This is a genomic window from Clostridium neuense (assembly GCF_045310695.1).
GTDB lineage: Bacteria > Bacillota > Clostridia > Clostridiales > Clostridiaceae > Clostridium_S > Clostridium_S neuense.
Genome location: NZ_JBJIAA010000012.1, coordinates 1 through 115,343 on the forward strand (window position 1 = coordinate 1; position 115,343 = coordinate 115,343).

The 115,343-nt window shown below is 30.1% G+C and carries 104 protein-coding genes, 5 tRNA genes, 1 riboswitch and 3 other annotated features (1 of these 113 running past the window's edge); of the genes, 103 read left to right on the forward strand and 6 right to left on the reverse strand.

The features are described from left to right. Positions 1-138 precede the first annotated feature (138 nt). From ACJDT4_RS14705 to ACJDT4_RS14765, 13 genes are all read left to right on the forward strand, one after another. The gene (locus ACJDT4_RS14705; RefSeq protein ID WP_406788333.1) at positions 139-405 is read left to right on the forward strand and encodes an alpha/beta-type small acid-soluble spore protein; all 267 of its coding nucleotides are present in this window, start codon (positions 139-141) and stop codon (positions 403-405) included. A gap of 75 nt (positions 406-480) precedes the next feature. After that, complete coding sequence (locus ACJDT4_RS14710; protein ID WP_406788481.1) at positions 481-1,227, forward strand: class I SAM-dependent DNA methyltransferase; 747 nt, start codon at positions 481-483, stop codon at positions 1,225-1,227. A gap of 25 nt (positions 1,228-1,252) precedes the next feature. Next, a complete protein-coding gene (gene hslO / locus ACJDT4_RS14715; RefSeq protein ID WP_406788334.1) occupies positions 1,253-2,146 on the forward strand; it encodes an Hsp33 family molecular chaperone HslO in 894 nt (297 codons plus the stop codon). 77 nt (positions 2,147-2,223) lie between these two features. Continuing rightward, positions 2,224-2,299 (forward strand) — tRNA-Val (locus ACJDT4_RS14720). A gap of 9 nt (positions 2,300-2,308) precedes the next feature. Beyond that, positions 2,309-2,385 (forward strand) — tRNA-Asp (locus tag ACJDT4_RS14725). A gap of 12 nt (positions 2,386-2,397) precedes the next feature. Further along, a tRNA-Phe gene (locus ACJDT4_RS14730) sits at positions 2,398-2,473 on the forward strand. Between the two features lie 4 nt (positions 2,474-2,477). Continuing rightward, positions 2,478-2,552, forward strand: a tRNA-Gly gene (locus ACJDT4_RS14735). Positions 2,553-2,557: 5 nt separating this feature from the next. Continuing rightward, positions 2,558-2,631 (forward strand) — tRNA-Cys (locus ACJDT4_RS14740). A gap of 79 nt (positions 2,632-2,710) precedes the next feature. Further along, positions 2,711-3,133, forward strand: a complete 423-nt coding sequence (locus ACJDT4_RS14745) for a MarR family winged helix-turn-helix transcriptional regulator (RefSeq protein ID WP_406788335.1) — start codon at positions 2,711-2,713, stop codon at positions 3,131-3,133. A gap of 80 nt (positions 3,134-3,213) precedes the next feature. Then, positions 3,214-3,882, forward strand: coding sequence for an alpha/beta hydrolase (locus ACJDT4_RS14750; RefSeq protein WP_406788336.1), 669 nt, complete (start codon positions 3,214-3,216; stop codon positions 3,880-3,882). Between the two features lie 18 nt (positions 3,883-3,900). After that, on the forward strand, positions 3,901-4,065 hold the full coding sequence (locus tag ACJDT4_RS14755) for a hypothetical protein (protein ID WP_406788337.1): 165 nt from the start codon (positions 3,901-3,903) through the stop codon (positions 4,063-4,065). Positions 4,066-4,271: 206 nt separating this feature from the next. Beyond that, a riboswitch (M-box (ykoK) riboswitch) is annotated at positions 4,272-4,461 on the forward strand. Between the two features lie 308 nt (positions 4,462-4,769). Continuing rightward, a complete protein-coding gene (gene mgtA / locus ACJDT4_RS14760; RefSeq protein WP_406788482.1) occupies positions 4,770-7,295 on the forward strand; it encodes a magnesium-translocating P-type ATPase in 2,526 nt (841 codons plus the stop codon). A 207-nt stretch (positions 7,296-7,502) separates the two neighbouring features. Next, on the forward strand, positions 7,503-7,697 hold the full coding sequence (locus ACJDT4_RS14765; protein ID WP_406788338.1) for an alpha/beta-type small acid-soluble spore protein: 195 nt from the start codon (positions 7,503-7,505) through the stop codon (positions 7,695-7,697). 74 nt (positions 7,698-7,771) lie between these two features. Here the strand turns inward: ACJDT4_RS14765 and ACJDT4_RS14770 are convergent, their stop codons facing one another. Then, positions 7,772-8,470: a DUF6873 family GME fold protein gene (locus tag ACJDT4_RS14770; protein WP_406788339.1), complete on the reverse strand. Its 699-nt coding sequence runs from the start codon at positions 8,468-8,470 to the stop codon at positions 7,772-7,774. 126 nt (positions 8,471-8,596) lie between these two features. On the opposite strand from ACJDT4_RS14770, the gene ytxC reads away from it, so the two are divergent. The 36 genes from ytxC (at position 8,597) to ACJDT4_RS14950 (ending at position 51,310) form a co-directional block, all read left to right on the forward strand. Beyond that, a complete protein-coding gene (ytxC, locus tag ACJDT4_RS14775; protein WP_406788340.1) occupies positions 8,597-9,493 on the forward strand; it encodes a putative sporulation protein YtxC in 897 nt (298 codons plus the stop codon). A 72-nt stretch (positions 9,494-9,565) separates the two neighbouring features. After that, positions 9,566-9,800: a binding site (T-box leader), on the forward strand. 59 nt (positions 9,801-9,859) lie between these two features. Further along, positions 9,860-11,773, forward strand: coding sequence for a threonine--tRNA ligase (gene thrS, locus ACJDT4_RS14780; protein ID WP_406788341.1), 1,914 nt, complete (start codon positions 9,860-9,862; stop codon positions 11,771-11,773). A gap of 38 nt (positions 11,774-11,811) precedes the next feature. Next, positions 11,812-11,927, forward strand: a sequence feature (ribosomal protein L20 leader region). A 35-nt stretch (positions 11,928-11,962) separates the two neighbouring features. Continuing rightward, positions 11,963-12,490, forward strand: coding sequence for a translation initiation factor IF-3 (gene infC, locus ACJDT4_RS14785; RefSeq protein WP_406788342.1), 528 nt, complete (start codon positions 11,963-11,965; stop codon positions 12,488-12,490). A 19-nt stretch (positions 12,491-12,509) separates the two neighbouring features. Then, positions 12,510-12,707 carry a 50S ribosomal protein L35 gene (gene rpmI, locus ACJDT4_RS14790; RefSeq protein ID WP_406788343.1) on the forward strand — a complete coding sequence of 66 codons (198 nt, stop codon included), beginning with the start codon at positions 12,510-12,512 and terminating at the stop codon, positions 12,705-12,707. A gap of 28 nt (positions 12,708-12,735) precedes the next feature. Next, the gene (rplT, locus tag ACJDT4_RS14795) at positions 12,736-13,095 is read left to right on the forward strand and encodes a 50S ribosomal protein L20 (RefSeq protein ID WP_406788344.1); all 360 of its coding nucleotides are present in this window, start codon (positions 12,736-12,738) and stop codon (positions 13,093-13,095) included. A gap of 74 nt (positions 13,096-13,169) precedes the next feature. Beyond that, positions 13,170-13,958, forward strand: coding sequence for a TrmH family RNA methyltransferase (locus ACJDT4_RS14800; protein WP_406788345.1), 789 nt, complete (start codon positions 13,170-13,172; stop codon positions 13,956-13,958). Positions 13,959-14,011: 53 nt separating this feature from the next. After that, positions 14,012-14,225 (forward strand) — a binding site (T-box leader). 57 nt (positions 14,226-14,282) lie between these two features. Continuing rightward, positions 14,283-15,302, forward strand: a complete 1,020-nt coding sequence (pheS, locus tag ACJDT4_RS14805) for a phenylalanine--tRNA ligase subunit alpha (RefSeq protein ID WP_406788346.1) — start codon at positions 14,283-14,285, stop codon at positions 15,300-15,302. Between the two features lie 14 nt (positions 15,303-15,316). Further along, positions 15,317-17,695, forward strand: a complete 2,379-nt coding sequence (gene pheT / locus ACJDT4_RS14810; protein WP_406788347.1) for a phenylalanine--tRNA ligase subunit beta — start codon at positions 15,317-15,319, stop codon at positions 17,693-17,695. A 170-nt stretch (positions 17,696-17,865) separates the two neighbouring features. Next, positions 17,866-18,513, forward strand: a complete 648-nt coding sequence (locus tag ACJDT4_RS14815) for a cell division protein ZapA (protein WP_406788348.1) — start codon at positions 17,866-17,868, stop codon at positions 18,511-18,513. 96 nt (positions 18,514-18,609) lie between these two features. After that, entirely contained in the window at positions 18,610-19,761 is a 1,152-nt protein-coding gene (locus ACJDT4_RS14820) for an aminotransferase class V-fold PLP-dependent enzyme (protein WP_406788349.1), read from the forward strand. Then, a complete protein-coding gene (locus tag ACJDT4_RS14825) occupies positions 19,754-20,851 on the forward strand; it encodes a hypothetical protein (protein WP_406788350.1) in 1,098 nt (365 codons plus the stop codon). The genes ACJDT4_RS14820 and ACJDT4_RS14825 overlap by 8 nt, the downstream gene beginning before the upstream one ends. A gap of 17 nt (positions 20,852-20,868) precedes the next feature. Further along, positions 20,869-21,147, forward strand: a complete 279-nt coding sequence (locus tag ACJDT4_RS14830) for a putative Se/S carrier protein (RefSeq protein ID WP_406788351.1) — start codon at positions 20,869-20,871, stop codon at positions 21,145-21,147. Positions 21,148-21,258: 111 nt separating this feature from the next. Continuing rightward, positions 21,259-22,014, forward strand: a complete 756-nt coding sequence (locus ACJDT4_RS14835; RefSeq protein ID WP_406788352.1) for a glycosyltransferase family 2 protein — start codon at positions 21,259-21,261, stop codon at positions 22,012-22,014. Positions 22,015-22,027: 13 nt separating this feature from the next. After that, positions 22,028-22,765 carry a glycosyltransferase family 2 protein gene (locus ACJDT4_RS14840; RefSeq protein WP_406788353.1) on the forward strand — a complete coding sequence of 246 codons (738 nt, stop codon included), beginning with the start codon at positions 22,028-22,030 and terminating at the stop codon, positions 22,763-22,765. A gap of 76 nt (positions 22,766-22,841) precedes the next feature. Then, a complete protein-coding gene (locus ACJDT4_RS14845) occupies positions 22,842-23,915 on the forward strand; it encodes a DegT/DnrJ/EryC1/StrS family aminotransferase (protein ID WP_406788354.1) in 1,074 nt (357 codons plus the stop codon). Between the two features lie 51 nt (positions 23,916-23,966). Continuing rightward, positions 23,967-24,764 (forward strand): hypothetical protein, encoded by a 798-nt coding sequence (locus ACJDT4_RS14850; protein WP_406788355.1) that lies wholly within the window; start codon positions 23,967-23,969, stop codon positions 24,762-24,764. Beyond that, the gene (locus ACJDT4_RS14855; RefSeq protein WP_406788356.1) at positions 24,757-25,575 is read left to right on the forward strand and encodes a glycosyltransferase; all 819 of its coding nucleotides are present in this window, start codon (positions 24,757-24,759) and stop codon (positions 25,573-25,575) included. The genes ACJDT4_RS14850 and ACJDT4_RS14855 overlap by 8 nt, the downstream gene beginning before the upstream one ends. 135 nt (positions 25,576-25,710) lie before the next feature. Further along, positions 25,711-26,598: a glycosyltransferase family 2 protein gene (locus tag ACJDT4_RS14860; protein ID WP_406788357.1), complete on the forward strand. Its 888-nt coding sequence runs from the start codon at positions 25,711-25,713 to the stop codon at positions 26,596-26,598. 20 nt (positions 26,599-26,618) lie between these two features. Then, positions 26,619-27,422, forward strand: a complete 804-nt coding sequence (locus ACJDT4_RS14865) for a glycosyltransferase (RefSeq protein ID WP_406788358.1) — start codon at positions 26,619-26,621, stop codon at positions 27,420-27,422. A gap of 250 nt (positions 27,423-27,672) precedes the next feature. Further along, positions 27,673-28,203: an acyltransferase gene (locus tag ACJDT4_RS14870; protein WP_406788359.1), complete on the forward strand. Its 531-nt coding sequence runs from the start codon at positions 27,673-27,675 to the stop codon at positions 28,201-28,203. A 10-nt stretch (positions 28,204-28,213) separates the two neighbouring features. Continuing rightward, positions 28,214-29,323: a glycosyltransferase family 4 protein gene (locus tag ACJDT4_RS14875; RefSeq protein WP_406788360.1), complete on the forward strand. Its 1,110-nt coding sequence runs from the start codon at positions 28,214-28,216 to the stop codon at positions 29,321-29,323. Between the two features lie 38 nt (positions 29,324-29,361). Continuing rightward, positions 29,362-29,889: an acyltransferase gene (locus tag ACJDT4_RS14880; RefSeq protein WP_406788361.1), complete on the forward strand. Its 528-nt coding sequence runs from the start codon at positions 29,362-29,364 to the stop codon at positions 29,887-29,889. A gap of 137 nt (positions 29,890-30,026) precedes the next feature. Next, the gene (locus ACJDT4_RS14885) at positions 30,027-30,809 is read left to right on the forward strand and encodes a hypothetical protein (protein WP_406788362.1); all 783 of its coding nucleotides are present in this window, start codon (positions 30,027-30,029) and stop codon (positions 30,807-30,809) included. Between the two features lie 138 nt (positions 30,810-30,947). Next, the gene (locus ACJDT4_RS14890; protein ID WP_406788363.1) at positions 30,948-33,299 is read left to right on the forward strand and encodes a U32 family peptidase; all 2,352 of its coding nucleotides are present in this window, start codon (positions 30,948-30,950) and stop codon (positions 33,297-33,299) included. A 1-nt stretch (position 33,300) separates the two neighbouring features. Beyond that, positions 33,301-35,664 carry an endonuclease MutS2 gene (locus ACJDT4_RS14895; RefSeq protein ID WP_406788364.1) on the forward strand — a complete coding sequence of 788 codons (2,364 nt, stop codon included), beginning with the start codon at positions 33,301-33,303 and terminating at the stop codon, positions 35,662-35,664. Between the two features lie 26 nt (positions 35,665-35,690). Further along, positions 35,691-36,137: a 2-thiouracil desulfurase family protein gene (locus ACJDT4_RS14900; RefSeq protein ID WP_406788483.1), complete on the forward strand. Its 447-nt coding sequence runs from the start codon at positions 35,691-35,693 to the stop codon at positions 36,135-36,137. 147 nt (positions 36,138-36,284) lie between these two features. Then, positions 36,285-36,878: a 50S ribosomal protein L25 gene (locus ACJDT4_RS14905; RefSeq protein ID WP_406788365.1), complete on the forward strand. Its 594-nt coding sequence runs from the start codon at positions 36,285-36,287 to the stop codon at positions 36,876-36,878. Positions 36,879-37,135: 257 nt separating this feature from the next. Continuing rightward, positions 37,136-38,866, forward strand: coding sequence for a phospho-sugar mutase (locus tag ACJDT4_RS14910; RefSeq protein WP_406788366.1), 1,731 nt, complete (start codon positions 37,136-37,138; stop codon positions 38,864-38,866). A gap of 94 nt (positions 38,867-38,960) precedes the next feature. Continuing rightward, positions 38,961-40,031 carry a tetratricopeptide repeat protein gene (locus ACJDT4_RS14915; protein ID WP_406788367.1) on the forward strand — a complete coding sequence of 357 codons (1,071 nt, stop codon included), beginning with the start codon at positions 38,961-38,963 and terminating at the stop codon, positions 40,029-40,031. Positions 40,032-40,152: 121 nt separating this feature from the next. Then, positions 40,153-41,055: a UTP--glucose-1-phosphate uridylyltransferase GalU gene (gene galU, locus ACJDT4_RS14920; protein ID WP_406788368.1), complete on the forward strand. Its 903-nt coding sequence runs from the start codon at positions 40,153-40,155 to the stop codon at positions 41,053-41,055. A gap of 213 nt (positions 41,056-41,268) precedes the next feature. Then, positions 41,269-43,425 (forward strand): N-acetylglucosaminidase, encoded by a 2,157-nt coding sequence (locus tag ACJDT4_RS14925; RefSeq protein ID WP_406788369.1) that lies wholly within the window; start codon positions 41,269-41,271, stop codon positions 43,423-43,425. A gap of 130 nt (positions 43,426-43,555) precedes the next feature. Continuing rightward, complete coding sequence (locus ACJDT4_RS14930; RefSeq protein WP_406788370.1) at positions 43,556-45,409, forward strand: polysaccharide biosynthesis protein; 1,854 nt, start codon at positions 43,556-43,558, stop codon at positions 45,407-45,409. Between the two features lie 179 nt (positions 45,410-45,588). After that, positions 45,589-46,698 (forward strand): glycosyltransferase family 4 protein, encoded by a 1,110-nt coding sequence (locus tag ACJDT4_RS14935; RefSeq protein WP_406788371.1) that lies wholly within the window; start codon positions 45,589-45,591, stop codon positions 46,696-46,698. 137 nt (positions 46,699-46,835) lie between these two features. Further along, the gene (locus tag ACJDT4_RS14940) at positions 46,836-48,152 is read left to right on the forward strand and encodes a nucleotide sugar dehydrogenase (protein WP_406788372.1); all 1,317 of its coding nucleotides are present in this window, start codon (positions 46,836-46,838) and stop codon (positions 48,150-48,152) included. A 151-nt stretch (positions 48,153-48,303) separates the two neighbouring features. Continuing rightward, on the forward strand, positions 48,304-49,842 hold the full coding sequence (murJ, locus tag ACJDT4_RS14945) for a murein biosynthesis integral membrane protein MurJ (protein ID WP_406788373.1): 1,539 nt from the start codon (positions 48,304-48,306) through the stop codon (positions 49,840-49,842). 118 nt (positions 49,843-49,960) lie between these two features. Continuing rightward, complete coding sequence (locus ACJDT4_RS14950) at positions 49,961-51,310, forward strand: nucleotide sugar dehydrogenase (RefSeq protein ID WP_406788374.1); 1,350 nt, start codon at positions 49,961-49,963, stop codon at positions 51,308-51,310. 159 nt (positions 51,311-51,469) lie between these two features. Here the strand turns inward: ACJDT4_RS14950 and ACJDT4_RS14955 are convergent, their stop codons facing one another. Further along, positions 51,470-52,519 carry a glycosyltransferase family 4 protein gene (locus ACJDT4_RS14955; RefSeq protein WP_406788375.1) on the reverse strand — a complete coding sequence of 350 codons (1,050 nt, stop codon included), beginning with the start codon at positions 52,517-52,519 and terminating at the stop codon, positions 51,470-51,472. A 40-nt stretch (positions 52,520-52,559) separates the two neighbouring features. Continuing rightward, on the reverse strand, positions 52,560-54,011 hold the full coding sequence (locus ACJDT4_RS14960) for a right-handed parallel beta-helix repeat-containing protein (RefSeq protein WP_406788376.1): 1,452 nt from the start codon (positions 54,009-54,011) through the stop codon (positions 52,560-52,562). Between the two features lie 191 nt (positions 54,012-54,202). Here ACJDT4_RS14960 and ACJDT4_RS14965 point away from each other — a divergent pair, with 191 nt between their 5' ends. The 24 genes from ACJDT4_RS14965 to ACJDT4_RS15080 all read left to right on the forward strand — a co-directional run bounded on the left by ACJDT4_RS14965 (position 54,203) and on the right by ACJDT4_RS15080 (position 77,756). Next, positions 54,203-55,288: a Gfo/Idh/MocA family protein gene (locus ACJDT4_RS14965; RefSeq protein ID WP_406788377.1), complete on the forward strand. Its 1,086-nt coding sequence runs from the start codon at positions 54,203-54,205 to the stop codon at positions 55,286-55,288. Positions 55,289-55,472: 184 nt separating this feature from the next. Beyond that, positions 55,473-56,213: an N-acetyltransferase gene (locus tag ACJDT4_RS14970; RefSeq protein WP_406788378.1), complete on the forward strand. Its 741-nt coding sequence runs from the start codon at positions 55,473-55,475 to the stop codon at positions 56,211-56,213. Between the two features lie 33 nt (positions 56,214-56,246). Further along, positions 56,247-57,833 (forward strand): O-antigen ligase family protein, encoded by a 1,587-nt coding sequence (locus ACJDT4_RS14975; RefSeq protein ID WP_406788379.1) that lies wholly within the window; start codon positions 56,247-56,249, stop codon positions 57,831-57,833. A 20-nt stretch (positions 57,834-57,853) separates the two neighbouring features. Next, entirely contained in the window at positions 57,854-59,422 is a 1,569-nt protein-coding gene (gene murJ / locus ACJDT4_RS14980) for a murein biosynthesis integral membrane protein MurJ (RefSeq protein WP_406788380.1), read from the forward strand. After that, a complete protein-coding gene (locus ACJDT4_RS14985; protein ID WP_406788381.1) occupies positions 59,423-60,625 on the forward strand; it encodes a glycosyltransferase family 4 protein in 1,203 nt (400 codons plus the stop codon). It begins immediately after the preceding gene. Positions 60,626-60,639: 14 nt separating this feature from the next. After that, positions 60,640-61,692 carry a non-hydrolyzing UDP-N-acetylglucosamine 2-epimerase gene (gene wecB, locus ACJDT4_RS14990; RefSeq protein WP_406788382.1) on the forward strand — a complete coding sequence of 351 codons (1,053 nt, stop codon included), beginning with the start codon at positions 60,640-60,642 and terminating at the stop codon, positions 61,690-61,692. A gap of 16 nt (positions 61,693-61,708) precedes the next feature. After that, positions 61,709-62,932 carry a glycosyltransferase family 4 protein gene (locus ACJDT4_RS14995; protein ID WP_406788383.1) on the forward strand — a complete coding sequence of 408 codons (1,224 nt, stop codon included), beginning with the start codon at positions 61,709-61,711 and terminating at the stop codon, positions 62,930-62,932. Positions 62,933-63,046: 114 nt separating this feature from the next. Beyond that, the gene (locus ACJDT4_RS15000) at positions 63,047-64,273 is read left to right on the forward strand and encodes an O-antigen ligase family protein (RefSeq protein ID WP_406788384.1); all 1,227 of its coding nucleotides are present in this window, start codon (positions 63,047-63,049) and stop codon (positions 64,271-64,273) included. Between the two features lie 21 nt (positions 64,274-64,294). Beyond that, a complete protein-coding gene (locus ACJDT4_RS15005; protein ID WP_406788385.1) occupies positions 64,295-64,945 on the forward strand; it encodes a sugar transferase in 651 nt (216 codons plus the stop codon). Between the two features lie 21 nt (positions 64,946-64,966). Next, a complete protein-coding gene (locus ACJDT4_RS15010; protein WP_406788386.1) occupies positions 64,967-65,533 on the forward strand; it encodes an acyltransferase in 567 nt (188 codons plus the stop codon). Positions 65,534-65,573: 40 nt separating this feature from the next. After that, the gene (locus tag ACJDT4_RS15015) at positions 65,574-66,281 is read left to right on the forward strand and encodes a WecB/TagA/CpsF family glycosyltransferase (RefSeq protein ID WP_406788387.1); all 708 of its coding nucleotides are present in this window, start codon (positions 65,574-65,576) and stop codon (positions 66,279-66,281) included. 58 nt (positions 66,282-66,339) lie between these two features. Further along, positions 66,340-67,770, forward strand: coding sequence for a flippase (locus tag ACJDT4_RS15020; RefSeq protein ID WP_406788388.1), 1,431 nt, complete (start codon positions 66,340-66,342; stop codon positions 67,768-67,770). Continuing rightward, positions 67,770-68,903: a glycosyltransferase family 4 protein gene (locus ACJDT4_RS15025; protein ID WP_406788389.1), complete on the forward strand. Its 1,134-nt coding sequence runs from the start codon at positions 67,770-67,772 to the stop codon at positions 68,901-68,903. Before ACJDT4_RS15020 ends, ACJDT4_RS15025 begins: the two co-directional genes overlap by 1 nt. After that, positions 68,896-69,804: a glycosyltransferase family 2 protein gene (locus ACJDT4_RS15030; RefSeq protein WP_406788390.1), complete on the forward strand. Its 909-nt coding sequence runs from the start codon at positions 68,896-68,898 to the stop codon at positions 69,802-69,804. The genes ACJDT4_RS15025 and ACJDT4_RS15030 overlap by 8 nt, the downstream gene beginning before the upstream one ends. A 49-nt stretch (positions 69,805-69,853) precedes the next feature. Next, positions 69,854-70,420, forward strand: a complete 567-nt coding sequence (locus tag ACJDT4_RS15035; RefSeq protein ID WP_406788391.1) for a nitroreductase family protein — start codon at positions 69,854-69,856, stop codon at positions 70,418-70,420. Between the two features lie 541 nt (positions 70,421-70,961). After that, the gene (locus ACJDT4_RS15040; RefSeq protein WP_406788392.1) at positions 70,962-71,597 is read left to right on the forward strand and encodes a cyclodeaminase/cyclohydrolase family protein; all 636 of its coding nucleotides are present in this window, start codon (positions 70,962-70,964) and stop codon (positions 71,595-71,597) included. Between the two features lie 26 nt (positions 71,598-71,623). Then, entirely contained in the window at positions 71,624-73,387 is a 1,764-nt protein-coding gene (locus ACJDT4_RS15045; protein ID WP_406788393.1) for an Eco57I restriction-modification methylase domain-containing protein, read from the forward strand. 204 nt (positions 73,388-73,591) lie between these two features. After that, positions 73,592-73,927, forward strand: a complete 336-nt coding sequence (gene spoIIAA, locus ACJDT4_RS15050) for an anti-sigma F factor antagonist (protein ID WP_406788394.1) — start codon at positions 73,592-73,594, stop codon at positions 73,925-73,927. A gap of 13 nt (positions 73,928-73,940) precedes the next feature. After that, positions 73,941-74,375 (forward strand): anti-sigma F factor, encoded by a 435-nt coding sequence (gene spoIIAB, locus ACJDT4_RS15055; protein ID WP_406788395.1) that lies wholly within the window; start codon positions 73,941-73,943, stop codon positions 74,373-74,375. 62 nt (positions 74,376-74,437) lie between these two features. Then, positions 74,438-75,196, forward strand: a complete 759-nt coding sequence (sigF, locus tag ACJDT4_RS15060; RefSeq protein ID WP_406788396.1) for an RNA polymerase sporulation sigma factor SigF — start codon at positions 74,438-74,440, stop codon at positions 75,194-75,196. A 152-nt stretch (positions 75,197-75,348) separates the two neighbouring features. Continuing rightward, the gene (spoVAC, locus tag ACJDT4_RS15065) at positions 75,349-75,801 is read left to right on the forward strand and encodes a stage V sporulation protein AC (protein ID WP_406788397.1); all 453 of its coding nucleotides are present in this window, start codon (positions 75,349-75,351) and stop codon (positions 75,799-75,801) included. Positions 75,802-75,814: 13 nt separating this feature from the next. Beyond that, complete coding sequence (gene spoVAD / locus ACJDT4_RS15070; RefSeq protein ID WP_406788398.1) at positions 75,815-76,843, forward strand: stage V sporulation protein AD; 1,029 nt, start codon at positions 75,815-75,817, stop codon at positions 76,841-76,843. After that, the gene (gene spoVAE, locus ACJDT4_RS15075) at positions 76,836-77,195 is read left to right on the forward strand and encodes a stage V sporulation protein AE (RefSeq protein WP_406788399.1); all 360 of its coding nucleotides are present in this window, start codon (positions 76,836-76,838) and stop codon (positions 77,193-77,195) included. The genes spoVAD and spoVAE overlap by 8 nt, the downstream gene beginning before the upstream one ends. A gap of 6 nt (positions 77,196-77,201) precedes the next feature. Further along, positions 77,202-77,756 carry a stage V sporulation protein AE gene (locus tag ACJDT4_RS15080; RefSeq protein ID WP_406788400.1) on the forward strand — a complete coding sequence of 185 codons (555 nt, stop codon included), beginning with the start codon at positions 77,202-77,204 and terminating at the stop codon, positions 77,754-77,756. Between the two features lie 124 nt (positions 77,757-77,880). Here the strand turns inward: ACJDT4_RS15080 and ACJDT4_RS15085 are convergent, their stop codons facing one another. Continuing rightward, the gene (locus ACJDT4_RS15085; RefSeq protein ID WP_406788401.1) at positions 77,881-80,250 is read right to left on the reverse strand and encodes a transglycosylase domain-containing protein; all 2,370 of its coding nucleotides are present in this window, start codon (positions 80,248-80,250) and stop codon (positions 77,881-77,883) included. Positions 80,251-80,434: 184 nt separating this feature from the next. Here ACJDT4_RS15085 and yunB point away from each other — a divergent pair, with 184 nt between their 5' ends. The 28 genes from yunB (at position 80,435) to ACJDT4_RS15225 (ending at position 109,493) form a co-directional block, all read left to right on the forward strand. Then, the gene (yunB, locus tag ACJDT4_RS15090) at positions 80,435-81,109 is read left to right on the forward strand and encodes a sporulation protein YunB (protein ID WP_406788402.1); all 675 of its coding nucleotides are present in this window, start codon (positions 80,435-80,437) and stop codon (positions 81,107-81,109) included. Between the two features lie 81 nt (positions 81,110-81,190). Next, positions 81,191-82,993 carry a GTPase HflX gene (gene hflX, locus ACJDT4_RS15095; protein WP_406788403.1) on the forward strand — a complete coding sequence of 601 codons (1,803 nt, stop codon included), beginning with the start codon at positions 81,191-81,193 and terminating at the stop codon, positions 82,991-82,993. A gap of 8 nt (positions 82,994-83,001) precedes the next feature. Then, positions 83,002-83,898, forward strand: coding sequence for a nucleotidyltransferase domain-containing protein (locus ACJDT4_RS15100; protein ID WP_406788404.1), 897 nt, complete (start codon positions 83,002-83,004; stop codon positions 83,896-83,898). 8 nt (positions 83,899-83,906) lie between these two features. Next, entirely contained in the window at positions 83,907-85,307 is a 1,401-nt protein-coding gene (gene pdxR / locus ACJDT4_RS15105) for a MocR-like pyridoxine biosynthesis transcription factor PdxR (RefSeq protein WP_406788405.1), read from the forward strand. Between the two features lie 16 nt (positions 85,308-85,323). Next, complete coding sequence (locus ACJDT4_RS15110) at positions 85,324-85,968, forward strand: YigZ family protein (RefSeq protein ID WP_406788406.1); 645 nt, start codon at positions 85,324-85,326, stop codon at positions 85,966-85,968. 97 nt (positions 85,969-86,065) lie between these two features. After that, the gene (locus tag ACJDT4_RS15115; protein WP_406788407.1) at positions 86,066-86,806 is read left to right on the forward strand and encodes a YebC/PmpR family DNA-binding transcriptional regulator; all 741 of its coding nucleotides are present in this window, start codon (positions 86,066-86,068) and stop codon (positions 86,804-86,806) included. Between the two features lie 98 nt (positions 86,807-86,904). After that, positions 86,905-87,816, forward strand: coding sequence for a DMT family transporter (locus tag ACJDT4_RS15120; protein ID WP_406788408.1), 912 nt, complete (start codon positions 86,905-86,907; stop codon positions 87,814-87,816). A 128-nt stretch (positions 87,817-87,944) separates the two neighbouring features. Then, positions 87,945-89,105, forward strand: a complete 1,161-nt coding sequence (locus tag ACJDT4_RS15125; protein ID WP_406788409.1) for a LuxE/PaaK family acyltransferase — start codon at positions 87,945-87,947, stop codon at positions 89,103-89,105. Beyond that, entirely contained in the window at positions 89,095-90,447 is a 1,353-nt protein-coding gene (locus tag ACJDT4_RS15130; protein WP_406788410.1) for an aldehyde dehydrogenase family protein, read from the forward strand. The genes ACJDT4_RS15125 and ACJDT4_RS15130 overlap by 11 nt, the downstream gene beginning before the upstream one ends. Before the next feature lie 506 nt (positions 90,448-90,953). Continuing rightward, entirely contained in the window at positions 90,954-91,604 is a 651-nt protein-coding gene (locus tag ACJDT4_RS15135) for a hypothetical protein (protein ID WP_406788411.1), read from the forward strand. A gap of 81 nt (positions 91,605-91,685) precedes the next feature. Then, positions 91,686-92,294: a Holliday junction branch migration protein RuvA gene (gene ruvA / locus ACJDT4_RS15140; protein WP_406788412.1), complete on the forward strand. Its 609-nt coding sequence runs from the start codon at positions 91,686-91,688 to the stop codon at positions 92,292-92,294. A gap of 12 nt (positions 92,295-92,306) precedes the next feature. Beyond that, the gene (gene ruvB, locus ACJDT4_RS15145) at positions 92,307-93,350 is read left to right on the forward strand and encodes a Holliday junction branch migration DNA helicase RuvB (RefSeq protein WP_406788413.1); all 1,044 of its coding nucleotides are present in this window, start codon (positions 92,307-92,309) and stop codon (positions 93,348-93,350) included. 31 nt (positions 93,351-93,381) lie between these two features. Next, positions 93,382-94,407 (forward strand): tRNA preQ1(34) S-adenosylmethionine ribosyltransferase-isomerase QueA, encoded by a 1,026-nt coding sequence (gene queA, locus ACJDT4_RS15150; RefSeq protein WP_406788414.1) that lies wholly within the window; start codon positions 93,382-93,384, stop codon positions 94,405-94,407. A 19-nt stretch (positions 94,408-94,426) separates the two neighbouring features. After that, positions 94,427-95,557, forward strand: a complete 1,131-nt coding sequence (gene tgt / locus ACJDT4_RS15155) for a tRNA guanosine(34) transglycosylase Tgt (RefSeq protein ID WP_406788415.1) — start codon at positions 94,427-94,429, stop codon at positions 95,555-95,557. A gap of 122 nt (positions 95,558-95,679) precedes the next feature. Continuing rightward, positions 95,680-95,964 carry a preprotein translocase subunit YajC gene (gene yajC / locus ACJDT4_RS15160; protein WP_406788416.1) on the forward strand — a complete coding sequence of 95 codons (285 nt, stop codon included), beginning with the start codon at positions 95,680-95,682 and terminating at the stop codon, positions 95,962-95,964. 113 nt (positions 95,965-96,077) lie between these two features. Next, complete coding sequence (locus ACJDT4_RS15165) at positions 96,078-96,446, forward strand: TIGR04086 family membrane protein (RefSeq protein WP_406788417.1); 369 nt, start codon at positions 96,078-96,080, stop codon at positions 96,444-96,446. A 95-nt stretch (positions 96,447-96,541) separates the two neighbouring features. Further along, positions 96,542-96,682 carry a six-cysteine ranthipeptide SCIFF gene (gene scfA / locus ACJDT4_RS15170; protein WP_053241034.1) on the forward strand — a complete coding sequence of 47 codons (141 nt, stop codon included), beginning with the start codon at positions 96,542-96,544 and terminating at the stop codon, positions 96,680-96,682. Between the two features lie 224 nt (positions 96,683-96,906). Beyond that, positions 96,907-98,271: a thioether cross-link-forming SCIFF peptide maturase gene (gene scfB, locus ACJDT4_RS15175; protein ID WP_406788418.1), complete on the forward strand. Its 1,365-nt coding sequence runs from the start codon at positions 96,907-96,909 to the stop codon at positions 98,269-98,271. Between the two features lie 136 nt (positions 98,272-98,407). Beyond that, positions 98,408-99,658, forward strand: a complete 1,251-nt coding sequence (gene secD / locus ACJDT4_RS15180; protein WP_406788419.1) for a protein translocase subunit SecD — start codon at positions 98,408-98,410, stop codon at positions 99,656-99,658. Then, on the forward strand, positions 99,651-100,556 hold the full coding sequence (secF, locus tag ACJDT4_RS15185; protein ID WP_406788420.1) for a protein translocase subunit SecF: 906 nt from the start codon (positions 99,651-99,653) through the stop codon (positions 100,554-100,556). The genes secD and secF overlap by 8 nt, the downstream gene beginning before the upstream one ends. A 170-nt stretch (positions 100,557-100,726) precedes the next feature. Further along, entirely contained in the window at positions 100,727-101,605 is an 879-nt protein-coding gene (locus ACJDT4_RS15190) for a DHH family phosphoesterase (protein ID WP_406788421.1), read from the forward strand. A gap of 88 nt (positions 101,606-101,693) precedes the next feature. Further along, a complete protein-coding gene (locus ACJDT4_RS15195; RefSeq protein ID WP_406788422.1) occupies positions 101,694-102,212 on the forward strand; it encodes an adenine phosphoribosyltransferase in 519 nt (172 codons plus the stop codon). Between the two features lie 118 nt (positions 102,213-102,330). Then, a complete protein-coding gene (locus ACJDT4_RS15200; RefSeq protein WP_406788423.1) occupies positions 102,331-104,556 on the forward strand; it encodes a RelA/SpoT family protein in 2,226 nt (741 codons plus the stop codon). Between the two features lie 17 nt (positions 104,557-104,573). Continuing rightward, complete coding sequence (gene dtd / locus ACJDT4_RS15205) at positions 104,574-105,023, forward strand: D-aminoacyl-tRNA deacylase (protein WP_406788424.1); 450 nt, start codon at positions 104,574-104,576, stop codon at positions 105,021-105,023. A gap of 13 nt (positions 105,024-105,036) precedes the next feature. Beyond that, complete coding sequence (locus ACJDT4_RS15210; protein WP_406788425.1) at positions 105,037-105,636, forward strand: MBL fold metallo-hydrolase; 600 nt, start codon at positions 105,037-105,039, stop codon at positions 105,634-105,636. A 9-nt stretch (positions 105,637-105,645) separates the two neighbouring features. Continuing rightward, on the forward strand, positions 105,646-107,097 hold the full coding sequence (locus ACJDT4_RS15215; protein WP_406788484.1) for a coproporphyrinogen III oxidase: 1,452 nt from the start codon (positions 105,646-105,648) through the stop codon (positions 107,095-107,097). 77 nt (positions 107,098-107,174) lie between these two features. Then, positions 107,175-108,971: an aspartate--tRNA ligase gene (gene aspS, locus ACJDT4_RS15220; protein WP_406788426.1), complete on the forward strand. Its 1,797-nt coding sequence runs from the start codon at positions 107,175-107,177 to the stop codon at positions 108,969-108,971. Between the two features lie 234 nt (positions 108,972-109,205). Beyond that, positions 109,206-109,493, forward strand: coding sequence for a metal-sensitive transcriptional regulator (locus ACJDT4_RS15225; protein WP_406788427.1), 288 nt, complete (start codon positions 109,206-109,208; stop codon positions 109,491-109,493). Between the two features lie 4 nt (positions 109,494-109,497). Here the strand turns inward: ACJDT4_RS15225 and ACJDT4_RS15230 are convergent, their stop codons facing one another. Together ACJDT4_RS15230 and ACJDT4_RS15235 are read right to left on the reverse strand one after the other, a co-directional pair. After that, entirely contained in the window at positions 109,498-109,935 is a 438-nt protein-coding gene (locus ACJDT4_RS15230; RefSeq protein ID WP_406788428.1) for a threonine/serine exporter family protein, read from the reverse strand. Next, positions 109,932-110,705, reverse strand: a complete 774-nt coding sequence (locus ACJDT4_RS15235) for a threonine/serine exporter family protein (protein ID WP_406788429.1) — start codon at positions 110,703-110,705, stop codon at positions 109,932-109,934. Before ACJDT4_RS15235 ends, ACJDT4_RS15230 begins: the two co-directional genes overlap by 4 nt. Positions 110,706-110,849: 144 nt before the next feature. On the opposite strand from ACJDT4_RS15235, the gene glyA reads away from it, so the two are divergent. Beyond that, positions 110,850-112,085, forward strand: a complete 1,236-nt coding sequence (gene glyA, locus ACJDT4_RS15240) for a serine hydroxymethyltransferase (RefSeq protein ID WP_406788430.1) — start codon at positions 110,850-110,852, stop codon at positions 112,083-112,085. 154 nt (positions 112,086-112,239) lie between these two features. Beyond that, positions 112,240-115,343, forward strand: the 5' portion of a protein-coding gene (addB, locus tag ACJDT4_RS15245; RefSeq protein WP_406788431.1) for a helicase-exonuclease AddAB subunit AddB. The gene runs 334 nt beyond the window's last position; the window shows 3,104 of its 3,438 coding nt (coding positions 1-3,104); the start codon lies at positions 112,240-112,242; the stop codon falls past the right edge of the window.

The window sequence follows — 115,343 nt, forward strand, 5'->3', positions numbered from 1 at the left end:
TTAAGGCATAATGCTGGTAATGTGCCCTTATAGGGCTTAAGGAAAAACCACCAGCTAAGCTGGTGGATATTTATTTTGAATAAAATATTAAATCATGAAAAATAATATATATTATATATTATTTTGGAGGTAAACAACATGGGGAAAACACCACTAAAGAAAGTTATTAAATCAAAATTAAAATCAAATAGAAAATTGACAACACTTGAAGAGCAAAGAGAAAAGATGAAATATGAGATTGCAGCCGAATTAGGGCTTAAGGATAAAGTTGATAAGCTTGGATGGAGTGCTCTTACATCAGAGGAGACGGGAAGAATTGGTGGTATAATGACAAAAATGAAAAAGAAGCTTAATATTCCTAAAAACGATGAGATATTAAATAGCGAGTACTATGATAAAAATTAATTAAATATTATATTTGATTATTGTGTGTAAAACCTATATTATATAGAGTGGAATGTTTTTATGAAAGGTGATTTTATGGAATATAATAAAGATTTTGCACACATTTATGATGAACTTATAAATCCAGATATAGATTATGAAAAATGGGCTCAATACATATACAGCACATGTGCAAATTATGGAGTAAAATTTGATAAATATCTTGACCTTGCTTGTGGTACAGGTAATTTGACAGAAAATATGTGCACAAAATTTAAAGATGTATGGGCAGTTGATATTTCAGAGGATATGCTTTGTGAAGCAGAAGAAAAATTTAGAAATAAGGGATTTAGAGCAAGATTTATTTGTCAAGATATATCTAAGCTAAATTTAAATATGAAATTTAATTTGATTACTTGTTGTTTAGATTCAACAAATTACATAACAAGTGAAAGAGATTTAAAGAGTTACTTTAGTCAGGTTGAAGAGTTGCTTGAAGACGAGGGATTATTTGTATTTGATGTAAATTCATATTATAAATTAACTAAAATCTTAGGAAATAATACTTTTGATTTTGATAATGACGATGTAGTTTATGTATGGGAAAATAGCTTAGAAGATAATATTGTAAGCATGTACTTAATGTTTTTTATTAAGAAAGAAGGTAATGCTTATGAGCGATTTGATGAAGAACATCAAGAAAGAGCTTATACTGAAGAACAATTAGAAAGATACTTAGATGAAGCAGGACTTTCTGTTATAAAGAAAGTAGATTGTTATGAAGAAAGAAATATAAGTAATATCACAGAAAGAATAACTTATATAGTAAAAAAGAGTAATTAATATTAACTAAATTGGAGGTTTTTTTATGGCAGATAAATTAATAAGAGCTGTTGCTAAAAATGGTGAAGTAAGAATAGCAGCGGCTATTACAACAGAACTTGTAAATAAAGGAGTTGCTATACATAAATGTGCACCTACTGCGGCTGCGGCACTTGGAAGGATGCTTACAGCTGGTTCTCTTATGGGCTCAATGCTTAAAGGAGAAAAGGATGTTTTGACATTAAAGATAAATGGTGGGGGAATAGCTAAAGGCGTAACTGTAACAGCTTATAGCGATGCTCACGTTAAAGGCTTTATAGGAAATCCTAATGCTGATTTACCAGCTAATAAGCTTGGTAAACTTGATGTATCAGGCATAATTGGGAAGCAAGGCAACCTCAGTATAGTCAGGGATATGGGACTTAGGGAGCCATATGTTGGTCAGGTTCCGATTTATACAGGAGAAATTGGTGATGATATTGCTTATTATTACGCATCTTCTGAGCAAGTACCTTCGGCAGTTGGATTGGGAGTTTTAGTAGATAAAGATTTATCTATAAAAGCCGCAGGTGGATTTATAATACAAATGATGCCAGGAGCAGATGAATTAGCAGCGGATTTAATAACTTATAGATTGCAAGAAATACCATCTATAACCGAGCTTATAGGCTCTGGAAAATCCATTGAGGAAATTTTAGAATTTATATTTGAGGGGATGGATTTAAAAATATTAGATGAAAGTTTAGTGCCAGAATATAGATGTGATTGCTCAAAGGAAAGGGTAGAAAGAGCACTTATGAGTATAAGCATGAAGGATTTAGAGGAAATATACAATGAGGGTAAACAAGAGGAGGTTTTATGTAACTTTTGTGACCAAAGGTATATTTTCACACATGAGGATATAGGTGAACTTATTGAAAAAAAGAGAAAAATCAAGTAAAGTAGTATTGACATGCCAGGAAAAGTAATATATAATATTACTTGTCTTGGCAATGAATAATTGTTGAGTATAGTTGTGGGCGCTTAGCTCAGCTGGGAGAGCATCTGCCTTACAAGCAGAGGGTCACAGGTTCGAGCCCTGTAGTGCCCACCACAATTTTACGGCTTGGTAGCTCAGCTGGTTAGAGTGCTGGCCTGTCACGCCAGAGGTCGAGGGTTCGATCCCCTTCCAAGTCGCCAATTAAATTGAATGGCCAGATAGCTCAGTCGGTAGAGCAGAGGACTGAAAATCCTCGTGTCCCTGGTTCGATTCCTGGTCTGGCCACCATTTTGCGGGAGTGGCTCAGTGGTAGAGCGTCACCTTGCCAAGGTGAACGTCGCGAGTTCGAATCTCGTCTTCCGCTCCAATAATGGCGCTATAGCCAAGTGGTAAGGCAGAGGTCTGCAAAACCTTTACCCCCAGTTCAAATCTGGGTGGCGCCTCCAAATATCTAAAATTGTCTGCATCTAGTATGCAGGCAATTTTAATTTGACAATACTTTGATATCAAAGTATAATATGGATTATGAATACAGATAATACAATAAATCTAATTGGAAGAATTAGAGATAAGGCTAATAAATTTCTATTAAAAAAGTTACAAGAATTAGGATTAAAAAATGTTGCACCTTCTCATGGAGATATTTTAGCTGTTTTATTTAAATATGAGGAAGCAACTATGACTGAAATAGCAGAGCTTATTCATAGAGATAGGTCTACTGTAACTGCTTTAGTCAATAAATTAATTGTGCTTGGATATATTTCAAGTAGAAAGGATCCTAATGATAACAGATCTAGTATTATATGTTTAACAGAAAAAGGAAAGGAGTTAAAACTAGGTTTTAAAGAAATTTCTGAGGAACTTTATATGATTGAATATAAAGGAATTTCAGAAGAAGAAAAGATAGTATTTCGCAGAATATTACAAAAGGTTTATAATAACTTTTAAAAGCTTATTTTTTTAACAATATACTTTGATATCAAAGTATATGATGAAAATTAATTTTTATATAAATAGAGGAGCATAGTATGGATATTAGACGAGAAACAATTGAAGGTAATGGATTCAAAGTGCCGTGTATAACTTTAACACCGGCAACTATAAAAGGAGCAGCAGTTGTAATTCATGGTTACGGTGGCTGCAAGGAAGAACAACTAGGTTTAGCTTATAGAATATCAGAAGTTGGGTTAAAAACCTGCGTTATTGATTTTAGAGGTCATGGTGAACATAATTTAAGTTTAGACGAAAACTGTATATTAGATGTAGAGGCTGCAATTGAATTTTGCAGAAATTTTGGAAGAGTAGTTGCTATTGGGCATTCTTTAGGAGGAAGACTTGCGTTAATAAGTAGTGCAGATTATTCTATAGGAATATCACCTGCAATCAGTCCGATTTTTGGTGATGAAACTCAAAACAAATTAAAAATTATGAGAGGTTATAGAGTTAAGGAGGCATACTTTGGAAAAATAAATGGAGCCATTGAAAAACTGCCTGCATTTAACTTTAAGGATGATCCACAAAAATCTATAATTTATGCTGAAAGGGATGTACCAGAAATAGAACATATATGTTCTAACTTTAAAGCAAAGAATTCTTCTGTTATAAAAATAAAAGAAGCGATGCATAACGATATCTTTACGCTTGAAGCTACATTCGAAAGTGTAATTAGTCAGGTGAAAATGTATTTTAAAGATTAAGCAGAATGATAACAAGAATTGAGATGGTTCAGTGAAGAAAATTACATATGTTTAGGAGTAAGATTTGGTGCAGGTCCAAGAGATGGATTGATGATAGTTGTTACGAAAAAAACAGGTAAGTCAGTTCGTACTATTAGGACATTTATTGAAGTGGTTGCACTTATAATTGGCTTAATTTTATGAGGTTCTGCTGGAACAGGAACTATTATAATGGCAGTTTTAGTTGGATTTTTTATACAATTTGTTTTTGAAATATTTAATTTTGATGTGAAAAAATTTCAGCATAGATTGATTTGTTGATGAGAGTATCGAGTTATTTAATAGTAGTAAATTAAAAAAAGTATTTACAAGTTGGGTAAAAAGGAATAATATATTAAATGAAATAAAATTAAATATCTCGTTAGGTGAGGTTACTACATGGATATACGCTACTGCCCAGAAATGTCGAGAGACGCCTATGGGTCAGCAGGTACTACCGAATTAAGGTTTTACTTAATGTAGCTGACTACATTCATATTAGTTATGAATGCTTATGCTCAAAGCTGTGTAGTGCTAAAACTCAACGAATGGAGAAAGTAAACATAAAATATGTTTTTTTTGTTGTGATTTTTAATCTCTTCATTCGTTGTGATGGGGAGATTTTTATTTTTGTATAAATATGATAAGGAGGTGGTTACTCATGGAAGATGGTCCTGATGAAGATAAGTTTAAAATTGAAAAAGAAATTTTTATCGTTATTCTAGTGAGTAACTGCCGCAAGAATAACGATGCCTGGAGATAAATCATTTGAAACTCCAAACTTATTTGTGCCAAAATGCCGTTTCCTGGACATTATGGTACGAATAAGTTTGTGTAGTTGAAACGATTTATCTAAAGAGAAGGAGGTTATCGTTATGGAATTAAGAAAGATAATAAGTAAATTTGATATAGCTTTACAAGGTTTATCAGAACAAGAGGCTGAGAGCAGATTACAGAAGTATGGGTTTAATGAAATAGGAACTGAGAAAAAGAAATCGTCATTTCAAAGACTCTTTGAAAATTTAAAAAATCCTCTTGTAATATTATTAGGTGTACTTGCATTAATATCATATATTACTGGAGATTTAAGGGCAGCTTTAGTTATGTGTGCAATGGTACTTTTAGGTGTGGTTTTAAAGTTTGTACAAGAGATGAAGGCAGATAATTCTGCTGAAAAACTTAAAGCAATGGTAAATATAACTGCTACAGTTATTAGAGATGGAGAAGAAAAAGAAGTGCCTTTAAAAATGTTAGTCCCAGGTGATATTGTTCATTTGTCATCAGGGGATATGATACCAGCAGATGTTGAAATTTTAACTTCTAAAGATTTGTTTATTAATCAATCTGCACTTACAGGTGAATCGCTTCCGGTGGAAAAGTTTTTAACAGAGGACGAATATAAAAATCCCCTTGAAAATCCAAAGTTGTGTTTTATGGGGTCTAATGTTGAAAGTGGAACAGCAATGGCAATTGTTACCACGACTGGGAGTGAAACTTATTTTGGACAGTTAAGTAGTAAAATTACTGAAGAAAGAGAAGCGACAAGCTTTGACAAAGGTGTTAACAAATTTACATGGCTCATGATTAAATTAATTTTTGTTTTAGCTCCAATTGTATTTTTAATCAATGGAGTAGTTAAAGGAAACTGGTGGGAGGCTTTCTTGTTTGCAATTTCAGTTGCAGTGGGATTAACTCCAGAAATGCTTCCTATGATAGTTACTGTAAACTTATCAAAAGGTGCCATATCAATCTCTAAAAAAAAGGTTATAGTAAAAAAGTTAAATGCAATACAAAACTTTGGAGCTATGGATATATTATGTACAGATAAAACGGGAACAATAACTTGTGGCAGGGTTGTTTTACAAAAGCATATAAATATATATGGCGAAGAAAGTGAAAGAGTACTTAAATATGGATATATGAATAGTTTCTATCAGACAGGCTTAAAAAATCTTATGGATATAGCTATACTTGAACACAGAGATGATGGAGAAGATTTTAACATTGAAAATAAGTATGAAAAAATCGATGAAATTCCATTTGATTTTATGAGAAAAAGAATGTCTGTAGTTGTTAGAAATAAGAGGATGGAAGATGTTTTAATTTGTAAAGGTGCAGTTGAAGAAATTTTAAGCTTATGCAATAAATATGAAACAAAAGAGGGTACAGAGCCTTTTATAGGAAAGATGACAGAAGAAATTACGAGGATAGTTACAGATTTAAATAAAGAAGGATATAGAGTTATAGCTGTAGCATATAAAAACTCAAAGAATTACAAAAAGGAATACTCAACTCATGATGAAAGTAATCTTACTCTTCTTGGGTTTATGGCATTTTTAGATCCACCAAAGGAAACATCAAGAGAAGCAATTGAAAGGTTCCATAAGAATAGTGTTGCTGTAAAAGTACTTACAGGGGATAATGATATAGTAACAAAGAATATTTGCGAAGAAGTGAATTTACCTGTTGATTCAATTTTACTTGGGAGTGATATTGATGAAATGTCAGATGAAGAATTAGCTGATGCAGCAGAAAAAACTACTGTATTTGCCAAACTTTCTCCAATGCATAAAGAAAGAATCATAAAAGCGCTTAAGATCAAAAATCATGTTGTTGGTTTTATGGGAGATGGAATAAATGATGCACCAGCACTTAAGGCAGCTGATGTTGGTATTTCAGTAGATACAGCTGTGGATATTGCAAAGGAATCTTCGGATATAATACTTCTTGAAAATAGCCTTTTAGTACTTGAAGAAGGAGTTATTGAGGGAAGAAGAGTATTTGGAAATATTGTAAAGTATATAAAAATGACTGCAAGTTCAAATTTCGGAAATATGTTTAGTGTTATTGGAGCAAGTATATTCGTACCGTTTTTGCCTATGATGCCAATACAAGTGCTTACAAATAATTTACTTTATGATATATCTCAAACTGCTATACCAACAGATAAAGTTGATGACGAATGGATTGAGAAACCAAGAAAGTGGTCTGTTGATGAAATTAAAAGATATATTTTTCATATAGGTCCTATTAGTTCAATATTCGATTATACTACTTATTTTATTATGTTGTTTGTATTTAAGGCATGGAATAATCCAGCTTTATTTCAAACGGGCTGGTTTTTAGAATCACTATTTACTCAAACACTTATAATTCATATAATTAGAACAAATAAAGTGCCATTTATTCAAAGTATGGCAAGCAAGCCTTTGATAATAACTTCTGTTTTAATTATGGCTTTTGGTATGCTTTTAGTTAATTCTCCGCTAGGAAGTGCTTTTGGGTTTATAAAATTGCCTATATTATATTATCCTTTATTAGCACTAACATTATTAAGTTATGTAGTATTAACTCAAAGAATAAAGACATGGTATATAAATAAATATGCTGATTAAAAACAGCATTTGATTTAATAAAATAGCCTTTCAGATAAAGTTTAAAAGGCTATTTTTATAGTATATTTAAATTTTGCTTGAAAAATATTGGTATATAGGCATAGCTTGGTTATACTTCATTTAATTTAATAGCGTATTTTTCTTAAAATGGAGCAAACTTATATCGTAATGAAAATTACAAATATTTATTAAGAGGAGGAATTAACTATGTCATCAAGAAACAGTAACTTAGTACCTGAAGCAAGAGAAGGATTAGATAAATTTAAAATGGAAGCAGCAAGAGAAGTTGGAGTAAATCTTAAAGAAGGATATAATGGAGATCTTACTTCAAGAGAAAATGGTTCAGTTGGAGGCCAAATGGTTAAGAAAATGGTTGAAAACTACGAAAATGGCTTAAAGTAATTAAAAACCATAAAAAATTTAAGATGATTTTGTCAATAAAAGCCGGTATGACTTCATGTCATATCGGTTTTGTTTTAGAAATATAGTATACTTCCTCTATCCACTAATTTACTATCGCTAAGATAAAGTGGAGTTAGGTTATATTTTTTTATAAAAGAAAGCACCTCATCCCCATATTTGTAATTTTTTAAGTTTCCATAAAATGCTATAGTATTATGATCTAAAAGACCGCAGGTACCTCCAATAAATCCATAATCAAAGTCAGTAAGATCAATATCACCTTTAGGCAAAAAAAGTACATCTAACCCATTTTTACTTGCAGCTTGTGATATTCCAGAGTCATTGGTAATTATAGCAGTATCACTTATTACTGCTGTAGAACATTTTGTATAACCTTGTTTTACATTAATTAAGCATTTATAAGAAATTTTTTTATAAAGGTTGTCATCAGTATATTTAAGATTATGTATAAAAAAGTTCTTTAAATTTACAGCATTAAGAATTATATCGTACGGATATTTATCTTTAATATCGTTTTTTGATTTTATAATATTTAAATTTAAGCCTTCAAGAGTGCTAATAAATTCATAAGGCATATCTTTGTGCACAATAGCAGTGCTGTTATCAAGCATGCATAATTGAATATCAGGATGCCCTGAAATGGAATTATATACGGTTTTGCATGGAGGAGTGGTTAATACATTATAGCCCATTTTTAACAGTGATATTTTTTCTTCTTCCTTTATTCTATAGTCTACAATTACGTTTTTCAAATTAAACACCTCTAGAAAAATTATAATATAAATAGTATTTAGACACAAACTAAATAAATTTTTTTAATAATGGCGTATATACTTGCATTTTAAACACATACTAACATTACGAAAGGAGTGCTGAAAATGCTTCTTGAAACTGTAGTATACGATGATAAATTGGATAATATAATAAAAAACATAAATGAAATTAAGTATACTTTTGAAAGCAGTAATGTAGCTATTGGAATATCGGAAAGTGTAGAAAATGATTTGCATTATGTTAAAATAATATGTAGTGATAAGGATTATAGTGAAAAAATAAAAAGTAAGTTTTATATATATTTTGCTGAAGAACTGTATAAGTATATTGCCGGTGATTTTTGCAAGAATAAGTTGAGAGAGTTAGTTAAAGAGTCTTACTTTTTTTTAAATCCTGATGAAATTGATGATGTATGTAAGAAATGCAGTAGAATTATATTAAATTATGAAACTATTAATGATAGCAATATTTCATATATTAATATGGTAAATAGCATAGTAAATAAGATTATCGAGTGCATAAAGGAAAATGATGAAATAAATATAAATGGATTTACAACTTTTAGAATGAAGAATATAGAAAAAGACTTTTGCAACATTATAGATAAAATAATAGAAAATTATATGGTTGAAAAAGAATATGATGAGTTTATAAAGCTTCTAAAGTATTTTGTTGATATACAGGATAGCAAAATTGATGAGTTGAATATATACGTTGATAGAGAAGGAAAATATATGCTTAGGGATATGGATGGAAATAACATTGAAAATAAAATGATAGATGAGCTATGTGATGTAAATGTTAGTGGAGTAAACTTGGATGATGTGCTTATAAGCGGCTTAATAACTCTTTCACCTGAAAAAATTATTATACATTGTAGAGAAAGCTTCACCAACAAAGAAATTATTCAAACTATAATGAATGTGTTTGAAAATAAAGTTTTTTTCTGCGATGATTGTAAAATGTGTAAGGAATTAAAAAGAAACTTAATTAGACAATGATTGGAAAAAGACGTTGACTTATAATAATTTTTATATTATAATACTCTTAACATCTAGATGTTATTTATATAGTTAAAGATTATGATAAGGAAGAGTAGACAAATTACAGTTAAAAGAGATAGAAATCCATGGCTGAAAGATTTCTTTAATATGAATTGTTGAAAACCACCTTAGAATTATATGCTGAATTTAGTAAGCATTTTCGCATATCTGCGTTATAGATTTGAGTGAAAGGTTATACATAAAATACTAATGTATTAGTATATACCTTTAAGTTGGGTGGAAACACGGTAAGCTCGTCCCATATAGGGATGTGCTTTATTTTTTTTGTAAAAATAAATATATTGAGATATAGGAGGAAAAAGGATGATAAAAATAACGCTTAAAGATGGAAAAGTAATGGAATTTGAGAATCCTGTTACTGCTGCTGAAGTTGCAAAAGCAATAAGTCCTAGTTTATACAAAAAAGCAATTTCAGTAAAAATTAATGGTAAAAGGGATGAATTAATGACAACCATTAATAAAGACAGTGAACTTGAAATATTAACTTTTGATGATGAAGATGGAAAGTGGACTTTAAGACATACTGCTTCACATATACTTGCTCAGGCAATAAAAAGATTGTATCCTGATGTTAAATTAGCTATAGGACCTGCAATAGCAGATGGATTTTATTATGATTTTGATGCTGATTTTTCGTTTACAGATGAAATGTTTCCTAAAATAGAAAAAGAAATGGAAAGAATAATAAAACAAAATATAAAACTTGAAAGATTTGAACTTCCAAGAGAAGAAGCAATAAAATTTATGGAAGAAAAGGGAGAACCTTATAAGGTTGAGTTAATAAAGGATTTGCCAGAAGGAGAAACGATTTCCTTTTATAAGCAGGATGATTTCACAGATCTTTGTGCTGGTCCTCATGTTGAATCTACTGGAAAGGTAAAAGTTATTAAGATTCTTTCAGTTGCAGGTGCTTACTGGAGAGGAAATGAAAAGAATAAAATGCTCCAGAGAATTTATGCAACAGCATTTACTAAAAAAGAGGATTTGGATGCTTATCTTAATATGCTTGAAGAAGCTAAAAAGAGAGATCACAGAAAAATAGGAAAAGAACTTGATCTATTTAGTATACATGAAGAGGGACCTGGATTTCCATTCTTTCATCCAAAGGGAATGGTTGTGAGGAATATTCTTGAAAACTATTGGAGAGAAGTTCATACTAAAGCAGGATACGATGAAATAAGAACTCCTATTATTTTAAATGAAGAATTATGGCATCAATCAGGACACTGGGATCATTATAAAGAAAATATGTATTTTACTAAAATTGATGAAGAGGATTATGCTATAAAGCCAATGAACTGTCCAGGGTCGATTCTTGTTTATAAAAATGCAATTCATTCCTATAGAGAACTTCCAATAAAACTTGGAGAACTTGGACTTGTTCATAGACATGAAAAGTCAGGAGCACTTCATGGACTTATGAGAGTAAGATGCTTTACTCAGGATGATGCACATATATTTATGACAAGGGAGCAAATTACAGAGGAAATATTAGGCGTAGTTAAGCTTATAGATTCTTTCTATAAAGTGTTTGGATTTGAATATTATGTAGAGCTTTCAACTAGACCAGAAGATTCTATGGGAAGCGATGAAGATTGGGAAATAGCTACAAATGGTCTTATTAATGCCCTTAAGGCTGCAAACCTTGATTACAAAGTGAATGAGGGAGATGGAGCTTTCTATGGTCCTAAGATTGATTTTCACTTGAAAGATTGTATAGGAAGAACTTGGCAGTGCGGTACTATACAACTTGATTTACAGATGCCTGAAAGATTTGATCTTAACTATGTTGGCGCTGATGGTGAAAAGCATAGACCAGTTATGGTTCACAGAGTTGTATTTGGAAGTATAGAAAGATTTATAGGAATACTTATAGAACACTATGCAGGGGCATTCCCAACATGGCTTGCACCAGTACAAGTTAGAGTTCTTAATATAACAGATACACAGATTGATTATGTTGATCGTGTAGTAGCTCAACTTAAGGATGCAGGAATAAGAGTTGAGAAGGATATAAGAAATGAAAAGATAGGATATAAGATAAGAGAAGCTCAACTTCAAAAGATACCTTATATGATTGTAATTGGAGATAAGGAAATGAAAGAAGGCTCTGTAGCTATCAGAAGTAGAAAAGATGGCGATTTAGGAGCTATGAACTTAGATGATTTTATATTCAAGATTAATGCGGAAGTTAAACAAAAAATAAATTCACTATAATGTTTGACAAAATATAATACTAATGATATAATAAGTTTTGTGTTAAGTAGGAACTGGCCGTTTCTCACCTTGCAGCGCAGCTAGTAAGGTTATATATGTTAATTATTATTTAGTATATTACAGAGCGGCTTTTTAACCGCTCTGTTTTTATTTTAATGTTGATATTTTAATATTACATAGTTTTCGGAGGTGAAAGTTATAAGTAAGAATAAAAATTTTCTTGTAAATGGAGAAATAAGGGAAAAGCAAGTTAGAGTTATAGGTGATGATGGTTCACAATTAGGTGTTATAAATACACGTGATGCTTTGAAGATAGCAGAAGAAAAAGAACTTGATTTAGTAGTTATATCGCCTACTGCAGTTCCTCCAGTTTGTAGAATAATGGACTTTGGTAAGTTTGTATATGAACAAACTAAAAAGGAAAAAGAAAACAAGAAGAACCAAAAAGTAGTCAACATTAAGGAAATAAGATTAAGTGCAACTATTGAAGAACATGATATTGAAATTAAAGCAAATAATGCTTCTAAGTTCCTAAAGGCTGGAGATAAAGTAAAGGTTACAGTACGTTTTAAAGGAAGGCAAAATGACTATGCCTTCAAAGGAAATGATATTTTAAACAACTTCTTTGCTAAAGTTGGAGGAGATGCTGTAATTGAAAAGCCAGCAAAATTAGAAGGTAGAAATATGACAATGGTATTAGCACCTAAAAAAGCATAGAAATAGGAGGAGTTACATTATGCCAAAAATGAAGACTAACAGAGCAGCTGCCAAGAGATTTAAGCTTACTGGTACTGGAAAGTTAAAAAGAGCTAAGGCTTTTAAAAAGCATATATTAACAAAAAAATCTGCAAAAACTAAGAGAAATTTAAGAAGTACAGCTTATGTATCAGAAACACAAGAAAAAACAATGAAAAAATTGTTACCATACCTATAGTAGGAAAGGTTTTAAGGAGGTTTACTAAATGGCTAGAGTTAAAAGAGCGGTTAATGCTCGTAAATATCATAAAAAAATATTAAAACTTGCTAAAGGATACTATGGTGGCAAGAGCAAGTTATTTAAAACAGCAAATGAAACAGTTATAAGAGCACTTAGAAATGCTTATGTTGGAAGAAGATTAAAGAAGAGAGATTTTAGAAAACTTTGGATAGCAAGAATTAATGCTGCTACAAGAATAAATGGTCTTTCTTATTCAAAATTTATGAATGGAATTAAACTTGCTGGAATAGGCATGAATAGAAAAATGCTTTCAGAAATAGCTATAAATGATCCAAAAGCTTTTTCTGAGTTAGTTGAAATAGCAAAAAAGCAAATTAGTGCTTAATTAGAGTGCAGCCATAGGGCTGCATTTTTGCTAAATATATAAAAACTCCATAAAACTAAAAAGGGCTTGATAGTATGGAAGTAATAAAAAGCAAAGAAAATAATCTTATTAAAGAAGTAAGGAAGTTAAAAGAGAAAAAATATAGGGATTTGAATAAAAGTTTCTTAATAGAGGGATTCAGATTTGTAGAAGAAGCCCTTAAATCTAATTTTGAAGTGAAGTATGTATTTATTTGTGAGAAACAAAAAGAAAAATTCCAAAGATTAGGATTCGAAAATTTAATAGATAAAACTACAAAAAGTTTTGAGGTTTCGGAAAGTGTTTTAAATACTATATCTAGTACAGAAACACCTCAAGGTATAGTTGCTGTAGTTAAAAATAAGATAAGCAATTTGCAAATTAAGAATGGTTTCTATATACTCATAGATAAAGTGCAGGACCCTGGAAATATGGGAACAATAATAAGAAGTGCAAATGCATCAGGGGCACTTGGAGTGATAATTACAAAAGGTACTGTAGATACATATAACAATAAAACTTTAAGATCAACTATGGGGTCTATCTTTAAAATTCCAATTATTTTTGAAGATTCTGATTTTAATAATGTAAAAAAATTAAAAGAAAATGAATTTAAATTAATAACAAGTTCTTTAAATACTGAGTATAATTTTTATGATATAGATTTAAAGGGCAAAGTTATAATTGCAGTTGGAAATGAAGGCAATGGTATAAGTAAAGATATATTTGGACTTAGTGATATCAGCGTTAAAATACCTATGCCTGGAAATGCTGAATCCTTGAATGTTGGGGTTGCTGCCTCTATAATGATGTTTGAAGCTGTAAGACAAATTAAAATTGAATAAAAAACTTGAAAAATATAAAATTGGTGTTATAATACATATTAAAAGTTAAAATATATTAAATGTTGATAGAGAGAGTAGATTTAAAACAGCTTTAAGGGAGAAAAGATCACTGACTGAAAGTCTTTTTAAGCGATTTTTATTTTGAAGTTCACTCTGGAGTTCTGTTTGGGAAATATTTTATAGAGTATCAAACAGCGGTTATTCCGTTAGAAAATGAAGTGGGTTTATCCAATTTGGGTGGTACCGCGGAGTTAATCCGTCCCTTTTATTAGGGGCGGTTTTTTATATTTTAATTAAAAAGTATAGGAAGGGAGAAAATATTTTATGAAAGAAAAATTAGAGGCAATAAAAAATAGTGCTCTTGAAGAACTAAAAAAAGCTATTAGTAAAACTGAGATTGAAAGTATAAGAGTAAAATATCTTGGGAAAAAGGGAGAGCTTACTCAAATACTTAGAGGTATGGGAGGTTTAAGCGCAGAGGAGAGACCTGTTATTGGAAAGATTGCTAATGAAGTAAGGAGCAGCCTTGAAGAGTTTATATCAGAAACTTCAAATAAGATAAAAAAAGCGGAAAAAGAAAATAAGTTGAAGGATGAAGTTATAGATATATCTATGCCGGGTAAAAAAAAGTTTATAGGGCATAGACACCCAACGGATTTAACCTTAAGAGCAATTGAAAGTATATTTATGGATATGGGCTTTGTAATAGAAGAAGGTCCAGAAGTAGAATATGATAAGTATAATTTTGAAATGCTGAACATACCTAAGAATCATCCAGCAAGAGGAGAGCAGGATACATTTTACATAAATGATGATGTAGTTTTAAGAACTCAAACTTCACCGGTGCAAGTAAGAACTATGCTTAATCAGAAACCTCCTATAAAAATGATTTCACCTGGAAAGGTTTATCGTTCTGATGCTGCAGATGCAACCCACTCACCAATATTTTATCAAGTTGAAGGCTTGGTTATAGATAAGGGGATTAGATTTTCTGATTTAAAAGGAACTCTTGAAATGTTTGCAAAGAGAATGTTTGGAGAAAATACAAAAATGAAATTTAGACCACATCATTTTCCATTCACTGAACCATCTGCTGAGTCTGATGTTACATGCTTTGCGTGTGGTGGAAAAGGCTGTAGTGTTTGCAAAGGAGAAGGATGGATAGAGCTTTGGGGCTGCGGTATGGTACATCCTAATGTTTTAAGAAACTGTGGAATAGATCCTGAAGTTTACAGCGGCTTCGCATTTGGCTTGGGACTTGATAGAATGGTTATGCTTGATCACTATATTGATGATATAAGACAGCTTTATGAAAGTGATATGAGATTTTTGGATCAATTTTAGAGGAGGATTAAAAGATGAAAGTACCTTATATATGGCTTAAAGATTATGTAGATATTGATATAAATGCAAAAGAACTTGGAGATATGCTTACACTCTCAGGTTCAAAACTTGAAGAAGTAATAACAAGTGGAGAGGAAATACAAAATGTAGTTACTGGAAAATTACTTAAAATAGAACCTCATCCAGATGCAGAAAAGCTAGTTATATGTCAAGTTGAAGTTGGAAAAGAGGAACCAATACAAATAGTTACAGGAGCTAATAATATGGCAGAAGGAGATATAGTACCTGTAGCGCTTCATGGATCAACACTTCCAGGAGGAGTTAAAATAAAAAAAGGTAAATTAAGAGGAGTATTATCCAATGGAATGATGTGTTCGGCAGAGGAAATTGGAGTTACAGAAGAACATCCAGTACATGGACTTATGATTTTGGATAAAGATACTGAAGTAGGAAAGGATATAAAAGAAGTTCTTGGACTAGACAATCCAGTTTTAGATTTTGAAATAACTTCAAATAGACCAGATTGTTTAAGTATTGTTGGAATGGCTAGGGAAACAGCTGCAACACTTAATACTAAATATAGAAAGCCTAAATTTGATTTTACTGAAGCTAAAGGAAATAACATTAAAGATGAATTAACTGTTGAAGTTAAGGATAAACTTTGCAAAAGATATATGGCGCGTATTGTTAAAAATATAAAGATAGAGCCTTCACCAGCTTGGATGCAGGAAAGACTTAATCTTGCCGGTGTAAGACCAATAAATAACATAGTTGATATAACTAATTTTGTTATGATTGAACTTGGTCAGCCAATGCATGCTTTTGATAAGAGAATGATAAGTTCAAATAAAATAGTAGTTGAAAGAGCTAAAGCTGATGAAAAATTCACAACTTTAGATGGAACAGAAAGAACTTTAACTGAAAACCAGCTTATGATAAAAAATGGAGATAAAAGCGTTGCTATTGCAGGAATAATGGGAGGACTAAATTCAGAGGTAACAGAAGATACAAAGGAAATAATATTTGAATCGGCTAATTTTGATGGGACTAATATAAGAATATCTTCTCAGAAATTAGCACTTAGAACTGAAGCTTCTGGAAGATATGAAAAAGATCTTGATCCTAATCTTTGTATGGAAGCTTTAAATAGAGCTTGCAATTTAATACAGGAACTTAATGCAGGTGAAATTGAAGAAGGGGTTATTGATGTATATCCTGAAAAAGTTACTGAGAATTATGTTGAAGTAAACTATAATTGGGTAAATGAATTTTTAGGAACAAAGCTTTCAAAGGAAGAAATGAAAGGTTACTTGGATAGATTAGAGCTTGATACTGAAATAAATGGTGATACATTAAAAGTTTTATCTCCAACCTTTAGAAATGATATAAATATAAGAGAAGATATTGCAGAAGAAATTGCCAGAATATATGGCTATAATGTTATTGAATCTACAGTTATACAATCGCCAAGTATAAGAATGGGAAAGAGCAGGAAGCAAGTAATAAAAGATATGGCTGTTGAAAGTTTACTTGCTTCAGGATTAAACGAGTCCATAAGCTATTCATTTATAAGTCCTAAGGTCTTTGATAAGATTCTTCTTCCCAAAGATAGTGAACTTAGAAATGTTGTTAAAATAAGAAATCCATTGGGAGAAGATTTTAGTGTAATGAGAACAACTACTCTGCATTCAATGATGGAATGTCTTCAGAGAAATTACAGCAGAAATAATGAATTTGCAAGGTTGTTTGAAATTGGAAAAGTTTATATACCAGCTTCAGGTGAGGGGAAAATTCCAGAAGAAAAAAATGTTATAACTGTAGGAATGTATGGCGGCGTAGATTATTTTGATTTAAAGGGTATAATTGAAAACTTGCTAGAAATACTTGGAATAAAAAATGTAGCGTATGTTAGAGAAAGTGAAAACCCAACCTTCCATCCAGGTAAAACTGCTTTAGTTATGCTTAAAAATAAATGTCTTGGTGTTATAGGAGAAATACATCCAGATGTAGCTGAAAATTATGAAGTTGAGGAAAGATGTTATATAGCAGAATTAAATCTTGATGAACTCATAGAAAATGCAGCAACTAAAAAAGAATATGAACCAATTCCTAAATTTCCAGCAGTAACAAGAGATATGGCAGTTATAGTTGATGAGAATATACTAGTACAGCAAATAGAAGATATAATTAAAAGACAGGGAAGCAGTATACTTGAAAGTTATAAACTATTTGATGTCTATAAAGGTAAGCAGGTTCCAGAAGGCAAAAAGAGTGTAGCATATTCAATTACTTATAGAGATAAAAATAAAACTCTTACAGAAAAAGAAGTTGAAAAAGTTCATAATAAGATCGTAAATACCCTTAAGCATTTAATTGGTGCAGAATTAAGATAATAATAAGAAAGTGAAAGTACTAAAAATTACTTTCACTTTCTTATTTTCCAATACTTAAATATGTGTTAAAATAAATATAAAAGACTTTTCAGATATATAGTTTTTAAAAAGCTAAATTGTATTATATAAAGTAAAATGTTTAACTATATATAGAATTGAAGGTGTTATATATGAATGTAATTACCATAAAGATAAATGGTATAGAATACTCCTTAAGAGGAGAGGAAAAAGAAGAGTATTTAAGAACAGTAGAAAAATATGTTGATAAAAAAATTAAAAACATAATGGAGAATAATGAGAAACTTAGTACAGCAGATGCGGCTATTTTGACTGCACTTAATGTTGCGGATGACATGTTTAAAACAGGCTATGAAAATGACGAATTAGTTGATCAAGTAGAAATTTATAAAAAACGAGAAAGTGATTTAAAGAGTGAACTTCAAAAATCCAAAAATGAAATTGAGGAAATAAAGAAAAACAATCAAATTGAATGTGATAAGTTAAATGAAAGTTTATTGAAATCCAATAATGAGAAAAATGAACTTTTAGCTGAAATTAAGGAACTCAAAGCGTTAAAGGAAAAAGATGTCCAAGTTGAAGAACTTACTGAGCAGCTTGCACTTATGGAAAATGAGATAAAGAAATATAAAAGCATGTATGAAAAATGTGCTAGCGAAAATAAGGATTTTAAGTTTACAATACATAGCTTAAAATACAAGGTTATAGATTTAGAAAATAAATATCTTGAAAATCAAATAGATTTGGCAAAGACGAAAAAGCAGATAGTTAAAGATTTAAAAGAAAATAGAAAAAAATAAAAACCTATTCTAAAGAGTAGGTTTTTTTACTTTTTGGTATTAAGCTTGCAACTCATTTCATAAGATAAAATGAATAATTATTTTAGGTGGGTTATTATGATATATTTCGATAATGCTGCAACTACTTTTCCAAAACCAGATACGGTTTATGAGGCAGTTATGGAATGCATGAAAAATTATGCTGCTAATCCTGGAAGAGGATCATATGATATGGCTGTTAGGGCATCTAAAAAGGTGATGGAAACTAGAGAAGAAATTGCTAAGCTTTTTAATGTATCAAATTTATTCAATATAATTTTTACGTCAAGTGCTACGGAAGGACTTAACATGGGTATAAAAGGTATACTTAAAAGAGGTGATCATGTAATTACAACCGCTATGGAACATAATTCTGTACTTAGACCCATAAATTATCTTAGAAAAAAATCCGTAAAAAGCAGCATAGTTGGGGCTGATAAATATGGTTTTGTAAGTCTTAAAAATATAGAGAAGCAAATAAGAGTAAATACAAAGATGATTGTAGTAAATCACGTTTCAAATGTAACTGGAAGTATTCAAGATATAGAAAGAATAGGTGAAATTGCAAGGAGATATGGAGTTATTTTCATGGTGGATGCTTCCCAAAGTGCCGGCGTTATAAATATTGACGTTAATAAATGCAATATAGATGTTATGGCATTTTCAGGGCATAAAGGGCTTTTAGGACCTCAAGGGACAGGAGTGCTTTATATAAGGGAAGGTTTGGAGGTTTCAGAATATAAAAGCGGAGGAACTGGTAGTAATTCTTATTCCATGCATCAACCGAAATTTCTTCCAGATAAATTTGAAAGCGGAACATTAAATACACCTGGTATTGCTGGATTATATGCTGGTGTTAGATTTATAAAGGAAATTGGTATGGATAATATAAGAAAACATGAGCTTGAGCTTACGGAAGCACTTCTTAAAGAATTGAAAAAGAGAGATTATATAATTTTATATGGCAGAGAGGATATGGAAGATAGAAGTGCCGTTGTTTCTCTAAATGTAGATGGTGTGGATAGTTCAGATACTGCTGCTATGCTTAATTCAAAGGGCATAGGAGTTAGAAATGGATATCACTGTGCACCGCTAGTACATGAAGTAATTGGCACTAAAAATAGAGGTACTGTAAGAGTAAGTCCGGGATATTTTAATACCCTTGAAGAAATAGAGAGGCTTGTAAAGGCTTTAGATGAAATTCATGGAGGGATAACTCAAAATGAGTGATATTGAAGATTGGGTAAGAGAATATGTAGTTAAAACCGGAATAACCCATGAGGAAGTTGTAAAAAAGGCTCTAGAATTTTATAAAGAAAGTGTGGAAAATAATATAGAATTTAGCGATTATAAAGCCGGAAAAGAATTAAGAAACTTTTTTTATAATATAAGAAGAATATATAGTGAAGCAGCAAATAGTAAGAGTCAGTTTCATGGTAAAGATCAAAAGGCAGAGGAAAGTAAAATTAAGAATGATACAGTATCTAAAAATAAAGTAGTAACTAAAGAAAGTCCTAAAGAAAATTCTTTTAAGGTTAGTTGTGAGATTATAGAAAAGTCAGATGAGAAGGAAAATTATTTAAAGGGAATACAAAATGTAAGTCCAGATTTAATGAGTGTAATATTAAGTGAAGAAACTTACGTTTTGAAGATGATACAAAATAAGGTTAATTATGCAACTGCCATAATAAGTTTTGAAAAGGATGAGAAGGATTTGCAACAGTACGCATTTATACATTATGTAGATTTTTTAGACAGCAAGTATAAAAAGCTTTATTCAAATATAGAAAAGGAAATAGTTGAAATAGCTAAAAAGAATAATGTAAACAATGTTGATAGGATAGTTAATGGAGAGTATATTGAGCAATTTAAAAGTATTGGCTATAAAGAAATATATAAGAATTACAGCATAAAAATAAATATTGAAAACAGCAGATTAAGAGGAATAAATGAATATGCAAAGAATACTCGAAATCATGTAAGCAGCAAATGCGTTCCGATTTTTAGAATGGGACCTAAGCGGTTTAAGGAGAATGCGGAGCCAAATAGTTTATATAAGTTTTCTACAAGTTACGGCAAGTTTTACGCAAAAATAACTATAAAAAATGAAAAATGTTATGCAAAATTATATTTAGATGAAAATAAGATAAATAGAATAACATATCTTAAAAATGTATATTACACATTTATAAATGATTTATATAAAAATGGTGTAAAAATAATATATACATTAGTAGGACAAAAGCATATAAATATATTGAAGAGCAATTGTGACGTAACTACGATAAAGGAATGGATATGGATAAGAAAATCGTTATAAATTAAGGGGCTGATATATTGCGTGAAACAAAAGTTTTAGAAAATGAATATCTAGCAGTTTTTAAATCACAAAATCATGCAATTTACTTATATGGAATATTGATTAAAAAGGGAATACAGACCAAAATAATTCAAACTCCATGTAAGATTTCTACTTCATGTACTCATAGTATTAGATTTAGTGAAGAATATATGGATACAGTAAAAAAAGAAATAATAGATAGCGGAATAAAAATAAGAGGTATATATAAGATAACAAACTATAAAGGAAAAAAAGATTATGAAAAAGTTTATTAATTTAAAGATGGTTAAGGCCATCTTTTTTTGTAACAAGTTTTTTTGCAATTACGTATAATGTATACTACTTGGCATGCATAAAACATTATTAATAATAAGAAGTGATAGAAAATGATATTTAAGGTTAAAGATGAAAAAAAAAGCATTTTAGATTTACGCAAAAAGTTTAAAGATTGTAATAAACCTGGTGTTTCTATGATTGTTTCAACTAATAAAATAAAATATATTAAGAATATATTTACAAATTATTTGAGATGTAATTATGCAAACAAAGAATTGATAATAATACTTAATAATAATAAATTGAATATAGATGACTACAACAAAGAAGCCGAAAAATATAAAAATATAAGGGTATACCAGCTTGATGAGGATATAAGTCTTGGATATTGCATGAATTATGGTGTGGAGGTTTCAAAATATAATTATTTAGCTAAAATAGATGATGACGATTATTATGGAGAAAATTATATTCTAGATGCTGTAAATACATTTAGATATACTGATGCAGATGTTATAGGAAAAGCTTCGTATTTTGTTTATTATGAAAAATATAATTCCATAGGAATAATGAATGCAAATTATAATGATAAGTATACTCCTTATATTGCAGGTTCTACTTTTGTTATAAAAAGAAAAGTTTTTGAAAAGGTTAAGTTTAGGGATATGAGCCTTAGTGAAGATTCATATTTTATTAGTGATTGTGTAAAAGCTAATATAAATGTATATTCAGGGCATAGGTATAATTATGTTTATATAAGACATAGAGAATTATCAGATCATACCTGGAAAATAGAAACTAGAAGTTTATATAACATTACAAAAAAGATAAATTGCAATAACAATTTGTCAATTGTAAAGGTGTAGGTGGTGAAGCTTTATGAAGACAAGCATAATTATCCTAACACATAATGGATTAAGCTATTCCAGAAGCTGTATACAAAGTATAAGAAAATATACTGAAAAAGATTACGAACTTATAGTAGTCGATAATAATTCAACTGATAATACAAAAAATTGGCTTAGTACACAAAAAGATATAAAAGTTATATATAATAGTGAAAATTTAGGATTTCCAAAGGGCTGTAATCAAGGAATAAGTGCAGCTTGTGGTGACGATGTACTTTTATTAAATAATGATGTTATTGTGACTCCTAATTGGCTTAAAAATTTAAGAAGATGCTTATATAGCAATAGAGATATAGGAGCAGTTGGACCCATTACAAACAAGTGCTCTAATGCTCAAAGCATAAGTGTGCCATATGATTCAATAAATGGGGTATTGAAGTGGTGCAAAAGATATAATGTATCTGATCGGAATAAATGGGAGTATAGAAATAGACTCGTTGGATTTTGCTTTTTTGTAAAGAAAGAAGTAATAGAAAAAGTTGGCTTTCTTGATGAAAGATTTTCACCAGGAAATTATGAAGATGATGATTATTCAATTAGAATTAGAAAAGCTGGCTATAAGCTTATTCTTTGTAAAGATACCTTTATATATCATTATGGTGGAGTATCTTTTTCAAAATACAATTACTTAAAGCTTCTTGAAATAAACAAAGATAAGTTTGAGAAAAAATGGGGAGCTAAATATAATGAAATATTTAATTGTAAGTAATCATTATATATTTGTGGAATATAAGTATACTTATGCATAACATGAAAGTATGGAATGTGTAAGGAGTGATGAAAATATGATTAATGTAACCAAAACCTATATTCCTTCACTTGATAAATATAGTGTGTATTTAAAAAAAATATTTAGCGATGGCATTATTACAAATAATGGTCAATTTTTGAGAAAATTGAAAAAGGAATTAGAGAATTATCTTGGAGTTAAAAATATATTGTTAGTTCAAAATGGCACTTTAGCGCTTCAAATTGCATACAAGCTATTGGAACTTAAAGGAAATGTAATAACAACCCCTTTTACATTTGTAGCAACTGTAAGTAGTCAGGTATGGGAAGGGTTAACTCCTAAATTTGTTGATATTAACAGTGAAACTTTAAATCTAGATGAAAGGCTAATAGAAAAAAACATATCACATAGTGTGTCAGCAATTGTTCCAGTTCATGTATTCGGAAATGCCTGTGAAGTAGAATATATAGATAAAGTTGCTAAAAAACATGGAATTAAGGTTATATATGATGCTGCACATGCTTTTGGTATTAAGTATAAAAATAAAAGTATATTAAATTATGGGGATATATCTATAATGAGTTTTCATGCTACTAAAATCTTTCATACAATAGAAGGTGGAGCACTTGTAATTAAAGATGACGAGCTTTATAAAAAGGCATGCCTTATGATTAATTTTGGTATAGATGGACTTAATAGTATAAATAATCTTGGAATAAATGCAAAAATGAATGAATTAGAGGCTGCCATGGGTTTATGTATTTTAGATAGTATAGACGAAATAATTGATAATAGAAAAAATGTATATGAATACTATATGAATCATTTAAAAGGTAATATAGTTTTTCAAAAGCACAATGAAAGTTCTTCGTTTAATTATAGTTATTTCCCAATTATATTGAGTAATGAAGAAAAAGTAGTTAAATTGGTAAAGGCTCTTTCTAGTGAAAATATAAATCCAAGAAGGTACTTTTATCCAAGCTTAAGTACTCTTCCATACCTCATAAATAAATCAAATGTGCCAATAGCAGATGATATAGCTAAAAGAGTACTTTGTTTACCTTTTTATGATTCTATTAAAGTAGAAGAGCTTAAGACAATAGTAGATATAGTAAATAAAAATGTATAAAATTAGTTTTAATAAAAGTTTATTTAACTTTTTACTGGAGGGTAATAAGAGGTGGAGAAAATACCTTGTGTTGTTTTAGTTTATTACAATGTTGATATTATAAAAGAATCATTGGATTTTTTACTAAAATTGGGAGATCAACTTGAGTTTTTTGTAATTGAAAATAGAAGTGTAAATACAGAAAAAGAAATAAAGCCTTATTTAATGAATCTTTTAAATACCCAACAAATTTCTATGTACGTAGAATTTATGGCGAATATAAGTAATAATGCTGTTGAAGAGTTCTTTCAATCAAATTTAATTGATTTGTATAAATATAAGAATATAGTTATAACAGATGGGGATATAAAAGGTAACTCTTTAGGATGGTTAGATGAAGAAAGAAATATTTTAAACAGGCATAGTGAAATTTTAGTCTGTGGGGTAGATCTTATAAGTGATAATTTACCTTTGAGACAATTTAAAGATGCAGTAAATTGGATACCAAAGCCTATAAATATATGCCATGACTATATTGAGTGCCCTACAGGTGCTCACCTATTGCTTATGAAAACAGAAGATTTAAGAAAATTTTTAAAGTATATGAATGATAAAAAGTTAAAATTTAAAGATTCTGTAATGTTAGATTATTGTTATAATGTTTTAGGAAAAAGATGGGCAAAAACTAAAGTTAATAAGTTTATTCATTTAACTTGGAATATATATTCTAGGTTAAACAATCCTTATACAAAATACAAACTATCTAAATCACATGATGAATTTTGGAGTCATGACAAATACTGTGATTTTGTTGTGCATACGTTAAACAGTGATAAATATATAAAATATAAGGTGATAAAAAATGAATGAAAATATAAAGGTAAGCGTACTTCTTATAACCTATAATAATTCTAAGTTTGTAAAGCAGGCTATTGAAAGCATTCTTATGCAAGTTACTAGTTATAAATTTGAAATTGTTGTAACTGATGACTGTTCTAAGGATTCGACTTTAGAGATTATAAAACATTATAAAAATATGTATCCAGAAAAAATAATGATATTAGATAATAAAAAAAATGTAGGGATAACTAAAAATTATGAAAGAGGGTTCAAGAGGTGTAGTGGAGAATATATTGCACTTTTAGAAGGTGATGATTATTGGGTATCTCCACATAAACTTCAGATACAAACTGATTTTTTAGATTCTCATAAAGAATATTCGGGAGCACTTAATAGGTATGTAATGTATGATATGGATAACAATGTGTCTAGAAAAACGTATTCCTGTAATAATTTGAAATATGTAACTATAAGAACTGAGGATTTGATAAAATCAAATTTAATTGGAAACTTTTCATCATGTATCTATAGAAATGAGTTTGTAAAAAGGTTAGACCCAGTGCTTTTTGATATGGAAGTGTATGATTGGATGTTTAATATTGCAATATCTCAAAAAGGACCTATAGCATATTTACCAGAGGTTACTTCTGTTTATAGAATTCACAGTAATGGGGCATGGAATGGAAAAAGTAGAGAGGATAAAGTGAAATCTATTATAAAGTCTTGCGATGATTATAATAAATTTTTACGCTATAAGTATAATGATTACTTTGTAGCTAATAAAGCATTGTATAAAAAGCAATTGGAAGAATTTAATGGTAAGTCTAAAACTGAAGATTAGAATAAAAAAGGATACTGAGTATCCTTTTTTATTTAATGTTGTAAATTATAAAAATCTACTAGCATAACATATAACTATAAGAATAATTCATAAAGAAAGATTTTTAAAATTGAAGGATGAAAAGGTGATAAATATATGGATAATAATCCTCTTGTAAGTGTGCTTATAGCTACTCATAATAGACCGGAATATTTTGAGCTGTCTCTTATAAGTGCATTAAATCAAAGCTATACAAATATTGAAATAATAATATGTGATGACAGCACAGATTATCGCACAAAAGATGTTGTAGAAAAATATATAAAAGTATATAAAAATATTAAGTACTTTTTCAACGGAGGACAATTGGGTGAATATGGCTTAATTAATATGCAGAAATGCTATAGTTTAGCCAATGGTGAATTCATTAATTATTTAAATGATGATGATTTATTTGATAAATATAAAATAGAGAAAATGATTCAGTGTTTTTATAAATATGAGAATGTTAAACTAGTTACTTCGCATAGAGGAATTATAGATAAGGATGGAAAATTGCTAGAAGATATTGATGTAACAAAACCTATAGAAGATGTAAATCAACCTATATTAGGAAGGGATGTTTTAGGAAAATTAATTATGAAAGGGAACTTTATAGGGGAACCTACTACAGTTTTATTCAGAAAAAGAGATGTAAATAAGTTTGGAGTTTTAAATGGTGTACAGTTTTATGCATTGGTTGATATAGCTACTTGGATATCGTTACTTTTAACTGGAAACTTTGTTTATATGAGTGATACTTTGAGTTATTTTAGAATACACGGTGCACAAAACACTATGTCAGAAGAAATAAGAATAAAAATGTTATTGGAATCTTTAATATTGATGGATTATGGTTACAGTATAAGCATTGTTCCCTCAGAGATTTATTCTAGCTTTTATTCTAGTTGGATATCATTAGTTAAACCTCTTTTACCAATGATAACTTCCAATGAGGGTTTTAAGCAATATTTGCCAGTGCTAAAAAAAATAAAGATCATATAAATTTATCATAGGGTGATAATATGAGTTATAAATTAAGTATATTAATAATAACCTATAATCATGAAAAATACATTCAAAAGGCAATTGAAAGTGTACGAATGCAAAAGTTTTTTTATGATTATGAAATTATAGTAGCGGATGATTGTTCAAATGATAATACCATAAATATAGTCAGTCAATATAAAGCTATATTTGGAGATAAATTAAAAATATTTAGTAATCCTCAGAATTTAGGTATAACTAAAAATTACGAAAGTGCTTTCAGCAAGTGCAGTGGAGATTTTATAGCTGTCTTGGAGGGGGATGATTATTGGAATAGTGATATGAAGCTTAAACTTCAAATGGATTTTCTAATAAATCATCCAGAATGTTCAATGGTATTTAATAAAATTATTGCTGTATTTCCTGATAATTCAAATACGGCAATACAACAATTTCCTGATAATGTTGCGTATCTACTTTTTAATACTTCCGACTTAGTAAAAAATAACTTTATTCAAAATTTTTCAGGATGTATGTATAGGGCAAGTGCTATCAGAAATATAGATAGTTCACTTTATAATATGCTTGTTTATGATTGGATGATAAATATAGTTGTATCACAATATGGATTAATAGGGTATCTGCCACAGCCTATGTCTGTTCATCCTGTTTTAGTATCAGGTACTTGGAGTGGTAGATCAGAACTTGAGCAGTTAGCTATTGTTTTGAATTGTTTAGATAAATACAATAGTTTTCTTAATTATAGATACAATAGTGAGTTCATGGAAAATAAAGATACAATTTACCGTAGAATTAATGAAATTAAAAAAATTACTGGATAGCTTGTATTTTCTAATATAGCGAAGCTAGCTTAGCTAAAAGGTATATATGTACCGTAATTTTTAAAGGTCATAATATTGGAAAGTAATAAAGATAAACTACCTTGGAACTTCAAGTTTATTTGTACCAAAATGCCGTCTCCTGGGTATTATGGTGCACGTGAATTTTAATAGTTGAAATGGTTTATCTATAGTGAAATGTAATATAAATAGTTTGTTTTTATAACATTTATATATTAAGAAAGGAAATATTATGGAATTTAAGAAAAAAGGAAAGAATGTAATCATATATGAAAAGGCTATAATAATACACCCAGAGAATATTGAAATTGGGGACAATGTAATAATAGATGATTTTGCATTTATATGTGCTAATAAAAGTGTTAAAATAGGCAGCAATATTCATATAACAAGTTTTATAAGCATAACAGGAAATGAAGAATTTGTAATGGAGGACTTTAGTGGAATAGCAAGTGGTACAAGAGTTTTTACTAGTAATTATTATTTTAAGGGTGATAAATATTTTGAATATTTTTCTGCTCCTGTTAGGCTTTGCAAATTTTCTATAGTTGGTTCAAGCAGTGTTATTATGCCAGGTGCTACTTTAAGCCAAGGAACCTTTGTTGGAGCAAATAGTCTTATTGAAAGTAATACCATTACAGAGCCATTTTCTTTATATGTAGGCACTCCAATAAGAAAATTAAAAAATATGAATAAAGATAAAATACTAAAGCTTGAGAAACTCTATAAGATGAAATATAAAATAAATGAGGTTAAAAAATGATGGTGAGAATATGCGAGAAAAAAAATTAGTTATAATAGATGATTTTTTCCCAAGCATCGTAAGTAATTTCAGAATAACAGAATTTAATTATTATATGTCGATATTTCCTAACTGTGAAGTTTACTCTGCGTTAAACGAGAATGAATTCTTAAAAGCATATAATGAATATGTAAGAGTTTATCCGCAGTTTGCTGGAAGAGTGAAGCAATTTAATCCTTATATAATGCCGAAGTGTTCACTCTTTTACACTATGTTTTTAAACAGTGCCTATTTTCTTACACAATATTTTGAAAGAGAAAAAACACCTTTTGTATTTACACTTTATCCTGGTGGTGGCTTGCATTTAAATGATGCAACTTGTAATAATAAACTAAAAAGAATATTTTCTTCAAATGTTTTTAAAAGTGTAATTGTAACACAAGAAATAGTATATAGATATATTGTTGATAATAAGTTTATTGCGCCAGATAAAATTGATTATATTTATGGTATTGTTGATGATTCAGAATATTTTAGGGTTAATGTGCAGAGAAAGAAAAGGTATGGGAAGGATAAGGGTACATTTGATATTTGTTTTGTTGGAGGAAAATACTCTGAAAAAGGAGTTGATAAGGGATATGACACTTTTATAGAAGTATGTAAGAAGCTTATTACTGTATCGGATAAATTTAGATTTCATGTAGTAGGTGGATTTAATAAATCTGATATAGATGTATCATCGTTAAATGGTAATATTACTTTCTATGGATATAGGGCGAAGGATTTCTTTGTAAACTTTTATCCTAGTATGGATATAATTCTAAGTCCTAATGTACCTTTTGCAAGACTTGACGGAGAATTTGATGGTTTTCCAACAGGATGCTGTGTACAGGCAGCTTTATGTGGCACAGCTGTATTTTCAACGGATTTATTAAATTTAAATAGGAATTTTATAGATGGAAAAGAGATAGTAATTGTAAATAAAGATTTAGATGATATAGTATATAAAATAATTTACTATGTAAATGATATAAAAATGTTATATGAGCTATCTGAAAATGGACGAAAAAAATTTATGAGTGTATTTGATACAAAAAGTCAAATAGATAGAAGAATTGAGATATTAAAAAGATATTTATAATTGTGTTGAAAATAAAAGCTTTAGAAAGGAGGAATAGTATGAAGTTTAAAAGTATAGGTAATAATGTGAAAATATACAAAAGTGCTCGAATAATACACGCTGGCAATATAGAAATAGGTAACAATGTTATTATAGATGATTTTGTATTTATTGTTGCAAAAAAAGGTATTAAAATAGGCAATAATGTTCATATAAAAAATTTTGTAGGAATAACAGGCGATGGACTTCTTCAAATGGAGGACTATACGAGCATAGCTCAGGGAACAAAGATATTAATGAGCTCTGATGATTATACTAATTCATATTTAACCAATTCTACTGTTCCTGATGAATTTAAAAATGTGTATTCTGCACCAATAAGCATAAAAAAGTTTTCAGTAGTAGGTGCTAATTGTGTGATACTTCCAGGTGTTACATTAAGTGAAGGAACCTTTATAGGACCTAATAGCCTTGTTAAAGTAAATACAATTACAGAACCTTATTCGCTGTATGAAGGAACTCCAATAAAAAAGGTAGGAGAAATGAGTAAGGAAAAAGTACTTTATTTAAAAAATATGTGCAAGTAAAGTTTTTAATTAAAGACATTTATTCTTAGTGCTAAATTAAGCACATATTTTTTTTACAATCATAATATATGAATATAAGATTAAATATCATGCTATAAGCATGTTTACTATAAGCTTATGTAAGGAGGGAAAGGATAATGTCAAAGTGTTCTTACACAGAAAAAACAAAAGACGAATGTATAATTGCAAATAAAGTGTATGATCAATGTAGGCAGCAGGATTGTATTGAAAAGTTAGCATATAGTGCATTAGCTCCAGAAGAACCAATTAATCCACCTAACAATGCAGCGGCAGTTATTATAGTTCCAAATACTTTTGGTATTGGTGGGATTTTTTTAGTAAATAAATCTCCTAATTTACTTAGAAGAGGATATTATGATATTGAGCTCAAGTTTTCATTTCAATATGAATTACAATTTAGAGATGGAAGTGGAAATCCAATAGGGGCTAATGTTCCTGCAAGAAGTTTATTTAACAAAAAAGTTAGTTTGTTTGGTTCTACCGGAACTGATGTTAATGTGTACAGTGATTTTGGTGGGTTTTCTAATCTTCAAGTAGCACCATTTGTTCTTGTTGAAGCAAGTTCTTATCCTTTAGAAGCAACGCTTGGATATACAATACCTATTACTAGTGGAGATAATCCTCCTGTACCTAATTCTGTTAATGTAACTATAGGATTATTTACCATAATTAAATTATTTAGACTTGTAAATTTAGTTGTTCCTTCTACTGGTTTTTGCAAACCTAAAAAATGCGAAGAAATTGCGGAAGACCCATGCGAGTATTTTAACAATCTAAAATTCCCATTTGATATATTTGATCCTCCACAAAAGGAAGATTTCTTTGGGAATGAAGATGACGATGAAGATGATGAAGAAAATACACAAGAATACTTAGAAGAGGATTTAGGTAATGAGTAATAAAAATTAAATAATAAAAAATTTTACTGCCATTAAGATATAATATGGCAGTTTTTTACTTTTAATATTAAATATTTGTATTAATTTTTACTTTATGTATAATTAAATATATAAATGAAATTGAGCAGGAGGATTTTGATGAAAAAAATTGAACTATTAGCGCCAGCAGGTGGAATAGAAAGTATTTATGCAGCTGTTCAAAATGGGGCAGATGCTGTTTATTTAGGTGGAAGTAGATTTTCTGCAAGAGCATATGCCTCTAATTTTAGTGATGAAGATATGGAAAAAATAGTGGACTATTGTCATACATATGGTGTCAGAATTTATGTAACTGTAAATACCTTAATAAAGCAAAATGAAATAAAAGATGTCATGGAATATATAGAATTTTTATATAAAATAGGTGTAGATGCACTTATAGTACAGGACGTTGGGATTGCAGCTCTTATAAAGAGAAATTTTAGTGATTTTGAAATTCATGCTTCAACTCAAATGACTATACATAATTCTGAAGGAGCACTTTATTATAAGGAGCTGGGCTTCAAGAGAATTGTACTTTCAAGAGAATTAAGTTTGAAAGAAATAAAGTACATATCGAAGGAATTAAATATTGAAACCGAGATGTTTATTCATGGAGCACTTTGTGTATGCTACTCGGGGCAATGTCTTATGAGCTCAGTAATAGGTGGAAGAAGTGGTAACAGAGGAAGGTGTGCTCAACCATGCAGGCTTCCATATACTATTATAAATGAAAATAATCTAGAAAATAAAAAAGGGTATCTTTTAAGCACTAAAGATATGTGTACCTTAAAAGATGTAGAAGCGATAATAAATTCTGGAACTGCATCTCTTAAGATTGAAGGTAGAATGAAAAGGCCAGAATATGTGGCTGGTGTTGTATCAGCCTATCGAAAAGCAATAGATAGTGTGTATTCAAGTGAAAGGTATGATATTGAAGAAGAAGAAAAAAAACTTTTGAAATTATTTAACAGAGAGGGGTTTTCAAAAGCGTATCTCTTTGGAAATGTTGGAAAGGATATGATGGCATATAATTTTCCTAAAAATACAGGTATAAGACTTGGGACAGTTTTAAAGGATGGTAGTGTGCTGTTAGAGGAAGAAGTTAATTTGAAGGATGGGATAAGAGCTGGAGAAAAAGGTGGAGTAGTAAGTAAAATTATAAAAGGCGGAAAAGAAGTTTTGAAAGCTAAAAAATCAGAAAAGGTTAAATTATATCCAGAGTTCTATAGGAAAGGTGACATAATATATAAAACCTCTGATGAGGAGTTTTTAAATAAATTATCAGAAAGTTATGAGGAACAATATAAAAGAAAAATTGATATTCAGCTTACAGTAAAATTTGAGGTAGGAAAACCAATATTTTTAAAAGCCAATTTAGATGAAAAAATGTATGTGGAATGCTTTGGAGAAAAGGTGGAGAGCGCTCAGAAAAAGCCAACGGCAAAGGGAAAGCTTGAGGAAAGCTTAAGAAAAACAGGAAATACTCCATTCCAAGTAAAATACGTTAAGTTTGAAAGCTATGAAGAAGGATTTTTGCCAGTATCACATATGAATTTAGTAAGAAGAGAGCTTCTTGAAAAACTTCAGAAATTCATAACAGAAAAGTTTAAAAGAGAAGCAGAAGGTAAAATAAGCTTTGATATTGAAGAAAATAGCTCCAAATATAAATTGCCAAGGTTTATGATTGGAGTATGCAATAAGGATCAGTTTAATGGAGCTGTTAAATTGGGCTTTAAAGATATACTTATTGATGTGTTTTACAAAAGTTCGCCTAAATATATAGAAGCGTATGGTATAGGGAACAATCTCAATATATATTTAAAAGTTCCCAATATAATAAGAAATGAATTTGATGAAGTGTGTAAATTAATAGATAAGAATATAAATAATATAGAAGGAATAGTAACGGCAAATGCAGGCATAATAAGGAAATATGGAAGTAAGATAAACATAATTGGAGATTATAAACTTAACATATTTAATTCATGGGCAGCTTCTTTTTATAAAAACTTGATGGGAGTATGTATTAGCACTGAACTTTCAAGACAGGAAATAAAGCATATTTGTGAAAAGAAATCAATAGAAACTCAACTGCTTGTTTATGGTAAGATTGAAACCATGGTAAGTGAATATTGTCCTATTGGCAGTACTTTTGGAAATAAAACCTCTAATAAACAATGTAATGGAGCATGTTCCAAAGGAAAATATGTTTTAAAAGATAGAAAGGGAGTTTCTTTTAATGTAATTACTGATAAATATTGCAGAAGTCACATATATAATCCAATACCTTTAAACCTTTTAGATAAGATTGATGAAATTGGGAAAATAGGAGTTGATTCTTTTAGGATAGATTTTATTGATGAAAGTGAGCAGGAGGTTAAAGATGTACTTGAGGTAATTAAAAAAAGAGAAAGTTATATTGATATGAAAAATTACACAAGGGGTAGCTATAAAAGAGGAGTTGAATAAATTGAACGAGAAGTCACTTAGAGTTCTTGAATACGGTAAAATAAAGGGAAAAATTAAAAGGTATACAATGACGGAAGCTGCTAAAGCAATAGTAGATGAACTTAAGCCATATGACAATTTGTATGAAGTAAAGGAGCATATGGAGGAGACAAAGGAAGCTTTAGCACTTATTATGAAAAAGGGAACACCTCCTTTTGAAGGTGCTTATGATGTAAGAGAGGCTGTAGGTATGGCAGAAAAGGGCTTCTCATTAATGCCAAGTCAGCTTGTTAGAATTGCAAACATGCTAAGGTGTGGAAGACGGTTTAAGGAATATATAAATCACAAGGAAGGAGAGGAAGAACATAGAGTTATTGAGGATATATGTGAAGGGATAGTGCCGCTTAAAAATATAGAGGATTCTATATTTAATGCAATAATTGATGAAGAGGAAATTTCAGATAAGGCAAGTCAAACACTTTACAGCATAAGAAGATCACTTAAAGATAAAAATGCATCTGTAAAAGATAAGGTGAATTCTATGCTTAGAAATTATTCAGCTTATCTACAAGAAAACTTATATACCATAAGAAATGATAGATATGTAATACCTGTAAAATCAGAATGTAAGGCTCAGGTTCCAGGACTTGTTCATGATCAAAGTGCAAGTGGTGCCACTCTATTTATAGAGCCAATGGGACTTGTGAATTTAAATAATGAAATAAAGGAATTGATGCTTAAAGAAAAGGCAGAAATAGAAAGGATTTTAAGAGAACTTTCTGCAAAGGTCTATGGAAGTATAGTAACTGTTAAAAACAACGAAAGAATTGTGACAGAGCTTGATTTTATATTTGCAAAAGCTAAATATGCCAGCAGTATTAATGCAGTTGCACCTCATATAAATGACAGTGGAGTAATAGATATAGTTTATGGAAGGCATCCACTTATAGATCCAGAAAAAGTAGTACCATTGAGTATATACCTTGGTAGAGAATCAAATTCTATTGTCATAACAGGACCTAACACAGGTGGAAAGACTGTAACTTTAAAAACAGTTGGACTTTTAGAACTTATGGCTTTAAGTGGAATTATGATTCCAGCAAAAGAAAATTCTGCAGTGAGCTTTTTTGAGGAGGTTTATGCAGATATAGGCGATGAACAAAGCATAGAACAAAGTTTATCTACTTTTTCTTCTCACATGAAAAACATAGTAGAAATTATAAACAACGCAAATAATAAGTCTCTGGTTTTATTTGATGAACTTGGGGCAGGAACTGATCCTACAGAAGGTGCAGCACTTGCAGTCTCAATACTTGAAGACTTAAGGAAGAGAGGGTCAAGGTTAGTTGCTACAACTCATTATAGTGAGCTTAAGGCTTATGCTCTTAAAACTGAAGGAGTTGAAAATGCATCTGTAGAATTTGATGTTGAAACCTTAAGGCCTACATATAGGCTTCTTATGGGAATACCAGGAAAGTCTAATGCTTTTGAGATTTCAAAAAGACTTGGTCTTGCAGAATATATAATTAATAATGCAAGAGAGGGGATATCAAAGGATTCTCTAAAGTTTGAAGACTTGATACAGAATTTGCAGGAAAAGACCGTTAAGGCTGAAGAAAATTCAAGGAAAGCAGAAATGTATAAAAATGAAGCAGAGGAACTTAAAATCAAATATGAGGAGAAGCTTTATTCAGTAAAGGATACGAGAGAAAAAGCTTTAATGGAAGGCAGAAGAGAGGCAAAAAGAATTATAGCAGAAGCTAAGGAAGAAGCAGATACAATACTTAAGGATATGAGAGAACTTGAAAAACTGGGCTATTCTTCTGAAGCAAGAAGAGAACTTGAAAATTCAAGAAGAAGGCTTAGAGAGAATCTCGATGATGCAGAGGAAAAGTTAAGTAAAAAAGAGAAATTTAAGGGCGAAGGATTAAAAAAGGTGAAAGAAGGAGAAGAAGTATTTATACCTTCTTTAAACATGAAAGGGACAGTTATATCTCGGCCAGATAGTAAAGGTGAAGTTCAAATTCAGGCTGGAATCATGAAAATAAATGTTAAGCTTGAAGATTTAAGAGGCAGTAAAGGTGAAGCTAGTAAAAAAGATAAAGCTGTAAAAAGAAGAGAAGCAAAATTAAATTTAAGGTCTGTAGCTACATCTGTAGACTTGAGGGGAATGGATGCGGAAGAAGCAATATACAGTGTTGATAAATATCTCGATGAAGCATGTATAGCTGGGCTCAATGAGGTTACTGTTATTCATGGCAAAGGCACAGGGGTACTTAGAAATACTATAACTGATATGCTTAAAAATCATCCACATGTAAAAAGCTATAGACTTGGAAACTATGGTGAAGGTGGAACTGGAGTCACTGTTGTTGAACTTAAATAAGGTGGTGCATAGCTTTGGATAAGAAAATACAATTGGTTTCTGCATGTCTTTGTGGTATAAACTGTAGATATTCTGGAGATAGTAGTGTTAATAAAAAAATAATTGAACTTTTAAAAAATGGTGGAGCTTTGCCAGTATGCCCTGAGCAGCTTGGTGGACTTCAAACTCCAAGGAAGCCTTGTGAAATTGTAGGTGGAGCTGGAAAAGAAGTTTTACTAGGAAAGGCAAAGGTTATTGATAAAGATGGAAATGATAGAACTTTTGAATTTGTAAGAGGAGCTCAGGAGGTTTTAAATATTGCTAAAATTGTAGGAAGTAAAAAGGCAATTCTTAAGGCAAAAAGTCCTTCCTGCGGCTGCGGGAAAATATATGATGGAACCTTTAGCGGAAACAAAATAGCAGGTAATGGGATAACTGCACAACTTCTTTTAGAAAATGGAATAGAGGTAATAACTGAGGAAGATTTGAAGTGAATAATATTAGTTAATAAGCTTCTTTTGTAATTAAATATTTATTTGAGTGAAAAGAAGAAAAAACTTTACTGACCTATGTAACTTGCTTCATATGTTGTATAAAACTCCGAATAAATGGTAACAATACATGAATAAGGAGGAATTTATATGGAAGATATGAAAGCAGAAATTAGAAATAAACATGGGAGATCTATAAGTAGAAGAGAAAGAAAATCAGGTAAAATTCCTGGAGTGTTATATAGTAAAAATGTTGGAAATATAATGTTCGATGTTGATGAGTCTGAACTTAACAATAGAATAAGCATTATAGGAGAACATGGATTTTTAAACATAGCCTTAAACGGAGAAAATCACAAGGCATTAATAAAGGAAATTCAGAGAGAGCCTGTTAATCATAAATTAATTCATATTGATCTTGAGGATTTAAATGGCAACAGTAAAATTGTAAGTGAAGTTCCTGTTATTTTTGAAGGAGAAGATGCAATAAAATCAAAAGGCTGTGTCACTCAAAAATTTAAGAACAGCATAAAAGTAAGATGTACTGGTGATAATTTGCCTAATAGTGTGGTTTTCGATGTTTCAAATATGACTTCAGGAGAAAGCTTAAGAGTATCTGATTTTGAATTTTCAAAGGAAATTACTGTAGTAGATGAACTAGATGCAATTCTCTTATCTGTTAGCGATTCAGGAAAAAATTACGGAGATGTTGAATTAGAAGATAATGCTTCTATTGATGATTAAAAAATAAGTTTTTTCTTTTGGGTAAATTAATAAATAGCGTTTGAAAACAAATATTAAATAAATTTAATAAGTCTGAAGAAATAGATTGCTAAATTCTTAGATTTGTAAAATTTTATTTAAATTGTTTTTTAGACGCTATTTATTAATTTTTAAATATTTACCATAAAATAATTTAAAAAAGTTTTTTTTATAGTATAATAATGGTATCCAAATAAAATATGCATATATTTTATAGCAAATCTTTGGGAGGGGAAAATATGACTTATAAAGAAAAGTATAACTTATGGTTAGATTCTAAATACATTGATGAAAGTGCAAAGGATGAACTAAGGAATATTAAGGATGAGAAAGAAATAGAGGATAGATTTTATAAAGAATTAGAGTTCGGTACAGGTGGGCTTAGAGGCGTAATTGGTATTGGAAGCAATAGAATGAATATATATACTGTTGGTAAAGCAACTCAAGGGTTAGCAGATTACCTTCATAGACACTACAGTGGAGAAATTTCAGTAAGTATAGCACATGATTCTAGAATAATGTCAAGAGAGTTTTCAGAGACAACAGCAGCTGTTTTATGCGCTAATGGAATAAAGACATATCTTTTTGATTCTTTAAGACCAACACCAATGTTGTCCTTCACTGTAAGGCATTTTGGAAGTAAGGCAGGAGTTGTTGTTACTGCTTCACATAATCCAAAACAGTATAATGGTTATAAGGTTTACAATGAAGATGGTAATCAGTTTACCGATGAAGGGGCAGAGGAAATATTCTCTTGTATACAAGCTTTGAAGAATTTTTCTGACATTAAGACAATGGATTTAGAGGAAGCGAAAAGTAAAGGGCTTTTAAATATTATAGGTGAAGAAGTAGATAAGGTTTATATTGATAAGGTGAAGGAACTTACAATAAGAAAAGATCTAGTTAAAGATTATGCAAAAGACCTTAAGATAATATATACTCCTATACATGGATCTGGTAATATACCAGTAAGAAGAGCATTAAAAGAACTTGGATATGAAAGTTTAGCTGTAGTAAAAGAGCAAGAACTACCAGATGGAAACTTTCCTACAGCTCCGTATCCAAATCCTGAGCAACCTTCTGTTTTTAATATAGCTTTAGAAATGGCAAAAACTATAGGACCAGATGTTATATTTGGAACAGATCCAGACTGTGATAGAATAGGAGTTGTTGCAAAAGACGGAAGTGGAGAGTATAGAGTTTTAACAGGAAACCAGACTGGAGTTCTTTTATCTCACTATATAATATCATCACTAAAAGATATTAATAAGCTTCCGAGCAATGGAGCTATTATAAAAACTATAGTTACATCAGAAATGGCTACTAAGATTGCTGAGGATTATGGTGTAAAGCTTATAGATGTATTAACTGGTTTTAAATATATAGGTGAAAAAATAAAGGAATTTGAAAAGACTGGATCCAATACATATTTGTTTGGATTTGAAGAAAGCTACGGTTGTCTTGCTGGAACTTTTGTAAGAGATAAAGATGCAGTAATTGGAGCAGTGCTTATATGCGAAATGGCATTATATTATAAGAAAAAGGGCATGAACCTTTATGATGCACTTAATTCTCTTTATGAGAAGTATGGTTTTTACAAAGAAACCCTAGTTTCAAAAGAACTTACTGGAAAAGAGGGGCAGGAAAAGATTAAAAAGGCAATTGAGCATTTGAGACATTCGCAAATTGAAGCAGTTAATAATATTAAGATAATTAAAAAATTTGATTATAAACTTAGAATTGAAAAAGATATAGTTAATAATATTGAGAGTGAGATAAAGCTTCCAGTATCTAATGTACTTAAGTTTATTCTTGAGGATGGATCATGGTTTGTTGTAAGACCTTCAGGAACAGAACCTAAAATGAAAATTTATATGGCGGTTGTAGGAAAAAGTTTAGATGATGCTGATAAAAAGAGCCGTCAGTTTTCTGAAGCTATAATGAGTATAATTGATGAAGCAACTAAATAATAAATTGAAAAAATAGTTTTGATATAGTATATTATTTAAAATGGAAGGTGAAAAACACCTTCCATTTTAAAATTAAAGATAAGGTGGTTTATTAATGAGCATAGAACAGGAATTTAAAGAAAAAGTTTCAAAATTAATATTTCTTGAATTTAAAAGTGAAAGCATATATAAAATATTTAAAGTAAAGGTATCAGAAAATAAATACTTTCCTGTAAGATCTGAAAGGGTAATAGATAAGGTAAAAAGTGGAGAAAAATTTAAAGATATCCCATTATCCTTTTTTGTGGAAGGTATGTTTTATGTATTAGGTGGTGATAAATCCTTTAAATTTAATCATATATATGAGAAAATATTAAATGAAAACCTTAAGGAGTTTACGGGATATATAAAAGGTATAATAGTAGATGAGGTTAAAAAGGAGAAGTATGAAGATGCATACATAATGCTTAAGGGTCTTATTACAGTTGAAAAAACTGAAGAGAATTTTGATAAGATAATGGCCTTGAGTGAGACTATAAGAGATAAAAAATCTGAGTTTAAAGAAGAGGAACTGTTTATCATAGATGAGGCTAAAAAGATTGAAAAGTATGCAGGTCCATATTTATATGAAGCCTTTATAAAAAATGAAGATAAGGATTATGAAGGTGCATGGTATTCTATTAATACCTATATAGAGTATGGTGGAAAAGTAGACGAAAAAATTTCTAAATTTAAGCATTCTATTGAAGATGTAAGAAATTATGAAAAAGCTAAAGAGATTATGCATGAAAAACCTAAGGATGCACTTAAAATGTTTGTTAAATTAATTGATGAATTTCAGGATGATGCTATTTTATTTTATTATATTGGCATGACATACAGAATACTTGGAAACTATGAAAAGGCAATATATTATTTAAACGAGGCTCTAATGCTTGATAACAATATAGTTGAGATTTTTAATGAACTTGGAGTAAATTATGCAGCACTTAATGATTATGATAAAGCTATATCTTATCTTAGAAAGGCTTTTGAAGCTACTAAATCTATAGAAATTTGTACTAACTTAGTTATGTGCTATTTAAACAAAGGAGATAAAGAACAAGCTAGATTGCACTATGCAATAGCAAAAAAGATGAAGCCAGATGATGAAGTAGTTGAAAAATTGAGTTTAATATTTGATTAAGCATATAAAATTAACATTTTATTGTTATATTAGTTTTTTTTAAATGTTATAATGGTCTAAGGAAGCAGTAATTATGGAAATTACAATATTTTAGATTGATATTTGAAGGGAGTATATAAATATGAGAGTGAAAAAAGCTATTATACCAGCGGCAGGTTTAGGAACAAGATTTTTGCCAGCAACTAAAGCACAACCAAAGGAAATGCTGCCTATAGTGGATAAGCCAACTATACAATATATAATAGAAGAGGCTGTAGCTTCAGGAATAGAAGAAATACTTATAATAACAGGAAGAAATAAAAGAGCAATAGAAGATCATTTTGATAAATCCGTGGAACTTGAAAACGAACTTGAAAGTCACGGAAAAGAAAATTTATTAAAACTAGTAAAAGATATATCAAATATGGCTGAAATTTATTATATAAGACAGAAAGAGCCTAAAGGACTTGGACATGCGATTAATTGTGCTAAGACTTTTGTAGGTAATGAGCCATTTGCAGTTATGCTTGGAGATGATGTTGTAGATGCACAAAAGCCATGCTTAAGGCAGCTTATAGATTGCTATGATGAATATAAGACCAGTATATTAGGGGTTCAAAAGGTAGAGCATAAAGAAGTTTATAAATATGGAGTTATAAATGGAATGCATATAGATGGAAATGTTTACAAGGTTAAAGATTTAGTTGAAAAACCTAAAGTAGAAGAAGCACCATCAGATATAGCTATTTTAGGGAGGTATATAATAACTCCTGAAATATTTAACATATTATCGAATACTAAGCCTGGTAAGGGTGGGGAAATACAACTTACAGATGCTCTTAGAACTTTAATGCAGTCTGAAGCAATGTATGCATATGCTTTTGAAGGAAGAAGATATGATGTTGGAGATAAACTTGGATTTTTACAAGCAACTGTTGAGTATGCATTAAAAAGAAATGAATTAAAAGATGACTTTGCTAATTATTTAAAGGGGCTAAAAAATAATGAGAAATTCAAGCATTTTTTTAAAGAAGATGTAAAATAGCCTTACAAACAGAGAGGGATGTCACACTAATATATTTAGTTATAATTTTAGTGTGACTGTCCTTTTTTTGTTTTGCAGTAAATTACATTATTTCATTATTAAGCCTATGGAAAGATAATTTATTTAAATAATATAAAAATTATTAGTCAATATTTTATAAAATATTACGATATGCTATAATGTATACGTAATCCTGTCCTTTTGTGAAGGGAGGTGAATGATATTAGCATATTAAGAAAGGTAGTAATTGCAGCTGTGTTTGCCTTTATAATTATGGCACTACAGCAAAATGTACAAGCAGCAACCGGCTCACAAACAGGACAAGTCACTTCTACTAACCCTAAAATTGTTTCTGTAACTAGAAGCTCAGATGTGGTATTTCAGAATGATACATTAAAAATAGGTGTATTATCCAATGTTTCTTCTAATGTGCAATATAGATTTTGGATATATTCATATGATGATGGAAAATGGAGAGATTTGTTTAATGGATATTCAACGCCTGTCTCTGGAAACCAAAAATATGAAGTGAATGTAAATAATTTGTCTGTTGGCAAATATAAAATTTCTGTTTGGGTAAAAACTGCTGGAACTACAGGCAGTATTAAAAGTTCAATTGGGCTAGGAAGTTGTGATGATTATTATGCTTTTGATGAAAATTGCAATCCTAAAATAAATGTTCAAAATTTATCTTCACAGATTTATCAAAATGATGATGTGACTTTAACCGCTCAAAGTGATATTGCTGGAAAAGTACAGTATAGAGTATTTGTTAATAAGCTAAATACTAATGAGTGGTTAGATAAAAGTAATGGATATTCTTCACCAGTTGATGGAACTACGCCATTTACTATTGATATTGGTAAATTTAGCGATTATGGTGATTACAGAATATCAGTATGGGTTAAAAGATATGGCAAAGAGGGAATATATACTAGCAACATTGGTTTAGGTGGTTGTGATAATTACTATTGCTTTAGTAAGCATATTAATCCTATTCCACAAATTAAGAGTGCACAAATTAATAATATGACAATAGGTTCAAATCCTAGTATAAAATTATTGTCAAATATTAGTGAAAAGGTGCAATACAGAGTTTTTATAAATAAGTCAGGCAATAATTGGGATGACGTAACTGGTGGATATAGTTCTCCGGTTAATGGAAATGTCTATTATACCACTAAGTTAAATGAAAAATTAAGTTCTGGAAAGTATAGGATATCAGTATGGGTTAAAAATGCTGGAACTGATGGCAAATTGGTTAGCAATCAAGGGTTAGGAAGTTGTGATAATTACTATGTTCTAGAAAAAGTTTGTGCTCCAACAATTAATGTTACCAGTAGTCCATCATCTTTAATTGAAGGTGATACACTTAAATTAAATGTTAGCACACCAGAATTGAATGAAGTACAATATAGGGTATTTGTGTCAAGTGGTTCAAGTAATATATGGACAGATGCTACTAATGGATATACTTCTCCTGTAAGTGGCAGTGCTTCATATGAACTTTCTATAAATCCTCCATTTAAGCCAGGAAAATATAGGGTGTCTATATGGGTTAAGGAGGCTAATACAGAGGGTAACATACAGAGTTCTCAAGGTTTAGGAAGCTGTGACAATTATTATTGTTTTACTCAAGTTGTTAATCCAAAGTCAAGTGGAAATATTAGCTATACACAAACTAATTATGGTTATACCATTCAGCAGGTTTTAAATATGGAGCTTAGTCAGCAGCCAGTATACGAAAATTCAAATGGACAATGGGTAGCTGCTGATAGTAATACGATTTTAAAATATCTAGATCCAACTAATTATATCAATGATGTTTTTGGCAGATTTGAGTTTTTAAAACTAACATATTATGATGGAATTTCAGCTGATGATATAAATAATGTGCTTAGGGGTAAGGGTGTGCTTGAAAACAAAGGAGCTGTATTTCTACAGGCTGCGGCTAATAGCAATATAAATCCTATGTATTTAGTTTCACATGCCTTGCTTGAAACAGGAAATGGAACATCAAATCTTGCAACTGGAATTACTGTAAATGGAAAAACAGTATATAACATGTTTGGAATAGGAGCATATGATGCAAATGCAGACTATTATGGTTCACAGTATGCCTATAGTCAAGGCTGGTTTTCTGTTGATGCTGCTATTAATGGTGGAGCTAAATTTGTCTCAAGTTCATATATAAACAATCCAAATTATAATCAAGATACCTTGTATAAGATGAGATGGAATCCCAACGATCCATCACATCAATATGCTACAGATGTAAAATGGGCAATTAATCAAATATACAATATAAAATCATTATATGATCTTTGTCCAGCAGCAAAATTGATTTTTGATCTTCCTAATTTTAAGTAAATTTACTTAATGATGCACAATAAGATCCACTTTATTATAAGTGGATTTTATTTTTAGTGTAAAAAACATTGAATAATTTTAAAAATAGTGTAAAATTAGATTTGTCAACAAAGATTAAGGAAGTGTGTATATGCGTAAGGAAAATAGATTTTTTGTTATAAGTGATATTATAATGGTTACAATGTCTCTATATATAGCATTACTGCTTAAATATGATTTTATGGTAGATACTAGGTATATAAAACTTTTTAAAGTGTCTATAATTCCGGTAATTGTTTTTATGATCATATTTAATAGGATTTTTAATCTTTATAATAATATGTGGAGATATGCATCTATAGAAGAACTGCTTTCTATAGTTTATTCGGTATCTTTAACAAACATAGTTTTTATAGTTTATAGCTATATATTAAGCCATATGAAAATTACCCAAACTGTATTTTATAGATTTCCATACACGGTCCACGTTATTTTTTGGATGATTTGTATAATACTTTTGGGAGGAACGAGATTTTCATATAGAGTGTCATATGAAAACAAAAAAAATAGGGAAGCTGTCAGTGAAAATAAGATAAGGCTTCTTATAATAGGTGCAGGTGATGCTGCAGCCATGCTTATTAAAGAAATTAAGAGAAGTAAAAAATTAAATTATGATATTATTGGACTTATTGATGATGATGAGGAGAAATTGGGAAGACTTATATATGGCGTAAAGGTAGTTGGTACTAGAAATAATATAAATAAGTTTTGTCAAGAAAACTCAATTGGAGAAATTATAGTAGCTATGCCATCAGCACCAGAGGAAGATAGAAAGGAAATCTTTAATATATGCAAAAATACAAAATGCAAGCTTAGAACTTTTCCAAGTATAAGTGATATAATAGATGGAAAGTTTAATATGAGAAAAATAAGAGATGTAAGTATTGAAGATTTACTCGGAAGAGAAGAAGTTAAGTTAAATACAGAAAATATAGAAAAATATATAAAAGGTAAAAATGTTTTAGTTACAGGTGGAGGAGGTTCCATAGGATCAGAGTTGTGCAGGCAAATATCTAAATTTAATCCAGGTAATCTTATTATTTTAGATATATATGAAAATAATGCATATGATCTTCAAATGGAATTAAATTATACGTGCCCTAAGTTAAATAAAGAAGTGATAATTGCTTCAATAAGAGATAAAAACAGACTTGATGAGATATTTAAAAAATTCAAACCAGATGTAGTTTTTCATGCGGCAGCTCATAAACATGTTCCTTTAATGGAAGTAAATCCAATGGAAGCAATTAAAAACAATGTAATTGGAACTTTCAATGTACTTAGATGCTGTGATGAATTCAATGTTAAAAAATTTGTTCAGATAAGTACAGATAAAGCCGTAAATCCTACTAATATTATGGGAGCTACAAAGAGATTTTGTGAGCTTATGGTTCAAGCATTTGATAAAGTGAGCAAAACTGAGTTCGTAGCAGTTAGGTTTGGAAATGTTTTAGGAAGTAATGGTTCTGTTATTCCTTTATTTAAAAAGCAGATTGCCCATGGTGGACCTGTTACTGTAACTCATCCAGAAATAAATAGATTTTTTATGACTATACCAGAAGCAGCTCAACTTGTTATTCAAGCTGGTGCTATGGCACATGGAGGAGAAATATTTGTACTTGATATGGGAAAACCAGTGAAGATTGTGGATCTTGCAAAAGATTTAATTACACTTTCTGGATTTAATCCAGGAGAAGATATAAAAATAGAATTTACAGGACTTAGACCTGGAGAAAAACTTTATGAGGAACTTTTGATGAGTGAAGTTGCACTTACAAGTACAGAACATAAAAAAATACATGTTGAAAAACCTATGGATGTTGACATGAAATTTATTGAGAGCTCAATTGAAGACTTTAAAGAAGTGCTCAAAGAAAATGATAAAGAAAAGATATATGAGCTTATGGCAGAAAAAGTTCCTACTTATAAGCGAAAAAAGAATTAATGCAATATTATGTAATGAATATATATTGTTTAATATATAGGAGAAGGTGAAAAATATAGATATTCTTTTTTACAAGTCACTCATGAGAGTTCATGTGCGGTATAGTAAAACCTCTAGAATACATTTTTCACATCCTCTTATCGAGAAACACTTTAAATTACTAATGCTGGAGGAAAAAGATGAGAAAAGTTGTATGTCATATTTCCACTGTCCATCCACACTATGACACAAGAATTTTTTACAAAGAATGCAGAAGCTTAGTGAAACAAGGATATGATGTTTACTTTATTGTAAGCTATAATGGAAAGAAGAAATCATTTGAGGGGGTCAATATAATCCCTATTAGTAACAGCAAAAATAGATTTTATAGGGTGTTTATAAAGATTTGGGTTGCACTAAAAAAAGCATTACAACTAAAGGCTGATTTATATCATATACATGACCCCGAACTTATAATAGTGGCTGTAATTTTACGCTTATTTGGAAAAAAAGTTATTTATGATGTTCATGAAAATGTGCCTATGCAAATATTAAATAAAGAATATCTCGGGGGAGTTTTTATACGAAAAGTTGTATCGGGTTTGTTTAACGTATTTGAAAAATTTAATGCACATTTTATGACGGCAATTATTACAGCAAGACCCGATATTTCAGAAAGGTTTTCTAAAAAAAAGGTTACCGTTGTTAGAAATCTTCCGGTATTAACTTCAATTGATAAAGTAAAACCTGTAGAAAAGGTTAATGAAAAAGAAATTGTAATATATGCCGGGATGCTTACAGAAATAAGAGGTATAAAAGAAATTATTGAGGCAGTTGGATATTTAAATGGAAAAGTAGAGCTCTGGATATTTGGTGATTGGGATGAACCAGAATATCATGAAAGATGTAAAAAGTTAGACGGATATAGGTATGTCATTGAGAGAGGTTTTATTCCACAGGATGAAGTGTATTCATATATGAAAATATCAAATATTGGAGTGGTTAATTTTTGGGCAGTACCAAACCATGTTAGGACGCTTCCTAATAAACCTTTTGAATATATGGCATGTTCAATACCAATGATTATGTCTGATTTTGAATACTGGAAGTCAATTTTTAAGGGATGCTATTTACCTGTAAATCCCAAAGATCCTAAAGAAATAGCTGAAAAGATAGAATATTTAATCGATAATAAAGATATAGCTAAGCAAATGGGCGAATGTGGAAGAAAACTTATAGAGGAAGAATATTCGTGGGAAGCAGAAAGTAATAAGTTATTTAAATTATATAATGATATTTTAAAAAAATAGACTCAATTTGCAATATAATAAATTTATTTAATGTTTTATTATATGTGAAATTTTTCAAAAAGGATGACAAAAAAATCTTATTGTATTATAATTTGAATGTGTTGAATTTATAGCAGCGAATTTAGGAGGTAATATTTATGTCTCAATTGAAAGACGATTTAATGTTAAAATTAAAGAATAAAGAAGCTAAACTTGGAGTTGTTGGTTTAGGGTATGTAGGTCTTCCTTTGGCAGTAGAAAAAGCTAAAGCAGGATATAAAGTTATAGGATTTGATGTTCAGTCAAAAAAGGTTGATATGGTTAATACAGGGGATAATTACATAGGGGATATTGTAGATGAAGATCTTAAAAGATTAGTGGCAGCTGGACAATTAACAGCAACTACTGATTTTAGCTTTGTTAAAGAAGTAGATACTGTTTGCATTTGTGTTCCAACTCCACTTGATATATATAAACAACCAGATTTATCATATGTGGTTAGTTCAACCGAAAGTGTAGCAAAATATTTACATAAAGGAATGTTAGTTGTACTAGAAAGTACAACTTACCCTGGAACAACTGAAGAAGTATGTAAGCCTATACTTGAAAAGAGTGGATTAAAATGTGGAGAAGACTTCTTTTTAGCATTTTCACCAGAAAGGGTAGATCCAGGTAACAAAGAATTTAAGACTAAAAATACACCTAAGGTAGTAGGTGGCTGTACTGAAGAGTGTACACAGGTTGCAGCATCGCTTTATAGAAATGTTCTTGAAAGTGATGTTAAAGAAGTATCTTCACCAGCTGTTGCTGAAATGGAAAAGATTCTTGAAAATACTTTTAGAAATATAAATATAGCATTAGCAAATGAAATGGCAATGTTATGTAATAAAATGGGTATAGACGTATGGGAAGTTATTGATGCAGCAAAGACAAAGCCATATGGGTTTATGCCATTTTACCCAGGTCCAGGACTTGGTGGACATTGTATACCATTGGATCCATTTTATCTTGAATGGAAGGCTAAAGAATATGATTTTCATACTAAATTAATAGAAACTTCAGGAATAATAAACGATTGTATGCCTGAATTTGTAGTTGATAATGTAATGAAATTATTAAATAGAAATAAGAAAGCGCTTAATGGAGCAAAGGTACTTTTGTTAGGGGTAGCTTATAAAAAAGATATTGATGATATGAGAGAATCTCCTGCACTTAAGGTTATTGATCACTTAATTAAAAATGGAGCAGAAATAATCTATAACGATCCATTTATACCATCATTTAAGCACAATGGTGTTGAGTATAAATCTGTTAAGTGGGAAGATGCAATTAAGTTTGCAGATGTAGTTGTTATAACTACTGATCACAGTGATTACGATTATGAAAAGATAATTGCTGAATCAAGTTTAATATATGATACTAGAAATGCAACAAAGAATGTCAAAAACAATAGAGAAAAAATTGTAAAGTTATAGGAAACAGGAATATAAAGGAATTCTTCGGGTTTTGCAGAAAGAATTTGTTAAAAGACATTGGAAATTTTAGAGGGCTCAATGCCCTCTAAAATCTTATTATCTATGCTTTATTAAAAGTGAATACTACTGCGATTTGTCTTGAGGTGGGATTATGAACACAAAAGTAAAAAATATAGCTAAGTATAGTATGATTATTACTGTAATTTTAATAGTAAGTAAAATATTTGGTTCCTTAAGAGAGTTTGTTATAGCGGCAGTATTTGGGGCTACGGCTGAGTCGGATGTTTTTAAAATTGCAACAACTATTCCAAATTCAATATTTTCATGTGTTTCTGCAGCACTTGTGACCACTTTTATCCCTATTTTTTCAATAGTAAAAGAGGATAAGGAAAAATCAAATGATTTTTTTAACAATATAATTAACATAGTTGTTTTAGCGTGTTCAATTCTGTCTATTTTAGGAATAGTATTTTCAAAATTATTGACACAATTATTTGCTAGTGGATTTACACCTAAATATTTTGAGATGACTTCTAATATGACTAAGATAGTTATACCAAGTATAATTTTTCTTGCAGTTGCAGGTTTGTATACTGGATATCTTCAGTGTTATGGAATTTATGTTCAGCCAGCAATTACTAGTATAGTATCTAATATTGTAATAATAGTTGGTATTCTAGTATTTATGAAATATGGTATAAAGGCGGCTATTATATCATTTCTATTAAGTGCCATAGTGCAGACTGTAGTTCAGAGGCCATTTATGAAGACCTTTAAATATCGATTTTACATAAATTTTAAAGACGAAAACTTTAAAAGAATGCTGAAACTTGGCATACCTGTTTTAATAAGTGCTACTGTTAGCCAGATAAGTTTAATTGTTGATAGGACATTTGCATCCCATTTAGCAGCAGGAAGTATATCTGTAGTGGATTATGCAAGTAAAATTAGTACATTAATAAATCAAGTTTTTGTAGCGTCAATAACTACTGTTTTATATCCAATGCTTACTGAAAAATTTAATAAGGAAGATAAAACTGAATTTAAAAATTTAATTGTAAAGACAGTAAATATAGTAATAATAGTTACTATTCCATTGATGTTATGTATGATTACATTAAGTACACCTATTGTGAGGTTGCTACTTCAACATGGCAAATTCACTGCTGAAGATACTAAAATCACATCAATGTGTTTGAAATATTTGGCTGTAAGTACCCTTGGATTTGCACTGATGGATTCATTAAGTAAAACTTTTTTTTCGGCTCGAGAAACTGTAATTCCTATGATTAATGGATTTATACAGGTTATATTAAATGTAATATTTATTAGTGTTTTTGTACCTATATTTAAAGTTAATGGATTGCCATTAGCAACCACTACCTCAAGCTTAATTATGGGAACAATTTTACTGTTTGAAGTAAGGAAAAGGCTTGGTGGTATTACTATTAAAAATGCAGGAATTGCTTTTGCAAAGGCATTAATACTTGGAGCAGGAATGTCATTATCAGCATATCTAATTTATTTTGCTGCTAGTGTTATGTTTAATATAAATTCTATAACAAAATTAGCTATTATACTTATTATAAGTGGAATTGTGGCTTTAATTGTTTTTGCTTTATTATCAAGGCTACTTAAAATATCTGAAGTCATGGAGATTATACAAGTTAAATTAAAAAAAGATAAATGATTTATATATAAATTAGGTTAATAATTTATATATAATATCATACATATGATAGTAAATGTTAAAATGGTAAATGTGAAAAAAATAACACAAAATTGTGTAAGTTAATTGGAGGTTTGTTGTGAATAAAATAAATAATATATTTAATCTTAAAGAAGATATCCAATTAGAATATAGAAATGTATGTGTATTTGGACAAGGGTATGTTGGATTACCGTTAGCATTAAGCTTTGCATTGAGAGGCTGCACTACAGTTGGAGTCGATGTTAATAAGTCACTAATTGAAGAAATTAGTAATGGAATTACCCACCATACTGAGAAGTTTCAAGGAGTATCAATTAAAGAAATTTTAGAGAGCGAAATAAAACAAGGAAACTATACTGTGACAACAGATGCTGAATGTGCTATGAAAGTTTGTAATAATATAATTATCACAGTTGGGATACCAATTAAAAAAGGTGAGTACATAGATAGTGATTTAAAAAATGTATGTGAAGCTATAGGGAATAATTTAAAAAAGAATGATTTAGTTATAGTTAGAAGTACAGTTATACCTGGAATTACAGAAGAATTAGTAAAACCTATATTAGAAAAAAAATCTGGATTAACAGCTGGTGTTGATTTTTATCTTGCATATTCATCTGAAAGAATTGCTGAAGGAAAGGCTTTTGAAGAATTTGCAAATATGGATACTTTAGTAAGTGGTATTAATGAAGAAAGCTTTAATAGAGCCTCAAAATTGCTTAGCATTGTTTGTAAATCTGAGATTGTAAAAGCTTCAAATATAAAAGTTGTAGAAACTGCAAAGGTATTTGAAAATGTTCAAAGGGATGTAAATCTTGCTATGGTTCAAGAGTTTGCTAGATTTACTGAAGCTTTAGGAATTGATATATTTGAAGTAATTAAGTTAGCGAATACTCATAAAAGAGTAAATTTATTAACTCCTGGTCCTGGAGTTGGAGGATACTGTATACCAAATGCATACCACTATTTGAGTCCAAAGGCAGCAGAAATGAATGTTTCTATGGATATTTTAAAGTTAAGTAGAATGAAGAATAAAAATATTCCAGTATTTATATGTGATAAAATACAAGAACTTTTAAATAAAAATAATAAGGATATTAAGGAATGTAAAATAGCTGTTTTGGGAATAGCGATGAAAGACTATTCAAATGATGATAGAATAAGTCCAGCTGTTGATATAGTTAATTTACTTATAGAAAAAGGTGCTACTGTAAAAGCATATGATCCTGCTGTTGTAACAGAATATGACTTCAAAGTTTCAACAGAAAGAGAAGCAATTGAGGAAGCAGATGTTATTCTTGTCTTAGCAGTGCAGGAAAATATAGAATTTAATAATTTTAAGCTATTTTCCAAGATAATGAAGGAAAAGCCTATATATGTGGATACTAAAAATGTATCTCAAAAAGAATTGGCAGAAGAAAATGGATTTTTGTATTGGAAAATATAATATATAGTCAAATTAGGTTTAAACTAGAAAGTATTTAGCCTTGTATAAATTCTACATACTATGTATATAAATAAAAATTGATAAGTTTTATTAGAACTTATCAATTTTTTTATTTAATTTTATCTAAAATAATTCAAGCTTGATAAGTTTTAAGTGTATTTACTGACACAGCTTATTATATAAATTTTCAATTATTTTACTATTATTTTCCCAAAGAGCTTTTTCACGTATAATTTTCATATTAGTTTTAGAAGCAGTAGGAAGAAAGTCATAGTTTTTAATACACCAATCAATTGAATTATAAACATTATTTTCGTCTATAGAATTTAACACAATTCCATTTTTGTAATTTGTAACCCATTCTAAATTTGATGGAAGATTTGAAACTACAGGAAATAGACCACAACCCATGCTTTCAAGCAAACTAACAGAAGTTGAATCTGAACTTGGTATTGAAATAAATATATCATTATTTATTAGCATATTTCCTAAGTCCTTTCTTGTAAATGCTCCTAGGAAATTAACATGGTCTTGTATATTTAATGATTTTACAAGCATATTAAGATTATTAAATTCACTTCCATTTGCAGCTATATCTAAATATAAATTTTGGTGTTTTTTCAAAGCTTTTGAAAAGCCTTTAATTATAATATCAATATTATATAATTTCTCTAATCTTCTATAGCTTAGTATATGAATTTCCTTATTTGTAAAATTGTATTCATGTTTGAAATTTAACAAATCATTCTCAACTCCCATAGGAAATGTAAGAATTTTAGATTTATTTCCACCAAGCTTAATTATTGCTTCAGACATATAATGAGAATCTGATGTGATAAAATAGGAATGTTTCAGTACATACTGTACAATTTTTTTCATTATAAAGGATTTTTTTGGCGCTACTAAAATATCTGAACCCCAAGCTGAGACAATTGTTTTATAACCCTTTAGAGAAGTCGCATAAAGACCACAAGTATTAACTTGATGAGCGTGAAGTACATCTGGATTTATATTTCTAATTAACTTGTGAACTTTATGTACCATTAAAGGATAATTTTTTAAGCTATAATTTATATAATGAACCTTTGCACCCTTAATAGGGACATTTGAGTGAGATATTACGTGGACATCATTTCCAAGAGATGCAAAGTAATTTACCCATTTTACCGTATGAGAACTAGCGGAATTTGCAATATAGCATATTTTCATCTGATTACCACCTTAAAGTATTTATAATATAGCAATGTATTCAATATGTTAAAAATGACATTTTTATAGGGCTTAAAGTTTGGCCATTCGTAGATTTTAAGTTGTTTATATATAAGCAGTATACAGTATTGCTGTTATAGTTTGTATTAGGTGAAACCACAATAGTTTTTCCGTCACTAGATAGTTTGACGGATGTACTAAAAAGATTTCCTAATGCATCTTGGACCCATACATTGTTGTTATTTACAGAATATTTATCTACTGGGCTGCTTAAGATTATATTCCAGACTTTACTTGGGGAAATAAAATTGTTTGTTTGATTAAAAACATTAAAGCCTAATTGCTTTGATATTTCCTCATTTTGAGCATTTATTACTTCATTAGTTCTAGAAGCAGTTGTAAGTTTATTTCCACCTAAATCTTGAGAATAATTTTTCTGCCAAACACTAAAATCCATACTTTTATTATGAGCATATATAACTGAAATATTGGATTTAGAATAACAATTATTAGAAAATATATTATCATCCGAATTGTTTTCCATATCTACATTATGATCACTATTTATAGACCCAAACACATTGTTTTTAATTACATTATTATTGGAAGAATCATGTATTCTTAAATCATATATTACGTTTCCATAAAAAGAATTTCTGTAGATAACATTATGTACAGCGTTGGTGAAAATAGTAACCCCATAACCATGGTTATTATATATTTTATTATTTGAAATAGTGCAATAGCTTCCGCCGTTAGGTTCACCGTAGAATTGTATGCCTGCTCCTATATTGTTATAGATTTCATTTCCATCTATTATAAGATGACTTACTCCATAACCAATATATATTCCATGATCCCTATCTGTTCTGTTGGCGGGCAAGCTGATATCATGAATCTTAGAATTCTGAATTGTACAGTAAGAAACATGTCCGTCAGCAAAAATACCTTCTGTTCCATTATTACCTGTTTTTGGACCATTAATACCATATATATTTAAGTTCTTAAGAATTATATGGTTTATGTTGTCCCCACCTTCTCCGTTTAACCATATACCTGAACCAGTATAGTTTGTTATGTTCAAGCCTGATACAATCCAGTAGGATGAATTATGAAAAACTAATCCATTTGCTTTTTCTGTATCATCCCCATCTCCATATAAAGTTACTACTTCATTTGGATAATTCTTTATTGTATACCATGAAGTTGATGAACCGTTACCATAAATATCGATTCTTTCGCGATATGTACCACCTCGAACTATTAAAGTATCGCCAGGCTTCATGTAATGGTTGATTGCATTTTTTAGTGTTTTGAGAGGTTTATCTATGCTTCCGGTATCATTAGTTGATTGTGACCAATCACAATCAAAGCCGTTTGGCGAAACATAATAAGTTTTAGCATAGACTTTGGTTTGATCTGAGAATCCTGTTAGGATAAATGCTAGAGCTGCCGAAAGCAAAAATAAAAATAATTTGTTTTTATTTTTCATAAGTTCCATTCCTTTCATTTCAATAAAATAGGCAATATACATGTACAATTATACAACATAATATATTATATTTAAAATCTAATTAATAAAATTTGGTTACAATAAATATTATTTTGATGACAAAAAAATGATGTTGTATTATAATAGGCAGTAGATATCTTTAAATACTTAGAATTTTGAGGTGAATGTTTATGAAAAAACTAAGGTTTGCGATCATTGGATGCGGGAGAATTTCATATAAGCATGTGGAAGCTCTTGTAAACAACAAAAATGAAGCTGAACTTGTTGCAGTATGTGATATAGTAAAAGAAAAAGCCGAAGGTAAGGCTAAAGAATATAAAGATAAAATTAATTTAGATGTAAATATAAAGGTATATACTGACTATAAGAAAATGCTTGATGAAGAAAATATTGATGTGGTTACAATTGCAACTGAAAGTGGATATCATCCAGAAATTGCGATATACTGCATGAATAATAAGAAAAATGTTATATGTGAGAAGCCTATGGCACTTTCAATAAAAGATGCAGATGAAATGATTAAGGCTTCGAAAAGCAATAATGTAAAATTATGTGTTAGTCATCAAAATAGGTTTAATAAGCCAATTCAACAGTTAAAGAAAGCATTAGCTGAAGGAAGATTTGGTAAATTGATAAATGGAACAGCAAGAATTCTTTGGAATAGAAATATGGATTACTACAAACAGGCACCTTGGAGAGGAACATGGAAGCTTGATGGTGGAACTTTGATGAATCAATGTATACACAATATAGATTTGCTCCAATGGATGATTGGAAGTGAAGTTGAAAGTGTATATGCAGAGTGTGATAATTTTATAAGAGATATAGAGGCAGAAGATTTTGGAGCAGTTCTTGTTAGATTTAAAAATAAGGCAATAGGGATAATAGAAGGAAGTGCCTGCGTTTATCCAAAAAACTTAGAAGAGACCTTAAGTATATTTGGTGAAAAAGGTACAGTTGTCATAGGGGGACTTGCTGTTAATAGAATTGAAACATGGAGATTTGAAGATAATAAAGATAGTGAGGATGATATATTAAAGGCACAAGCTGATGACCCTGATTCAGTATATGGGTTTGGTCATACACCATTATTTAAGGACATGATAGATGCTATTAATAACAATAGAGAGCCTCTTGTCAGTGGTGAGGAAGGTAAAAAGGGTATGTCAATAATACTAGCTGCTTATAAATCAGCACTTACAAAAATGCCAGTAAAATTTCCAGTTGGAGATTTTTCAACATTAGATATGAAATAATTAAATTTTAGGTTATGGGTTTATTCTATATATAGAATAGTTTTAAGTGCAATTGCATGTGTAAGGTTATTAATGTGGAATCAGCTTATATAGAAATGCATATAAGCTAATAGATAAAATTATTTCACAATGGTTTTATACATGTAATTTTTAATGAAATATTAAAGTGAATAGAGGGAGTTTTATGAATTATATTTCAGATAAAAGCAGTATAGGTGAGAATACGAAGATTGGTCATTTTTCTGTAATAGAGGATGATGTTGTAATAGGAGATAATTGTATTATTGCAAATAATGTTGTTATACATAAAGGAAGTAAAATTGGTGATAATGTTAGAATAGATGATAACACTGTTATAGGAAAAGAGCCAATGAGGTCGGTAAATAGTGTTTTTAAGGAAGAAAAAAAATATGAACCATGCATTATTAAAAATGGATGCTTAATCGGTGCGGGTGTAATAATATATTGTGGATGCAAAATAGGAGAAAATACTTTAGCAGCGGATTTATCAACAATAAGAGAAAATGTAACAGTTGGTGTTAAAACAATAATAGGAAGAGGAGCGGCTATTGAAAATTACTGTACGGTAGGTTCAAATTGTAAAATAGAAACTAATGTGTACATTACTGCTTATTCCCAAATTGAAGACTATGTATTTATAGCACCTGGGGTTGTTACTTCTAATGATAATTATGCTGCACGTTCTAAAGAGAGATATGAACATTTTAAGGGCATAACAGTAAAAAAAGGTGGAAGAATTGGAGCACAGGCAACTATACTTCCTGGTAAGATTATAGAAAATGATGGGTTTGTTGCTGCTGGTAGTGTAGTTACTAAAGATGTAAAAAAAGAGAACATTGTTGCAGGTAACCCGGCAAAATATTTTAGAAATGTTCCTGTAGATCAACTTTTAGAGAATCAATAAACACTTTATAAAACATCATTTGGGAGGAAAAAGATGCTTGCAATACATAAAAAAAATTATATTTACTTAGCTATATTAATAATATTTGCTGTAGTTAATGCATTAATAAGCGGTACTTATGTAACGGGAAGTATATTTGTAGTTTGCGCTGTAATTGTGATTTTAATAGCAAATCCTGAAGAAATATATGAAAATCTAGTATATACACTTATAATTACATCGGTAATGGATTATACATACTATATACACACTTCAAAGTTATACGTTTTTCATGTGTTTTTAGTAATAACTACGTTAGTTTCAATTTTTAAATTTATTCAAAATAGAGAAAAAGTAATGAGAGTTATAGATAAAAAAATTGCAATATTTTTTGCTGTTTGGTTTGTATATATTTGTTTAAGTGTGATTTGGTCTGCAAGTAGAAGTGCAAATATTAAATACATTGCTATATATTTAATGATGTTTGTATTTGTATTTGATATAGTAGTTTATCATGCAATTGGTAATAGCTTAAATAGAACTATAAAAGTTTTTGGATTTATGGTTTTAGTATCTATAATTGTAGGTTTGTTTGAAATTTTACTTGCAAAACAGCTTCCAGTTCAACATTACTATGATGTATACAAACAATATAAAATTCAAAAATCAACCTTGGTTGAATTAAGAAGCAGACCTATAGCCTTTTTCTTTAACACAAATAATTTTGGAACATTTTTAACTATGGGACTTCCTTTTATACTTACAATAGGTTATTTTGTTAAAAATAGGAAAGCACAAATTTTTTCTGTTGTAGTAGGGTTTATAAGTTTTGTTGTACTAGTATTAACTGCTTCAAGGACTAACTATTCTGTATTAATGCTAATTTTAGCAGTTTATTCAGTTGTTATTTTATATAATAAGAAGAATAGATCTTTAATTTTTACATTTTGTTTTGGTATCGTTACGTTGGCAAGTGCGGTTACAGTAGTATCTTCTAAGTTTGGTAAATATGGAGTGCCTATTATGTTGGCGTTTGCTGTGGTATGTGGAGTTTTCTTGATTTTAGAGAAGAAGCCAAAGGTTCTAGTTTTTCCAATTATATTTATTATATTATTTTTTGTAGCGTACAATTATTCATCTGTGTTAAGCACTAAAAATGATTATAGGCAAAAAGTAGCTAACAGTGCAACTGCAATTAAGGATATTGAAAAAGGAACGGGAATAGGTAAGGCTGATTCTGTAAATGAGAGAATAACTGTTGCTTATGATATTATTAACGCAGTTATAAAGCAAAAACATTTATTAGGCGTTGGAGTTGGAAATTCATCTTATTATGTAGAAAAAGCAAATAATACTCATAAAACCTATGATCCTCATGGATGGTTTATAGAAGTGTTTGGGGATTTCGGAGTTTTATTCTTTGTTCTATACCTTGTCTTTTATGCATATTTACTTAAAAGACTTTATGATTCATATAAAAATGGAGAAAATGCTCAAAAATATATTTCGTTGTCTTTATTTTTAGCCTTAGGTGGGTTTATATTTGGAAGTTTTTCACCTAGCTCAGTTACTTATTTTCTTCCGCATTGGCTGCTTTATGGATTATGCATATCCTGTGTTCATGAGGAAAGAAACATATAGATACGAAAGGAATTTATTGAATGAAGAAAAAAGGTAGCAGCATCATTAAAAGCGTTACAATTATCGCTTTCTTTACATTGTTTGCCAGAGCATTAGGTCTTTTAAGGGATATGATAACTGCATCAAAATTTGGTGCTAATAAAGAACTTGATGCTTATGTTGCCGCATCTAATGTTCCTATGATTATTTTTATGACTATTGGAACAGCAATTACGACAACTCTTATTCCTTTATACAATGAAAAGCTGCAAGAAGGTAAGGAATCTGCAAATAAGTTTGCAAATAACGTTCTTAATTTTTTTATTTTGGCAACGGGTTTCATATCTATAATTTGTATTATTTTTAATAAACCCATTGTGCATATATTAAATCCAGGATTTAAAGGAAGTCAGGAGAGCTTAACTGAGGTACTTACTGTAATATTAGTTCCAACACTAATTTTTAATGCTATTATATACATTTTTAATGGTGTGTTGCAGTCAGAAAATAGTTTTACTGTTCCTTCTTTAGTTTCAATACCCTTAAACGCTATCACAATAATATATCTTTTTATTTTTGGTGATAAGCTTGGCGTAGTTGGCTTAACTATAGCAACCTTTGCAGCAACTTTCATGCAGATAGTGCCCCAATTGTTTGCTATAAGAAAAGTTGGATTTAAATATAAATTTTTTGTTGATTTTAAGGATAAAGCACTAAAGCGTATGGAATGGATGATAGTACCAGTTATAATAGGTGTTAGTGGGCAGCAAATAAATAGTATGGTGGAAAGAGCTGTTGCTACTAATTATAGTTCTGGAAGCTTGACTGCGTTAACATATTCCTATAGGGTGTTTACGCTTTTTGTTGATGTATTTGTAGTTGCTATATCAACTGTAATATATCCTATGATGTCAAAACAAACCGTTGAAAATGATTTGACAAATTTAAAAGCTACACTGAAAAAATATGTGAATATTTTACTGGTGTTAATAATTCCTATTACGGTAATTATAATGTTAGAAGCAAATAGTATTATATATATATTATTTGAAAGAGGGAAGTTTAATAGAGAGGCCACAATTGCAACAGGTAGTTTACTATTAACTTATTCTCTGGGATTACTTGCATATGGACTTAGAGATTTTATATGTAAGGCATACTATTCGTTTAAAGATACTAAGACACCTATGATTAATAGTGCTATTGGTATGATTATAAACGTTATATTAATATTTGTATGCGTAAAATTTATGGGGCTTACCGGACTTGGATTTGCTAATTCGATTTCAACATATATTTGTTGCTTTTTACTTATTTATCAGCTCAAGTATAAAATAGGAAAATTTAGCATAAAATCCGGAATTATAACATTTTCAAAAACTTCTTTAGCTTGTATTATAATGGGTTTATGTATAAAGGGGTTAAATACATACTTATTGGTGAGTCTGAATTCCACTATAATGGTTTTACTAAAGCTCATAGTTATAAGTGGTTCTGGCTTGTGCATATTTGTTTTGGTTTCTTATATTTTAAAAATACAGGAAATTGGAGTGATTGCAGATATTGTGATTAATAAAATAAAAAAATCTGATAAGTCAGAGGTGAATTAAATGAAAATATTATATATTACGGCACAAACTCCTTATGGTGATGGAGAGCAGTTTATCCCACCAGAAATTATTGAAATGATGAATAAAGGCAATGAGATATTTGTTATGCCTTTAAGACCTAGTCGCAATTTAGCAAAAGGAGAAGAAATAAAAAAAGTAGCTGAGCATACTAAATATGTTCCACTTATTAGTGTTAAGGTTATTTTCAGTGCTGTGGCTATATTTTTTAAACACCCCTTAAAATATTTTAAAGTGCTTGGAAATATATTTGTGCATTCGGGGAGTTTACTTAAAATCTTAAAGAATTTACTTTTAGTTAGTAAAGGACTTGTAGCTAGCGATTTTGTTACAAGTAAAGGAATAGAACATATTCATGCACATTGGGCATCAACTCCATCAACGGCAGCATTTATTGCATCCTATGTTTCTGGAGTACCATACAGCTTTACTTCTCATAGGTGGGATATAGCTGAAAATAATATGCTAAGGAAAAAAGCTGAAACAGCTAAATTTATAAGAGTTATAGATGATCCAGGCTTTGAAGAAATGGTAGGCTTTATAGGTGAGGATAACAAGCAAAAATGTAATAAGATTCATGTTGGAGTTGAAATTACAGATGCAGAAATAAAACCGAAAAAGAAAAGGGATTATTTTTATATTGTTACTCCAGCTAATTTCGTCGAAAAGAAAGGTCATAAATATTTAATTGAAGCAATTGAACATCTTAAAAAAATGGGTTATAGTATAAAATGTAGTTTTTATGGAAGTGGACCTTTAGAAAAAGAACTTAATGAATATATAACAAAGCTGCAGCTTAATGATTGTGTTAAGATTTGTGGTAAAATAGCTCATGATGATTTACTTAAATTATATTTAGCCGGTGAAGTTGATTGTGTGGCACTTCCAAGTATAGTTACTGGTGATGGGGAAAAAGAGGGTATACCTGTTTCACTTATGGAAGCAATGGCATATAATATTCCAGCAGTTTCAACCTATACTGGTGGAATACCAGAACTTTTAGGTGATAATTGTGGAGTTTTGGTTAATGAAAAAAATGTAGATGAGCTTGTAGAAGGTATTAAAAAGTTAATTGATGATAAAGCTTATAGAGAAAGTATTGAGAATAATGGATATAAGAGAGTGTATGAAGAATTTTATATATCCTCGGTTGTTGATAAAATGCTAAAGCTTATGAAAGATTGATAGGAGTGAAGAATATGAAGATACTGACGGTAGTAGGAGCAAGACCACAGTTTATGAAAGCTGCTGCTGTTTCTAATGTAATAAGGCAAAAGCATAAAGAAATACTAGTACATACTGGACAGCATTATGATGGAAATATGTCGAAAGTATTTTTTGATGAATTAAAAATACCTAAGCCAGATTATAATTTGGGTGTGGGTTCAGGAAACCATGGAAAACAAACTGGAACTATGCTTATAAAGCTAGAAGAAATATATGAAAAGGAAAAGCCAGATATTGTTTTGGTATATGGAGATACTAATTCTACTTTAGCAGGTGCATTATGTGCAAGCAAGCTTCTTATTCCTGTAGCTCATGTAGAAGCTGGACTTAGAAGTTTTAATATGACCATGCCAGAAGAGCAAAATAGAATACTTACAGATCATATTTCAAAATATCTTTTTGTTCCAACAACTACAGCAGAGAAAAATCTTAACAATGAGGGGATTAAAAAGGGCGTGTACAATGTTGGAGATGTAATGTATGATTCGGTTCTTCGTATTTCAAAATTAGCCAAGGAAAATTCAAAAATTCTAGAGAAATTTGATTTGGAAAATAATAAATATATTCTTACAACAATACATAGAGCAGAAAATACTAATGATCCTAAGAGATTAAAAAATATAGTTGAGGCATTAAATGAAAGTGGTAAAAGAATAATGCTGCCGCTTCATCCTAGAACTCACAAGTATATAGAGGATTATGGCTTGGCATTTAGTGATAATATAAAAATTATAGAGCCTGTTGGACCAATTGATATGATAGCTTTAGAAATGCATGCATGTAAAATAGTTACAGATAGTGGTGGAGTCCAAAAAGAAGCATTCTTTATGCATAAGCCATGCATTACAATGAGAGATGAGACAGAATGGGTTGAAACCGTTGAAAATGGATGGAATATAATTGTTGGAACAAACAAAGATAAAATTATTCATGGAATTAATAATTTTAATCCAACAAATAAGCAAGAAGAAATATTTGGAGATGGAACAGCAGCAGAAAAAATATTAGACATACTAGATTGTTAGTTCGAGGAGTGAAAAAATGAAAATACTATTTTTAACTCAATATTGTCCGCCGGAGGTTGGAGCACCACAAAATAGAATTTTTGAAATGGCAAAACATTTGAAGAAATTTGGACATGAAATCACTATACTTACAGCAATGCCAAACTATCCCAAGGGTGAAATATTTGATGGATATAAAGGTAAAAAGCTAGTTAAGGAAGAAATTGATGGAATAAGCATTGTTAGAACAAGTATATATACTTCCAAGGAAAAGACGTTTACTAAAAGGCTTAGAAATTATTTGTCTTTTACTTTTTCATCCGTGTTTACAGGTGCTAAAAATGTTGGAGATCAAGATGTGGTAATAGTAGAATCACCACCACTTTTTCTTGGTTGGTCTGGATATGTCATATCAAAGAAAAAAAAGGCTAAATTTATATTTAATGTATCGGATTTGTGGCCAGAATCAGCTGTGAAATTGGATATGCTTCATAATAAAATGCTTATAAATATGTCAACAAAGCTTGAAGAATTTTGCTATAGGAAGGCAGCAGCTGTAACCGGTCAAACTCAAGGAATAGTAGATAATATAGTATCTAGAGGTTTTGATAAAAATAAGGTTCATCTTATAACTAATGGTATAGATACAGAACTATTTAAACCAGAAAATAGAGATGAAAAGCTTAGAGAAGAGTGGGGAATTAAAGATAAGTTTGCAGTTTGCTATGCAGGTATACATGGTATTGCTCAAGGGCTTGAAGTTATTATTAATGCTGCAGAAATATTAAAAGAGCATGAAAATATACAATTTGTATTTGTAGGGGAAGGACCTGAAAAGCAAAAGCTTATAAATATGGTTCACGAAAAGGGACTTAATAATGTAGCATTTATAGGACTTCAACCAAAGAAAAATATGCCTAAAATAGTTGCTTCTATGGATGCTGCAATTATACCTCTTAAAAAGCTTGATATTTTCAAAGGAGCACTTCCTTCCAAAATATTTGAAACACTTTCATCTGAAACAGCTATAGTGCTATCAGCAGAAGGTGAAGCAGAAAGACTTATAAAATCAGCTAATGCAGGTATAGTGGTAGAACCAGAAAACTCTAAAAAGATGGCAGATGCAATTTTAAAGTTGTATGAAAATCCTGAACTTAGAGATGAACTAGGTAAAAATGGACGAAAATATGCTATTGAAAATTACTCGAGAGTTAATATAACTAAAAAAATGGAGAAAATACTTTTGGATTTAAATAAATAATTTATTTATAGCGATAAAACATTATGCATTACAAAATGTTAATATTTTGTAATGCATAATTTGAAATTGATTTTGTTAGGCCTAAAATGGTAATAATAAAAGATGGTGATTTGTATGAAGCTTTTGGAAAAATTAATGCTCGGTATTATGTGTATATATATATTTATATTGCCAATAAACAGTTTTAAAGTAGATAAAATAGAAATGCTGTTCTTTGGAATATTAATATTATATAATTTATTATGCTTTATAATAGAAAGTACAAGGAAAAAGGCCATAATGGATTTAATTATGTTTTTTAAAGATGCATTGTGTTTAGCTATATTAATTTTTGTGATTATTATGTGTATATCAATATCCTATTCTAAAGATAGATCCATTGCATTAAGTGAAACTATAAGGTTTTTTTCCTATATTATGATTTTTTACACAATTAAATTTAAATTTAATGAAAAAAGCTATATAAAAAAAATAATAGTGGCATTATATTGCAGCACAGCAGTTGTTGCGGTTATTGGAATATATCAATATATTACAGGTGGAAAAGGTGTTGCTAAAGAGTTTAAAACCGGCTTTGATTATACTAAAGTTAAAATACCATCAACATTAGGTAATCCAAATAGCCTTGCAGCATTTATGGTTATAGCTATTTTTCCTATTATTATGATGATAATATATGAAAAAAGTAAGCTGAAAAAAAGTTTATATGCATTGTTTACATTAGCTATGTTTTTTAATATAGTATTTACTTATTCTAGAAGCTCATATGTTGGAATTGGAGTAGGTTTAGTTTGTCTATTGTTTTTTTATTCATTAAAAATGCTTGTTGTTTTGGTGCCAGTGTTTTTATTTGGCTTTTTTAATTCTAAAGTTAGAGAAAGAGTTTTAAATATAGCAAGTAGTTCTCAAAATGTGACAAGATTTAAATTATGGAAAATAGCTTTAAAGATGGTTAAAGATCATCCTATACTGGGTGTTGGAAATGGAAATTATGTTACAAGATACGATGAATACGTGAAAAGATATCCTTATTTAGAGTATGGGTACAGTCATTTTCCGGCACATAATTCATATCTTAAGGTATTTAGTGAACTTGGAATAATTGGAATAGTTAATTTTGTTTCTATAATAATATTGTCAATTATTCATGTGAAAAAATTTGTGGATATGACAGATGATAAATTTTTTAAATATTTTTTTACTGGTTTTTTAGCAGCAACAATTGCATTTTTAGTAATGAATACTGCAGATAATTTATTTTTCGTTCCTAAAGTAGCTACTTTTTTTTGGGTGCTTTTAGCTTTATCAGAAGCAGCGTATTTAAGAGAGAGAAATTTATAATATAAGGGAGTAGATTATTAGATGGATAATGATATTGTAATAGATCCTATAAAAGATATTAAAAATAAAAAAATCCAATTCATAGTAAAAAGATTTTTTGATTTTATTCTTTCTTTGATCGGTATAATAATATTGAGTCCTATACTTTTAATTTTGTTTATTGCTATAAAATTAGATTCAAAGGGACCGGCAATATTTAAGCAAGTTAGAGTTGGAGTAAACGGTAGGGAGTTTAAAATATATAAATTTAGGACTATGGTAGTGAATGCAGAAAAGAAAAGAGCACTTGAAATAGACCCTGAAAATTTAGATAAGTTTGTGTTTCAAAGTAAAAGTGACAACAGAATAACTAAGGTTGGAGGCTTTTTAAGAAAAACTAGTCTTGATGAATTGCCGCAGCTTTTTAATGTTTTAATTGGAAATATGAGCTTAGTTGGGCCAAGGCCAGAAATACCTGATGTAGTTAAATTTTATCCTGAAAACTATAAACAGAGGCTTATGGTTGTGCCTGGTATTACGGGTTTAGCTCAGGTGAGTGGAAGAGGAGAAATTGAACTTGGAAAAACTATTTTTTATGATTTAACCTATATTAAAAATTTTTCTGTAATATATGATCTTAAAATTTTATTTAAAACATTCATATCTGTATTTAAACATGAAGGAGCATTTTAATTTATAAGGAAGGTTGAACCAGTGAAGAATTTTATTAGGAGTATAGTTAATTTGGCTTTACATTTTAATATATGCATAGTTAAGCTTAAAGCTAAAGTTTTAGGAGACTATATCATAAATAAATATATTGAAAACTGTAGTGAACGCTTTTTAGCTTTTTCTTTAAAAGAATTTGGAGTTCAAGTTGCGTTAAATGCTAATATAAAAAGAGGATTAATACTTGATAACACATATCGCCAATATACTAAATTGCATATTGGTGATAATTGTTTTATAGGGAGAAAAGTTTTTTTTGATCTTGCTGATGAAATTTTTTTGGAGAAAGATTCTGTTGTTTCAGAAGGAGTAAGTATAATTACTCATCAGGATGTTGGTAAGAGAATGATTAGTGAATTTTATAAGAGAAAGCAAGCAAAAGTTGTAATTAAAGAGGGAGCATTTATAGGTGCAAATGTAACTGTCTTATGTGGAATAACTATAGGTAAATGTGCAGTTGTAGGTGCAGGAGCAGTGGTAACTAAAGATGTTCCTGATTATTCTGTTGAAGCAGGGGTACCAGCAAAATTTATAAAGAAACTTAGAAATTAAAATTTAGATACTATTCTAAATTTCATATGGAGGACCGATTATGTCTGTAAATATTCTTGGTTATGAAATATATAGTAATACAAAAAGTGAATTATTAAGCGATATCAGCAGCATGGATAAAGTTAATATAATTTCTGGAAATCCAGAAGTACTTTATAATGGTCTTAGCAATAAATTTTTATTTGCTAATTTTACAAATAAAAATTCTATAATAATTCCCGATGGAGTTGGAGTTGTACTTGCATCTAAGCTTATAGGCAATCCTGTCAAAGAAAAAGTGGCGGGTATAGAAGTTATGGAGGATATAATAAGAAAATGTGAAGTTGAAAATAGAGGGGTTTATTTGGTTGGCACGAAACAGGAGATAATTGAGGCCTGTGTACAAAATATACAGAAAAAATATCCCAGACTTATAATTTCTGGTTTTCATAACGGTTTTTTTGATCTAGATAATTGCAGCGATATTATTAATGATATAAAAACTTCTAAGCCTTATGCTATTTTTGTTGCTATGGGCAGTCCAAGGCAGGAAAAGTTTATTGTCAAGTATATGGATGAACTTCCGTGTACAGTTTATATGGGAGTTGGTGGAAGCTTTGACATTTTTGCAGGTGCTCTTAAAAGGGCTCCAAGATGGATGATTAAATTGGGACTTGAATGGCTTTATAGAGTTATTAAGGAGCCTTTTAGAATAAAAAGATTGGGTGCGATACCTGTTTTCTTAATTAAAGTTCTAAGAAGTAAATAGAGGCATAGTAAAAAAATGACTATTGATGTTTTTTTATATGCCTAAGAGGAAGGTAAGAATGAATAAAATAGCTAAAAATTTCTTGTTTGTAATTGTATCTAATTTGCTAGCTCAAATTATAGTTTTTTTTACAGGAACCCATTATGCAAAGATAATAGGAAAATCTGCCTTTGGAGATATTACAACTATTCAAGCTATAATGACATATTTAACTATGCTTGTTTTATTTGGACTTCAAACTTATGGTACAAGGGAAATTGCAAAGGATAAAAATAGTACATCTTATATAGTAGGTGATACCTTTGCATTTAGATCAATACTTCTTGTCTTTGCAGCGGTAATAATATTCTTTATTTATGTAATACTGGGGGTTAGTGAAAAAAATACATCTTTAAGGATGTTACTAATAGTATATGGTATTACACTTATTCCAGCAGGCATGAATATAGATTGGGTATATAACGGAATTCAAGAGATGCAATATAATGCTGTGTATAATATAATAAAAAATATTATACCTTTTATTTTAATATATATTTTTTTAAGAAATAAGAGTCAAATTTATTATATACCATTGTTTACTTTTGTAGCCTTAGTGCTTGGAAGTTTGTATCAATTGTATATATATTTTTTTAAGGTGAAATTTAAGCTTAAAGTCAATTTAAATAAAGCAAGAATAAATGATTATATTAATTTTGGCTTTCCGTTTTTAGTATCTGGTATTCTGGCCATGATAAATGGAAATGTTGATAAAATTATAATAGAATTTACAAGGGGAAGTACCGAAGCAGGTATTTATTCCTCTGCCTATTACATTATTAATTTTTTAATGAATGTTGAAACCATGATTTTTACGGTTGTATTTCCTCTTTTCATTAATTATTATAATAATAACGATAAAAAATCTTTAATTAAAATAGTTGATAAAACAACTAAGATTATTGTAGCATTGGTTATGCCTCTTGTTCTTGGTGGTTTTATACTTTCTAAAGAAATTATGGTTATGTTTTTTGGAAAAAGTTATTTTGAGGCATATGCTCCTTTTTCTATACTTTTAATATATATATTGATTCTTTTTATAAGAGAAGTGTATGGGTATGGACTAAATGCCTGGAATATGGAAAAGAAGTATCTAAAAGCTGTTACAGTGTCATCATTTTTTAATTTAATAATGAATCTTATTTTGACACCTGTGTATGGAATAAACGTTGCTGCATTTATAACTGTTATTTCAGAGGTTATAAATCTTTATTTAATGAGAAAATATTCCTCAAGTGTTGTTAAAATTTCTTCATTAAAATATATTTTAAGAATAGCAATACCATGTGTTGTAATGTGTACTATAACTATAGGGCTAAAAATTTTTATGGTGAATACTGTATTAAATATAGTAATCAGTGCTTTAGTTTATTTAGCTTCAGTGTTCTTATTTAAATATATGACTTTAAATGAGATAAAAGATTTTTTACTTAGAAAGAATGGTGTTTAATGAGGTACTGTGTTTTATATCCCAAAACAGAAAATGTACATTTGACAAAGGATGTTGGAATGATTGCATACAAATTAAACCAATTATACGGTTATGATGCATTTGTAGCAACTTATAAGAATGGAGAATATCCGTATTTAGAGGATGAAGTTAAAGGTCTAAAAATGGATTTTATAAAAAGACAACACAGTCATTTTAGAGATGCTTATTTGTATCTCAAGAAAAATGCTTCTAGTATAGATATACTCCAAATATTTCACATGACTTTAAATTCCGTAGTTTATGCCTTTTTATATAAAATGTTCAATAAAAATGGTGTGGTGTTTTTAAAATTAGATTGTACAAAGATTCTTGTAGACAAGATTAGACAAATGAATATGATTCAAAGGCAGATATTAAATGTATTCTTAAATAAGGTGGATATTATAGGAGTAGAAAAAAAGGAAATATTAAATGAGCTTCTATGTGAATTAAAGGCACACAAGGATAAGCTGTTGAATGTACCTAATGGTTTAGATTTTAGCAAAAGTGAAATTAAACCTAAAACTAAATTTAGCAATAAAGAAAATATAATTTTGAGTGTTGGAAGAATAGGAAGCCCTGAAAAAGATTCTAAAATATTGATGGATGCTTTTTCTAAGGTAGATAAGAATATACTTGGAAACTGGAAACTTGTTTTTGTGGGTCCCATAGAAAAAGGATTTGAAAAGGAAATAGATAATTATTTTAAGGAGCATGAAGAGCTTAAGGGTAAGGTAATATTTAAGGGGCCTATATACGATAGAAAAGAACTTTATGATGAATATAGAAAAGCCAAAATATTCTGTCTCACTTCTAAATTTGAAAGTGTTGGAATAGTACTTATTGAAGCTGGAGCTATGGGTGATGTGATAATTTCTACTAATGTTGGTATAGCAGATGAAATTGTAAGTAATAATAACGGTATTGTAATAAATGTAGGAAATGTTTCAGCCCTTACTGATGGAATTATGAGACTAATAACAAGTGAAAAATTAGCTTCAGCATCCCAAATAACAGAAAGGTTTTGTAGAGATAATTATAATTGGGATACTATAGTCAAAAAGCTTCACAGCAAAATAATAGATATAAAGGGAAATGATATAAATGAGTGAACCTAAGGTTTTTATTGTAATATTAAACTATAATACCATTAATGATACTTTAGAATGTATTACTAGTTTAAAAAATATAGATTATATTAATTATGAAATAGTAGTAGTAGATAATTCAGAAACTGTGGATTGTTATAATTTACTTAAAGATAAGTTTAATGAATATAAAATAATAAGAACCGATGAAAATCTTGGATATGCTAATGGAAATAACATAGGGATAAAGTATGCTTTAGATAATGGAGCAGATTACATATGTGTTTTAAATAATGATGTAGTTGTAGAAGAAAACTTTTTGTCTAAAACAGTTGAGGTTTTAAATAATAATAAGGATGTTGGAATTGCAGGACCATGTATATGTGAGTATAAGGATAGAAGTAAAGTACAATGTGCAGGTGCAAGTATAAGCTTATATACCGGACTTACTAGGCGTGTAGGCAAAGGAATGTCTTATGACAACAAGGACAAGGAAAACATGGTTGTTGATTTTCTTGGAGGAGCTTGCTTTGTGTGTAAAAGACAAGTTTTTGAGAAGATAGGACTGATACCTGAAAATTATTTTTTGTTTTTTGAAGAAACAGAATTTTGTATTAGAGCGCAAAAAGCTGGATATAAGTTATTATGTGTGTATGGAAGTAAAGTTTATCATAAAGGTTCTGCTACAATTTCAAAATTTGGTGGACTAAGTTATTATTTTTTAAATAGAAATAGAGTTGTCTTTATAAAAAGAAATTCTAACGCTTTTCAGAAAGTTATTTTTTCTATGTATATTTTTATTGAGGCAATTGGAAGGATATTAATAAGAAGAGAGCCTAAATTATTAATTAAAAACTTAATTTGTGGTTTTAAGGCCGATATAAATGAGGTACATTCAAAAGAAAGAAAGCAATTTATAAGATGAATAAAAATTTAGTTTTTGAACACTCTATATTTAAGGAGTGTGATTTTTTATGGATTTTTATGAAGTTATAAAAAAGAGAACTAGTATAAAAAAGTTTAAAAATACGCCAATTCCTAGTGGAAAATTAAATAATATGATTGATGCAGCTATGATGTCTCCTTCATGGAAAAATAAAACTTCGTATAGTTTTATAATAATTGATGATGAACAAAAGAAGAATGAGATAGCTGATTGCGTTTTAAATAATACTGATGAAGCAGCAGAGGCTTTAAGAACAGCTCCGATAGCTGCGGTTGTTGTTGGTGATCCAGAGGATTCTGGAAAGATAAATGGAAAAGAGTATTATTTGGCAGATAGTGCAATAGCTATGGAACATTTTATACTTGCAGCAGCAAATGAGGGGTATGGAACTTGCTGGATAGCTTCTCTTGATGAAAATAAAGTAAAAACTTTACTTAGGATACCAGAAAAGTATTCTGTCGTAGCAATAACACCAGTTGGTGAATTTGATGAATCTAAACCTCATAATGAGCCTAAAGATTTGCGTGAGCATGTATATAAAAATTATTGGAGTATGGCTTATAGTGATAAAAAGCATCTTGCAATAAATAGATAATTAATTATTCTATAATATAATTTTAAACTTCAGAGGACCAAACATCTTCTGAAGTATTGTTATGCAAAGATAAGTAAGCTATAGATAGATAACTTGGAATATTAAAATTAGCTGAATTCTATTTTAGAACATGTTGGTTATATGAACATATATCAATTAACAATGGACAATTGACAGAGGACAGTTAAGGTTGACTTTCTTCCGTTTCACTATAGAAAGTCTTAAACTTAATGCTGGCGACAATTTTTTAAAATTATCTGCTTGTCTCGCTTAGCAAAGCTAAGCATGGTTAGTTATAATTAAAGATTTATCTGAAAGAAGTGAAAGATAAATCATCCTTAACTGTCAATTGTCCTCTGATTAAAGTATTCAAAAATCACTTGTAAAATTATAACATTAGCCATTTCAACCTTTCGGCGTGTTTATCTATAATAGCTTTTAATGAAATACATAAGTTGATAAATAGTTAGGTTGATTGTATAATATTTTTATTGAAAATTACAACAGATTATTTGGCATTTAATGAAAGGAAGAAAATAAAATGATGGGAAATTTAACAATTGAACAGTTTTTAACTGCCCTTGCGTCTGAAGCACCAACACCAGGTGGAGGGGGTGCTGCTGCACTTATATCAGCTATTTCAGCGGCTCTAAATAGCATGGTTTTTAACCTCACAGTTGGAAAAAAAGTATATGAAAGTTATCCGGATGAAATTAAAGGACTTATAAAGGAAAATTTAGAAGCTTCAAAAAAGCTTATAGAATTTTTTACCTTGTATATGGATAAAGATGCGGAGGCTTTTTCCCAACTTATGAATTCTTATAAGTTACCAAAAGAAAATGAAAGTGAAAAAAATGAAAGAAAAGCTGCTATAGAAAATTGTACTAAAGAAGCAGCAGAAGTTCCAATGACAGTAGCGGAAAATGTTTATAAATTATACCCCATAATATGGACTGCATGTAAATATGGAAATAGAAATTTAATATCAGATGCAGGTGTTGCAGCAGTATTAGTACAAGCTTCTTTGGAAAGCTGCATACTTAATGTTAAAGTTAACTTAAACTATTTGAAAGACATAGATTTAAAAGATAATATGAGTAAAAAATGTTCTGATTTAATCGTTAAGGGCGAAGAATGGAAAAATAAGATTATGAAGTTTATATATGAAAATATTTAAATTTATATATTTGGAATGGGGATAGAATGCTGGAGAATTTTAAAAATGAAATTTATAAATTATATGATGTTCTTAATAGTACAATTACGCTTAAAAATAAGCTTTTAAAAATAGATGATTTAAAGAAAAAATATAGCATAAATGAGGAACTCTCAAATGCTTATTACAAATATATATCTTTAAGTAGAGAAAAGGGTGTTGTGTATACACCTCATAAAATAGCACAGTATATAATTCAAAATACTATAAGCTGTAAAGACATAATAGAAAATCCATTTATAAAAATAATTGATCCAGCTTGTGGTAGTGGCAATATTATACTTCCGGCTTTTAAGTATTTAAAAAAAATTTATGTAGAAAATTTAGAAGAAATAAACTTAAAAAATAACTTGAATTTGGATGAAATGAACTTAAATTATCATATAGTTAAAAATAATTTATTTGGTTTTGATATAGATAAAACCGCAATAAAAATATTAAGTATAGACTTATTTTATGAATCATCCTGTCTCACAAATAATTTTCTGCAAAAAGATTTTTTAATTGACAATATAGCTTATAAATACGATATATTTATAAGTAATCCGCCGTATATTGGACTTAAAGCTATGGATAAGAATTATTCTTTAAATTTAAAAAAGATGTATTATACGTATAAGGATAAAGGTGATATATCTTATTGCTTTTTTCAAAAATCTATGGAATCAGTTACAGAAAACGGAAAGCTAGGGTTTATAACCTCTAGATACTTTTTAGAGTCTTTAAGTGGTGAAAAACTAAGAAAAGTTTTAAGGCAATCGTCTTCAATATATAAAATTGTAGATTTTTACGGTATAAGACCATTTAAAAATGTTGGAATAGATCCAATAATGATTTTTTTAAGTAATAAATATTCTAGAGATAATTATATAAAAGTAATAAAACCACATTACGTTAAAGGAAGCAGTAAGAAATATTTTTACAATTCTCTTTTTTCTGGCAGCTCAGAAAATATGAATGAGTTTTTAATAAAACAATCTTCTCTTGATGATAATGGATGGATACTTATAAATGCTGCTGAAAGAAATATAATAAGAAAAATAGAACAATGCAGTCATAATAGCTTATATGATATATGTAATAGCTATCAAGGCATAATAACTGGTTGTGATAAAGCCTTTATAGTTGATAGTGAAACTATAGAAAATGAAGGTATAGAGAAGGAATTTATTAGACGATGGATTAAAAGTAAAGTTATAAGAAAAAATTATATAGAAGCTGAAAACAAATATATAATATATTCCGACGAAATTAAGGATATTGAAGCATATCCTAATATACAAAAACATTTAAGCAGCTACAAGGCAAAGCTATCAGGAAGAAGGGAATGCGTAAAGGGAATAAGGGCATGGTATGAACTTCAGTGGGGAAGAAATAAAGATATATTTGAAGGTGAAAAAATAATTTTTCCATTTAAATCTTCTAGCAATAGATTTGCACTTGATAAGGGAAGCTATTTTAGTGCAGATATATATTCGCTCATATTAAAAGATGATATGCCTTTTAATTATGAATATTTGTTATACATATTAAACAGTAAGGTATATGAATTTTACTTTAAGACATTCGCTAAAAAGCTTGGAAATGATTTATATGAATATTACCCAAATACAATTATGAAGTTATATATACCGGATATGAATAAATTTAATTGTAATTATACAGAAGAAGGTATGTATGATGTATTTGGATTTACAGAAGATGAAGTTCGTATAATTGAAAATAGTTTTAATAAGGAAAGTAAAAGTTAGCGGCATGGTTTTCAATTTTATACCATGCTGTTTTGTGTTGTTTTTTTTGAAAATTTGCACACAAAATTAAAAAATGATTATTTTAGTGAATATTATTTATATAATATGTCAATAATTGAAATATAAAACTTTTATTATAAATGAAGGAAAATAGTGCGAATTATAGAATACATATAAAGAATAAATTTTGAGGGGATGCTTTATATGAATTTAGAATTTGAAATTAAAAATGATAAATTAATAGCAACTATTATAGGAGAATTAGATCATCACAGTTCTGATGAGATTAGAAATAGGATAGATGATAGGATAGATAGAGGAGGATATAAAAAAGTAATTTTAGATTTTTCAAATGTAACTTTTATGGATAGTTCTGGTATTGGAGTTATTATAGGCAGATATAAAAAGCTAAAATTGCTTAATTCTAACTTGTGCATTGCAAATGTCAATAAGTCAATAAAAAAGGTTTTTGAGCTATCTGGTATATTTAAAATAATAGAAGTTTATAGCAGTCTTAAAGAAGCTGTTGAAAGTCTTTAATGGGGGGATTTTAATGTCTAATAATAAAATGAAACTAGAATTTTTAGCTAAATCTGAAAATGAAGGTTTTGCAAGAGTCACAGTGGCAGCTTTTGTATCTCAACTTGATCCTACAATTGATGAAATTGAAGATGTTAAAACTGCTGTATCAGAAGCAGTTACTAATGCTATTATTCACGGTTATGAAGGCAGAGAAGATGGAATTATTCAAATTACAGCTTCTATAAATGATAATGAATTTACAGTTGAAATTATGGATAAAGGTATAGGTATTTCTGATATAGAAAAAGCCAGAGAGCCATTATATACTTCTAGACCTGATCTTGAGAGATCTGGAATGGGATTCACTATTATGGAGAGCTTTATGGACAATATGAAAGTGGAATCTGAGTACAAAAATGGTACAAAGGTTACAATGAAAAAAATATTTTCTTCACTTAAACAATAAAATTAGTCACTTAAGTGCCATTATGGGCTAGGAGGAGGGAAAAAGCGGATAATCCGTAATTTATGGAAAGTGAAAATGTTCTTAAAAAGGAAGAGTATAATTATGACGATAATAGAAAGCTGATAAAATATGCAAAAGAAGGAAATAAAGAAGCTTTAGATAAATTGATAAAGAATAATCTTCCACTTGTTTCGGCTATAAGCAGAAAGTTTTTAAATAGAGGTTACGAATATGATGATATATTCCAAATAGGTTGTATGGGGCTTGTAAAAGCTGTAAATAACTTTGAAAGTAAATACAATGTAAAATTTTCTACTTATGCAGTTCCAATGATTATGGGTGAGATTAAAAGATTTTTAAGAGATGACGGATTAATTAAAGTTAGCAGAAGTGTAAAAAATACAGCAAGGCAATTACATTATGATAGAGAAAAATTAGTGAAAAAATTAAACAGAGAGCCAACTATAGATGAATTATCTAAGTTCTCAGGAGTAAGTACTGAAGATATTGTTTTTGCTACAGAGTCTACAGTTAATACTCAATATTTATATGATGTAGTTCATCAAGATGATGGTTCTCCAGTACTTTTAATTGATAAAATAAGCAAAACTGTAGACGAGGATGCAGAGGTCATAGACAAAATAGTTTTAAAGGAAGCTATAAATAACCTTGATTCTAAATCTCGCCAAATAATAATATTAAGATATTTTAAAGATAAGACGCAGATACAGGTTGCTAAAATGCTTGGTATAAGTCAGGTTCAAGTTTCAAGAATCGAAAAAAGAGTATTAAAATTGATGAAAGAAAAATTGGAAAAATAGATACACTTAAAAAAGTGTGTCTTTTTTTATTATAATAAAAAGGTTTTATTTATGCAAAGACCAAAATTATGTATGGATAAAATTATTATACACATAATAAAGTTAAGACATTAATAAAAAATCTATCAAGTAAAATTTAAGGAGTGAAGCTTATGAAAGTGAGTGAGGAAAAAGTAAAGAGGGATTTTAAAACATTATCTCAAAATTCAAAACCTAAGCCAAAGATTGTAAAAAATTGTATTAATGCTTTTATAATTGGAGGGTTAATATGTGATGTTGGTCAATTTATTTCTAACATTTTTATGAGCTTTGGTTTCCCAAAGGAAATTGGTGCAAATTACACAACTATAGCAATGGTTTTTATTGGAGCCTTTTTAACTGGTATTGGTGTATATGATAAAATAGCAAATGTTGCAGGTGCTGGAAGCATTGTACCTATAACTGGTTTCGCAAATTCAGTAGTAGCACCTGCAATTGAATTTAAAAAAGAAGGTTTTGTGTTTGGAGTTGCAGCTAAAATGTTTACTATAGCAGGACCGGTTCTCGTTTATGGAATAGGATCCTCTGTTATAGTAGGAATAATATATTATTTTTTTGTAAAGTAGGGTGATTTTTAGTATGAGTAAAAGAGTAGGAAGTCAAACTGTTAAATTTGATACAAAACCTAAAATAATAAAAACTGTATCTATAGTAGGACCTAAGGAAGGTGATGGACCTCTTAAGGATTATTTTGATATCATACTTGATGATGATATGAATGGAGAAAAAAGCTTTGAAAAAGCTGAAAGCAGTATGTTATATAATGTCATAACTGAAGTAATAAAAAAAGCCAAACTTGCTGAAAAGGATATTGATTTTTTATTTGCAGGAGATCTTCTGAATCAATTATCTTCTTCGAGTTTTGCTGCAAGAGAACTTGAAATACCATTTTATGGGCTTTTTGGAGCATGTTCTACTATGACAGAGTCGCTTAGTATAGCAGCAATGGCAATAGAAGGGCAATTTGCAGAGCATGTTATTGCAGCAACCTCATCTCATTTTTCTTCGGCTGAAAGACAATTTAGATATCCTCTTGAGTTTGGCTCACAAAGGAAGCCTAATTCTCAATGGACAGTAACAGGAGCCGGAGCTATGCTTCTTGCTAAAAATGGAAGCTTTCCTTGCATTACATATGCTACTACCGGCAAAGTAAAGGATTATGGTGTGAGTAGTCCAGATAGCATGGGAGAAGCTATGGCACCAGCAGCAGTTGATACCATAAAGCAGCATTTTAAGGATACTGGAAGAAAACCTTCAGATTATGATCTTATTGCCACTGGAGATCTTGGCAGAGTTGGAAAACAAATAACTCAGGAACTCCTAAAAAAGGAGTATGGTTATGATATAAGCAGCATTTATATGGATTGTGGTGAGAAAATTTACGATTGTGAAAAGCAAAATACTAATTCAGGAGGAAGTGGCTGCGGATGTTCGGCAGTGGTAGATTGTGGGTATATATATAAAAATATGCTTAAGGGTAAGTATAAAAAAGTGCTTATAGTTTCTACAGGAGCTTTGCTGAGCACGACATCAAATCTTCAAGGAGAATCAATACCTGGAATTGCTCATGCTGTTTCTATAGAATTTGGAGGTGATAAAAATGCTTGATTACATAATGAGTTTTTTAGTTGGTGGTGCAATGTGCTTGATTGTTCAAATAATAATAGATAAGACCTCAATTACTCCAGGAATAATTCTTGTTAGTCTTGTGACTTTGGGAGTAATACTTGGTGCCTTTAATATATATGATGTTTTGATTAGGTATGGAAAAGCAGGTGCTACAGTTCCGCTGCCCGGGTTTGGAAATTCTCTTGCAAAGTCAACTATAAAAGAAGTAAAATCAAGTGGGCTTATAGGTGCATTTACAGGTGGAATAAAAGGAACAGCAGGTGGTATAACTGCATCTATATTTTTTGGTTATATAATGGCTTTAATATTCAATTCAAAGACGAAAGGATGAGTTTAATTGAATAGAAGAGTCATAATCATAACTGATGGTGATTCAATAGCAAAAAAGGTTATCGAGAAAGCTGCTGCTATGACAGGATGCAGAACTTTATCGATTTCTAGTGGTAATCCTACAAAAGTTAAAGGTAGTGAAATGGTAAAGCTTATCCAATGTGTAAAATACGACCCAGTAATAGTAATGGCAGATGATAGAGGAGATACAGGTAGAGGTAATGGTGAGAAAGTTATAGATTATTTGATCAAAAGCGAAGAAATAAATGTAATGGGGATAATAGCAGTTGCTTCTAATACCCAAAATGCTAGTGGTATAAGAGTGAACTGTTCAATTAGTAAAGATGGTAAAATATCTAAAAACTCCGTAGATAAACACGGTAATATAAAAGAATCAAAAGTTTTAGTAGGAGATACTGTTAATACTATAAATCCTTCAAGTGTTAGTCTTGTTGTTGGAATAGGAGATCCTGGAAAGATGGGATGCACTGGAGGCATAGATAGTGAGTGTTCTATTTTAGCTAAGGCCATAAATATAATTATAAGTGCATATCATATTTAAAATTATTTATGTAAAAATAAATTAAGAACCTCTAACAGTATAGCGAAGAAAAATCAATATTGATTGAAAATAAGGTGAAACAACAATGCTTAATGTTATAAAATATTGTTATTTCACCTTATTTTTAATGTTTTCCTTGTTCGTTATTTGGTGGAGGAGTGTTATTTCCACCTGTATTATTATTAACTGGAGTACTATTTCCACCAGTATTTGTATTATTACCATTACCGTTATTATTTGAAGGTAAAGTATTACCAGTGTTTGTATTAGATGGTACATTAGTATTACCTTGTGGTAAAGTTGGAGGCTTATTAGTATTGACAGTTGGCGTATTTGGATTACTATTTTGGTTGTTCGTATTGTTTTGTTCTTGCGTTGCGGTATCATTTGGAGTTAAGTTTGAAGGCTCAGTTCCATCAATAAATACATCATTACCTATTTGTGAGACTCCATCAGGCATAGCAATATCTTTAATTGGCTTATTTTTATTAGCTATAGCCATTATTTGTCCCCAAATACCAGCAACAGATGGACTGTATATTCCGCATGCAGAATTATCATCATTTCCAACCCATACTGCAGCAGAGTAGTATGGTGTAAGTCCGCAGAACCATAGGTTCCTATAATCTGAAGCAGAACCTGTTTTACCACCAGCAGGCATATCTCCAAGTTCTAATCTAGCCTTATAACCTGTTCCATAATCACTCATTGGAGCACCAAGCAAATTGTACATTACGTAGGCAGCTTGTGGTGAAATAACCTTACGGGTAGAATAGTTACTTTGGAGAAGAACATTTCCTTTTTTATCTACAACTTTTGTATAAAGCCTTGGAGTGCTGTACAAACCATTATTCCCAAATACACCATAGGCAGCAGCCATAGTAAGTGTATTTGTACCGTGAATTTCACCTAAAGCTAAGGCAGCTATACTTGATTTATCAGTTTGATTAAGGCTTAAACCAAATTTTTCAGCGTAAGCAGCCCCGTTAACAAGCCCTACTTTATCTTCTAGCTTAATTGCAACTAAGTTTGATGATTTCCCAAGTGCTTCTTTTAGCGTCATAGATGCATTTGTTGGAGCTTCATCATCAGTAGGATTATAAGGGGATCCGTTTGATCCATACTTGCTTTGTAAATCAGATGAAAGAGGAGAGTCATCAATAGTGGATCCGGCAGTTGCAATTTTAAGGTCAATAGCAGGTGCATAAACAGTAAGAGGTTTAATACTAGAACCTGTTGATCTTAAAAAGTTATTTGAATAAGCTCTATTGTAAGAAGTTGGAGGCTGATCGCCCCTTCCACCTACCAAAGCCTTTACTTCTCCAGTATGATAGTCATAAACAGCGGCAGAAGCTTGAGGTTCAACTATTCCATTTTTATTTGTTGTAGATTTCCAGCTCAAATAATCTGTATTATTAAGTTTATTTTGAACAGAATTCTGCAAATCAGTATCCATAGTAGTATATATTTTAAGATTACCATCACGAAGTAAGCTATCAACTTCTTCATCCGTATAGTGATATTGTGATTTTAGGTCTCTTTTCACTTGATTAACTGCAGGGAGTGAAAACCATTCATAATTATATTTGTATGATATTTTTGAAGCTGAGAAACCTAATTTGTTACTATTTAAATCATTTAAGGCAGTTTGATACTCTGAATTACTTATGTAGTTATTTTCTTTCATTTTAAATAGCACAAGCCTAGTTCTGTTTAAATATATGTTATGATTCTTATTTGCATTAGGTGAAAATGGATAATATGCAGATGGACTTTGCGCTAAACCAGCAATAAAAGCACATTGTATTAAATTTAAGTCCTTAGCATCTTTGCTAAAATATTGCTTTGCAGCAGCTTCTACTCCATTAGCTTGACCACCTAAAAATATAGTATTCATGTAAGCTTCTAATATCTGCTTTTTTGTTAAAGCCTTCTCAAGCTGCATAGCTAAATATGCTTCTTGAACTTTTCTTTTTAGTGACAGTCTATTTTGAAGAGAGGAATTAAGAAACATTCTAGATTTTATAAGCTGTTGACTTATTGTAGATGCACCTTGAATATTATTTTGTTTGTGAATTTTTGATTTAATATCATTATAAAAGGCACCTGCAATTCTTTTTAAATCTATTCCTTTATGTTTGTAGAATCTTTCATCCTCTATACTTACAAAGGCATTAGCTAAATTATTTGGTATTTCATTCATCGTAATGACATACCTTTTTTGACTTGTAATAACTGTGTCTATTTCATTTCCTTTATCGTCATATAATTCGGAAGGTTGGTCTAAATTTAATATAGTTCCGTTAACATCTAATGCGGGGGCACTTTTTACTGTTGCAAAAATAAAGCCAGCACCTGCTACCGATGTTAAAATAAATATAAAAAACAATAAAAGGAGTATAGTTTTTAAAAATTTAAAACGCTTTTTTTTCTTTTTGGATTTTATATTTTTTTTCGTAGTCTTCGTTTGTTTTGTTTTAACATTTCCGGACATAAATTTCCTCCTTATGTAAATCACTATGTTGAATAATTATAGCATATAATAAGAAAATAATAAATCCATATTTGTACAATAAATACATAAAATTGTAATACTATAATAAAAAATTTTATTCACACATATTATTATAGTATGAAAATCTACAATTTTAAATAAGATTATAATTATAATTTAGAAGGTGACACATATTAATAATAAGAAAAAAATAAAAATATGGATATTAATAATATTTACATTTATACTAATAATATTCAATATATTCTTGTATACGCTTGATAAAATAATAACTCCTACAGTATTAGCGGCTGGTGATATTGAAATACGTGAAAAAGTAATTTCAATCATAAATGGAGTTTTAATAAGTAATTATAGTAACAATTTTAATTATGATGATATAATTAAGGTAGAGAAAGATGATTATGGAAATATTTCCCTCATTAGGGCTAATACTCTTAAGATGAATAAAATAGCCTGTGATGTGTCATTAGATGTACAAAACGATATAAAAAAGATGGGAGAGTTAGGTGTAAGGCTTCCAGTTGGATATATTTTTAAAAATAATCTATTATCATATTTTGGACCTAAAGTTACTATAAAAATGGAGCCTATAGGGAATATTGAAACTAAGTATAAGTCAGTATTTGAAAGTGCAGGAATTAACCAAACTAAACTAAGTATATATGTTAATGTAAGAACTAAAGTGAGAATCATTATTCCAACTGATTATAATGACATAGAAATTAAAAATGAAATACCAATATCTGAGACTGTTATTGTTGGTAAAGTACCAGATTCTGCATTTCAACTTGATTTAAATAGTGCAGGATTTAAATTGCCAGAAAAGGATAAGTAAGATGTTTACAATAATGATTTTCTAGTATACAATTATATGGAATTTACAAGCCATAAAATATGATAAAAAGAGGTTGATGTTATGGTATCAGGAAATATTGAGGGAGTTAGAACTTCTATCTTAAATGAACTTGATAAGATATATAATGTGGAGGTTCCAAAAACAAATATTATAACCTTTGAGATTTTAAGATTATTAAGTGAGATTTCTAGTTTTATTGATAGAGAGATAAGTGTAGCAGTAAATAGAAAAGGAAAAGTAATAAGTGTTTCAATTGGAGATAGTAGTACAGTTGAAATGCCATTAGTGGATGCTAGGGAGAAAAAGCTTTCAGGGGTGAAGGTAATACATACTCATCCAAATGGCAATCCTAAATTGTCTGCTGTAGATATATCGGCATTGTTAAAGCTAAAATTAGATTGTATAGTTTCAATAGGAGTTTTAGATAAAAATATAACCGGTTTTTGTATAGGATTTTGCAGCATTGAAAATGATATATTAAAATCAGAAGAAATAGGTCCTATAAATTTGGAAGAAATCTTAGAATTTAATTATTTAAGTAAGGTTCAATATTTAGAAAATGCTTTAAAAAAACTAGATGAAGTAAAAGAAGACAATATTGAAAGAGCTATACTTGTAGGTATAGATAGTGAGGAAAGTATTAAGGAATTATCTGAACTTGCAAAGTCTTGTAATGTAGAACCAGTTGCTAGTATTATGCAAAAAAGAGATAAGATAGATAGTGCTTATTATATAGGAAAAGGAAAAGTTGATGAAATAGCTCTTATGAGACAGGTTAAAAGAGCAAATGTTGTTATATTTGACGATGAACTTTCTGGCTCTCAGGTAAGAAATCTAGAAGAAAATATAGGAGTAAAGGTAATTGATAGAACTACTCTAATATTAGATATATTTGCAAGAAGAGCAAAGAGCAAAGAGGCAAAAATACAGGTTGAATTGGCGCAGCTTAAATATAGAATCCCTAGACTTCAAGGGCTTGGAAGTGTACTTTCTAGAACTGGTGGAGGAATAGGAACAAGGGGACCTGGAGAAAAAAAGCTGGAAACTGATAAAAGGCATATAAGGGAGAGACTATATGATCTTGAAAAAGAGCTTAAAAAAATCAGCAAAACTAGGGAAGTTCAGAGAGAAAGAAGAAATGCAGGAAAATTACCTCAAATATCGCTTGTAGGATATACGAATGCTGGAAAATCAACGCTTAGAAATTTAATTTGTGAAATTGCAGCACCTAAAGAACATTCAAGCAAAGAAAATGTATTTGAGGCAAATATGTTATTTGCAACTTTAGATGTAACAACAAGAGCTATACGTCTTAAAAATAATAGGCTTGCAGCACTTACCGATACGGTTGGATTTATAAGAAAGCTTCCTCACAGCCTTGTTGAATCCTTTAAGTCTACGCTTGAAGAGACTATCTATGCGGATTTACTTGTTCATGTTATAGATGCTTCTTCAAAGACAGCAGTGGCACAAATTGAGGCAGTAAACAGTGTTTTAAATGAACTTGGAGCAATAGATAAAAACATGATTATTGCACTTAATAAAGTAGATAAGGTTACAGATGAAAAATTAAATGAATTAAGAGAATATTGCGCTGAATATGATGTGGTTGAGATTTCAGCCAAAGAGAGAATAAATATAGATGAATTATTAGATAAAATTGAAGTTAAGATTTCAAATAAAACTAAGGAAGTGGAGTATTTAATTCCATATGATAATCAGAAGTTTACAGCATATATCCATAAGAACTCCAATGTTGAAATTGAGGAATTTAGGGAAAATGGTACTTATCTCAAGGCGATAGTTGATGATAAAACCTACAACAAATGCAAAGAGTATATGATTGATGATTTTAGGGAGTGATTTGTATTATGGAAAAGACTATTTTGCAGTATCAAAAAGCATATCTATCCACAATTGATAAATTAAAGTCAAATAAAAGTGTTCTTGCAGTTATGGTATTTGGAAGTATGATATCCGGGGATTTATGGGATGGATCAGATATAGATTTTTTTGTAATAATAGATGAAGAGCTTAAGATTATAAAAAATATCTATACAGAGGAAAATGAAATATCAGTTCATATAAAACTTATAGGAAAGAATAAGTTTTTAATGCTCAATGAAAATGATCTTAAAGGAGGATTTTTTCATAGGATATTTGCATCTTCAAAACTTGTTTTTTCCAAGGATATAGAAATAACTGCAAGATATGATAGTGGAAGATATTATCCTGATGTTGATAGAAAAAAATGGAATATGGTTTATTTAGGAAATGCTATAAAGAGTATGGATAACTGTAAGAAGAGTCTTACAAGTGGAAGCATATATATTGCCTATTGCGAAATTTTTAAATGTATTGGGGAATTTGCAAAACTATACGTAAATTACTCTGGGTATATGATAAACAAGGATGCAGTAACTATGCTTACCAATGCTGATGAAAAATTTAAAAAATGCATCGATGCACTGATATTTCAAAAAGAAAATATAGAAGAATCTATAAAGAGTACGATTGATTATATAGAGGCCATGATAAATTCAAATATTAAGGGAATATCAGATATATTAATTGATTATATGAGGAAAAAAGATTGCTTTTTAAGTGAAGAGGATATAAATAGTGATCCTATTTTTAAAGGGTTTGATATAAATTCAGAAGAAATATTAAATAAATTATGGCAGCTTAATATTATAAAGAAAAAAAGTAGAGAGTATAAATTAAAGAATAATGTATGTTTGATAAGTGAAAATGTATATTATATATAGGTGAATTTATGGAAAAGTATAAAATGGATTTTAAGGAAGAAGTGCCTAAATATATTCAAATTTCAAAACATATAAAGTCACTTATTGAAACAGGAAAAGTAAAGAATGAAGAAAAGTTGCCAACTATAAGGGTACTTGCAAAAATGCTTAGCGTAAATAATGATACTATAATAAGTGCATATAAAAAGCTTAAAAACGAAGGATATGCATATATAAAAATGGGAAGCGGAACATATGCTAAAGCAAAGGACGCATATGTAAAACTAAAAAAAGATTACTCTGATTTATTTAAAAAAATGGATAAAAAGAAATTTGATATGTATGTAGACTTTGCAGAAGAAAATCCATGTGGAGAATATTTTCCTATTGAGAATTTTAAAAGTGTGGTAAATGAAGTTTTAACCAGAGATGGACTTAATGCTCTTGTTTATCAAGAGACACTAGGATATGAGGGACTTAGAAATAGTATAAGTAAATACTTATGGCATGGAGCTATTGATGAGGATAAAATAATTATAGTATCAGGTGCACAGCAGGGAATAGATATAATATCTAAAGCAATTGTAAACATAAACGATAATGTTGCTGTCGAAAAACCTACTTATAGTGGAGCTTTGTCTGTATTTAAGTGGAGAAGAGCTAATATATTTGAAATTAATTTAAATGATGATGGTATAGATTTAGATGAATTTGAAAAAGTGCTGAAGAAAAATTATATAAAATGTTTTTATACTATGACCTATTTTCAAAATCCAACAGGTATCTCCTACAGTACTGAAAAAAAAAGGGAAATATTAAAACTTGCTGATAAATATGATTTTTATATTATTGAAGACGATTATCTCTCAGAAATCCAATATAAAGACGATTTTGGATATATAAGCTTTAAAAGTTTAGATACCAAAGACAGGGTAATATATATAAAAAGTTTTTCAAAAATATTTCTTCCGGGTATTAGAATAGGGTATCTTATAATGCCAGATTTGCTTGTAGAGCAGATAGAAAATTCAAAGATGACTACAGATATATCAACATCAAGCCTTATGCAAAGGGCATTAGATTTATATATCAAACATGGATATTGGAGAAGCTATATAAGTAAAATAAACAGTCTGTTTAAAGCTAGATATTATTATATGCATGATAAATTGGAAGATATACTTGGAAATAAGGTGAAAGTTAATGACCCATGTGGAGGTTTTAGTTTTTACTTAAAAATAAGTGATAGCATAAATTTAAATTGTACTGATTTATTTTATAGGTGCAAGAAGGAAAAAGTGTTAATAACTCCTGGTGTATTTTTTTATAAAAATAATGATGACGGATTAAAGTATTTTAAAGTTGGATTTTCTAAAACTGATGAAGATAAAATATTAAAAGGAATTAATATAATAAATAGTATTTTGTAGTGGAGTGTAGATAAGTATGAGTTATTTTACAATAATAAAAGAATCTTGCGTGCAATTTGAAGAAAGAAAATCCATTTTTATTGGCCATGCAAAGCGCGTTGAAACAGAAGATGAAGCAAAGAAATTTGTGAGCGAAGTAAAAAAGGAACATAAAGATGCTACTCATAATGTGTATGCCTATATAATCGGAAGGGATATGCTTACACAAAAGTGTACTGATGATGGAGAACCACAGGGTACAGCAGGAGTACCAGTTTTGGATGTTATTAAAAAGAATGGTATAACAGATACGGTAATAGTTGTAACTAGATATTTTGGTGGAATACTTTTAGGAACAGGGGGACTTGTTAGGGCATATTCAAAGGGAGCGTCGGAAGCTATAAATGACAGCGGAATAGTAGAAAGGGTGAAAGGTGTAACTATTAATGTAATTACAACTTATGAGCTTTTAGGAAAAGTTCAATATCACTTTTCAACTAAGAACTGGTATATTGAAAATATAGAATATACCGATAAGGTTAAAATATCATTTAATTACGAGAGTAAGTATGTAGAAGCCATAAAATCAGAACTGCTAGAACTTTGCTCTGGAAAATGCGATTTTCAGATTGAAGAAGAAAAGTATTATTTTAAAGGGAAAGATAGATTGATAATGGAATAATTGAACTTAAAACTATATTTGTGCTATAATATTAATCGTGACTGTGAATATGTTATACATATTTGTAATATATAGATGTGCGTTAGGAGGAAAAGGTATGTCAGGACATTCAAAGTGGCATAATATTCAAGCTAAAAAAGGTAAAATTGATGCTAAAAGAGGAAAGATATTTACAAAACTAGGTAAGGAAATAGCTGTTGCTGTTAAAACAGGTGGAGCTAATCCTGATGGAAATTCAAAATTAAGAGATTGCATAGCTAAAGCTAAAGCAGCTAATATGCCAATGGATACAATAACAAAGGCAATAAAAAAAGGTTCAGGTGACATGGAAGGTGTAACCTATGAAGAAATAATGTATGAAGGTTATGGACCAGCTGGAGTTGCTATGCTTGTCAATGTTTTAACTGATAATAGAAACAGAAGCGCAAGTGATGTAAGGTGCTTATTTGATAGAAATGGTGGAAATTTAGGAGCTAATGGCTGTGTATCATGGATGTTTCAAAGAAAGGGACAGATAGTGATACAGAGACAGGATGGCATGGATGAAGATGAGCTCATGATGAAAGTATTAGAATTAGGTGCAGAAGATTTTGCAGCTGAAGAAGAGGTATTTGTAATTACTACGTCTCAAGAGGATTTTTCAAGTGTAAGAGAAGCTCTTGAAAAAGAAAATTTTGAATTTGAATCTGCTGAGCTAACTATGATACCTGATAACACAGTTAGTTTATCTATGGAAGATGCGGAAAGAGTTCAGAAACTAGTTGATAAGATTGAAGACAATGATGATGTTCAGAATGTTTGGCACAATGCTGAATTCCCTGAGGATTTTGAGGAATAGTTTTTATAATTATAGAATTCTATTAGATACTTTCATAAAATATATCTGCGAGTATATTTTTTGAAAGTATTTTTTTATAATAAATGGGGGCATAAAAGATGATGAAAAAATATAAGTATTACATATTCCTTGTACTTGCTGCTTTAATATGGGGATTTGCTTTTGTAGCTCAAAGAGTTGGCATGAAGTATATAGCACCATTTGCATACAATGGCATAAGATTTGCACTTGGGGCATTTTCTTTATTACCTATAATGTTTTTTCAAAATAAATCTTTTAACGAAAAAAAAAGTGTTAATAAAAAGAGATATTTTGTTTATGGAGCAATTGCGGGGATTTTGTTATTCGCTGGTTCAACCCTTCAGCAAATAGGTTTAATACATACAGAGGCAGGAAAAGCTGGTTTTATTACTGATTTGTATATAGTAATTGTGCCTATGATGGGAATAGTTGTGGTAAAAGATAAAATAAAGGCTAGTTCTATAATTGGTGCGTTAGTTGCAGCTGTTGGTTTATACTTTCTGTGTGTAAATAAGAAATTTTCTATATCCCAAAGCGATTTCTTGGTGTTCGCAAGTGCTTTTTTCTTTGCAGTTCATATTTTGTTTATAGATTATGTATCGCAGAAGATAAATTCTTTAAAACTGGCTTTTTTACAATATTTTACATGTTCACTTATAAGTCTAGTGATTTCTTTTATTATGGAAAAGATAAGTATTCAAAATATATTAAGTTCTTCGATTCCAATTATATATGGAGGGGTTTTTTCTGTTGGAATTGCGTATACTCTTCAGATTGTAGGGCAAAAAGGAGTAGAACCAACAAGCGCATCAATTATACTTAGTTTAGAATCTGTATTTGCTGCGCTAGGAGGATTTTTAATTTTAAATGAAAGACTTGAGGAAAAAGCTATAGTTGGATGTATATTAATGTTTTTGGGAATTATTATATCTCAAATAAAAATTAATTATACTGGTAAGTCTAAAATTACAATAAACCATAATAAATAAAGAAGATATTAGATAAGTTGCCATAAATTTCATAAAACATGTAATTATAGGATTTTACATTTAAAAACAAAAAATGTACTATGTAGTTAATGTAATAAATTACATAATTTAGGAATGGGGGAATATTTATGGGCAACTTAGATTTTTTATGTGACTTTAAAGAGAATATTGTTGACCAGTACGAGAAATGTAAGGCGTATAAAGTAATATGCGATAGCCAGAATTACAATCCTACAACTGACTTTTCAGATGAAGGCAGTATAGAAAAGGTTCCTTTTTTAGTTACAACTGTTTTTAAAAAATCTGCTGATTTATTTTATAATCTTTTAAGAGTGTCTCCTAGTGAACTTGACAAGTGGACTGTTTCAAGCAGTACTAGCGGAGATCCAAGCATAGTAGGAAGAAGAAATGAGGATATCTTAAAATTAAAAGAAGTAGTTTCGCTCGATAACAAAATACTTGATCCATATTGCGATTATAACTGTGTTTTTTATCCTACGCCATATGATATGAAGAATTATAGAAGTATAAAAATAATGAACAAACCAACTGAATCCTATATAGGAAATATGCTCGATATATTTTCTGAAATATTCGATCTAAAGTACAATCCAATATTCTTACTTAAACCTTATGAGGGAGAATTTAGAATTGATATTGATGCTTTTGAAGATTTTATAAAAACTCATAATAAAAAAAATCATCATCTTGCATTAAGGGGATCCACAATACTTATTTACAATGCAGTTCAGTACCTTAAGAAATATATGAAACCAGTGCAGCTTGGAGCAAAAGCTCTGGTTCATACTGGAGGTGGTGGATGGGATGGAAAAAAAGGAAGCATATCTATAGGTAGTAAAATAGAAAGATGGAAGTTTGTAGAGGAAGTATCGGAGTTTTTAGGAATTCCACAGGAAAATTTTGTTGATACGTATTCTTTTACTGAAAATAGTTTCCCAATAACAGGTCATTATTCATCCAAATTTAAGAGTTATCTTTTCCACATTCCTAGATGGGGAAGAGTTATTATAAGAGATGTTAAAACTTTAAAGCCGCTTCATAATGTTCATGACAGAGGTTTGTTGCAGATGTTAAATGCCTATGGTACATCATCTTTTGCTGGAGCATCTGTACTTGTAGATGATCTTGCAGAAATAGTTTCAAATGACAGGTGCCCAGAATGTGGAAGAGAGGGTATGGTCATTAAAATACTTGGAAGAGTTAAGGGCTCTGAAGCAAAAGGTTGTGGTGCAACTCTTAATGTAGGGGGGAATAAAAGTGAAAATTAATTATGGATGTGGTAGCAAGGTTGTAAGTAAAAGTTTCGGAGATTTAGAATTAGAGTTAAATGTGTCTAGTGAGCAAGATATCTTAAATGAAGTAGAAAAACTTAATAAAAATAAAGATAAAATCCATGAAGTAAATACACAAACCACAATTGCTTTACTGGATAGATGTGCAAGAAAATGGCTTGATAGAGAATATTCTAGGGAAAGTGTACAAGTACTATCTAAAATAACTAATCAAAGTATTGAACTTATAGAATATGAAATGCAAAATAATATGAAGATGTTGCTTAAGGAAAATATAGAGAAAACAATTGAGGAAGAATTAGGACATTTGAACATAATGGATAGATGGATAAAAACTAGCTATGGATATGCACATAGGCAGCCAAGGGGATTAGTTTTTCACAACATATCAGGTAATGCATTTGTAGTTGTTATTATGAGTATTGCAATGGGACTGTTATCTAAAAACTGCAATTTGGTTAAGGTATCGGCAGATGAGCCTTATTTTTCATATGCTTTTTATAAAAGTTTGTGTGAAATTGATGAAACAGTAAAGGACAGACTTTCAATTGTTTATTTTGATAGTAGAGAAAAAGACATATACGAAGCCATAATAAGTAGAAGTGATTGTGTAGTGCATTGGGGTGGAGAAAAATCTAGTGCGATAATGGCAAGTTTATGTACAAAATATAAGAAACATATAATAATGCATGGAGCTAAAATTAGTTTTGAAGTTATCGATAAAGCAGATGATATATCAAAATGTACCCAAGCTATTGCTAAAGATATTGTATGTTGGGAACAAAAGGCATGCTTATCGCCAAGGATAGTGTTTATAAACAAAAATATAGATTTAGAAAAATTCTCAGAGGAACTTTCAGGTAATCTGAGAGAAATGACAAATAGTGTACCAAAGGTATATTTCAATGCTTGGAATTCTGTTAAGACAATTCAAGACAGACAATATTGCTTGATTAAACATGGTTTAAAGGAGAATAATGCAAAATTATATGCATCATATAATTCTGACTATACTGTGATACTTAGCAAAGACATGCCTGATAAGGAAGATATAAATAGGTGCTTTTATAGATTTGTGTTTATATGCCCATATTCTAGTGATGATGAAGTATATGAATACGTAAAAGAAAATATTATAGATTACCTTCAGACTATGGGATACAGTGGAGATAATGAAAAATTTATTGAAAAAATGACGTTGCTTGGTGTTAGTATAGTTACGAAACCAGGATATATGACATTGCATTATCCTGGAACATCACATGATGGCATTCACAATCTTTATGATATGACATTACTTGTAAGCAGACAACTTTGATTATAGATAGACAACTTGAAACTTGAAAGTTACAAATTCCAAGCTTATCCTATTAAACTGGAATTTATTTCAGTGAACATTTGACAGAGGACAATTGACAGTTAAGGATGATTCAACTTTCGTTTCTCTCAGGTAGATCTTAAAGCTTAATAGTGTTAGCTGCGCCGAACATTATATTTTAAGCGCTTCGCGCGCATTAAGTTTAAGATTTTTCAAAGCATAGCGGAGAAAAATCATCCTTTACTGTCCTCTGTACTCTAAGCAAAATCTTAGATTTACGGGATAAATTTGGTGTTAGTCATTTCAAACTTTCAAATTGTCTATCTATATTTATGATAAAGTGTAAATTTTATTTTACATAAACTATATTGTGTTGCAATTTTATATATAGTTGATATATAATATACAACGTGATGTTTTATAGTGATTATACTAATTTAAAATGTATAATTGTTGAATAAAAAATAAATAAATGTCAATACTATCCAATATATAGGAGGGATAGTATGGCATTACGTAAAAAAATTGCAATTGTATGTATAATTTTATTTGTTGTTTTTTCTACTTTTTTTTGTATAGGATATAAAAATAATATAATTGGAATGTTATCATCGGGAAAAAGTAAAATAGGAAATATTGTGAGTGAAATAACAGGTAAAAGCAAAACTAAAAAATCAAAATATGTTTCGGCTGGAAATGATAATAAAGGTGTTGGAGATTCATTTGTAATATTAAAAGAACAATTTAATGTTACTTTTAATCCTAATGATGAAACTCAAAATAGTGTTTTAAAGTTTAGCAAGGAAACAAGTGCTAAGCATGAAAAGAAGCAGAGTATGTCTAGAGATGAACTTACTAAAAGTTATGAAAAAGAAGGATATACTGTAATATGGGACAATGATAGAAAAATTGAAGTTATAAAAAATAATTATATAAATAATCCTGAAGTTGATGGGGTTTTTGTATTAATGCCGAGTCAAAAAGATAATCTTATAGATGTATATAAGGTTGGTAATAAAGGTCAGCTTGAAAACACTAATACTGTTGCTTATAAAAAGATAAGTGATTTAAAAGCAGAAACTGTTTTGCAGCTTAAAAAAGGCTTATTGGTTTTTGGATCTAAAAATGATGCTAAAAAACTTGCAGGCTATGATTAGTCTGTAGGTTTTCTTTTGCTATTACATAAATATGAGTTTATAGCTTGGTTTTATAGATTCGTGTAAAAGGACGTGTTATATGTGTATGAGTATATAAAAGGTAAATTCATTGGGATAAATAAAGATTACATAGTTATAGAAAACAATGGTATAGGCTACAAGGTCTTTACTTCAGGCAATACCATGGCGAATATGCCTAAAAGCGGTGAAGATGTACTTATTTATCTTATGCAAATAGTAAGGGAAGATTTCATAGGTCTTTATGGATTCTATACGCAGGAAGAACTTGAAATGTTTAATAAGTTGTTAACTATAAATGGAGTTGGTGCAAAAGCATCACTGTCTCTTTTGTCAATTTGTACTGTAGATAAGCTTAAGTATTCAATTGTAACAAGTGATGAGAAAATGCTTGTAAAGGCACCTGGTATAGGCAAAAAAATGGCGCAAAGAATAATTCTTGAATTAAAAGATAAGATAAATTCACAGGAAATGAATATAGAAAACTTAGATAATGATGCAGCCTATAGCAGCGAAGAATTTGACAAGAATAAAAAAATTTCTGATGCTAAGCTTGCACTTATTTCTTTAGGATATTCTGAAAAAGAGGCAGGCAAAGCTGTTGACATGGTGGACAAGAATGAAAGCATAGAAAATATTATAAAGAGCTGTTTGAAATCTTTAATGAATTGATGGTGATTAAGTATGGAAGATAGAATTCTGACAGCATTAAATTTAGGTGATGATTCTTACGAATATAGCTTAAGACCTCAAAGCTTAAAAGAATATATAGGTCAGGATAAAGTAAAAGAAAAAATGAATATATTTGTAACAGCTGCAAGAAGGAGAAAGGAAGCATTAGACCATGTGCTGCTTTATGGACCTCCTGGTCTTGGAAAAACAACGTTAGCTAATATAATAGCTAAGGAAATGGGAGGAAATCTTAAAATCACATCTGGGCCTGCTATTGAAAGGGCTGGTGATTTAGCAGCTATACTTACAGGGCTTTCTGAGTTTGATGTACTTTTTATAGATGAAATACACAGACTTAATAGAAGTGTTGAAGAAATACTTTATCCAGCAATGGAGGATTATGCTCTTGATATAATAATAGGAAAGGGCGCTGCTGCTAAATCAATAAGATTGGATTTGCCTAAGTTTACGCTTATAGGAGCTACAACTAGAGTTGGACTTCTAACCTCACCTTTAAGAGATAGATTTGGAGTATTATGCCCTATGGAGTTTTATACTAGTGAAGAACTTAAGGAAATTATAATCAGATCATCTTCTATCTTAAATGTAAAAATTGATGAAGAAGCTGCTTATGAAATATCAAGGCGATCAAGGGGAACTCCTAGAATAGCAAATAGACTTCTAAAGAGGGTAAGAGACTACTCTGAAGTTAAAGGTAAGGGCACCATAGACTTAGATTCTTCAAAAAAGGCTCTTGAGCTTTTAGAGGTTGATAAAGAAGGTTTTGACAGCATTGACAATAAAATAATTGAAGCAGTAGTAGATAATTTTAATGGTGGACCTGTTGGAATAGAAACTTTGGCCTATTTTATAGGAGAGGAATTAGATACGATTGAAGATGTATATGAACCATATCTTTTGCAAAAAGGTTTTATTATTAGAACACCTAGAGGAAGAGTTGCAACTGAAAAGGCTTATAAACATTTAAATAGACCTTATAGAAAAAATATTGATGGGAGACAATGTTCAGTATTTGATAAGGAAAAAAATCAGTAAATGTACATATAAATGAAAGGAAGTTTGAATTTTGGAACTAAAGGATTTTGATTATTATTTACCAAAGGAATTAATTGCACAGCACCCGTCAAGCGTAAGAGATGAGTGCAGGCTTATGGTACTTGATAAAAGAACAGGAGAAATTGAACATAAAATTTTTAAGGATATAATAGATTATTTAAACCCTGGAGATTGCATGGTTTTAAATGATACTAGAGTTATGCCGGCTAGATTAATTGGTTCTAAAAAGGAAACGGGTGGAAAAATTGAATTTTTGCTTCTTAAAAGGCTTGATGGAGACAATTGGGAAACACTTGTTAAACCTGGTAAAAGAGCAAAGGTTGGAACTGTTTTTACTTTTGGTGATGGAAGCTTAGAAGCTGAGGTGAAAAAAGTTTGCGATGATGGTAATAGAATTATAGAATTTCATTATGAAGGCATTTTTGAAGAGATTCTAGATAAACTTGGAGAAATGCCATTGCCACCATACATAACTGAAAGATTAGAAGATAAAGAACAGTACCAAACGGTTTATTCTAAAAATGAGGGCTCAGCGGCGGCACCTACTGCAGGACTTCATTTTACAGAGGAGCTATTAGCTAAAATACGAGATAAGGGAATAAAAATTGTATTTTTAACTCTACATGTTGGCTTGGGCACGTTTAGACCAGTAAAGGTTGATAAAATTGAAGAGCATCATATGCATTCAGAATATTATATTTTATCAAAGGAAAGTGCAGATATTATAAATACAACTAAGGAAAATGGTGGAAAAGTAATTTCTGTGGGGACTACATCAACAAGAACTTTGGAAACAATAGCCAGTGAAGATGGAAGAGTTAGAGAGCAGTCAGGCTGGACGGATATTTATATATACCCAGGATATAAATATAAAATTGTAGATGCTCTTATAACTAATTTTCACTTACCTGAATCAACTTTGATAATGCTTGTAAGTGCACTTAGTACAAGGGAGATAATACTAAATGCTTATGAAAAAGCTGTTAAAGAAAGATATAGATTTTTTAGTTTTGGAGATGCTATGTTTATAAAATAGCTTGAGGAGGAATAAAAAGTTGTATAAACTTTTGAAAAAAACAGGAAAAGTAAGAAGAGGGCAGTTTATAACACCCCATGGAGTTATAGAGACACCTGTATTTATGAATGTAGGAACTTTGGCTGCTATCAAGGGAGCAGTGTCATCAGAGGATTTGGAGAAAATAGGATGCCAGGTGGAGCTTTCAAACACGTATCATTTAAGCTTGAGACCTGGAGATGAAGTTGTTAGAAAACTTGGAGGACTTCATAAATTTATGAATTGGAATAAGCCAATTCTTACAGATTCCGGTGGCTTTCAAGTGTTCTCACTTGCAAATATAAGGCAGATTAAAGAAGAAGGAGTGTATTTCAATTCTCATATAGATGGAAGAAAGATTTTTATGGGACCTGAAGAGAGTATGAGAATTCAGAGTAATCTAGGTTCTACAATTGCTATGGCATTTGACGAGTGTGTAAAAAACCCATCACCTAGAGAATACGTTATGAAATCTGTTGAAAGAACAACAAGATGGCTTGTAAGATGTAAAAATGAAATGGATAGGCTAAATTCTCTTGAGGACACTATAAACAAAAAGCAGATGCTATTTGGAATAAATCAAGGTGGAGTTTATGATGATATAAGAATAGAACATGCTAAGGAAATAACTAAAATGAATCTTGATGGTTATGCTATAGGTGGTCTTGCAGTTGGGGAAACTCACGAAGAGATGTATAGAGTAATAGATTCTGTTGTTCCATATCTCCCTCAGGATAAACCTATATATTTGATGGGAGTCGGTCTTCCAAGTAACATATTAGAAGCAGTGTCTAGAGGAGTAGATTTTTTCGACTGTGTTTTGCCTGCTAGAAATGGAAGGCATGCGCATGTATTTACTAAGTATGGAAAGATAAATTTGAATAATGCTAAATATGAGTTGGATGATTCTCCTATAGATGAGGGATGTGACTGCCCAACCTGCAGAAGATATACAAGAGCCTATATAAGACATTTGTTTAAAGCAAAAGAAATGCTTGCAATGAGACTTTGTGTTTTACATAATCTCTATTTTTATAATAAACTTATGAAAGATATAAGAGATGCTATTGATGGAGATTACTTTGAAGAATTTAAAGAAGAAAAACTAAGACTCTGGGATGGTAGAGCTTAAAAGTGCTAATTAACTAGTTATGAACTCTAAATTTTAACAAAATCTAAAAGGTAAAATTACATATTATTGGGTTTTGTTAAAAATTTTAAGATAAATATATAATAAAATAAAGGAGTGATAGTATGTCAGCAACAGCTATGACAATTATCTATTTTGTAGTTATACTTGGAATTTTTTATTTAGCTTTATGGGTTCCGGAATCAAGAAGAAAAAAGAAATTTAAGCAAATGATGGATTCTCTTAGAGTAAACGATGAGATTGTTACACGTGGAGGAATATTAGGCAAGGTTGTGAACATGCAGGATGATTATGTTATTATCCAAAGTGGTCCAGATAAAGCTAGGCTAAAAGTGCAGAGGAATGCAATAGGAAATATACTAACTAAAAAAGCTGAAGAGACTAAATAGAATACAATCTTTAGTAATAAAAAATCTCTTGTCCACATAAATAATATTAAAAACAATTTGAGGTATTTTAAGGAAAATGGTTTTTTATTAATTGGGCAGGAGGTGTTTTATTAATGGACAATATGAAAATATGTATTTCAGCATCACTGGGGGTTTTAAGGGCATTTGTAATCACACTTATTGTGATTTTGATATTTGCTTTTGTAGCAACTAAAGTTCACTTTTCAGACGGTATAACTAATATGATAATTATGGTTTCCACGCTCATAAGTATAATGTATGGTTCTATTTATGCATCTAAAAAGTCTGGCAGAAAGGGATGGCTTAACGGACTTTTAGTTGGAGGACTTTATATTGTTATTTTCTATATCGTGTCCATCATATGTGGTTCAAGCAGTAAGCTTGAAGTCAGAGATTTTGTAAGGGTAGTTTTGGCGGTTTTAGTTGGAACCCTTTCTGGAATGCTTGGAATAAATATTTAATGTTCATGTAGGATTAGGCTAATTAGCAATACTTTATTTAAAGTGCAAATTATGTTATAATCATACGGAAAACTTTATGAATGGAGGAATTATAAATGAAACATATAAAAAGTATTAATAAATCTAACATAAGGGAAAGTTTAAAAAAACCTGGATGCAGAGAATGTGCAAATTCATGTCAGTCAGCATGTAAAACTTCATGTACTGTTGCAAACTTAGCTTGTGAAAGTAAATAAATCTTTACAGTATAGATAAGCTCTTAAATTGTTAAAAGTTAACTGTAGCATATGAATTTTGGTACAAGTAGGCTTCGAACTTTAGGTGATTTATCTGTAAGTTAAATTTAATTAGCATACTTTCAGAAAGTAGGAAATTTGCAAGAATTGAAAGGGCATTTAGTCCTTTCAATTTTCATTTGGCACTGATGTATGAAATAAAGTTTATTTAGGAGGAAAATAAATTGGCATTAATACATAAATTTGTTCAAGATAATGATATGTACGTAATAGATGTTAATTCCGGTTCTATTCATTTAGTTGATAGTTTGGTTTATGATATGCTTGATGAAGATGGACTTAAAACAAAGGAAGAATTAATAAATAAGCTAAAGGGCAAATATAATGAAAATGAAATTTCGGAAGCTTATGAAGAAATAAAAGAGCTTATAAAAAGCGAGGAGCTTTATTCAAGAGATTTATATGAAAACATATCGGATAAAATAGCGGATGGACCATCCTTTATAAAAGCACTATGCTTAAATATAGCTCATGATTGTAATTTGAGATGTAAATACTGTTTTGCGGACGAGGGAGAATACAAGGGCTGTAGAGAGATAATGTCTGCAGAGGTAGGAAAAAAAGCTATAGATTTTGTAATTAGACATAGTGGACCAAGAAAAAATATAGAGGTGGATTTATTTGGTGGAGAGCCACTTATGGCCTTTGATGTTGTGAAGGAAATAGTGGAATATGCTAAAGTAAGAGAAAAAGAGGAAAACAAGAATATAAGATTTACAATGACTACTAATGCAACTCTTTTGACAGATGAAATAATGGATTACCTTGATAAAAACATGGGAAATATTGTACTTAGCATAGATGGAAGAAAAGAAGTAAATGACAAGGTAAGGGTAAGAGTTGATGGAAGTGGATGTTACGATTCTATTCTTCCTAAGATTAAAAAGATGGTTAATATGAGGGATAAGTCAAAGCAATACTATGCAAGGGGAACTTTTACTAGGAATAATACTGATTTTTTTGAGGATGTAAAGCATCTTGCTAAAGAAGGCTTTGATGAAATATCTATAGAACCTGTAGTTTTACCTAAGGAGCATCCATTATCTTTAAGAGAAGAGGACCTTCCAACGATTTTCAAACAATATGACAAGCTGTATCATGAAATGCTTAAAAATCATAAAGAAGGAAAAGAGTTTAAGTTCTATCATTTTAATATAAACATAAACGGAGGACCTTGTGTATATAAGAGAATTTCTGGATGTGGTGCTGGCCACGAGTATGTAGCGATAACACCATCTGGAGATATTTATCCATGTCATCAATTTGTTGGCAATAAGGATTTTATAATTGGAACAGTATTTGAAGACGATATAGATACGAAAATCTCAAATGAGTTTAAAGAAGCTAATATCTATAAAAAGCCTAAATGCATGGAATGCTGGGCTAGATTTTATTGCAGTGGAGGATGTCAAGCAAATAATTACAACTTTAACAATGATATTCATGTACCTTATGAATTAGGGTGTAAAATGCAGAAAAAAAGAATAGAGTGCGCAATTGCATTAAAATCCAAAATTATGGAAGAATAGAATATATAATGTATTGACTGCATTTACCATAAGAAGTATAATTAAAAAGTATGTAAATCGTTGTAAATTTATATTTAGATTAGTAATTGAAGAACTATATTATATAATTATATTTACCTAATGAAGGGGGATAAACATGAAGAAGAAAAGTGCGGTATTACTAGTACTTAGTGTATTAGTAATAGGAATTTTATCTTACATTGGAGCTTTTGGTCTTAATGTTGGAGATTATAGAGTAAAATCTTTTAGCCAAATGTTAAGCAAAGGTCTGGATTTACAGGGTGGAGTTTCTGTTGTGGAAGAAATTCAGGGAAAAGCTGATAATACAGCAATAGAAAAAACTATAGATCTTATAAATCTTAGAATCAATAAACTTGGAGTTAGTGAAACAGCTGTTTCAAAGGAAGGAAATAATAAAATAAGAATAGATGTTCCAGGTAAATTTGATAAAGATGAAGTTATAAATCTTATAGGAAAAACTGGAAAACTAACCTTTAAAGATCCAAATGGAGGTATTATACTTACAGGCGATGATGTGAAGGATGCTAGTGCGTCTATAAGCCAGGAAACTCAAAAACCTATAATAAATTTGGAGCTTAAACCAGCAGGCACAAAGAAGTTTGCAGCAGCAACTCAAAAGTTTTTAGGTCAAAAAATAACAATTTACATGGATGATCAAAAAATTACAGATCCTACTGTAGATGTTGCAATAACAAATGGTCAGGCAATTATAGAAGGAAGCGCCAGCCTTGAAGAGGCTAAAAATAGGGCTGATATAATAAAATCCGGTGCTCTTCCAGTAAAACTTAAGGTAGTACAGTCGCAGATAGTTGGAGCATCTCTTGGAGCAGATGCACTTCCTAAAAGTATATTTGCAGCAGAAATAGCAATAGGATTGATATTTATATTTATGCTTCTTGTATATAGAATTCCAGGACTTATGGCAAATATAGCTTTAGTTTTATTTATAGTGCTTGTTCTATTTATATTTGTAACTATAAAGGCAACACTTACACTTTCAGGTATTGCAGGATTAATTCTTACAATAGGTATGGCTGTAGATGCTAATGTACTTATATTTGAAAGATTTAAAGAAGAACTCAAGCTTGGTAAACCTGTGAGATCGGCTTTTGAAGCAGGATTCCATAGAGCTATGTCTTCAATAGTTGACTCAAATGTTACTACTATTATCACAGGATGCGTGCTTTATGCACTTGGAATTGGCCAGGTAAAAGGTTTTGCACTTACCCTTGTTATAGGTGTTATTACAAGTATGTTTACTGCAATTATTGTATCAAAACATTTAATAAGTTGGGCTATTAATATTGGATTAATAAATAAGGCTTCGCATTTTGGAGTAAACTTAAGGGGGGATAATAATGCTTAAGATTGTTGAACGCACCAAGATTTGGTTTGCCATATCCTTATCCATAATAATATTAGGAATAGGATTTATGGTATACAGAGCATCAAGCACAGGTAGTCCCCTTAATTTTGGTATAGACTTTGCTGGAGGAAATATAATAGATATTAATATTGGCAAGTCCTTTAACAAAGAGGATATACAAAAAATAGTAAATAAATATGTTAGTGATGCTACTATAAACAAAGTTGATGGAAACAAAGGTATAGAAATTAAAAGTGGACAGATGACAGATGCACAGCAGACAAAAGTATTTAATGATATAAAGCAAAAATATAGCTTAAAGGAGAAAGCACCATCTTCTACTGAGAGAATTAGTGGTTCTGTAGGAAAAGAACTTGAAAAAAAAGCTGTATATGCTTTAATAATTGCAAATGTTTTTGTTCTTTTATATATAGGTTGGAGATTTGAATTTAAATTTGGTGCGGCAGCTCTAATATCCCTTGTTCATGATGTATTTATTACACTTGCTTTTTATGCTATTTTTAATAGAACTGTTAATTCGGAATTTATAGCAGGTATGCTTACAATAATAGGTTATTCTATAACTGATACTGTAGTTGTATTTGATAGAATAAGAGAAAATCAGAGGAAGAGCAGAAGAATGAGCAATGCAGAGCTTGCAAATACAAGTATTACTCAAACAATTACAAGATCAATATACACTGTATTAACGGTTATAATAGCAATTACTTCTATGCACGTATTTGTTCCTTCTATAAGGGCATTTACAGAACCGTTATTAGTTGGAATTATATCTGGTTGTTATTCTTCAATATTTATAGCAAGTCCTTTATGGGTAATATTTAAGAATAAGTCAGACAAAAAAAAGGCACTTAAAAGAGTGGCAGTTTCAAAATAAAAAAACAGCTTTAAGCTGTTTTTTTATTTGTACAAAGCTGATTTTACAAAAAGTGTATTATGATCAGATTTTTGTTAGTATAAAGTTAAATAAGTTTTCAAAAAGTATTTGTAAAATGTTTCGAAATACATTATAATATATTTGTTTTCTACAAATTCGGAGGAATAAAAATGGGAAGAGCAGAAGAAACTTTACATTACTTTAGAATAAGTAAAATGTATAATCCATTTTTGCTTAAAGGAATGGATTGTACATTAAAAAGAATAGTTAAAGCTATTAATAATAGAGAAAAAATAGTTCTATATGGGTATTATGATGTGGATAGTATAATAAGCATGTCAATAATTATGCTTGTTTTAAAATATTTAAATGCTGATGTAGAATATTTTATACCAGATGATTTTAATCAGAATTTTGAAATCAGTGAACGATATATAAACAATAGCATAAAATATCTTGGAGCAAATTTGCTTTTGGCTGTGGGTTGTGGAACAAACTCAGAAGACGGAATCTGTTTGTGTAGAAAATTAGGTATTGATGTTGTTGTGGTTGACTATCATAGACAGTATAAAAAGCTTGCCAATATGCTTCTCATTAATCCTAATCAAGAAGGATGTAGGTACCCATTTAAGGATTTAGCTGGGTGTGGAATTGTTTTTAAGCTATGCCAAGCAATTTCTACTTATTATGAGATGAAATGTGTAAATAAGTACTTAGATTTGGTTGCCGTTGGAGTAATATCAAAGACACAAAGACCATATAACGAAAATAAGGTATTAATTGAAGAAGGATTGAAAAGACTAATAACTACTAATAATTATGGAATAAATGCATTAATAAAATTAAAAGATATAAAAAAAATAGATTATGAAGCTATAAAAATTATTTCTGCTTCTGTTGAACCAACCTTAAATGCTGTCGGAAGAATGGACAATGCTAAAATTGCAGTTGAATTATTTACTACGTCTGATAGCTATAGGGCTCTTCAAATAGCAAAATACTTAAATAATGAAGTTAATGGTAAACAGAATGTATTTAACGTTTATTAGCTGATAAGTTATTTACACATATATTGTAGTTTTGATGTTATACATATTAAAATTAAATAATATTAAAATGCCTAAGGGGGAAAGTTTGATGGATTTAAAAAGTAAAATAAGAGTTATTGAAGGTTTTCCTAAAGAGGGAATAAGTTTTAAGGATATAACAACTTTGATAAATGACAAAGAAGCATATAAATATACAATAGATTCTTTAGCAGAATACATTAAGGATAAAAATGTTGATGTGGTAGTTGGGCCAGAAGCTAGGGGCTTTATATTTGGAGCACCACTAGCATATAAAATTGGGGCCGCTTTTGTTCCTGTAAGAAAAAAGGGAAAGCTTCCAAGTGATACAGTAGCGGTAGAATACGATCTTGAGTATGGAAAGGATTCTTTAGAAGTACATAAGGATGCTATAAAACCAGGTCAGAAGGTTGTTATAGTAGATGATTTGTTGGCTACAGGAGGTACAATCGAGGCAGTTGCAGAATTGATAGAAAAGTTAGGTGCAGAACTTGTAGGTGCAGAGTTTGTTATAGAACTTACAGATTTAAAAGGAAGAGACAAATTAAAAGATTATGATGTGATATCATTAGTTCAATATGATGTTTAAATAATATTATATTATTAACTTTACAATTAATAAATTAAAATGTATACTATTGTATATAATATTAGAAAATAGGCGGCTGGTTTTTTGACCAGCCTTTGATTTTAGGAGAGTATGATAGATGGCAGAGTTGTCCGATTTGATACAAAAAATAAATCAAAATTGTAATAATGTAGATAAAGATTTTGTCACAAAGGCATATAATTTTGCTCTTAAAGCACATGAAACTCAAAAAAGAGAATCAGGTGAGCCATATATAAATCATCCTGTTGATGTAGCGTGTATATTAGCAGAAATGGGAATGGATACAAGTACTATAACGGCCGGGATACTTCATGATGTTATAGAAGATACAAACTATAATTATGAAGATATAACTAATATGTTTAGTAAGGAAGTTGCCGACCTGGTTGAAGGTGTTACTAAACTTGAAAAAATAACTTACAAGACTAAAGAAGAGCAGCAGGCAGATAATGTTAGGAAGATGCTTCTTGCTATGGCAAAAGATATAAGAGTAATAATAATTAAACTTGCAGATAGACTTCATAATATGCGTACCCTCAAATATAAAGCTGTACAAAAGCAGAAACAAAAGGCTAAGGAAACCTTAGATATATACGCACCTCTTGCTCACAGGCTTGGTATGTCAAAAATAAAATGGGAACTTGAAGATTTATCCTTTAGATATTTAAAGCCAGAGGAGTATTATTCTTTGGTAGAAGCCATTTCTGAAAAAAGAGTGGAAAGAGAAGCATACATAAAGAAAATTTTACAGGAACTTAAGGATAATTTAGCTAAATCAGGAATAGAATCTGATATAGATGGAAGACCAAAGCATTTTTATAGTATATATAGAAAAATGGTTAATAAAAGTAAAGCCATAGATCAAATTTTTGATTTAACTGCAGTAAGAATACTTGTCAATACGGTTAAGGATTGTTATGCAGCTTTAGGAATAGTTCATACCATGTATAAGCCTATGCCGGGACGATTTAAAGATTATATTGCCATGCCAAAGCCAAACATGTATCAATCACTTCATTCTACAGTAATAGGTCCAGAAGGAAAACCCTTTGAAATTCAAATAAGAACTCATGATATGCATAAGACAGCTGAATATGGTATAGCAGCTCATTGGAAGTATAAAGAGGGAATAGTTGAAACTCCTCAGCAAAATCCAAAAGAAGAGGAAAACAGCGATACAAAACTTACCTGGATAAGAGAAATGCTTGATTGGCAGAGAGAAACACCTAATGCTGAAGAATTTATGGAAAATTTTAAAATAGATCTGTTTTCAGACGAAGTGTTTGTGTTTACACCTAACGGAAAGGTTATAAACCTGCCATATAATGCTACTCCAGTTGATTTTGCATATAAAATACATACAGATGTTGGAAATAAGTGTGTAGGTGCAAAAATAAATGGCAAAATAGTCCCACTTGACTATAAATTAAAAACTGGAGAAATAGTGGAAATACTTACAACATCACTTCCTAAAGGACCCAATATAGAATGGCTTACATATGTTACGAGTAATCAAGCTAAGAGCAAAATAAGAGCATGGTTTAAAAAGGCTAAAAGAGATGAGAATATTGCTAAGGGAAAAGAAATGCTCGAAAAAGAGGCTAAAAAGCGCGAATTTAATTTTGGAGAGATGGCTAAGGGAGAAATACTCGATATAATACTTAAAAAGTATAATATGAATTCTATTGTAGATATATATGCTAATGTTGGAATTGGTTCTGTAACAGCTTCTATGATAGTCGATAGATTTAAGGATATTTATGATAAATCTAAAAAGGATGCTAGCAAGGTTTCAAACGAAGAAGCATTAAAGGATATAAAGGAGCAAATAAACAAGGAAAATAAGAATAAGAAGGAAGCTGGGGCTTCACAAAAGCTTGGCATAACAGTAAAAGGAGTTTCGGATGTTCTGGTTAGATTTGCAAAATGCTGCAATCCTGTACCGGGAGATGCTATCATAGGATATATAACTAAAGGCAGAGGTGTATCTGTACATAGAACGGACTGTTCCAATATGAACAATCTCATAAAAGAGGATAGTTCAAGAATTATAGAAGTAAATTGGGGAAAAGCAAAAAATGAAAGCTATATAGCGGAGCTTGAAATAAAAGGTGAAGATAGGCAGGGGCTTTTAGCAGATGTAGTTGAAGTTATAACCTCTATGAATATTTCAATGGATTCAATTAATGCTAAGACTTCAAAGAATAATTCTGCCTTTGTAAATGTTAAAATGAGAATACAGGATGTTGAACATCTTGCTATTTTGATGAAAAAGATTAAAAAATTAAAAGGTATAACTGATGTGTACAGAACAAATAGTTAGATTTTGAGGTGGTACTTTTGAGAGCAGTTATTCAAAGAGTGAATTCTTCGTCAGTTGAGGTTTCTGGAAAGACTATTGGAAAAATAGGAAAAGGTCTTAATGTTCTTCTTGGCATAACTAAGGAGGATACTGGAGAAGATATAAAGTACTTGAAAGATAAAATAGTTAATCTTAGAATTTTTGAAGATGAAGCTAATAAAATGAATAAATCTTTAAAAGACATTAACGGAGGACTTCTTATAATTTCTCAGTTTACGCTTTATGGAGATTGTAGAAGAGGCAGAAGACCTAATTTTATGAATGCACTAAATGGAGAAGAGGCAGAAATACTTTATAATGAATTTGTTAAACAGTGCAAAAGTGAAATAAGCGTTGTGCAAACCGGAAAATTTGGGGCAGACATGAAGGTTTCTATTGAGAATGATGGACCTGTGACCATTATTTTAGATAGCAAAAAGGTTTTTTAAGGAGGGGATTATAATGAAAATAGGCATAATACCTGCAGGAAGTTATATGACTAATTGTTATATTGTCATAGATGAGACTACAAACGAGAGCATAATTATAGACCCAGGCGATGACGCTAAAATGCTTTTAGATGAATTTGATAAGATTGGATCTAAGCTTAAGTTTATAATTCTTACTCATGGTCATGCGGATCATACTGCGGCTGTAGCAGAGTTTAGAAATAAATATGCAGTTGATGTGTATATGTCAAAAAAGGATTCTGAGCTCATAGATAAAGAAGAATATATGTTTGGTGCTAGAGATGAAAATGCAAATAAGTTTGTTAAAGATGGCGATATCTTAAAGTTTGGAAATAAGACCATAAAGTGCATAGAAACTCCGGGACACACGCCTGGGGGTATGTGCTATCTCATAGAAAATAGTTTGTTTTCTGGTGATACCTTATTTAATAGTTCAGTTGGAAGAACTGATTTCCCTGGAGGAGATTACGATACTTTAATAAGAAGTATTAAGGATAAGCTCATGAAGCTTGATGATAAGGTTAAGGTTTATCCAGGTCATGGTCAAGAAACAACAATAGGATTTGAAAGACAATCAAACCCATTTTTATAGGAAGAGGTTATAATGATAAAAGTTAAATTAAATGATGATTTTTATTCCTATGATGTATACCACATATTAAGCTTATTCTTTGATGCTGTTGAGTTAATTATTTCAAATGATTGGGATTACAGCATAAGAGTTGAAGACAATTGTGTTTATATAGCATCTAGTAAAGAAATAGAAAGCTATAAATTTGATAGTTCGCTGAAAGATAAGTCAAATGTAAAAATTGCTATTTTTAAGTATTTTACAAAGCTTACAGGAAAAATACTTCCTTGGGGTACTTTAATAGGTATAAGACCTAGTAAGATAGCTTTAAAGCTCATGGAAGAAAACAAAACTGATAAAGAAATAATAGATTATTTTAAACATCATAGTTTAACAGAGGAAAACAAAACCAAGTTGTGCATTGAAGTTGCTAGAAGAGAGAAAGAAATCGTAAATGATGACGTAAAAACGATCAGCATTTATATTGGTATGCCGTTTTGTCCAACAAGATGCCTTTATTGCTCATTTATATCAGATACTATAGCTAATTGCAGAAACCTTGTGGATGATTATCTTAAGGCAATGATTTATGAAATAGAAAAAACTGCAGCTTTTATAGATAAAAAAGGATTAACTATTGAAAGCATATATTTTGGTGGAGGAACACCAACCTCTGTAGATAATAGGCAGTTTGAATATGTTATGAAAAGTATATATGATAACCTGCTTAAGGTTAGGGTAAAAGAATTTACTGTTGAATGTGGAAGACCAGACAGTATAACTTATGAAAAGTTAATGTCTATGAAGAAATATGGAGTGAGTAGAATAAGCATAAATCCTCAAACCATGAATGATGATACTTTGAGATTAATTGGAAGGAAGCATTCAGCTGAGGATGTAATAGATAAATTTTATTTGTCAAGAAAAGTTGGATTTGATAATATTAATATGGATATCATTATAGGACTTCCAGGTGAAAATACTCTTAAGGTTAAAAACACATGCAGCGAGATAATAAAATTAAGGCCTGAAAGCATAACTGTTCATGGACTTGCACTTAAAAGAGGTTCTAAGATGTTTGAAAATGTACTTAATAATGTAAAGATGAAGATTCCGAATCAAAATGAATTAAATGCTATGCATGAGGAAACTTTAAATTGTGCTTATACCTTGAATATGAAGCCTTATTATATGTATAGGCAAAAAAACATGGTTGGAAATCTTGAAAATGTTGGCTATTCCGTTAATGGAAAAGAATGCATATATAATGTTGAAATGATAGAAGATAAACAAACAATAATAGCCATAGGTTCTAATGGAGTATCTAAAATAATATTTAGAGATACTAACAGAATAGAAAGATATGGTAATTTGAAAGATGTAAGAGAGTATACTAGAAGAATTGAAGAAAAGGTTGATGGAAAATTAAAATTTCTTGAAACTTTATATAAGGCATGTTCAAAAGATAACGAGTTCATCTAGCGTCTAATTTTGCGTAATAGGGAATTGTTATTTTCTTTTAGATGCCTAAATAACTAAATTTTTAGGAGGAATAATAAATGGGAGAATCTTTAAGAGGACTAAAGAGAACTACCATGTGCGGTGATCTTAGAGAGAGCCATATTGGAAATGTAGAAACTGTTATGGGATGGGTTCAAAAAAAGAGAAATCTTGGAGGACTTGTTTTTATTGATTTAAGAGATAGAGAAGGAATACTTCAAGTTGTATTTGGAGATGCAATTAACAGTGAAGCTTTTAAAAAAGCAGACCTTGTTAAAAGTGAATATTGCATTGCAGTTACAGGTAAAATTGTTAAGAGAGAATCACCAAATGAAAGTATGCCAACAGGTATGGTAGAACTTCAAGGAGAGAATATAAGGATATTATCTGAAAGTGAAACTCCACCAATATACATAAAAGAAGATTTGGATGCGGCTGAAAACATAAGACTTAAATATAGATATCTTGATCTTAGAAGACCAGATATGCAGAGGATATTTAAAATAAGGCATAAAGCTGCAAAGGTCATAAGGGATTTTCTTGATGAAAAGGGATTCTTAGAAATGGAAACACCTATGCTTACTAAAAGTACTCCAGAAGGTGCAAGAGATTATTTAGTTCCAAGTAGAAATTTTCAAGGAAAGTTTTATGCACTTCCTCAATCTCCACAATTATTTAAGCAGCTCTTAATGGTATCTGGATATGATAAGTATTTTCAGATAGTAAAATGCTTTAGAGATGAAGATTTAAGAGCAAATAGACAGCCAGAATTTACTCAGGTTGATATGGAGCTTTCCTTCGTTGAAGAAGATGATGTAATTGCAGTAAATGAAGAGCTTATAAAAAAAGTATTTAAAGAAATTGCAGGAGTTGATGTTAAACTTCCTATAGAGAGAATGCCATGGAAGATTGCTATGGAAAAATACGGCTCGGATAAACCGGATTTAAGATTTGGTATGGAAATAAATGATATAACAAAAGCAGTTGAAGGTTGTGACTTTAAAGTATTTAAATCTGCAATAGAAGCAGGTGGAAGTGTTAGAGCAATTAAAGTTCCAAACTGTGCTGATATGGGTAGAAAGCAAATAGATAAGCTTGGAGAATTTGTAAAGACTTATAAGGCAAAGGGACTTGCGTGGATAGCTTACAAAGAAAATGAAATAAAGTCACCTATAGCAAAATTCTTAAAGGAAGAAGAGTTAGCTGCTGTATTAAAATCAGTAGATGCTAAGGTTGGAGATTTAATTTTAATTGTTGCAGATAAAAATTCAGTAGTTCTTCAGGCACTAGGTGCACTTAGACTTCACATGTGCAAAGAACTTGATTTATTGAAGGATAACAAGGAATTTAGATTCGTATGGGTTACAGAATTTCCACTATTATCTTATAATGAAGAAGAAGGAAGATTTCAAGCTGAGCATCATCCATTTACTATGCCTATGGATGAAGATATTCAGTATCTTGAAAGTGATCCTGGAAGAGTTAGAGCTAAAGCTTATGACATAGTTTTAAATGGAGAAGAACTTGGCGGAGGAAGTGTAAGAATACACGATACTGCACTTCAAGAAAGAATGTTTAAGGTTCTTGGTTTTACAAAAGAAAGTGCATGGGAAAGATTTGGGTTCCTTCTTGAAGCCTTTAAATTTGGACCACCACCACATGCAGGTTTAGCGTATGGTTTTGACAGAATGATAATGTTCCTTGCTGGAACTGAGAATATAAAAGATGTAATAACCTTCCCTAAAAATCAAAATGCATATTGTCCATTAACCGAAGCACCAAATGTTGTAGATGAAAAGCAGCTTTGTGAACTTGGAATTGGCATAACTAAAGAGGAAGAAAAAGAAGAACAGTAGAAGTTTTATATTGATGTTATTAAAGTTTTACAAATAATATTTTTTAGTGCGCAATTCACAATGAACAGTAGTTTACAATTAATGAAGGTTTATCTTTTCTACGTCAGATAAATCTATAACTTTAGAAAACATATTTAAAGATTTTTTATGGCGAAACGGAGAAAAATCAACATTAATTGTGCATTGTAAGTTGTGCACTGATTCTATAAATTATATTTTTGGAGAGTGAATCTTTTGGAAAGCAAAGAAGAAAAAAATAAAAAAGAGTTAATAACAAGACTTAGAAAAATTGAAGGACAGGTAAAAGGAATAGAAAAAATGATTGAAAATGATGCTTCTTGCAAGGATGTAGTAGTGCAGATTGCCGCTGTAAGAGCTGCTGTAAATAAAATAGGTGGTCTTATGCTTAAAAGTTATGCTAAAAATTGTGTGGCATATGATAATATATGTTTAATTGAAGACGATGACAGAGAAAAAAAGGTAGATGATCTTATTTCTACACTTATGATGTTTGTAAAATAGATTACTACCTTTTTAATAATATATTTCTTGATTTTATTAATTTTGTTACTGATGAAACAAAAACTATAGCAATAGCTATGGAACCAGCAGACATGAGTGTTTGAAAACCCCAATGACCTGCTTTTTTTAGGTTTCCGCCTATAGTTTCATACATTGTATAGTACATTCCATTTCCAGGAACTAAGGGTATTATTCCGCATAATATAAAAACAGTAACTGGATGCTTAAGTACTCTTGCCATTATCTCTGAATATATAGCTACAGTTATAGAGGCCCAAAATAAGGCTGCAGTTACAGAATTATTATAACGAATTAGAATAAGGTATACAAACCAACCAAGTCCCCCGCCTATGGCTGAAAAAATCATTGATTTACCTTTTATATGGTATAATACAGCAAAAGCAAAAGACGCCACAGCTGCATAAATAGAATTTAATATCATATGTTTATTCCCCCAAAGAAAGTAATCCAAATTTTAAATACAATACCAGTTCCGGCAGCAATTGCTACAGCAGTAAGAAAGGCTTCAAGACCACGTGCAACTCCAGAAACAAGATCACCAGCTATAGTATCTCTAACAGCATTTGTAATAGAAAGCCCAGGAACTAGAAGCATTATAGAACCTATTATACTTTTATCAACGGAGTTTATTAATCCTAGTTTGTAAAAAATTAAGGCTACTAATGCTGCAATAGAACCACCTATAATATTAACAAAAAAATCATTTAGGTTTATTTTTGAAAAAATTGTTGAAACACTTTTTATCAAAAAACCTGTAACTAATGCCACAAAAGAATCATTTAAGCCTCCACCAAAGAGAAGAGTGAAAAATGCCGCCCCTATTCCAGCAAAAAAAACCATTATACAGCTTGAATAGCTTTCACTACCTTCGATAGCCTTTAGCTCTTTTTCAACATCATCTATGGATAATTTATTCTTTTGTATTGTTCTTGATAAATCATTTATTTTAGATATTTTTTCTAAATTTACAGTTCTATTTTGAACTCTTCTTACAGCAGAAACTATTTCACCATTATTACATGTAATTGAGAGCATTATACCTGTAGGTGTTACAAAGCTATCTGCATCTTTTATATTAAAGGCTGTACAAATTTTTACCATGGTTTCTTCAACTCTATAGGTTTCAGCACCATTTTGAAGTATTATTTTACCAGCATGTGCTGCTAGATTTAAAACTTTATTTTCTTGCATAAGTATCCGTACCTTTCTAAAGACAAGTTCAGAAATCATTATAACATAAACTTTTATTTGAATTCCATAATATTTTGTTATATAATTTACACATAATTAAAGTTACACTAAATCATTAAATTATAGAACCAGGGGGCTTACAAAATGGATTTTGAAAACATAAAAAACGAAGATTCTGAAGTTTATTCAATAATAAATGAAGAACATAAAAGACAGGAAGATAATATAGAGCTTATAGCATCAGAGAATTTTACAAGTAAAGCAGTTATGGAAGCAATGGGGTCATATCTTACAAATAAGTATGCAGAAGGGTATCCAGGAAAAAGATATTATGGTGGATGCTATGTTGTAGATAAAGTTGAAGAGCTTGCAAAGGACAGACTTAAAAAACTTTTTGGTGCGGAACATGTTAATGTTCAACCTCATTCCGGTTCACAGGCAAATATGGGAGTTTATTTTGCTATGTTAAACCCAGGAGATACTATAATGGGAATGGATTTAAGCCACGGCGGTCATTTGACACATGGAAGTCCTGTTAATTTTTCTGGAAAGCTTTTTAATGTAGTTTCATACGGAGTTAATAAAGAAACTGAACAAATCGACTATGAAGAATTGAGAAAAAAAGCAATTGAATGTAAACCTAAAATTATAGTTGCAGGTGCAAGTGCATATCCAAGGGTTATTGATTTTGCAAAATTTAGAGAAGTATGTGATGAAGTTGGAGCTTATCTAATGGTTGATATGGCTCATATCGCTGGAATTGTAGCGGCAGGGCTTCACCCATCACCAGTTCCATATGCAGACTTTGTTACAACAACTACACATAAAACTTTAAGAGGTCCTAGAGGAGGAGCAATACTTTGTAAGGAGAAGTATGCTAAGGCTATTGATAAGGCTATTTTCCCAGGAATGCAGGGTGGACCTTTAATGCACATAATTGCGGCTAAAGCAGTGTGCTTTGGTGAAGCTTTAAAAGATGACTTTAAGGATTATTCAAAGCAGATAGTGCAGAATGCTAAAGTTCTTGCAGATGAACTTACAAAGTATGGTTTTAGATTGGTTTCAGGTGGTACAGATAATCATCTTATACTCGTAGATTTAACTAATAAGGATATTACGGGAAAAGATGCAGAGCATTTACTTGATTCAATCGGAATTACTGCAAATAAAAATACAATACCTTTTGAAACAAAAAGCCCTTTTGTAACAAGTGGAATAAGAATAGGAACTCCAGCTGTTACAACAAGAGGATTTAAAGAAGAAGAGATGAAGCAAATAGCTTATTTTATAAATTATGCTATTGATAATAGAGATAAGGACTTAAGTGACTTAAGAAATAAAGTTACAGAACTTTGCAGAAAATTTCCTATATACAAGTAAAAAATAATTCACAGTTCACAATTCAAAGTATACGGTTATGGATAATTTTTGCTTACATAGAAAATTTAAAGATTTGTTTGGCGTAAGGAAATAAATCTACACTAATTGTGAACTGTGAATTGTGTATTGTTAACTGATAAGGGGTGTGTTGCTCATGAGCTTGAGATTTATCTATGGAAGAGCCGGCAGTGGCAAAAGCCAGTTTTGTATAGAAAATATGAATAAGAAAGTAAAGGATGGAGGCAATATGCCTCTTATTTTCATTGTACCGGAACAATTCTCGTTTCAATCTGAAAAAAATATATTAAATGTTATAGGTGAAAAAGCAGCTCTTAGAGTAAAAGTACTCAGTTTTAAAAGATTAGCTTATAAAGTGTTTAGTGAAATTGGAGGAGTAACTAGAAGTCATTTAAATTCTGCAGGAAGAAATATGCTTATATATCACATAATGGATAAGTATAAGGAAGAACTTAAAACCTTTAGTGCTGCAGCTCGAAAACAAGGCTTTGTAGATACTGTAGCAGAAAGCATAAGTGAATTTAAAAAATATGAAGTTACCCCGGATATCTTAGTGAATGTAATAAATAAAATAGAAAATGAAGAGCTTAAAAATAAATTATATGACTTAAGCCTTATTTATAGAGAATTTAATAATCTTATGGAAAAAAATTATATTGATCCAGACGATGATCTTACAGTATTGAGAGAAAAAATTGATTACACAACTGCCTTTAATGGAGCTGAAGTATGGATAGATGAGTTTTCAAGTTTTACTCCTCAACAATATAGCATAATAGAAAAGCTTATGAAAAAATGCTCTAGAGTAAATATTACTTTGTGTATGGATGGAGAAAGAAAGTTTACGGGAGCAGATATTTTTTCGGTAACAGAAAGCACAGAAAATAAAATACTTAAAATAGCTGCTGAAAATAATATAAAACTTGAAAAACCAGTATTTCTTAATAAAAAGCCTTTTCCTAGGTTTAGTGAAAATAAAGAACTGGCATTTATTGAAAACAATTTATATGCTTTTCCATATGAAATATTTAAAGAAAAAACATCTAATATAAAGATATATAATTCGGCCAATAGTTTTTCTGAGATAGAAGGTGTTGCAAGGGAGATAATATCGCTTTGTAGGGACAAAGATTATAGATTAAATGATATAGCTGTAGTGGCAGGAAATCTTGAAAGCTATGAAAAGGTAGTTTCTGTTATTTTTAAAGAATATGGAATACCATATTTTATGGACCAAAAAAGAAGCATAGAAGATAATAATCTTGTAGTTTTAGTGAATTCAATAATGGAAGTGTTTGTTAAAAACTGGTCTTACGAAGCAGTATTTAGATATCTTAAATCTGGCTTTTCAAATATAGAAGCAGAAGACATAGATTTAATAGAAAATTATGTTCTTGCAGCAGGAATAAAAGGCAGAAAAAAATGGGTTCTTATGGATAGCTGGGATTATAATATTTATGATAATGATTTTGAAAGAGAATGTTCCGAAGAGACTCAGCAGAAATTAATTAGAATTAATGATATAAGAAAAAAAATAATTGAACCCTTTAAAAATTTTAGAGAAAAAATAGTGAGAAGAAATACTGCAGCTGAAATATGCACTGCTTTATTTGAGTTTTTAAATGAGATAGATGCTCCAGAAAAGGTTGAAAAGCTTATAGGTGAGTTTAAAGAAGAGGGAAAGCAAGTACTTGCTAATATATACAGTCAAATTTGGAATGTAATAATGGAACTCATGAATCAGATTGTAGAAGTAATGGGAGATGAAAAGGTAAATCTTGATAAGTTTTCAAAAATACTTTTAATGGGTTTTAAAGAGCATGAAATGGGGTTAATACCTTCCTCACTTGATCAGGTTATAGTTGGAAGTGTAAGTCGTTTAAAAAGTCATTGCATTAAAAATTTGTTTATAGTTGGTGTAAATGATGGGATTTTTCCATCAGCAGGACTTGAGGAAGGCATACTCTCGGATAATGATAGAAATTTACTTTTAGAAAAAGGTGTTGAACTTGCAAAGGATACAAAAACAAGGGCTTTTGAAGAGCAATTTTTAGTATATACAACACTTACTAATTGTTCTGATAATTTAATTGTAAGTTATCCAATGTCAGATATTGAAGGGAAATCTTTAAGACCATCAATAATAATAAATAGATTAAAAACCTTGTTCCCGCTAATGAATGTACAAAGTGATATTATAAAAAGTGAAGATGACGAAGAAAATGTAAACTTAATTTCCTCACAAATACCAACCTTTAATGAAATGGTATTTGCTTTTAGAAAAAGCATTGATGATAATTATAGAAGTGAGCTTTGGAGAGATGTGTATAGATATTATTCTAAAGATGAAAAGTGGGCTAATATATCTGAAAATATTTTATCTGGAATGTTTTATACAAATCAAGTTGATTCAATAAGCAAAGAGAAAGCCGAAAAGCTTTATGGAACAAATCCTAAAATGAGTGTATCTAGATTTGAGAAATATATTGCATGTCCTTTTGCTTATTATGTTCAATATGGGTTAAAGCTCAAGGAAAGAAAAATGTTTAATTTAACAGCACCAGATATTGGTTCTTTTATGCATAAGGTAATAGATGAGTTCTGTGTTGAAATAAAGAAAAACGATATAAAGTGGCAAGATGTGGATGAAAAAATTAGGGAAAGAATTATATCAGATATCGTTGCTAGGGAAATAGGAAATAATGATAACTCTATATTTAATAGCTCTCCTAAAAATGCTTATTTTACAGGGAGAATAAAAAGAGTTCTGTTAAAAACTTCTGAAATTGTTACAGAGCATTTTAAGAGAGGAAATTTTGCACCAGTTGGTTATGAAGTTTCTTTTGAAAACGGAGGTAATTATCCGCCAATAATAGTGGAAATTGACGGTGGAAGAAAAGTGGTTTTAACAGGTAGAATTGATAGAATAGATATGCTTGAGAAGGATGGCAAAACCTATATAAGAATTATTGACTATAAGTCTGGAAATAAAATATTTAAATTATCAGATGTATATTATGGTCTTGAAATTCAACTTTTATTGTATTTGGATGCAATAATGGAGAATGAGGGTGAAAATATATTTCCAGCGGGTGCACTTTATCTCAAGATGGATAATCCTGTTGTAAAGAATAAAAAGGATATGACAGATGAAGAGATAAGAGAAGAAATATTAAAAAGTTTTAAAATGAAGGGACTTTTACTTTCTGATCCAGATATAATAAAAGAAATGGATAAGGA

What these genes read in the sequence shown, in the direction of transcription:
- ACJDT4_RS14705 (WP_406788333.1), top strand. Translation starts at nt 139, where the DNA reads ATGGGGAAAACACCACTAAAGAAAGTTATTAAATCAAAATTAAAATCA.
- ACJDT4_RS14710 (WP_406788481.1), top strand. Translation starts at nt 481, where the DNA reads ATGGAATATAATAAAGATTTTGCACACATTTATGATGAACTTATAAAT.
- hslO (WP_406788334.1), top strand. Translation starts at nt 1,253, where the DNA reads ATGGCAGATAAATTAATAAGAGCTGTTGCTAAAAATGGTGAAGTAAGA.
- ACJDT4_RS14745 (WP_406788335.1), top strand. Translation starts at nt 2,711, where the DNA reads ATGAATACAGATAATACAATAAATCTAATTGGAAGAATTAGAGATAAG.
- ACJDT4_RS14750 (WP_406788336.1), top strand. Translation starts at nt 3,214, where the DNA reads ATGGATATTAGACGAGAAACAATTGAAGGTAATGGATTCAAAGTGCCG.
- ACJDT4_RS14765 (WP_406788338.1), top strand. Translation starts at nt 7,503, where the DNA reads ATGTCATCAAGAAACAGTAACTTAGTACCTGAAGCAAGAGAAGGATTA.
- ytxC (WP_406788340.1), top strand. Translation starts at nt 8,597, where the DNA reads ATGCTTCTTGAAACTGTAGTATACGATGATAAATTGGATAATATAATA.
- thrS (WP_406788341.1), top strand. Translation starts at nt 9,860, where the DNA reads ATGATAAAAATAACGCTTAAAGATGGAAAAGTAATGGAATTTGAGAAT.
- rpmI (WP_406788343.1), top strand. Translation starts at nt 12,510, where the DNA reads ATGCCAAAAATGAAGACTAACAGAGCAGCTGCCAAGAGATTTAAGCTT.
- rplT (WP_406788344.1), top strand. Translation starts at nt 12,736, where the DNA reads ATGGCTAGAGTTAAAAGAGCGGTTAATGCTCGTAAATATCATAAAAAA.
- ACJDT4_RS14800 (WP_406788345.1), top strand. Translation starts at nt 13,170, where the DNA reads ATGGAAGTAATAAAAAGCAAAGAAAATAATCTTATTAAAGAAGTAAGG.
- pheS (WP_406788346.1), top strand. Translation starts at nt 14,283, where the DNA reads ATGAAAGAAAAATTAGAGGCAATAAAAAATAGTGCTCTTGAAGAACTA.
- pheT (WP_406788347.1), top strand. Translation starts at nt 15,317, where the DNA reads ATGAAAGTACCTTATATATGGCTTAAAGATTATGTAGATATTGATATA.
- ACJDT4_RS14815 (WP_406788348.1), top strand. Translation starts at nt 17,866, where the DNA reads ATGAATGTAATTACCATAAAGATAAATGGTATAGAATACTCCTTAAGA.
- ACJDT4_RS14820 (WP_406788349.1), top strand. Translation starts at nt 18,610, where the DNA reads ATGATATATTTCGATAATGCTGCAACTACTTTTCCAAAACCAGATACG.
- ACJDT4_RS14825 (WP_406788350.1), top strand. Translation starts at nt 19,754, where the DNA reads ATGAGTGATATTGAAGATTGGGTAAGAGAATATGTAGTTAAAACCGGA.
- ACJDT4_RS14835 (WP_406788352.1), top strand. Translation starts at nt 21,259, where the DNA reads ATGATATTTAAGGTTAAAGATGAAAAAAAAAGCATTTTAGATTTACGC.
- ACJDT4_RS14840 (WP_406788353.1), top strand. Translation starts at nt 22,028, where the DNA reads ATGAAGACAAGCATAATTATCCTAACACATAATGGATTAAGCTATTCC.
- ACJDT4_RS14845 (WP_406788354.1), top strand. Translation starts at nt 22,842, where the DNA reads ATGATTAATGTAACCAAAACCTATATTCCTTCACTTGATAAATATAGT.
- ACJDT4_RS14855 (WP_406788356.1), top strand. Translation starts at nt 24,757, where the DNA reads ATGAATGAAAATATAAAGGTAAGCGTACTTCTTATAACCTATAATAAT.
- ACJDT4_RS14860 (WP_406788357.1), top strand. Translation starts at nt 25,711, where the DNA reads ATGGATAATAATCCTCTTGTAAGTGTGCTTATAGCTACTCATAATAGA.
- ACJDT4_RS14865 (WP_406788358.1), top strand. Translation starts at nt 26,619, where the DNA reads ATGAGTTATAAATTAAGTATATTAATAATAACCTATAATCATGAAAAA.
- ACJDT4_RS14870 (WP_406788359.1), top strand. Translation starts at nt 27,673, where the DNA reads ATGGAATTTAAGAAAAAAGGAAAGAATGTAATCATATATGAAAAGGCT.
- ACJDT4_RS14875 (WP_406788360.1), top strand. Translation starts at nt 28,214, where the DNA reads ATGCGAGAAAAAAAATTAGTTATAATAGATGATTTTTTCCCAAGCATC.
- ACJDT4_RS14880 (WP_406788361.1), top strand. Translation starts at nt 29,362, where the DNA reads ATGAAGTTTAAAAGTATAGGTAATAATGTGAAAATATACAAAAGTGCT.
- ACJDT4_RS14885 (WP_406788362.1), top strand. Translation starts at nt 30,027, where the DNA reads ATGTCAAAGTGTTCTTACACAGAAAAAACAAAAGACGAATGTATAATT.
- ACJDT4_RS14890 (WP_406788363.1), top strand. Translation starts at nt 30,948, where the DNA reads ATGAAAAAAATTGAACTATTAGCGCCAGCAGGTGGAATAGAAAGTATT.
- ACJDT4_RS14905 (WP_406788365.1), top strand. Translation starts at nt 36,285, where the DNA reads ATGGAAGATATGAAAGCAGAAATTAGAAATAAACATGGGAGATCTATA.
- ACJDT4_RS14910 (WP_406788366.1), top strand. Translation starts at nt 37,136, where the DNA reads ATGACTTATAAAGAAAAGTATAACTTATGGTTAGATTCTAAATACATT.
- ACJDT4_RS14915 (WP_406788367.1), top strand. Translation starts at nt 38,961, where the DNA reads ATGAGCATAGAACAGGAATTTAAAGAAAAAGTTTCAAAATTAATATTT.
- galU (WP_406788368.1), top strand. Translation starts at nt 40,153, where the DNA reads ATGAGAGTGAAAAAAGCTATTATACCAGCGGCAGGTTTAGGAACAAGA.
- ACJDT4_RS14930 (WP_406788370.1), top strand. Translation starts at nt 43,556, where the DNA reads ATGCGTAAGGAAAATAGATTTTTTGTTATAAGTGATATTATAATGGTT.
- ACJDT4_RS14935 (WP_406788371.1), top strand. Translation starts at nt 45,589, where the DNA reads ATGAGAAAAGTTGTATGTCATATTTCCACTGTCCATCCACACTATGAC.
- ACJDT4_RS14940 (WP_406788372.1), top strand. Translation starts at nt 46,836, where the DNA reads ATGTCTCAATTGAAAGACGATTTAATGTTAAAATTAAAGAATAAAGAA.
- murJ (WP_406788373.1), top strand. Translation starts at nt 48,304, where the DNA reads ATGAACACAAAAGTAAAAAATATAGCTAAGTATAGTATGATTATTACT.
- ACJDT4_RS14955 (WP_406788375.1), bottom strand. Translation starts at nt 52,519, where the DNA reads ATGAAAATATGCTATATTGCAAATTCCGCTAGTTCTCATACGGTAAAA.
- ACJDT4_RS14960 (WP_406788376.1), bottom strand. Translation starts at nt 54,011, where the DNA reads ATGAAAAATAAAAACAAATTATTTTTATTTTTGCTTTCGGCAGCTCTA.
- ACJDT4_RS14965 (WP_406788377.1), top strand. Translation starts at nt 54,203, where the DNA reads ATGAAAAAACTAAGGTTTGCGATCATTGGATGCGGGAGAATTTCATAT.
- ACJDT4_RS14970 (WP_406788378.1), top strand. Translation starts at nt 55,473, where the DNA reads ATGAATTATATTTCAGATAAAAGCAGTATAGGTGAGAATACGAAGATT.
- ACJDT4_RS14975 (WP_406788379.1), top strand. Translation starts at nt 56,247, where the DNA reads ATGCTTGCAATACATAAAAAAAATTATATTTACTTAGCTATATTAATA.
- murJ (WP_406788380.1), top strand. Translation starts at nt 57,854, where the DNA reads ATGAAGAAAAAAGGTAGCAGCATCATTAAAAGCGTTACAATTATCGCT.
- ACJDT4_RS14985 (WP_406788381.1), top strand. Translation starts at nt 59,423, where the DNA reads ATGAAAATATTATATATTACGGCACAAACTCCTTATGGTGATGGAGAG.
- wecB (WP_406788382.1), top strand. Translation starts at nt 60,640, where the DNA reads ATGAAGATACTGACGGTAGTAGGAGCAAGACCACAGTTTATGAAAGCT.
- ACJDT4_RS14995 (WP_406788383.1), top strand. Translation starts at nt 61,709, where the DNA reads ATGAAAATACTATTTTTAACTCAATATTGTCCGCCGGAGGTTGGAGCA.
- ACJDT4_RS15000 (WP_406788384.1), top strand. Translation starts at nt 63,047, where the DNA reads ATGAAGCTTTTGGAAAAATTAATGCTCGGTATTATGTGTATATATATA.
- ACJDT4_RS15005 (WP_406788385.1), top strand. Translation starts at nt 64,295, where the DNA reads ATGGATAATGATATTGTAATAGATCCTATAAAAGATATTAAAAATAAA.
- ACJDT4_RS15015 (WP_406788387.1), top strand. Translation starts at nt 65,574, where the DNA reads ATGTCTGTAAATATTCTTGGTTATGAAATATATAGTAATACAAAAAGT.
- ACJDT4_RS15020 (WP_406788388.1), top strand. Translation starts at nt 66,340, where the DNA reads ATGAATAAAATAGCTAAAAATTTCTTGTTTGTAATTGTATCTAATTTG.
- ACJDT4_RS15025 (WP_406788389.1), top strand. Translation starts at nt 67,770, where the DNA reads ATGAGGTACTGTGTTTTATATCCCAAAACAGAAAATGTACATTTGACA.
- ACJDT4_RS15030 (WP_406788390.1), top strand. Translation starts at nt 68,896, where the DNA reads ATGAGTGAACCTAAGGTTTTTATTGTAATATTAAACTATAATACCATT.
- ACJDT4_RS15035 (WP_406788391.1), top strand. Translation starts at nt 69,854, where the DNA reads ATGGATTTTTATGAAGTTATAAAAAAGAGAACTAGTATAAAAAAGTTT.
- ACJDT4_RS15040 (WP_406788392.1), top strand. Translation starts at nt 70,962, where the DNA reads ATGATGGGAAATTTAACAATTGAACAGTTTTTAACTGCCCTTGCGTCT.
- ACJDT4_RS15045 (WP_406788393.1), top strand. Translation starts at nt 71,624, where the DNA reads ATGCTGGAGAATTTTAAAAATGAAATTTATAAATTATATGATGTTCTT.
- spoIIAA (WP_406788394.1), top strand. Translation starts at nt 73,592, where the DNA reads ATGAATTTAGAATTTGAAATTAAAAATGATAAATTAATAGCAACTATT.
- spoIIAB (WP_406788395.1), top strand. Translation starts at nt 73,941, where the DNA reads ATGTCTAATAATAAAATGAAACTAGAATTTTTAGCTAAATCTGAAAAT.
- sigF (WP_406788396.1), top strand. Translation starts at nt 74,438, where the DNA reads ATGGAAAGTGAAAATGTTCTTAAAAAGGAAGAGTATAATTATGACGAT.
- spoVAC (WP_406788397.1), top strand. Translation starts at nt 75,349, where the DNA reads ATGAAAGTGAGTGAGGAAAAAGTAAAGAGGGATTTTAAAACATTATCT.
- spoVAD (WP_406788398.1), top strand. Translation starts at nt 75,815, where the DNA reads ATGAGTAAAAGAGTAGGAAGTCAAACTGTTAAATTTGATACAAAACCT.
- spoVAE (WP_406788399.1), top strand. Translation starts at nt 76,836, where the DNA reads ATGCTTGATTACATAATGAGTTTTTTAGTTGGTGGTGCAATGTGCTTG.
- ACJDT4_RS15085 (WP_406788401.1), bottom strand. Translation starts at nt 80,250, where the DNA reads ATGTCCGGAAATGTTAAAACAAAACAAACGAAGACTACGAAAAAAAAT.
- hflX (WP_406788403.1), top strand. Translation starts at nt 81,191, where the DNA reads ATGGTATCAGGAAATATTGAGGGAGTTAGAACTTCTATCTTAAATGAA.
- ACJDT4_RS15100 (WP_406788404.1), top strand. Translation starts at nt 83,002, where the DNA reads ATGGAAAAGACTATTTTGCAGTATCAAAAAGCATATCTATCCACAATT.
- pdxR (WP_406788405.1), top strand. Translation starts at nt 83,907, where the DNA reads ATGGAAAAGTATAAAATGGATTTTAAGGAAGAAGTGCCTAAATATATT.
- ACJDT4_RS15110 (WP_406788406.1), top strand. Translation starts at nt 85,324, where the DNA reads ATGAGTTATTTTACAATAATAAAAGAATCTTGCGTGCAATTTGAAGAA.
- ACJDT4_RS15115 (WP_406788407.1), top strand. Translation starts at nt 86,066, where the DNA reads ATGTCAGGACATTCAAAGTGGCATAATATTCAAGCTAAAAAAGGTAAA.
- ACJDT4_RS15120 (WP_406788408.1), top strand. Translation starts at nt 86,905, where the DNA reads ATGATGAAAAAATATAAGTATTACATATTCCTTGTACTTGCTGCTTTA.
- ACJDT4_RS15125 (WP_406788409.1), top strand. Translation starts at nt 87,945, where the DNA reads ATGGGCAACTTAGATTTTTTATGTGACTTTAAAGAGAATATTGTTGAC.
- ACJDT4_RS15135 (WP_406788411.1), top strand. Translation starts at nt 90,954, where the DNA reads ATGGCATTACGTAAAAAAATTGCAATTGTATGTATAATTTTATTTGTT.
- ruvB (WP_406788413.1), top strand. Translation starts at nt 92,307, where the DNA reads ATGGAAGATAGAATTCTGACAGCATTAAATTTAGGTGATGATTCTTAC.
- yajC (WP_406788416.1), top strand. Translation starts at nt 95,680, where the DNA reads ATGTCAGCAACAGCTATGACAATTATCTATTTTGTAGTTATACTTGGA.
- ACJDT4_RS15165 (WP_406788417.1), top strand. Translation starts at nt 96,078, where the DNA reads ATGGACAATATGAAAATATGTATTTCAGCATCACTGGGGGTTTTAAGG.
- scfA (WP_053241034.1), top strand. Translation starts at nt 96,542, where the DNA reads ATGAAACATATAAAAAGTATTAATAAATCTAACATAAGGGAAAGTTTA.
- secD (WP_406788419.1), top strand. Translation starts at nt 98,408, where the DNA reads ATGAAGAAGAAAAGTGCGGTATTACTAGTACTTAGTGTATTAGTAATA.
- secF (WP_406788420.1), top strand. Translation starts at nt 99,651, where the DNA reads ATGCTTAAGATTGTTGAACGCACCAAGATTTGGTTTGCCATATCCTTA.
- ACJDT4_RS15190 (WP_406788421.1), top strand. Translation starts at nt 100,727, where the DNA reads ATGGGAAGAGCAGAAGAAACTTTACATTACTTTAGAATAAGTAAAATG.
- ACJDT4_RS15195 (WP_406788422.1), top strand. Translation starts at nt 101,694, where the DNA reads ATGGATTTAAAAAGTAAAATAAGAGTTATTGAAGGTTTTCCTAAAGAG.
- ACJDT4_RS15200 (WP_406788423.1), top strand. Translation starts at nt 102,331, where the DNA reads ATGGCAGAGTTGTCCGATTTGATACAAAAAATAAATCAAAATTGTAAT.
- ACJDT4_RS15210 (WP_406788425.1), top strand. Translation starts at nt 105,037, where the DNA reads ATGAAAATAGGCATAATACCTGCAGGAAGTTATATGACTAATTGTTAT.
- aspS (WP_406788426.1), top strand. Translation starts at nt 107,175, where the DNA reads ATGGGAGAATCTTTAAGAGGACTAAAGAGAACTACCATGTGCGGTGAT.
- ACJDT4_RS15230 (WP_406788428.1), bottom strand. Translation starts at nt 109,935, where the DNA reads ATGATATTAAATTCTATTTATGCAGCTGTGGCGTCTTTTGCTTTTGCT.
- ACJDT4_RS15235 (WP_406788429.1), bottom strand. Translation starts at nt 110,705, where the DNA reads ATGCAAGAAAATAAAGTTTTAAATCTAGCAGCACATGCTGGTAAAATA.
- glyA (WP_406788430.1), top strand. Translation starts at nt 110,850, where the DNA reads ATGGATTTTGAAAACATAAAAAACGAAGATTCTGAAGTTTATTCAATA.